The following is a 96980-nucleotide window of genomic DNA, read 5'->3' on the forward strand; positions in this document are numbered from 1 at the left end:
GATCGACGCATACTTTGCAAGGCTGTACGCCGTGCGCGAAGGGGCGCTCGACGCATCGGGAGTGCTGCGCGATCTCGAAGGGTTCAGCCTAAAATCCCTCAACATACCCTTCAAGCGCGCGGCCGACGATTTCCGCATGATCGAGGAAGGCTCGCGCACGGTGGTGATACCCGATCCGGAAATCGAATCCGATATCCTCGCGGTGAAAACCGGTTTCGCGAATCGCTCGACCATGCGCAGGCTCTCGCGCTACGCCGTCGGCGTTTACGATGGGGATATCAAGGCTTTACTGGGGAGCGGCAAGGTAGAGACTCTTGCCGTGGACTTGTTCGTGCTGGTCGATGGAACATGCTACTCGGATCAACGCGGATTGGATCTGAAAATCGAAGAAGGAAAGGGGATATTCCTGTAACGGCACAGGGGCGCTTGGAGCGCCCCTGTGCCGTTACCGCTTAACTGTTTATGAGAATGTTTCAACCCCCATTGCAACGCAATGACGTTGCGTCCGCGCTGACGTCCTCGGGTGTATACTGCGAGTCGCTTTGCGCGCCGTGCACCCGTACCGAAAGGACCGATCATGCTGGTTACCACCCTCGACCATGCCGCTGGCAACGATTACCTCGCCGCGCGTTTTCAGAAGGCGTATGCTTTTTTGAACAGGGATGACCTCGGGTCGCTCCCGCTCGGCCGCGTCGACATCGACGGGGACGCCGTGTTCGCCAATGTGCAGGAATACGACACGGTTCCCGCCGAGGAGAAGCAGCTGGAGGCGCACCGCCGCTACTACGACGTGCAGTTCGTTGTGTCGGGCGAGGAGGTCATGCAGTTTGCGCCGCTCGAAGGCCTCGCGAAAGTACAGCCCTTTGACGAAGACGCCGATTTCGGGCTGTACTGCACACCCGAGCGTCCCAGCTCCATCGTGCTGCGTGCGGGCGACGTGGCCGTGCTCGCACCCGAAGACGCCCACAAGCCGGGATGCGCGCTCGATGCCCCATGCTGCGTGCGCAAGATCGTCGTCAAGGTGCTCGTGTAGCGCGCATGGATTCCCGGGCAGAAAACGATCCGTCGTTCTACCTGTACGTGCTCGAATGCGCCGACGGCACATGGTACACGGGCTACACCGTGGACGTCGCCGAACGCGTGCGCGCGCATAACGCCGGCGCGGGCGCGAAGTACACGCGCAGCCGTCTTCCCGTGCGCCTGCTCGCGCAGGCGGCGTACGCGACGAAGCATGAGGCCATGAGCGCCGAGTACCGCTTCAAGCGCCTCACGCGCCGTCAGAAAGAACGGCTCGTGCGCCGTGCCGCGCGCGAGCCGTTCGAGCAGGTTCTGAGCGACCTCATGCCCGCGGCGGGTGTGCGCGAAGACACGGAAGGTGTTGATGTCGGAGGGGAGGCGCGATGAGCCTGCGAAGCGCCGGCGACGACGCCGTTTCTGGGATCGCGCGCCTGTTGGAGCTCGAAGGCGACCGGTGGCGGCCTCATCGGGCGCTCGAGCTGCTGTCGTTCGTGCTGGGCGACCGCGCCCAGGTGGGCGACGCGTCCCGCTACCTTTTCGCGTATGCGCGCCATCGGGGCTACGACCTGCCGCCGTACCCGTTGGCGGGGTGCGGGGAGATCCGCGCGTTCTTCGCCGACGAGGGCGTGCGCAACGTGCCCGACTGGTACGGGAAGAAGCTCGGGCTCGACGAGCGCGCCTACGAGGCGCTGCCGTCGCAGACCGTCGTCGTGGTGCGCGACCGTGCCGACCGGCGCAAGGCGTTCTTCCTCGACGGCATCCGCTATCGCAACGCCGCCGCCTTCGAGAACCTCGCCGATAGCGGCTTCTCCCGCACGCTTTCCGAAGACGATCTGGAAGCGCTGTTGAGCCGCGTGCTCGCGTTTTTGACCGGCGACGATGCGTCCGTCGAGGCGGAAACGACGGCCGTCGGCCCGCTTCGCGGCTCCTCTTGCGCGTTCTAGCGGACCGGCTCGGCTTCGGCCATCGCTTCCAGCAGCTGGCGCATCTCGGCGCTGTTCTTGAGCGCGAAGCGGGCGCGGGTGGGGCCGCCGCCTATCTTGACGGTCCACGCGTCGTCGGGCGCGGCTTCGAACACGTCCTCGTCGGTGCGGTCGTCGCCGGCCGCCAGCAAGAAGCCGTAGGCGGGGTCGCGGAACCAGCGGTGGGCCGCGTGCCCCTTGTCGACGCCGCGCGGCTTCACCTCGATCACCTTGTTGCCGTCCATGAGCGCGATGCCGCGGTCGGCCAGGCCGTCTCCCAGCGCGCATCTGATCTCGATGACGCGCCGTTCGGCCAGCTCCTGGCTGCACATGCGGTAATGCCACACCAGCGAGTAGTCCTTCTCTTCCAGCAGCGATCCGGGCGTGCGGTCGACGAAGTCGGCCAGCACGGGGCGGATGGCGTCCTTCCAGCTGTTGTCGAGCGGTTCCTGCAGCGTCCATGCCCGCTCGCTCGCCGTGCCTCCGTCCGCTTGCGCGGCGAACCAAACGCCGTGCTCGGCCACGAGGTCGACGGGAAGCCGGCCCAGCCATGCCTCGAGCGTGGCGTGGTCGCGCCCCGACACCACCACCACGTCGTTGTCCGCGCTGCCGCCCAGGCGCGCCAGCACGTCCAGCAGCCGTTCGTCGGGCGCGACGCGCGCGGGGTCGTCCGAGAAGGGCATGAGCGTGCCGTCGTAGTCCAGCAGCAGCGCGCGCCGATCCGCGCGGCGGTACGCCTCCAGCAGCCGGCCGGCCGACGTGGGGCCCAGCAGATGCGCGCTCATGCCCGCCTGGCGGCGCTTCACGTCGGCCACGGCATCGAGAAACTCGCGCGCCCACTTCTTCGACGTGTAGCGTGCCAGGCGCTGTTGCATGGGCGCGTTGCGCTTGCGCTGCTCGTCGGGTGGCATGGTGAGCGCCTCCTGCATGGCACGGGCGATGCCCGCGCGGTCGAACGGGTTCACGCACAGAGCCTCGTGCAGCTCGTAGGACGCGCCGGCCATCTCCGACAGCACCAGCACGCCTCCGTCGCCGTCGTGGCAGGCCAGGTACTCCTTGCATACGAGGTTCATGCCGTCGCGCAGCGGGGTGACCAGCATCACGTCGCTCGCGGCGTACAGGCTGACCAGCTGCTCGAACGGCAACGAGCGGTAGTAGTAGTCCACAGGCGTCCAGTCCATCGTTGAGTGTTTGCCGTTCACCTGGCCCACCAGCTCGTCGATGCGCTTCTTGAGCGCGCGGTACGACGCCACGTTCTCGCGCGACGGCACGGTGACCAGCATGAGCACCACGCGACCCTTCCACTCGGGGTGCTTGTCGAGGAACGCGTCGAAGGCGTCCAGCCGCTCGGGAATGCCCTTCGAGTAGTCCAGCCGTTCCACCGACAGCATCACCTTGCAACCTTCGTGTCCCTTCTCGGCCGCGAGCGTTTCCACTGCTGCTTGCACTTCCGGTGTGCGTGCGGCGTCGCGGAAGCGCGCGTAGTCGATACCGAGCGGGAAGGCGTCCACCTGCACCACGCGTCCGTCAACCGTGAGCGTGCCGCTCGTGTTCTCGATGCCCGCCACGCGCCGGCAGCTGGACAGGAAATGGCGCACGTAGTCGAAGGCATGGAAGCCGATGAGGTCGGCTCCCAGCATCCCTCGGACGATCTCGTCGCGCCACGGCAGCGTGCGGAACGTCTCGTAGTCGGGGAAGGGGATGTGCAGGAAGAACCCGATGGACGCATCCGGCAGCGCCTCGAGCAGCATCGACGGAAGCAGCATGAGGTGGTAGTCCTGGATCCACAGCGTGTCGCCGGGGCGCGCTTCGGCCAGCACTGCCTCGCAGAACCGTTCGTTCACGCGCCGGTAGGCCTCCCATTCTTCTTCGTTGAAGCGTGTGAACTGGGGGAACCCGTGGAACAGCGGCCAGATGGCCGAGTTGGAGAAGCCCTCGTAGTAGGCTTCGGCGTCGCGGTCGTCCAAGAACACCGCGCGGCAATCGCGCTCGTCGAACGCCGCGGCCAGCCGGGCGCGCTCGTCGTCGTCCATGCCCGCATCCGCGTCGGCCCAACCGATCCAGAGGTTGCCGTCCTGCTCGTGCAAGGGGCCCAGGCCCGTGGCCAGGCCGCCCACGCTGCGCTCGAGCTCGAAGCCGCCTTCGCCGTCGTCTTCGAAACGGTAGGGCAGCCGGTTCGACACGATGATCAGCCGCCCGGCCTCGGGCGCGACGACGCTGCGCGCGTCATGCTGCGCGCGCCGAGCTGCCGCGCTCTCTTCCCGGGGGCGGTCGATGCGCGCGAGGGGTAAGGGGAGCGGCGTGTCGCGCAGAAGGGTCGCCGCGGGGAAATGAGTGTTTGGCATAGAAGTCCACCTTTGCTGTCTTTTCTGCCATTGTAGGGAAGGCGCCGCCGCTTCCCCGAAGCGGTTGCGCCCTTGTTTCGCTGCCGTCAGGCGGCCGTGAACGCGCCTTTTTCTCGCGCGTTGCGCAGCGGCGGCCGTCGCCTTGGGGTATCATGCGAACAGTGCGAAAACCACGACCGTCGAAGGAAGGATATGCAGACCTACATCGCCCATTACATCTCTCCCGCGGCTGCTGACGTGCGAGGCACGGGGCTCTTCGAGTTCGAAAGCGACTCGCGCGCCAACACGAAGGGGAACCTGCGCGACGCGCGCCTCAAGATGCTGGAGCTGTACGGCAAGGACGCCGTGTCGTGGACCATCGACAGCGTGGAGCGGAAGAAAGCGTCCGTCGCCTCGCAGGACGGCCAACTGGCGCTGGACTTCCGCCCGCCGAAGCCCGAGCGCAAGCGCGCGAAGAAGAAAGAGTACTGGTAGGCCCGCAACGCCCGCCGTCGGCGCCGGACGCTTCATGGTACTCCGGTGACGGCCTCGCTTCATCACCGCGATGAGGTGGCTGCTCGGACGATGCAAGGGCTATACTGGTTCCCATACCGAACGAACGCGCCGCGCCTGCGCGCGGCCTCGCCCAGAACAGGGAGCATTTATGAAGAACAAGCAGGTGAAATTCCTCAAGCAACTGCTCGAGACCCCGTCGGCCACCGGCACCGAGATCGCCGTGGCCGAACTGGTGCGCGAGCGCCTGGCCGGCACGGCCGACGAGATCCAGACCGACGTCATGGGCTCGGTCCATGCCCGCCTGTCGGGCACGGGCGTGGCCCCGTCGCTCATGCTGTCGGCCCACATGGACGAGATCGGCCTCATGGTCACGTACATCTCCGACGAGGGCTTCCTGTCCGTGTCGTCCGTCGGCGGCGTGGACGCGGCCATCCTCCCGGGCATGCGCGTGGACGTGCACGCGTCGAACTCCTTCGAGCCGCTGCGCGGCGTGGTGGGCCGCAAGCCCATCCACCTCATCGAGCCCGACGAGCGCAAGAACGTCACGCCCATCGACAAGCTGGTCATCGACCTCGGCATGCCGGCGAAGCGTGTGAAGAAGCTCGTCATGGTGGGCGACGTCATCACCTTCGGCGTGGGCTTCGAGCGCTTCGGCAAGAACATGGCTGTCTCGCGCGCCTTCGACGACAAGGCGGGCGTGTGGGTCGCCGTGCGCGTGCTGGAGACGCTCGCTAAGGAGGGCCGCGCGCCCGGCGACTTCATCGTGGCCGCCACCGTTCAGGAGGAGATCGGCACGCGTGGCGCCATTACGTCCGCGTACGGCCTAGACCCCGATGTGGCCATCGCGTTCGACGTGACGCACGCCACCGACTATCCCGGCATCGACAAGACGAAGTACGGAAAGATCGTCTGCGGCGAGGGTCCCGTTATCGCGCGCGGCCCCAACATCAACCCGGCTGTGTTCGAGCGCCTCGTGGCGGCGGCCGAGGCCGAGGGTCTGCCGTACCAGATCGAGGCCGAGCCCGGCGTCACCGGCACCGACGCCCGTTCCATCCAGATCTCCCGCGGAGGCGTCCCCACCGGCCTCGTGTCGGTGCCCCTGCGCTACATGCATACGCCCACCGAGGTGGTCAGCCTCGACGACCTCGACGCAACGGTGAAGCTGCTCGCCCGTTTCGCGTGCGACCTGGACGAGGACGCCTGCTTCGTGCCGGGCATGGGCGACGCGGTGACCGAGGGCGACGGCGCTGGCGCCGAGTCCGCTGCGCAGATGCAGTTCGACGAGACGGGCGTGGAGTAGGTACGGCCGTGAAACGCGAAGAGAAGACCATCGCCAAGAACAAGAAGGCGTTCCACGAGTACGAGATCCTCGAGACGCTGGAGGCGGGCATCGAGCTGACGGGCACCGAGGTGCGCTCGCTGCGCGACAACCACTGCCAGCTCACCGACTGCTTCGCACTCATCCGAGACGGCGAGGTGTGGCTGCACAACGTGCACATCCCGCCGTACCTCAACGGCAACATCGCCAATCCCGATCCCGACCGCAAGCGCAAGCTGCTGCTGCACAAGAAGCAGATCCGCCAGCTGCAGGAGCAGGTCAAGGAGAAGGGCATGGCGCTCGTGCCCGTGAAGATGTACTTCAAGGACAACTCGCTCGTGAAGGTGGAGCTGGCCGTGGCGCGCGGCAAGAAGCTCTACGACAAGCGCGCTACCATGGCGGCGCGCGATTCCCGCCGCGAGGTGGAGCGCGCGCTGAAGGAACGCAGCCGCTACTAAGCTGCAACGACGAACCACGCCGCGCTTTGCGCCGACGTGCGAACCACGCGAAGGAGGCCATCATGGGCTTGGACGAGGAACTGGAAACCATCGAGGACGGCGCCGAGACGGAAGCCGAGCAGATCGACCAGGAGACCGAACTCGAGGACGTCGAAGAGTTCCAAAACGACGAGGAGTTCGATCCTTCCGACGACGAGACCGACCTCGAGGAAGCCTACGAGGGCTTCTTCGCCGAGGAAGGCCCCGACGGAGAGGGCGAGACGTCGCTCGACGGCGAGGACGGGGGCCTGGCGGCCGTCGCGTCGCAGGCGGCGGGCATCGACCTGTCCGAGGAGGGCTTCCATATCGTCGACGGCGACGAGGCCGACGAGGAGGCGCAGCTCTACGAGAACGGCTCGCTCGACAGCTACGATGCCGATGCGCTGAACGAGGACGGCGACGCGACCGCCGGCTCCGTGTCTGAGGTCGACGAGGCGAACGCCCTCGAAGAGCTGGAGGACGGCCAAGACGACGACGTGCAGGACGTGGCCATCATCGAGCCGAGCGCCGAGGACGACGGCTACGAACTGGTGGAGCTCGAGCTCGACGATGACGACATCGTGCGCTACATCGAGGACGAGGACGGCGACGTCATCGGCTTCGTGCTCATGGAGGACGGCGAAGAGGCGGAGTACTACTACGTCGAAGAGGACGAGGAAGAAGCCGAAGAGGAGGACAACCCCTACGATCTGGGCATCACGAAGGAAGGCGTGGCCGAGGCCACGAACGATATGAACGCCATCTACAAGGACGGCATCGCCGTGGCGGCCGAGCTCAAGGGCGCCTTCGACGATATCAAGAGCGCGCTCGACTTCACGTCTTTTTTGAAGAAGTAGCCTGACGCAGCCTAGGAAACGCAAAGGAGCCCCGCGGCTGCGCGCCGACGGGGCTCCTGTTGTCAGTGGTGGAGGCGCGGAGAATCGAACTCCGGTCCATACTACCTTCTCCATGAGGCTCTACAAGCTTAGTCCGTGGTCGGGATTCGGATGCGGCCGGCCCGCGGACAAGCGAGACGCACCCTAGCCGGTTCGATCTTTGCCTGAGCCATACCGGCTACGTGCTCAAGCGCATTCCCCTAGGTTGATGCCGGACCGAGGGGCGGGGAAGTCCCAAGGCCGACAGCCAGGCGCTATTAAGCAGCCATGGCGAGCGCCGGAGCGCTCTGAGTGTTGTTCTTGCCAATTAAATTGACGGTACCCCTGTTTAACGTGGCGAGGAGACCACGACCTGCTCCTCATTTCAAACGTACCATGTCGAAACCAGTCGCCCCCAGAAGAAGTGCGGGGTCGAAGGCCCACCTTGTCAATGTACCCGCGGCTTTGCCGCGAACATCCATTCTATCCGCAGGCCGGCGTTTGTCAAGGATGATCGTGAGGCCGTGAACGAAGCGATGGCTGCGGCATCGCGGTGGAGCTTGCGGACGCCTCGTGCACGCCCCATGTCGAAATTGTGACAATCGCAGCCCGGTCGGAAAGCGAACCGTTTTGTTACAGGAGAATTACCCCCGACTTGCTACAATGGACGGAAGACCGAGACGTTTGAGAGTGATTATGAGCGAAAACAAGTCTGACAAGCCGTCGCGCGGTCGTCACGCCGCCGGCGCTCATCGCAACGATGGCGCGAGCAGCGGGCCTCTTCCGCAAACGCGACCGAAACCCGTCGTCCCTCCCGTGCAGCCTACGGCCGCCATGCCGCCGACCGCTTCGCCGTCGCGACCCGCCTCGGGGCAGGAGCCTCCGATGCGCTATGCAACCGACCAGGTGTTCAAGCCGCTCGATCCCATGCGTCCGGTCGATACGGCCCAGGCGTTCGCCGTCGAGCGCAAGCACAAGCCCTTGAAGATCCTCGGCATAACGTTCGGCGCGATCATTGCACTGCTTCTGATCGCGTATGCGGGAGTAGCGTTGTACTTCACCGACCGCTTCATGCCGAATTCGAACATCGGCGACATCAACGTGTCGCTCATGAGTGCGGGAGATGCCGAGAAAGTGCTGGTCGATTCCATCAAGGACTATGCCTTGTCCATCGACGGCCAGGGATTCTCGCTCAAGCTCACGGCCAGCGATGCGGGCCTGTCCATCGACGAGGGCAAGGTAGTACGCGACATGCTTTCCGACATGAACCCGTGGGCATGGCCGTTCGAACTGCAGAAAGACCACGACGAGACGGCCAAGCTCGTGGCCACGTACAACGGCACCGGTCTGGAAGACGCAATCCGTTCTGCGGTCGCAGCGTTCAACGAAGGAGCTGCGCAGCCTGTGAACGCGACGATCGGCTTCGACGATGCGCAGGCCTCCTTCGTCATCAAGCCCGAAGCCGTGGGCACGGCGCTCGATGCCGACGCGGTGATCAAGGCCGCCGATGAAGCGGTGGCCGACCTCGACCCGCAGGTGAAGCTGACCTCCGAGCAGCTGTTGAAGCCGACGGTGCTGTCCACCGACCCGAAGCTCACCTCGGCGGCTGACTCGGCGAACACCATGATCAAAGCCGATCTTGAGCTGCTCATGGCCGGTACGGTCGCCGGAACCGTGGACGCGAGCCTGATCTCCCAATGGGTTTCGCTCGACGACGAGCTGGCGGTCACGCTCGATGAAGGCGCGCTGACGGCTTGGGTCGACGAGCTGGCGGCCGTCTGCAACACCGTCGGCACGCAGCGCACCTACACACGGTCTGACGGCAAGGTGGTCACGGTGGCCGGCGGCACGTACGGGTGGGAAGTGGACAAGGACGCCTTGCTCGCCTTGGTGAAGGACGGCGTGGCGAACGGCGCCGCGAACACGGTGGACATCCCGTGCACGCAGACGGGCGACGCGTACAACGGCGCGGGCAGCCGGGATTGGGGCGCTCGTTACATGGACGTCGACCTGTCCGAGCAGCATGCGCGCTTGTACGACGCGTCGGGTGCCGTTATCTGGGAATCCGACATCATCACCGGCAAGCCTGACGGCGAGCACGACACGCCGACGGGCGTCTACATGGTGAACGCCAAGCAGAGTCCGTCGAAGTTAATCGGCTACAACGGCAACGAGAAGATCTACGAGACCGAGGTGCAGTACTGGATGCCGTTCGTTGGTAACTACATTGGGTTCCACGACGCCGATTGGCAGCCTGCGTTTGGCGGAACGCTGTACGCCGACGGCGCAGGCAGCCATGGCTGCGTGAACCTGCCGCCGTCGAAGGCAGCCGAGCTCTACGGCATGCTGTCGTCGGGCGACACGGTTGTGTCGCACTGGTAAAGCAGCGCTCCGATCCTACGCAACGGGCTCGCATCGAGCGGGCCCGTTTTTCGTCGCGAATAGGAATGATTAGCGTTCAGGCGTTTTCACACCACGGTGAGATCGGCCACGGCGAGGGGCACCGCGCGCGCCAGGTCGTCAGGCGTCATCTCGATCTGGCATCCGATGCGGCCGCCCGAGAATGCGATGCGCTCATGCAGCTGGCATGTCTCGTCGATGGCGGTGGGGAAGGCCTTTTTCATGCCGAGAGGCGAGCAGCCCCCGTGTACGTAGCCGGTCAAGGGCAGCAGCTCGCGCGAGCGGATCATCGCCACGGCTTTTTCGCCCACGACGGCCGCCGCCTTCTTGAGATCCAGCTCGCAGGCTACGGGGATCATGAACACGTAGTGCTCGCCCGACTTGCCGCGCGTGACCAGCGTCTTGAACACGGTGTCCGGATCGAGGCCCAGTATGCGCGCCACTTCCACGCCCGAGACGGCCTCGGGGCAGTCGAAGAAGCGCGCCTCGTACGGCGTTCCCGCCGTATCGAGCACGCGCATGGCGTTCGTCTTGCGGTCGTGTTCTTTGGCCATGGCTTTCTCGCGTTCACGCTAGCGGATGAAGCTCGTCATGATCTTCTGCTCGACGTTCGGCGCAGGCGCAGCGGACGTCGCCTGCAGCATCCAAGCCATGTTCGTGCCAAGCACACGCATGATCTGCAGACCCTCGGCATCCTGCCGTACGTCTTCGACGCTTCGGCCGTGCACCATGGGCCAGTAGTTGGACGATACCACCGGCATGCAGTTGATCTGAAAATACTTGTTGATCTGGTCGATGGCGGGCGTAGTGCCGGCGCGGCGCGCGGAGGCGACGGCGGCAGCGGGCTTGAAGCGCAGCCGTGCCGAGGCGGCGTAGAACAGGCGGTCGAGCACGGCCATCAGGGCGCCGTTCGCTCCCGCGTAGAACACCGGCGTGCCGACGACGAGGCCATCGGCTTCCACCGCCTTCTCGATGAGCCCGTTCGCAACGTCGTCGTCGAAGATGCAGCGGTTGTCGCCGCGCTTGGAGCAACCGCCGCAGCCCAGGCAGCCGCGAACGGGGTCGCGCCCGATCCAGGCGATCTCGGCGTCGACGCCTTGCGCTTCCAGCGCGCCGGCTACTTCGGACAGCGCGGTGTAGGTGCAGCGCTTCTCGTTCGGACTCCCGTTGACCAGCAGAACTTTCATGGGCCTCGCCTCGTTTCTCGTCTTGCTTCTTTCGCTCGTGAACCAGGTTAGCAGAAACTATGACCGGCCGGTATCGATTGCAAACAACGAACGAACCCTGCGGTATACTGGGGCGATGGATACCAACGAGACAACGATAGAGCCGCTCGAAGGCGCGGATGCGCCGCGCTTCGACAACGCGCCCATCGGCGTGTTCGACTCGGGGTTCGGCGGCCTTACCGTGGCGCGCGAGATCGCCAAGGAGCTACCGCGCGAATCCATCGTCTACCTGGGAGATTCGGCACGCTGCCCCTACGGGCCGCGCAGCTTGGACGAGGTCGACGGCTTCGTGCAGCAGATCGGCGCGTGGCTGGTCGAGCGCGGGGTGAAGCTCGTCGTCATCGCGTGCAACACGGCCACGGCGGCCGGCCTGGCGCATGCGCAGCGGACGTTTCCTGTGCCGGTCATCGGCGTGGTGGAGCCGGGCGCCCGCGCTGCGGCCCATGCCACGAAGAACCGCCGCGTGGGCGTGATCGCCACGAAGGCCACGGTGGAGTCGGACGCCTACACCAAGGCAATCCGCCACCTCGACGCCGGCATTACCGTGTTCTCCACGGCCACGCCGCGTTTCGTGGAGATAGCCGAGCAGGGCCTGCGCATGGCCGAGGGCCCCATCGAGGATTTCACCTCCCTCGTGTCCACCGTGTACATCCGTCCGGCGTTCCAGGAGATCGCCCGCGAGTACCTCGAGCCGCTGCGCCGTTGCGACATCGACACGCTCGTGCTGGGGTGCACGCACTTTCCGCTGCTCAAGGCGCTCATCGGCGGCGTGGTGGGACGCGATGTCACGCTGATCTCGTCGGCGCAGGAGGCGGCTCACGACGTGGCGCATATCCTTTCGCGCCGCGGCGCGCTGGCCTCGGAAGATCACGAGCCGAGCTACGACTTCTACACGACGGGGGAGGACGTGGAGGAATTCCGCAGCTTCGGCGCGCGCGTGTTCCGCACCGACATCGACCGGGTCGGACGCGTCGCGTTCCCCTCGTAACGCAACCGTTCAAGGAGAAGGAGCTTCACCGTATGAAGACTATCGTCATCGCCAGCAACAACGCGCACAAGGCTGAGGAGATAGCCACGGCGCTTGCGTTTCCCGGTTGGGAGTTCCGCACGCTGCGCCAGCTGGGGCTGGACTCCGACCCGGCCGAGGACGCCGATACGTTCGAAGGCAACGCGCGCATCAAGGCGCAGGCCGCTCGTGCGGCCAGCGGCGGCTTGGCCGTGCTCGCGGACGATTCGGGGCTCGCCGTGGACGCGCTCGACAGCGAGCCCGGCGTGCACTCGGCGCGCTACGCGGGCGAGCCGTGCGACGACGCGGCGAACAACGCCAAGCTGCTTGCTGAATTGGCCGACGTACCCGACGAGAAGCGCACGGGTCGCTTCGTGTGCACGCTCGTGTTCATCGACGAGGACGGAACCGAAACGGTCGCGCGCGGCACGATAGAGGGACGCATCGGCCGCGAGGAGCGAGGGCGTCACGGCTTCGGATACGACCCGCTGTTCCTTCCTGACATGTTCGAAGACGGCCGCACCCTGGCCGAGGCCTTGCCCGAAGAGAAGAACGCCGTGTCCCATCGCGGCAACGCCCTCCGTCAGCTGCGCGCGAAGCTCGCGCAGGGCGAGCGGTGAGGCTGCGTCGGCAATGTTACGTTGATGCACGCTTTTGACAAGCGAAACCGCCTGAAAAGCGCGTGATTGCTTGTCAAAAGCGTGCATCAGCTGCATGATCAGCTTTCGCCACTACGAGAAGAGGCAACGTGCCCGGTATCATCACGCATTCGAATTCGAGTATGAGCAGGCAAGCTCTTCGACAGCAGGCGGAAAAGCATCGTCTCGTGCGCCTGTTCCGCGGCGCGTACATGGACGCGCAGGAGTACGCGGCGCTCGATATCTCTGGAAGATACCGGGCTCGTGCCCAGGCGTTTCTTGCGACGCATGCGAAGCTTCGAGCGTGGGGGATCACCGCAGCCGCTCTTGAGGGCGCGCCGGTCCTCGGCGGAGCGCCTTTGCATTTCGGCGGCGCGCGAAGCCACGCCAAGAGCAAGCAGGACGGCTGCGCTTTTCACGAGGCTTCGCTTGAGACGCCATCGAACCCGGTAGCGCAAACGCTTTTCGAGTGCGCCTCGACCTCTCCTTTGCCGGATGCGCTTTTGGCTGCGAATTATCTGTTGCGTCGTTCTTCCGCGAAAGCGCAGGGCGGTCTTGTGGCATGCAGGGATATTGACGAGAGTACGACCGAAGCGCTCGTATGGGAGCCTGCAACCTCCGGGAGCGGGGAAGCGAGCAGCCGCTCTGCGTTCGATATCCGCATGCTCGACATGGAAGAACCTGAATTCCTTGCTAACTACAGCGCTGCGCGCGTGACCGGATTCGTTTCGCCGGAAGCCGAGCTTCTGTGGCTCGCCTTCGCGCAGCTCTGCTTCGCCAATGGAAGAAAACGCGGAGTGCGCAGCGCGTTGCAGGCAGGGCTGTACTTTACCGACCAGGTCGAATCGCCGGCTGAGTCGTTGCTGATCGCCCGTTGCGCCGAACTTGGCTTCGAAATTCCTTATCTGCAGGTCAACATTCTCGACCCTTCGAATGGGAGGCATCTTGGTCGCGTCGACGGGCTTTGGCCCTCTGAAGCCGTACAGAAGAGCCTCTATCGAAGCGATAGCAGGTTCGGGCGCTTTCTCCAATGTAGGCGGCTTGGAGACAACGGCTCCATCGTCATCGAATTCGACGGCAAGCTGAAGTACCGGCAGGATTATGCCGAAGTTTTGGAAAGAGAGCGACAGCGGCAAAATGCCATAGGGAATCTCGGGTTTCGGTTCGTGCGCATCGGCTGGGACGATCTCATGCGGCCCGAGCGCTTGCGTTCGATCCTCGAAGCGGCTCGCGTCCCGCGTTGCAGGTGAAAGCGGGGCGAACGTTTGAAGAAGTTGCGTGAATTGCTGCTTGATGCACGCTTTTGTCAACCATCTGCACCCAATAGAAGCGATTTCGCTTGTCAAAAGCGTGCATGAGGGAAAATGGTCGGGATGACAGGATTCGAACCTGCGACATCCTGCTCCCAAAGCAGGCGCGCTACCAAACTGCGCCACATCCCGACGCGAAAACGGCAGGAGTTAGTATAGCAGAACTCAGCCGAAGAACATCTCCGAATCATGCGCGGGCAACCTGATCTCCGCCGTACTTCGGTGCCAAGAGGGATGCCGGCCGCGCCAGCTGCCTCGCATGGATACTCGACCGCCTTGAGGGACCTCAAGCCCATGCAGGCGGGATGGCCGTCCGGTAACGGCTTGCTGCGCATTGCACACGCTGTGCTTCCGGAAGTGGGCTGTCGCTCTACTATTGGCGGAAACACTCGCCCGCGATCGAAGGATCTGCCATGGAAACCGCGAACACTCTCACCGTCCAGCAACGCACCGCGTTGTTGGACACACTGCAAGCGCGCTTCGAACGCAACGAACGCCTTCATCCGGGTATCGCCTGGGAGAACGTGCGGGCGAAGCTGGAAGCGGACGACGGCAAGCTGCGCTCGCTCTTCGCGATGGAGAAGACGGGAGGACAGCCCGATGTGGTCGCCTACGATCACGCGGCAGACGCCTACGTGTTCTACGATTGCGCTCCCGAAAGCCCGGCAGGCCGCAGGAACCTGTGCTACGACCGCGCGGCGTGGGAGGCGCGCAAGCGCAACAAGCCCGAGGGCAACGTCGTCGACGCGGCCGCCGCGATGGGCATCGCGCTTTTGACCGAGGCGCAGTATCGCGCGCTGCAGGAGCTGGGGGAGTTCGACGTCAAGACGTCGAGCTGGATCGAAACGCCCGCCGAGGTGCGCGCGCTGGGCGGCGCGCTGTTCTGCGACCGCCGCTTCAACCGCGTGTTCACCTTCCACAACGGCGCCGAGTCCTACTACGCCTCGGGCGGCTTCCGCCGCTCGCTGCGCGTGTAGCCCCTCGCTACTCGAGCGCCTGGTCGACGTCGAAGTAGCCGTCCCACGGGTCGTCGCCCTCGATGCGCGCGAGCGCGTCGTCCATCGTGAAGGCGTCGGGCGCCGCCTCGTCCAGCTCTTCCCAGCTGAGCGGCATCGACACGCGCGCTCCGCTGCGGGCGCGCAGGGAGTACGGGGCGATGCTCGTGGCGCCGCGCCCGTTGCGCATCCAGTCGATGAACACCTTGCCGGTGCGCTTCGCCAGGCGCACGTTGCTCGTGTAGCGGTCGGGCCACTTCTCGGCCATCACCTGGGCGATGCGCCGCGCGAAGTCGTGGAACGCGTCCCAGGACGCCGCCGGCTGAAACGGCAGCACCACATGGTAGCCCTTGCCGCCGCTCGTCTTGAGAAACGATGCCAGCCCCAAGGCGTCGAGAATGCCCTTCAGGTCGCGCACCCCGCGCCGCACCTGCTCGAGGTCGAGGCCTTTGTCGGGGTCGAGGTCGAACACCATCATGTCGGGCTGTTCGAGCGTGTCCACCCGGCTGCCCCAGAGATGGAACTCCAGTGTGTCCATCTGCGCCTCGGACACGAGCCCGACGGCATCCTCCACGTAGAAGTACGGCTCCTCGTCGCCGCTGCTCGTGGGGATGTCCACGGTGCGCACGCCCGGGGTGGAAGGTCCGGGATGCTTCTTGAAGAAGCAGGCCGAGTCCGCGCCGCGCGGGCATCGCACGATGCTGAGGATGCGACCGGACGCGTAGGGCAGCATGCGGTCGGCCATGCGGGCGTAGTAGCGCACCACGTCCTCCTTCGTGATGGGCGGGTCTTCGAACAGCAGCTTGCCGGGGTTCGTGATGCGAACGCCGTCGATGCGCAGCTCGCCGTTCTTCTCGTTGTCGGAATTCATGGGGTGCTCCAATCGGTCGGGGGTTTGCTCGTCAGGTTCCGATGCGGGTTCCCGCTGCACGTCGCGCGGGTCTTTGTCGGTGCGGATGCCCTGGTAGCTGGGATGTCGCAGCAAGCCGTCCTCGGTCCACTCGGCGAACTTCACCTGCACGATCACCTGAGGATCCAGCCATACGACGCGCTCGCCCGAGCGCGGCTTCGGCGCGTCGGCGAAAGGCGCGTCCGGTCGCTTGAGGCCTTCGAACGCGGCCAGCAGCTCGCGCGAGGCCGCTTCGCTCAACCCCGAGCCCACGCGTCCGACGTACGCGAGCCGGCCGCCCTCGTACTGTCCCAGCAAGAGCGAGCTGATCCCGCGCACGCGCTTGGCGGACTGCGTGTATCCGCCGACGACGAACTCCCGCTCGTTTCCGCATTTCAGCTTGATCCAGTCGCCATTGCGAACGCCGCGGTACGGCGAATCGGCCCGCTTGCCCACCACGCCTTCGAGCTGCTGCTCGCAGGCGGCGCGGAAGCTGTCCGCACCGTTGCCGTGCACGTGCACGCTGTAGCGCAGGTCGTCGGGCGCGTCGCTCATCAGCGACTCCAGCAGCTCCTTGCGCTCGGCGAGCGGCCGGTCGCGCAGATCGTCTCCCTCGAACGCCAGCAGGTCGAACGCCACGTAGGCGGGGTGCTTGCCCGAAGGGTCGCGCAGGAAGTTCTGCAGCGCCTGGAAATCGGTCTTTCCGGCCTCGTCGGTTACCACGAGCTCGCCGTCGAGCACCATCGCTCGTCCCGCCGCCCAGTCTTCCAGGGAGCGCGCGATGGCGGGAAAGTGGCGGGTGTAGTCGTTGCCGTTGCGCGTGACGAGGCGCGCCCGGCCGCCTTCGACGTATGCGACGATGCGGTAGCCGTCGTACTTCACCTCGAACAGCCAGTCGTCGCCGGGCGGCGCCGTGCTCACCAGCTTGGCCAGCTCGACGTCCACGTGGTCGAAGGGGTTCGCGGCGAACGCCTCGTCTTCCCCGCGCGCGATCTCGTCCATGGTGCGCCCGGTTCGCACGGACGTGTCGAACCCGTCGATGCCGGCATCCGCGCGCACGTAGTCGTCCTTCTCCTTGATGAGCAGCCAGTTCACGTCGCGCTCGCCCTTCTTCGGCTTCATATGCACGAGCACCCAGGCCCCTTTCAGGCGATGCCCGTGCAGCACGAATTTCAGGTCGCCCTCGCGCAACCCCCGCTCCACGTCCAAAAGCGGCTCCCACCAGCCTTCGTCCCACAGCATGACGGTGCCGCCGCCGTATTCTCCCTGCGGGATGGTGCCCTCGAAGGTGCGGTAGTCCAGCGGATGGTCCTCCACGCGCACGGCCAGCCTCTTATCGCGGGGGTTGTACGAAGGACCTTTGGGAACGGCCCAGCTCAGCAGCGTCCCGTTCCATTCGAGGCGCAGGTCGTAGTGGTCGCGCGAGGCCAGGTGGTGCTGCACCGCGAAGCGCAGGCGCCCGTTGCGCCCGCCGGCGGCGCCGTCGTCGCGCGGCGCTGCGGTGCCGGGCGGCTCGGCCGTCCGGTCGAAGTTGCGCTTGCGGTTGTAGTCGTCCAAAGGGGAGGTCATGGGCACCTCGTGGTTCTTCTCGGATAATTTCGCTCGCATCGGGCGAACTTGCGGTACAATAGTCGCCGCGCAAAACGCGGGTGTGGTTCAATGGTAGAACCTGAGCCTTCCAAGCTCATGACGCGGGTTCGATTCCCGTCACCCGCTCCACGAATTCGCAGGCCGTGCATCCAGTGTGCACGGCCTTTTCTTTGCCGGCCGGTGCCGCGCCCGACTTGATTGCGCATCGTTACCGCCTGTTCGGCGTCTCGTCGACGCGTGTGCTCCCGGTGGATCGGGGGAGGGACGAGCTGCAAAAGGCCTCGGCATGAAAAAACCGCCCGCAGCGAGTGCGGACGGTCGATGGCGCAGGTGCTATGAAAGCGGCGCTAAGCGTTCGTCGAGCGCAGGTAGGCGATGATGTCGTCTGATTCGTAGAGGGGCTTGCCGTTGATGACGAGGCAGGGGACCTGCTTCTTTCCCCCGATGCGAACGAGGTCGTTCTGGTTGCCGGGTTGCAAGGTGTCTCGCGTGTCCATCGTGATCTTGTTGTCGTCCATGAAGCGTAGAACCTTTTGACAGAACGGGCACTGCTTCTTGTAGTACAACGTATGGTTCTCCATGTACGGCATGCGCAGCTCCTCTCGATGTGCGATCTAAGAATAGTCATGAGCTAGGAGGTTATAGAGCTTTCAATAGTACGCCATCGAATAAGAAGATCGAGTTAGCTTGCGAAGGATGTTGCCAATCGGTTGACAACGCCGCATCCTGCGTCCGAAAACAGAGCTGTCCATCATCGCCTTGTGACTAACTTAGAACTTTCTATTGTATTTTAGGAAAAAGTTTGAGATAATAATTATTTTTTATTCAAATTGCCAAAAAAGGCAGGTACGAACGAAGCGCCGACGCAAGCAGAAGATGGCGCGCCCGGCAGGACTCGAACCTGCAACCGACGGATTAGAAGTCCGTTGCTCTATCCATTGAGCCACGGGCGCGTTTCAGCGAGCACCGGTATTATACCGTAAAACTCCCTCCTGCAACCGATGGATGCGTAGAGCGCACCGGCGGGGGAGCGATGACTGAAAATTAGCCATATATCTGGCGTTTTGCGCTCGAAAGCTGCAAGAGTATCGGCTCGGGGCGCCTCGTGCTCTCAGCATCCGATCGGCATGTGGCGAAGCGATTGCATCCTAAATGCATCTTTTTGAATGTTTATGCATTCGAGTTAATCAAATATGCACTCCCAACGTCAGTCGATGGGACGTTCCAGCCCTGAAAACCGGCTTCAGCGACCACTTCAACACTTTATCGCAATAAAGCAAATATGAAGAAACTGTGAATAGTACTCGGCTAGGTGATGACCATTCGCCGAAAAACCACGAGGTATGACGAGGGGTACCGTTTTGTTTCGTTTTTGTGGTTGCAATTTGATCCGAACCATGAGATTTTGGCGAGGTGAACGGACGCCCGGTGCGCAACGGGCGCTTCCGCAAGCCTAAAATCTGGAAAATGCATAAAGGAAAAGGAGGGTTGCTATGGCTGGTTTGAACGTCAAGAGCGAGATCAAGCCCTTGAAAAAAGTTCTTCTCCACCGCCCTGGTCGAGAGCTTCTGAACCTGACGCCGAACACGCTCGAAGAGCTGCTGTTCGACGACATCCCGTTTCTGAAGGTCGCTCAGGAGGAGCACGACGCTTTCGCGCAGATTCTGCGCGACAACGGCGTGGAGGTCGTGTACCTCGAGAAGCTCATGGCCGAGGTCCTCGATCAGAAACCCGAACTGCGCGAGAAGTTCCTCAAGCAGTGGATCGAAGAGGCCGGTATCCGCACCGACCGCTACCAGAAGATCATCTTCGACTATATGCAGGAGAACTACCCCGATAACCTCGACCTGGTCATGAAGACGATGGAGGGCATCAACCTCACCGAGCTTCACACCGACAAGTCGAACTCCCTGGTCGATCTCGTCAGCGAGTCCTCCAAGATGGTCATCGCCCCCATGCCGAACCTGTACTTCACCCGCGATCCGTTCGCGTCCATCGGCAACGGCGTGTCCATCAACCGCATGTACTCCGTCACGCGCAACCGCGAGACGATCTACGCCGAGTACATCTTCGGAAACCATCCGGACTTCGCGGATGTTCCCGAGTACTACAGCCGCTACAACACGTTCCACATCGAGGGCGGCGACATCCTCAACATCAACGACAAGGTGCTGGCCATCGGCATTTCCCAGCGCACCGAGCCCGACGCCATCGACGCCATCGCGAAGAACATCTTCGAGGACGAGACCAGCCCGGTCGAGACCATCCTGGCGTTCAACATCCCGAACAACCGCGCGATGATGCACCTTGACACGGTGTTCACCCAGATCGACGTCGACAAGTTCACCATCCATCCCGGCATCATGGGCCCGCTGACCGTCTTCGAGATCACCGCCGAGGGCGACGGTATCAAGGTCAAGGAGATGAGCGGCAAGCTCGAGGACATCCTCGAGAAGTACGTCGGCAACCCCGTGGAGCTCATTCCCTGCGGCGGCGGCGACCGCATCGCGGCCGAGCGCGAGCAGTGGAACGACGGCTCGAACACGCTGTGCATCGCGCCGGGCACCATCGTGGTGTACGAGCGCAACGACGTGACGAACGCGCTGCTCAAGGAGAAGGGCCTCAAGGTTCTCGAGATGCCCTCCGCCGAGCTGTCTCGCGGCCGTGGCGGCCCGCGCTGCATGAGCATGCCGCTTGTGCGCGAGGACTAAGGTACCAAGCTCGTGCGCAGCTGCATGCGCACGAGTGCTATGAGAGCTACCCTTGCCTTTTCCGGATTGCCGGGGCCGTGCAACGCGGCCCTGGCGTTCGAAAAGGGGCGGACGGAAACTTGGCTCTATCCGCCGGTGCGTATTTTGTTTTGTTCTGTAAGCAACGTTGAAAGGAATGATCTATGCCTACTAGCCTGAGCGGTCGCGACTTCCTGCGCCTCCTCGACTTCACCACCGAGGAAATCGAGTACCTGCTGAAGTTGTCCCGCGAATTCAAGAACCTGAAATTGACCGGTACCCCCCATCGTTACCTCGAGGGCAAGAACATCGTCCTGCTGTTCCAGAAGACGTCCACCCGCACGCGCTGCGCGTTCGAGGTCGGCGCCATGGATCTCGGCATGGGCGTGACCTACCTCGATCCGGGCAGCTCCCAGATGGGCAAGAAGGAGTCCATCGAGGACACCGCCCGCGTGCTCGACCGTTTCTACGACGGCATCGAATTCCGCGGCTTCGCGCAGTCCGACGTGGAAGAGCTGGCTGCCGGCGCTTCCGTGCCGGTGTGGAACGGCCTGACCACCGAGTGGCATCCCACCCAGATGCTCGCTGACATCCTGACGGTTCAGGAGAACTTCAACTACGACATCAAGGGCAAGACGCTGGTGTTCATGGGCGATGCTGCCAACAACGTGGCTCGTTCGCTCATGGTCGTGTGCGCCAAGCTGGGCCTGAACTTCGTCGCCTGCGGCCCCAAGGAGAACATGCCGGCCGCCGACCTCGTGGAGACCTGCGAGGCCATCGCCGCCGAGAACGGCTGCACGATCAAGCTGACCGAAGACGTGAAGGATGCCTGCACGGGCGCCGACGTCATCTACACCGACGTGTGGGTGTCCATGGGCGAGCCCGACGAGGTGTGGGCCGAGCGCATCAAGCTCCTCGAGCCTTACCGCGTGACGGAGGAAGTCATGGCCATGGCCAGCAAGGACGCCATCTTCCTGCACTGCCTGCCGTCGTTCCACGACACCAACACCACCACCGGTGCCGACATCGCCGAGCGCTTCGGCGTCACGGAGATGGAAGTCACCGACGGCGTGTTCGAGTCCAAGCAGTCCAAGGTGTTCGACGAGGCCGAGAACCGCATGCACACCATCAAGGCCGTCATGTACGCGACGCTCTCCTAACTCAGAAAGACTAGGTGAACAAACATGCCTTATCAGAAGGGTGAAGGTAAGTCGGTTGTCATCGCGCTCGGCGGCAACGCTCTGGGCAACACGCCCCAGGAGCAGCTCGAGCTCGTGAAGGCGACGGCGAAGAACATCGTCGACATGGTCGAAGAGGGCATCAACGTCGTGGTCTCCCACGGCAACGGCCCCCAGGTCGGCATGATCAACAACGCGTTCGCGTACGCGTCCGCCAACGACGGCAAGACCCCGGAGATGCCGTTCCCCGAGGCCGGCGCCATGAGCCAGGGCTACATCGGCTATCAGCTGTCCCAGGCCATCCTGAACGACCTGAAGCATCGCGGCATCAACCGTTCTACGGCGTGCGTCGTGACCCAGACGGTCGTGGATCCCGAGGATCCGGCGTTCCAGAACCCCACGAAGCCGGTTGGCGCCTTCCTCACCGAGGAAGAGGCCAAGGCCAAGGCCGAGGAGACGGGCTGGACGTTCAAGGAGGACGCGGGCCGCGGCTGGCGCCAGGTCGTCGCCTCGCCGAAGCCGGTGCGCATCGTCGAGTTCGACGCGGTCAAGGACCTCATGGACGGCGGTTACGTGGTCGTGTCCACGGGCGGCGGCGGCGTGCCGGTGTTCGAGAAGGAAGGCCTGTACGAGGGCGTTCCCGCGGTCATCGACAAGGACCGTTCTTCCGCCAAGCTGGCCGCCGACTTCGGCGCCGACATGCTGGTCATCCTGACGGCTGTCGAGAAGGTTTGCGTGAACTTCGGCAAGCCCGACCAGGCCGAGATCGACACGATGACCATTGCCGAGGCTGAGGAGTTCATCGCCCAGGGCCAGTTCGCCCCCGGCTCCATGCTCCCGAAGGTGGAGGCGTGCATCGAGTACGTGCGCGCGTTCCCCGAGGGCAAGGCTCTCATCACGTCGCTCGAGTGCGCCGCTGCCGGTATCGAAGGCAAGACGGGCACCGTCATCACGGCGTAAAGCTTTTTTGCGTGTGAGCGGAAGGCTTCCCCCAGCTTCCGCACGATGGGCGGTGGCATGCGTTTCGGCGCATGCCACCGCAACAGGGGTACAGCGGTCTGCGGTTACGCTTCCACTGATCCGCTTGAAAATTTCTCGTTCGCCAAAATATCCGACTCGATCCTCATAATTAGGAGGGGTTGTTATGACCGAGAAAGCAAAAGAAAAGAGCAAGAAAAAGCGATCTATATCATCGTTTACCATCCTGCTGATCATCCTGATCGTGCTGGCGCTGGTCACGGTAGTGATGTCGCTGGCCGGTGTGGAAGGGGTCCAAGGCGCCACGGTCGCCAATGTGGCCACGGCTCCCGTCAAGGGCTTTACCGACGCCCTGCCTGTTTGTCTGTTCGTGTTGATCCTGGGCGGTTTCCTGGGTATCGTCACGGAAACGGGCGCGCTGGACGCCGGTATCGCAGCGCTGGTGAAGAAGCTCAAGGGCAATGAGCTCATCCTCATTCCCATTCTGATGTTCATCTTCTCCATCGGCGGTACGACGTACGGTATGTGCGAGGAAACGGTTCCGTTCTACCTGCTGCTCGCGGCCACCATGGTCGCCGCAGGCTTCGACAGCGTTGTCGGTGCCGCGGTCGTGCTGTTGGGTGCCGGTTGCGGCGTGCTCGGTTCGACGGTCAACCCGTTTGCCGTCGGCGCTGCCGTGGACTCTTTGAGCTCTTCCGGCATCGTGATCAACCAGGGCACCATCATCCTGCTGGGCGTGGTGTTGTGGCTCGTGACGCTGGCGATCTCCATCGTCTTCGTCATGCGCTACGCGAAGAAGGTCAAGGCCAACAAGGGTTCCACCATCCTGTCCTTGCAGGAACAGGAAACCATGAAGGCCGAGTTCGGCGAGGCTCAGCAGGAAGCTGAAACCGCTGAGGCGAACCCGAACGAGAAGCTTATGACGGGTCGTCAGAAGTGGACGCTCATCGTGTTCGCCCTGACGTTCGTAGTCATGATCGTCGGCTTCATCCCTTGGGGCGACTTCGGCGTCGAGGTGTTCGATGCCGGTGCGGCGACGGAAGAGGTCACCACGCAGGTTAGCGGCGACGACATCTCCGCGGCTTGGACCGACAAGAAGGTTGGTGGCGAGATTACGTTCGACGGCGATGTGACCGGCACGGTCACAGCCGAAGAAGAGATCTCCCAGGGTTGGTCCGCGTTCCTGACGGGTCTGCCGTTGGGTCAATGGTACTTCGATGAGGCTTCCACCTGGTTCCTCATCATGGCTATCATCATCGGTATCGTGGGCGGCGTGTCCGAGAGCCGTTTCGTCAAGGCATTCATCAACGGCACCGCCGATATGATGAGCGTCGTGCTGATCATCGCCATGGCTCGTTCTATCACCGTGCTTATGGGCGAGACCGGTCTCGACATGTGGATCCTGAACAACGCGGCGAACGCTCTGAACGGTTTGTCGGCGGTCATCTTCGCGCCGATGTCGTTCTTGCTGTACATCGTGCTGTCGTTCTTGATCCCGTCGTCGTCCGGCATGGCCACGGTGTCCATGCCCATCATGGGCCCGCTGGCGAACTCGCTGGGCTTCTCGACCGACGTCATGATCATGATCTTCAGCGCCGGCAACGGCCTGGTGAACCTGTTCACCCCGACGAGCGGTGCTATCATGGGCGGTTTGGCGCTGGCCAAGGTGGAATACTCCACATGGCTGAAGTTCGGCGGCAAGCTGTTCGTGGTGCTGGGCGTCGCCTGCGTGATCATCTTGACGGTTGCGATGATGGTTATCCCGGGCACCGCGTAAGCGTGCAACCCGCGGCATAGCCGCAATGAACCGACGCGTTTCGAGGATCCCCTGCTTCGGCGGGGGATCCTTTTTCGCGTGCGGGAATGAGACGGGGGGGGGATGAGACAGGGGGACGGGGCTAATGCCTCATTCCCTGTCGATACGGATGCGGTATGCTTGCGGAATGAGACATTAGCCCCGTCCCCCTGTCTCATCCAGGAGCTTCTCCATCCAGATGTGCTCGACGTGCTCGTCCAGCTCGACGGGACCGTACTGCGCGTAGCCCATACGCCCGTAGAACGGCGTGACGCGGCATTGGGCGTGCAGGTGCATTTCGGTCGCGCCGGCCTCGCGCGCCAGGCGCTCGGACTCGGCCAGCAGCGCGGCCCCGAAGCCGCCGCGGCGCGCCTCGGGAAGCACGGCCAGGCGGCCGAACACCCAGCGACCCGGCTGATCGGGGCGGTCGGGATCGGGGAAGGTGCGTGCGCAGCCGACAAGGGCGTTTGCGTCGTAAAGCGTTACGTGGATGGTGCGCGGATCGTCGTCGATGTCGTCGAACTCGTCCTGGAAACCCTGTTCCTCCATGAACACGCGTGTGCGTACGATGCGCGCGTCATCGAAGTTCCCATGCTCGAATCGCAATTCCATGCCGGTCCTTTCTCTCGTCGGTTGCTGGGTCACTGTACCATATGTGCGCAACGAAACGGAGATTATCCGAGGTCGTGTGTATGTTTTCTGCATAACGGGCGTTCGAGTGAAACGCGTGGGGGCTGCGTGCCCCAAACGCTCGGGAACATGGTAGAATCGTGAGACGTGTAAACGAAAGACCCATCCGCTAAGGAAAGATGCGTACCATGCAAATTCGCGAACAACTTGAACAGCTGATCGACGCGGCCGTCGCGGCCGCGTGCGAGGACGGAACGCTCACGCTCGAGCAGGCTCCCGAGGCGGCTCTCGAGCGCCCGCGCGACGAGAGCAACGGCGACTGGGCGTCCACCGTCGCCATGCGTTCGGCAAAGCTTGCCAAGAAGAATCCTCGCGAGATCGCTCAGATCATCGTCGACCACCTGCCCGAGAACGACATGATCGCTTCCGTCGACATCGCCGGCCCCGGCTTCATCAACATTCGTCTGGCGAACGCCGTCCTGCAGGGCGTTGTGGCGGCGGCTCGCGCCGAGAAGGACGACTTCGGCAAGGGCGAGATTCCCGAGGGCGAGCGCAAGATCAACCTGGAGTACATCTCGGCGAACCCCACCGGCCCCTTGCACGTGGGCCATGGCCGCTGGGCCGCGCTGGGCGATGCCACGGCGCGCGTCATGCGCCATGCGGGCTACGACGTGTTCGAAGAGTTCTACATCAACGATGCCGGCACGCAGATGGACAACTTCGGCGAGTCGGTGGCCGTGCGCTACCAGCAGCTGCTGGGCCGCGACGTGGAGATGCCCGAGGCGTGCTATGCAGGCTCTTACGTGAAGGATATCGCGCAGACCATCATCGATGAGGACGGCGACAAGTGGCTCGATGCCGACCCGAAGGAGCGCATGGAGAACTTCCGCGAGCGCGCCTATGCCTACGAGTTGGCCGAGCAGCACCGCGTCACCGAGCGGTTCGGCACCACCTTCGGATGCTGGTTCTCCGAGCGCTCGCTGTACGTGCCCGATGAGGACGGCTTGAGCGCGGTGGACCGCAGCCTCAAGGCCATGGACGAGAAGGGCTACATCTACGTCGAGGACGGCGCCACCTGGTTCAGGTCCAGCGCGTTCGACGACGAGAAGGATCGCGTGCTCATCAAGGCCAACGGCGAGATGACGTACTTCATGAGCGACGTGGCGTACCACTACAACAAGATGGAGCGCGGCTTCGACCACCTCATCAACATCTGGGGCGCCGACCACCACGGCTACATCGCCCGCTGCGAGGCCATGCTGGCCGCGTGGGGCTGGCCCGGCGCGCTCGAGATCATGCTCGGCCAGCTGGTGAACCTGTTCCGCGACGGCGAGGCCGTGCGCATGTCGAAGCGCACGGGCGAGATGATCACGTTCGAGGAGCTCATCGACGAGGTGGGCGTGGACGCCACCCGCTACCTCATGCTGGCGAAGTCCTCCGACCAGCCCATCGACTTCGACATCGAGGTGGCGAAGAAGAAGGACGCGTCGAACCCGGTGTACTACGTGCAGTACGCGCACGCGCGCATCTGCTCGATCCTGCGCAAGGCGGCCGACCCGGCCGATGCCGAAGCGGCCGCGAACGGCGACATGTCGATGGACGAGCTGGCCTCGAAGGTGATCCCGGCGAACGTGGACCTCTCGCCGCTCACGCACGAGTCCGAGCTGGCGCTGATGCGCAAGATGGACGACTTCGGCCCGCTCGTGGCTCAGGCGGCTCGCGACCGCGCGGCGTTCCGTTTGACGCACTACGCTCAGGATCTGGCCTCGCTGTTCCATTCGTTCTACACGAACTGCCACGTCATCGGCGAGGAGGAGGCTGTGACGAACGCGCGTCTTGCCCTCGTGGACGCCACGCGCATCGTGCTGGCCAAGACGCTGGACCTGCTGGGCGTTTCCGCTCCGGCCAAGATGTAGGTTTCGTTCGAAGGAAGGCCGCCCGATGGGCGGCCTTTTTTATACGTTGTCCTCCAGGTCGACCTGCATCAGGGCGACATTCTCGCGCAGGCGCTTGTACGAGGATCGGCACAGGTCGCCGTCTTCGTAGCGCGCTTGGATCTGCTCGAGCTCGAGGCGCAAGCCGTAGCGTTCGATGTCTTGGGCCTTGCTTGCCGTGTTCGTGAGGGCGGTGATGGACGGGTTGGCATTGCGCAAGGCCGTGATGGAACGCTGGTATTCCAGCAAGAGCGTGCTGACGTCCTCGGCCGGTTCGTCCGATTCGGGGGAGGCCAGCTTCTGCTGCAGGCGCTCCACCACGTGCTCGGCGCATTGCATCTGCAGATCGCGGATGGCCTGCACGCGTTCCGTGACGTTGATGCCGGGCAGTCCGGCGACGATGCGGTGCCATCCCGAGCGCGCTATGGCTCGCAGGCGCAGCATGAAGTTCTGAGCCGACCAGCGGCCTCGATGATGCTTCAGCATGTTCTCGATGCGGGCGAGGCGGCTGAGGTACTGGTAGCCGATGATGGGGTAGATCTCCTCGTCGTCGATGAGCTTGAGCGCGAGCTCCTGCTCCCAGCGCACCGCTTGCAGGCGCAGGGCCGTGTTCGGCTCGTCCTCGATGTCGTTGCGGCTTTTGATGCGCGCGATGCGGTCGTTGTAGGAGCGGATCACCATCTGCGTGGCCGCACGGTTCTCGGCGGTCTGGCGCGCGGCCAAGTCCTCGATGACGGTGCGCAGTATCTCGATGCTCACCTCGGTCTCGTCGCAGCGCAGGTCCTCGTCGGTGGGCGGCTTCTTCGGTGCCAGCAGGGGCACGACGAACGTGGCCAGAAGCAGGGTTACTACGATCACGCCGCAGGCCATGAATATCATGAGGTCGCGCTGCGGCACCGCGTAGGATATGGTGAACGCCACGGCCAGCGTGATGGCTCCTTTCGGGCCGCCCAGGGTCATGACGGCAGCCGTGCGCACGTTCTCCAACCCGAACGGGCGATCTGCGCGTTCGGCGCGGCTGTGCACCCATTCCATGGCCATCACCCAAACGAATCGTGCGAAGATCACGATGAAGGCGAGACCCAGCACGTACGCGATGAGCTTGTCGTTCGAAACGGCCGTGCTTTCCCATGTTCCTTGAAAGGCGAGCGGCAGCTGCGTGCCCAGCAACACGAACACCACGCCGTTGAGCGCGAAGGACAGCACCCGCCAGACGCTTGTCGAGACGATGTTCATGCGCGAGATGGACGGCCCGATGATGCGCGGCGAGATGACGTTCACGAGACCTGCCGCCACCACGGCCAGGATGCCGCTCGTGTGCAGCGCGTTGGCCACAAGGTACACGATGAACGGCGTGAACACCTCGAACAACACGTGGAAGGTCGTGTTCTCCAGGCCCCACGAGCGAACCTTGCGCACTAGGAAGTTGCCCAGGTAGCCCAGGGCGATGCCCATGAGGATACCGCCGAAGAAGCTGAACAGGAAGTCGGCTGTGGCGTCGACGAGGGAGAACGTGCCGGTGACGGCGGCTGCGATGGCGAATTGGAACGCCACGATGCCCGAGGCGTCGTTGATGAGCGACTCGCCTTCGAGAATGCTCTTGGAACGTGAGGAGATGCTCGTTTCCTTGGAAAGCGACGCTACCGCCACGGCATCGGTCGGGCCGAGCGCCGCGCCCAGCGCGAAAGCGGCGAACAAGCTGATGGACGGCACGAGCCAGTGGACGGCGAACCCCACGACGAGCGCCGTGGCAAGCACCAGTCCGATGGCCAGCGACAGCACGGGCTTGCGGTTGCGCCACAGCGATGCCTTGTCGATGTTCTTGGCCTCGTCGTAGAGCAAAGGAGCGATGAACAGCACGAGGAACAGCTTGTCATCGAGTTCGATCTTGATTTGCGAGGAAGCGAGAAGCGCGATGCCGAGGCCAAGCAGGATCTGTATGAGGGGCGAGGAGATCTTGGGCACCAGCTGGTCGATGACCGACGAGACGAGGACGGCCGCCAGCAAGAGCAGGGCGAGCATGAGCGCTTCCAAGGGCTCCTCCATTCGTTGGGATGGGATCAACCCTTTTATTGTAACCGAGCCGGTCGCATCCGCTCGGCTTTGCGCACGAAATGAGCGGAAGGCGTTATTTGGGCCGCCCGCCCGCTACGGCGATGCTCGCTTTGATGTAGAGCGTGTAGGCGACAGCCGCCGTGGAAGCCAGCACCAGATCCCGCTCGAAATCCCCCTCATTTTCTCCGCTCATCAGGCCTTTCGGGCTGGTTGGAAGGGCTGCGAACAACGCTCGCAGCGCGGCTTCGAACGCATCGCAGTAGTAGTCGTAGGCCACGCGCGTGTCGAAGCTGGCGATTTGCATGCGGATGAGCCGGTCGATTTCCGCTATGGAGAACGTCTGCTTAAGGGTGCAGATGACGATGAGGTATGCGATGTGGGAGCGCGTGTACTTCTTGCCTGCGGCCGATGCCAGCACGCCCTGCTTCACGTAGTTGTTCACCATGGAACGCGTGATGATCTTCTCGCCGGGCTGGTACAGCGGAGCCAGCGTGTCTTCGAGAAAACCCACCAGTTGGTCCATGTACAGGTCGATGGAGGGTATCTCGTCGTAGCGAGGGAGGTGCAGGGAGACGAGATGCTCGGCATAGGTCGATGTGCTGACGGATGCGTCGTTCATGAAGGAGCCTTTCGCGCGCGTGCGGAGGAAACAAAACGAGCATAGCAAGGCGACCGTTTGGAGTCAATCTTTAGAACTGCTTGACATAGTACGTTTCAACCAATAATCTAGTTATTGATACTAGATAGTAACCCGGGCGATGCCCGGACGAACGAAAGCAGGTCGCATGGACACCTCTCGCATCGCTCTCGTCATCGACTCGTGCACCGACGTGCCGCCGGCGGACGTCGAGCGGTACGGCATGTACGTCGTGCCGTTGCAGGTGAACTACGAACGCGAGAGCTTTCTCGATAAAGTGACCATCACGCCGCAACAGGTATACGACCGCTTCTCCGAGGAGATCCCCACTACGTCCACGCCGACTCCTGCGATTGCGCGCGAGGTGCTGCAGCGCGTCGTGGACGACGGTTACGAGCAGGCCGTCATCGTCACTATCTCGAGCGGCCTGTCGGCCACATGCGAGCTCATGCGATCGATCACCGTCGGGATGCCCGAGCTGGACTGCTGCATCGTGGACACGAAGAACATCGGCATGGGCGCGGGCTTGGTCGCGCTTGCGGTGGCGCGCAGGCTGGCCGACGGCGCCACGCTCGACGACCTGCGACGCGACAGCGAGCGCATCGTGGAGAGCACGAAGGTGTTCTTCTGCGTGGACACGCTGGAATACCTGCATAAGGGCGGCCGCATAGGCAACGTGACGTACGCGGTGGGCAGTCTGCTGGACATGCGCCCGGTGATCACCTGCAACGAGAAGGGCGTGTACTGCACCGTGGCGAAGGCCAAGGGTCGCCGTCAATCGCTGAAGAAGGCCATGCGCTGCGCCGAGGAGGCAGCGGCGCGGTATCCGCGTTGCACGATGGCCGTGGTGAACGGCGATGCCGCTGCGGAGGCGGCCGAAGTAAAGCACGAGCTGGAGCAGCGCGTGCACAACGTGGACGCCTGGTACGAAGGGCAGATCAGCCCCGTGCTCGTGGTGCATACCGGCCCCGGCCTCATCGGCATCGGCGTCTGCGGAGCGTAAACCCTTCCGTCGCTACGCCAGCGGGAGGGCGAGGGTCACGGAGAAGCCTTCGCCCGGCGCGCCGTCGAGGGAGAGCGATCCCTCGTGCGCGCGGGCGATGCGGTCGACCAGAACGAGCCCCAGGCCGTGATCGCGGTTGAACGACCCAGCCGCGCTGCGCGCCGTGCGCGAGCGCGCGAGGCGCGCTTCGAGCGCGGCGAGGTCGGCAGCCGCGATTCCAGCACCGTCGTCGCTCACGCGGATCGTGCAGTACGCGTTGTCTCGCAGCGCCAGTTCGACGCTGATCGTGCATCCCTGCTCGTTGTGCAGCCGCGCGTTGGAGATGGCGTTCTCCACCGCGCGCGTGAGCAGCCTCTCGTCCCCCAGCACCACCGCGTTCAGCGCGTCCTCTGCGATGTCGAGCTCGATAGGATGCGCTTCGTCCAGCCCGCTGTTCGCATGCGCGGCCGCCACGGTGCGCAGCAGGCGCGCCGCATGCACGCGTTCCAGGCGCATCGGCTGCATGTCGTAGTCCAGCTGCGAGGCGGTGTTGAGATCGGTGACGAGGTCCTTGATCTTGAGCCCCTGCGCTCTGATGACCCGCGCGCTTGCGCGCGCCTCTTCGGCTGCGCCCTCGTCCTGCACGAGCGCGTCGGCGTAGCCGAGAATCATCGACAGCGGCGTGCGGATGTCGTGGGAGATGCCGCGAATCCAGCTTGCGCGCGCGGCGTCCTTCTGCTCGATGACGGCGCTCGTCTCGGTGATCTGGTCGCCGATGTCGCGCAGATCCCCTTTGAGGTGCAGCTCGGCCGCGCGCCCGTCAGACAGCGCGTCGAGCGCTTCGGCGATGGGAGCCACGGCGTTTTGCGTCCGGCGACGCGACACCGCGTAGATGGTGTACAAGATCCCGAGGTCGACTGCGAATATCAGCAGCACGTACAGCGGGAAGTTGCGCACGGTCGACGCGGGGTAGGTGAGCGTCATCGTCCAGAACTCGTTCTTCGGGAAACCCACGACCAGCAGGCCGTCGTCCCGATCCCAGAAAAACGCCGGATAGTCGGCGACGGCCGCATAATGCGCTGCCATCGCCACGTCGTTCACGCTGAACCGGTCGGGCACGTCCTCCGGCTTGTCCTGCGACCAGGCCACCGCGCCGTCCGTCCCGATGACGAGCGCCCAGGCGTCCTGCTGGCCGAGCGCCTCCAGGCCGTTCTCCCCAAGCGTCCATGAGCCGTCGGCATCCTGCTCGAGAGCTTGGTCGACTGCGCGCGTCGTGGACGCGGGCGTGCCGTCGTTGAAGTTCGAGTTCGATTCCCGGTAGGCGATGACGGCGTACAGGAAGAAGTCGATGACCACGATGAGCAGCGCCAGCGCCACGAACAGCAGCAGCTGCTTGGTGAAGAAGCGCGCGAAGCCCGCCGGTCGCCTTGTGCGACGGTCTCGAGCAGATGTGCGAGGGGCGCGGCCCATGAGCTAGCCGCGCTCGACCAGCTTGTAGCCCAGTCCGCGCGCCGTGACGAGCGAAACCGGCGCCGACGGGTCTGCCTCGATCTTCTCGCGCAGGCGACGGATGTGCGCCATGAGCGAGTTCTCGTAGCCGAACGACGTGCCCCAGCACGCCTCGCACAGGGAATCGATGGTGACGATGCGCCCGGCGTTGCGCGCGAGCACGCTCAGGATCTCGTGTTCTTTGGCGGTGAGCGGCACCGTCTGCCCGTCGGCGCGCTCCACCTCGGCGGTGGCGAAGTTCACGCGGCTCGCAGCCAGCTCCAACAGCGGGTTCTCGGCGGCATAGCAGCGGCGCAGCACGGCGGCGATGCGCAGCACCAGCTCTTGGGGCAGAAACGGCTTCGCGATGTAATCGTCGGCGCCCAACGTGAGTCCCGACACGCGATCGAAAGGCTCGTCTTTCGCCGTGAGGAACAGCGCGGGCGTCGAGGTGTGCGCGGGCAGCTGACGGATGCGTCCGAGCAGCTCGAAGCCGTCCATGCCGGGCATCATCACGTCGAGCACGAACAGCTGGTACGCGTGCTCGGGGGAGGCGCTGCGCGCCGCGATCGAGGAGAGCGCTTCGGCGCTGGAATTCGCGATGTCGACGGAGGCGAACCCCGCGCCGTGCAAGATGGTGGCCACCATGTCGGCCAGCTCGCGCTCGTCGTCCACCAGCAGGATGCGCTTGCCGCGCAAGTGCGTCTCCACCATGCCGAATGCGCCGGTCATCGTCGAACCCCTTTCTCTTTCGTGCTTGCCAGTATGACACATGCGGCCGAGCGCGGTAATCCGCTTCTTCGTATCGTAAGGCAGCCGCAAGGTGCGGTAAGGAAGCCGCAAGGCGCCCTGCAAGGCGCCGTAAGGAGCGGCTCGTAACCTGGGAACAGGAGCAAAACGAGAAGAAGGAGCTGAACATGGATACAAGGGACGTCGGGGCGTCGACGGTGGTGGAGGTGCGCGCGCTCAGCAAGCGCTACGGCGCCGAGGGGCGCAAGCGCGACGGCAGCGTGACGCAGGCGCTCGACCGCGTGAGCTTCGCGGTGGCGTGCGGCGAGTTCACCGGTATCATGGGGCCCAGCGGGTCGGGCAAGTCGACGCTGCTGAACTGCCTGGCCACCATCGACAAGCCGTCGAGCGGCACCATCGTCGTCGGCGGGCGCGACGTGACCTCGCTCGCGGGCAAGGAGCTGGCGAAGTTCCGGCGCGAGGACCTGGGCTTCATCTTCCAGGACTCGAACCTGCTGGACACGCTCACGGCGTACGAGAACATCGCGCTGGCATTGACCATCCAGAAAACGCCCGTGCGCGAGATCGACCCGCGCGTGCGGGAGGCGGCGCGCACGCTGGGCATCGAGGACGTGCTGCAGAAGTACCCCTACCAGATGTCCGGCGGCCAGAAGCAGCGCGTGGCCGCGGCGCGCGCCACGGTGACCCGTCCGCATCTCGTGCTGGCCGACGAGCCCACCGGCGCGCTCGACTCGAAGTCGGCGCGCCAGCTGCTCGAATCGCTCGCGCACCTCAACGAGCGGGGATCCACCATCCTCATGGTCACGCACGATTCGTTCTCGGCCAGCTACTGCAACCGCATCGTGTTCATCAAGGACGGCGGCCTGTACGGCGAGCTGCGCCGCAACGGAGCGGAGCGCTCGGCGTTCTACCGCCGCATCGTGGACGTGGTTTCCAGCATGGGCGGCGCGGGCGAGGACGATGCCGCGGACGAGGTGACGCGCCATGCTTGCTAGGCTCGCGCTCGGCAACGTGCGCAAGTCGCTGGCGGACTTCGGCATCTACTTCCTCACGGTCATGCTGGGCGTGGCGGTGTTCTACGCGTTCAACTCCATGACGGCCCAGCAGGGCGTGCTCGCGTTCTCCGAGACGCAAAGCAAGATGTTCGATCTGCTGGGCATGGTCATCGGCGGCGTGTCGGTGTTCATTGCGTTCGTGCTCGTGTTCCTCGTGGTGTACGCGAACAGTTTCCTCATCAAGCGGCGCAAGCGCGAGTTCGGGGTGTACCTCGCCTTGGGCATGAGCACGGGCGACGTGGTGAAGATCGTGGCGCTGGAATCGCTGATTGCGGGCGCGGCCTCGCTTGCGGCGGGGCTCGTCGTGGGCATCGGGCTGTCGCAGCTTCTCTTGCAGCTGACGAGCGCGCTGTTCCAGGCCGACGTGGCCGAGGCGGGCGGCTTCGCGTTCGTGTTCTCGGCCGACGCGTTGGCGAAGACCGCCATCGTGTTCGCGGCCATCTTCCTGACGGCCGCGCTGTTGAACGCGCGCACGGTGGCGCGGGCGAAGCTTATCGACCTTCTGCACGCGCAGCGTAAGAACGAGGAGATGCGGCTGACCAGCTTGCCGCTGTCGCTCGCGCTGTTCGCGGCGTCGCTCGTGCTGATAGGCGTGTCGTACAAGCTGCTCATCGACAACGGGCTGATGGAGCCCTCGCCCGAATTCGCGGTGGCCACGTTGCTCGTGTGCGCAGGCACGGTGCTGTTCTTCTACGCGCTGTCGGGCTTCCTGTTGAAGCTGGTACAGCTGATCAAGCCGCTGTACCTGCGCGGGCTCAACATGTTCGCGCTGCGGCAGCTGAACGCGAAGGTGAACACCGCGTTCGCGTCGCTGTCGGTGGTGTGCCTCGTGCTGTTCCTGGCCATCACCAGCGTGTGCGGCGGCATCGGCATCCGCAACGCCATCGACGGTTCGCTGGACAAGAGCACGGGATACAGCGCCAGCGTGTCCACGTCGTTCGGCTCGTACGATGCCGAGGCGGGCTACCGGCCTGCCGACTTGGGCGCGTTCGGCGAGTTCGCCGAACGGCAGGGCTACGACATGGCCGCAGGGCTGCGCGCGAGCGTGGCGGCGGTGGGCGCGGGCGACTTCGACGCGGCGGTTTCCGGCGTGGCGCAGGTCGACCTTCTGGTCGATCCTGCCGACGGCCTGGTGATGGACGACGTGGAGCGCGCGAGCGGCCTTGTGCTGGCCGACTACGCCGGCGCGTCCGTCAACAGCGGTTACGGCGCGTACCCCGTGTACCTGGCGAAGCTGTCGCAGGTGAACGCCGCGCTCGAGCTGGCGGGTCGACCGGCGCTCGAGCTGGGCGCGGGGGAGTGCGCGGTTTTCAGCGACTCCGACATCACGAGCGGGTTCTACCGCGACGCGGTGGATCGCGGCACCGTGCTGTCCGTGGGCGGGCGCGACCTGCGCGTGGCCGAATTCCGGGGCGAGAGCCTGCAGACCACGCCGTTTCCGATGAACACGGGCACGCTCGTGGTGCCCGACGAGGCGGTGCCGGCAGGATCGGCGATCCTCCAGTCCGTCCTCGACGTGCAGTGCGCAAGCGACGAGGACGAGGCCGCGTTCGGCGAGATGATGGACGCCGTGGCGGACACCGACAACCCCGACACCTGGCCGATCACGCTGTCCATGACGCGCGCCGAGGTGATCGACCAGAGCATCAGCCTGTCCACCATTGTGGCGTACCTGGCCATCTACCTGGGCTTCGTGCTGGTCATCGCCTGTGCGGCCATACTCGCCATCCAGCAGCTGTCCGACGCTTCCGATAACGCGCAGCGCTACGGGCTGCTGCGAAAGCTGGGGGCTCCCGAGGGCATGATCAGCAGCGCGCTGTTCGTTCAGGTGCTCGTGTACTTCCTGTTCCCGCTGCTGCTGGCCGTCGCGCACGCCGCGTGCGCGCTCGTGGTGGTCACCGACGTCGTGGCCGTGTTCGGGCACCTCGACATCACGTCGATGGCGTTGGCCTGCGCCGGCGCGTTCCTGGCGGTGTACGGCGCCTACTTCGCGGTGACGTACGTCGGCGCCCGGAAGCTCGTGCGCGAATAGGGGGGGGAGCGAAGGAGCCCCCGCAGGCCGAGTCTGCGGGGGCTCCGCGATGAAGCGGCGGGGCAGCTAGATCTGCCCGCCGAGGGAGAAGGCCTGGGAGAACGGGCTGCCGTCGTCGGTCGGCACGAGCACCAGGTTTCCGCTCTCCAGGACGTACGTGGGCAGGACGCGCACCACGGTCAGCTGCACTGTGCCGCCCGGCGCGATGACGACGTGCTGGGGGTCGTCGGAGGGCACGGTGTCGCCCGTTGCCTCGAAGTCCAGATCGTAACCCGTCCGCACCATGTCGAGCGTTCCGTCATCGTTGCGCAGGGCGAAATCGTAGAGCACGGGCGTCCAAACGGGGACGGCCGTATCTTCAAGGTTGCGCAGCGTCACCGTCGTGGACGCGTAACGGTAGTCGTCGCTCGTAAGCGTGCCGTCGTCGTTGTAGCCGTAGCCCCACACCTCGCGCGAGCATTTGTCCATGTAGCGCGCGTTGCCCAGCCATCCGTCCACGACAAAGAGGCAGTCGTCGAGCGCCTTTCCGCCCGGAAGAGTGTCGGAGAGCGAGATGGAAGGGGAGCTCATGGCCAAGCGCGCGGTCGGCTGTTGCGAGCTTTCGGAGTCTGGGTGAGAGGAGCCGGTGCTTTCGTATCCGAAGTCGAACGCGACTTCGCCGTCGGACGGTGTGAGCGCGTTTTCGGGCAGGGTCGCGTCGACGCGCGCGCCGTTCTCCTCGACGGTTGCCCGCCAGGTATCGTCCTGGCGCTCGATGGTCGACGCGGGCAGCACTTCGTCGGCGCGGTCGTTCGCGTCGTCGAGCGGGAAGGGGAACGGGCCGCTTCCCGCTTTCACCACGATGCCGTAGAGCGATTTCGCTGCCGAGGGGGCTTCGGCGTCGTCTGCGGCGAGACGGGTGGTCAGGCGGGGGGTGCCGTCGACCATTTCGGTCTCGAAGTTGGCCGCGTGCAGCTCGATGGCCTGGGTGGACGTGCGCCCGTCCTCGAACGTCACGGTGACGGTGAGCGTCTGTCCTTCGAACAGGTCGATGACGGGGGATTGCAGGTCGCCCATGATGTTTTCAGGAGGCTCGCCCTCGTTCGTCCAGAGGCCGAAACTCGTCGTGCCGTCCGCGATGCCGGGGTCGTCGCTTGCGGAGACGTCGATGGTGGAACCCATGAGCTTCGCGAGGCTCAGCTTACTCTCTCCGTTCCGCATGGAGCTTCCGACGAAATCGTAGCCGCCGTAGTACTCGCCGGTACCGCGCGCCGTGGGCTTCCAGCTTGCCAGCTCGCCCATGCGCGGGTCGTCGGGGTCGGTCGGTCCGTCTTCGAACGTCACGCGGTACAGGGCTCCGCCCGTCAGGTTCGCCTGCACGCGGGAGATGCCCTCGCCCTCAACGTGGAAGAGGCAGCCGGTGAAGAAGCCGCTCACTTTGTAGTCGTCGCCTCCTGAGAAGCGGTAGCCCAAGTCGCGGTCGAACGCAACGGTGCCCCCCTCGCCGGGCGCGAGCGGCGCGCTGCCGTCGGAGGCGTAGGCGCGCACGGCGAAGCCGCTTGCCTGTTGGGCGTCGCTCAGGGAGATGGCCGTATGGCCGTCCGCGTCCATCGCGCCCATGACCATGGGCACGCCGCCGGCGACGATGGCCGCGGCGACGAGGCAGGCTGCGGCGGGCAGACCCCAGCGACGCGCAACTGCGACGCCGCCGCTGCGCGATCCGGCGCGCCGATGTGGGCGCTTGGCTGACGCGGTCGCGACCGGCTGAGCGGAGGAGGCGAAGCGGTCGGCTGCCCGCTCGGCGGCGGCTAGCGTGCGTTCTTTGAGATCGGACGACGCGCGCACCTGGTGCTGCATGCGCTCGTACTCCTTGCGGAAATCGTTTTCGTTCATGAGTGCGCTCCTAGATTGATCTTGAGGGCCTTGCGCGCGCGGTGGAGGTGGGATCGGACGGTGCCTGAGCGCTCGCCGGTGATCTGCGCTATCTCGTCGGTTGCATATCCTTCGAAGTAGAACAGGTGCACGGCGGTGCGCTGCTGGGGCGTGAGGCGGGCGAGAGCCGCGGCCAAGTCGCCGGGCTCGAGGTTGCGGTTGCCGAAAGCGTCGTCGGGCGCTTCGCGTCCCGGCTCGTCCAGCTCGGAGGCGCGCAACGTGGACAGCGTGGCATCGTCAAGCTCGGCGCGGCGCTTGCTCCAGGGGCTGCGGTGCACGTCGTTGCAGCAGTTGATCGTCACGCGCAGAAGCCACGCCTTCAGATGCTCGTCGTCGGTGAACCGCTCTCTCGATTGCAGCAGGCGCATGAACACGGTTTGAAACACGTCCTCAGCGTCGGCGACGCTGCCCATGCGGCTGGTAGCCAAGCGAAGCACGGTGTCGCCCCAGCGCTCCATGGCGCTTTCGAGCGCCACGGCGTCGAGGACGTGCACGGTTCCGCTCGGCTGGCCAGCGTGCGGTTTTCGTCCGTTCGCTGCAGCAAGCGGACGGTCGCTCCGGGACGTTCCGGCTCCCAGAGCCTCGCAACCTACATCCATATCCCATCTCCTTTCCGCTACCAACACGCGCGAAGGAGCGTTTTGTCGCAGATGCTTCCGCCATCATACACAAGGTGCCCACAATTCAGAGGAGAAGGGGGAAAATGAAAAAGGCCAGACATGATGTCTGACCTTTAGAATTCAAATGGTGGACTGTCGGGGACTCGAACCCCGGACCTTGGGATTAAGAGTCCCCTGCTCTACCAACTAAGCTAACAGTCCAGAAATAACGCCTATGTCAAAGTTCCAAGTGCACAAAGCGCTGGATTATTTTAAAGCATGTTTCCAGCAATTGCAAGTACTTTTTTCAAACTCGCGCTGGGGTGGATGATGGGACTCGAACCCACGACCTCCAGAGCCACAATCTGGCGTTCTAGCCGACTGAACTACACCCACCAAGGCGCAAGGTGGTAGTATACGGATTTTCTACCGGGAGTGCAAGAGGAATATGAGCAAAATGTATCAACCATTTTGCAAACGCCTGTCGATCGCTTGCTTTCAAGTAGTATAGAATCATCCAAGACGTCGAAAACGGCTGCCTAGCGCGGCGCCCGAAGAAGAGTCGACGCCCGAGGGGCAGGGCATCCGGCCCTCCCGCAATCGGAATGAGGAGCACTACGTGGATATCAAGCAATCGTCTGAAAAGCGGTTCGCACTTTTGATCGATGCCGACAACGTGTCGGCGAAATATATAAAGCCCATCACCGACGAGCTGTCGAAGTACGGCACCGTCACCTACAAGCGCATCTACGGCGACTGGACGCTCACGCTCCATGCCAAGTGGAAAGACGCGCTGCTGGAGAACTCCATCACGCCCATCCAGCAGTTCGGCTACACTCAAGGCAAGAACGCCACCGACTCGGCCATGATCATCGACGCCATGGACATCCTGTACACGCGCTCGGTGGAGGGCTTCTGCATCGTGTCGAGCGACAGCGATTTCACGCGTCTGGCCAGCCGTATCCGCGAAAGCGGCCTCACGGTCATCGGCATGGGCGAGAAGAAGACGCCCACGCCGTTCAGAAAGGCATGCGACATTTTCACCACGCTGGAGCTTCTGCTGGGCGACACGGGCGGCAAGTCGGGCGGACGCAACAGGAACCGTCACGACCAGGGCTCGTCGTCGAACGGCCAGGGCGCTGGAACCACCACCATGAGCAAGGACGAGATCGAGCAGGCCGTGGTGAACATCATCACGGACAACCAGAACAACGGCAAGTCGACGGGGCTCGGAGAGGTGGGCAGCCGTCTGCTGAAGCGCTACCCCGACTTCGACGTGCGCAGCTACGGCACGAACCTGCTGTCGAAGCTGCTCGACGAGTTCGCCAGCGTGCAGATCATCAAGGACGGCAGCTCGGTGGCCGTGGTGCTGGCCGAGGGTGCGAACGCTCCGAAGGACGCTTCCCCGGAGGCAGAGCAGGCACCCGAGACCAAGCAGGCCGACGACGTGAAAGACGCGCCGGTTGCAGAATCTGAAGGATCGACGGACGCACAGGGCGCCGCTGAGGCGAAGCCGGTCGAGAAGAAGCCCGCGTCGCGCCGTCAGCCGCGTCGTCGCAAGGATCAGGTCGCGGCGCAGCAGGGATCCGAGGCTACCGAGGAGAAGCCGGTTCAGGAACCGGAACTCTCAGCGGAGCCCGCAGGCGAGCAGCATGATCGTCTGGCCGAACCTGTCGTCGAAGCCGAGCCTGCCGAGCAGCCTCCCTCGGACAACCGTCCCGGACGTGCCGCCCGCATGCGCGCGGCTGCTTCTCGCTCGAGAGGCTCGGAAGGGCGCAAGCAGGCGGGGAAGAAGCAGACCGAGAAGGGTGAGCGCTCGGACGGCGAGGTGCCTGCCCAGGCCGCCGCGCCAACCGAGGAGCAGAAGCCCGCTGCGAAGCCGAAGCGCAAGCCCGCGAGGGCGAAGGCCCCCAAGGCCGAGCAGCCGGTCGCCGAGGCTACGGCGACGCAGGAGGAGCCCGTCGGGGAAGCGCCGAAGCGGGAGCCCGAAGCGCCCGCGAAGCGCGCACCGAAGCGTCCGGCCAAAGCGACTGCGAAGGCTGTCGCCGAAGGCGCCGCTGCCCCGTCCGACCCCGAGGCGTTCATCCGCCAGACCGTGGCCGCCGCCGAGCCGGAGGGGATCGCGCTGTCCGTGCTGGGCAAGCGCGTGCGCGGCAAGTTCCGCACGTTCAAGCTGCGCGATCTGGGCTACGCGCAGTTCAGGCCCTATCTCGACGACCTGGACGGCATCAAGGTGGAGCAGCGCGACGGCCAATCCTACGCCCGCCTCGACCGATAGGCGCGAATCGCCCGCGAGGGGTTTCTCGTGCGGTGCCGCAGGGAGCCGCCCGATTACGGCTCGTGGTCTGCGCTCGGGGCGTCGAGCGGAATACCGCGCCCCCTTGGCAGAGGCGCGCATAAGTCGAGGACTTGGACTCCCTGCCCGATGCCGTGCGAACTCGCGGGCGCGGAAATGGACGAACGCGGCGGCGCATCCCGGCTCGTGACGGTCGGGCAACAACCGTTCGTTGAAGTCGTGAGGCGGCGTTTTCGGGTTCTTCTCCCATGATATCCTTGCAGCGTGAAAGCTGACGAGGTAGGAGAGGCATGAAGAAGATAGTCATGGTTATCGTCGCCGTCGCGCTGATCGCGGCCGGCGTGTTCGGAACGCTCGCCGTGCAGCGCACGTTCGAGCCCAGCATCTCGCTGTCGTCCACGTCCATCCAGGAGCAGCTGTCCGATTGCAGCGAGCTTGCCACGGCCAAGCTGGACTACCGCGGCCTCGTGCGCTACGAGAACGGCGACATCGACTTCATCACGAAGAAGGCCTTCACCATGGTCTACGATGCCGAGGTGCGCGCAGGCGTGGATCTGGCGCAGGCCCGCGTCGAGGTCAGCGGCAACGCCATCACGGTGAGCCTGCCGGCGCCGCAGCTTCTGGGCATCGAGATCGACCCGAACTCCCTCGAGTTCTACGATTCATCGTTCGCGCTGTTCAACTGGGAGAACAAGCAAGATACGGCCGAGGCGCTGAAGGTGGCGCAGCAAGATGCCGAGGGCAAGGTGAACCAGGCTAACATGCTGGAGCAAGCCAAGGCTCAGGCGCATACGCTGGTCGAGAACCTGCTGAAGCCCTTCACCGTCGGCGACAACGCCTATACGGTGACGGTGGTCGACCAATAGCAACGCGTGCAAGAAGAAGGGCGGCCCTGGAGCCGCCCTTCTTCTTGCAGAGGAACCGTTCCCCTTACGCCAGCTCGTTCTCGCTGAACGCATCCTCGCCGAACGTGATCTCCTTGCCGGCTTTGCGCCACTCGCGGTACTCCGACGTGGCGGTGAACAGCACGTCGGACGACGAGTTGAGCGCCGTCTCGCACGAATCCTGAACCACGCCGATGATGAAGCCGATGGCCACCACCTGCATAGCCACGTCGTTGCCGATGCCGAACAGCGAACATGCCAGCGGGATGAGCAGCAGCGACCCTCCTGCCACGCCCGACGCGCCGCAGGCGGACACCGCTGCCAGCGCGCTGAGGATGACGGCGGTGGGCAGATCGATGGACACGCCCATGGTGTGGGCGGCCGCCATGGCCATGACCGAGATGGTCACCGCAGCGCCCGCCATGTTTATGGTGGCTCCCAGCGGGATGGACACCGAGTAGTTGTCCTTGTCCAGCCCCAGCTTGCGGCACAGCTCCATGTTCACCGGGATGTTCGCCGCCGAGCTGCGCGTGAAGAACGCCGTGATGCCGCTGTCCTTCAGGCAGCGCAGCACGAGGGGGTAGGGGTTCTTGCGGATGCCCCAGAACACCAGCAGCGGGTTCGTGACGAACGCGATGAACAGCATGCAGCCCACCAGCACCAGCAGAAGCTGGCCGTACTCGGTGAATATCTCCAGGCCGTTCGCGCTCACCGTGGTGTACACGAGGCCCAAGATGCCGAAGGGCGCCAGCGAGATCACCCAGCGCACCACCTGCGACACGGCGTCGGACACGCTGGCGAACACGTCCTTCGTGCTCTGCGACGCGGCGCGCAGCGCGATGCCCAGCACCACGGCCCAAGCCAGGATGCCGATGTAGTTCGCGTTCATAAGCGCGTCCACCGGGTTCGACACCATGTTCATCACGAGCGTGCCCAGCACCTCCCCGATGTCCGACGGCGAGCTCTGGTCGGCCGCCGGAGCGCTCAGCGTGAGCTCGATGGGGAACAGGAAGCTGGCCACCACGGCCACGAGCGCCGCGACGAACGTGCTCACCACGTACAGGAGCACGACGGTTTTCATCGATCCGGCGGCACGAGCGTTCGCGAGCGCGCTGATAACCAGGAAGAACACCAGAATCGGCGCGACGCCTTTCAGCGCCGACACGAACAGCGTGCCCAGCAGCTCGACGACCTCGATGTTCGGCACCGCCACGCCCAGCACGCCGCCGATCACCAGTCCGATGACGATACGCTTCACCAGGCTGACCGAGTTCCACGCCTGGACGACCTTCTTGATTCCCATGATGCGTTCCTTTCCCGTTGAGTCGCATCATAGTAGCAGAAAGAGGGCGCGCGCACGAAAAGCGTTCGGACGACGGTTTTCTTTCCCGCCGTTTTTGGTATCATGGTCGCTGCGCGCTTTCGGGCGCGATGCAACGCGTGCGGGCGTGGCGGAATTGGCAGACGCGCCAGATTTAGGTTCTGGTGGGGAAACTCGTGAAGGTTCAAGTCCTTTCGCCCGCACCATCAAGATACGTCGCGGCGCGCTTCGCCCAATGCGGGATGCGAAGGCTGCGCGTCCGTTCCTCATGCACGCTTTTGTCAAGCTAAACGCATCGTTGGACCCGCATGCGCTTGACAAAAGCGTGCACGAGCAGAAAAAGGCTCGCAGCTTCGGCGTTCGGGCGAGCTAGGCGAAGAACTTTCCCAACAGAAAGCCTATGACTACGCTGAGGGCGGCGAACAAAGCGGCGGTGCCCACGAGGCGCGTTTCGCGACGCTCGCGGCGCTTGCGCTCCTCTTCCTCCTGTTTGAGCATGGGAAAGTAGGAGTATCCGTCCGACGTGATGGTGACCACGGTGCCGCGGCGGTCGTCGATTTTCTGCATGAGCGCGCCGTGCGCGATGAGCTCTACCTGCAGGTCGTCGTCGGGGCGATAGGGGAAGGCGCAGTGATACACGAGGTCGCCGTCGACGGTGCACGTTGCGCGCTCGTAGTCCAGCAAGCGCGCCAGCTCGCGTTCCTGCAATATGTTGAGATCGATGGTGGGCATGGAAGCCTCCGGCTGCTGCGTTTCGGGTGCGTTTCGCTTTCGGCTTCATGATACCGTGATCGGGCGATTAGCGGGAGGGCAAAATCGATTTGTAACCTTCGAGATTCGGGTAAGAGGCGCCTTCCTTGCCGTCCAATGGCGCTACGCTTCCGTTTCGACGGTGAGCTTGCCCGAATCGCCCGACTCGATCCGGAAGGGGTAGGCGATCAGTTCCAGGCCCAGCAACAGCACGTGGTGCTCGATGTTCGCGAACGGGCTGATGATAAGCAGCACGGCCAGCACCATCTCGAACACGGTGAAGGCCAGCTTCAACGCGAAGGGCCTCCTTCCCTTGAGCGCGTGCACCACCTCGTCGATCTCGTCGGCGGCCTTGTACAGGCCCAGGAGGCCCCACATCACGCCGACGAAGCTGATGGAGGCATGTCCCTGCACGAGGATGACGCCGCCGAGCACGCACATGACCACGGCCCGCCCCAGCACGGCCGGTTCCTCGGCGAGGCTGCGCGCGTCGGCTCGCGCGCCGCTCGCGTGCGCAACCGCGTACACGAGGCCTGCCGCGCCCGATACCGCCATGAGGCCTCCCAGCAGATACGGCAGCGCGTCGGTGACGGTGTCGGGGATCAGCAGGCAGCACATCCCCAAAAGCGGCAGGAGCAGCAGCGAGACCACCGACACCTGCTCGCTGCGGCTGCGGGATTTGATGGCTTTGAGGGTGCGGTCCTGGGGCATAAGGGGCTCCTTGCGTCCTTGTCGAAAGTCGTCTCATGGTAGCATGACTTTCGATGCCGGCGGAATTTTCAACGGGCGGTTCCCCGGTTTCGTTTCCGTTGCACCCTGGTTGCGTCCCGGTTTCGTCGGTTCTTCGTGAACCTGCCTCATCTTTACTTCCCGGCTGGGCGCATATGTGCGATAATTCCGTCTCGGTGTGCTTGGCTTGCTTTGCAGGTCGTAACGCATCGCTGCAAGGGAAGGCCAAGGCAGTCGCACCGAACGATGCCGCAAGGCGACATATGAATGATGGAGGATAGTTACGTGGAAACAAAAGTTGAGGCATTGGAAGATAACCGCACGAAAGTGACCGTTACCGTCGATGCCGCGGACATCGATGCCCGCATCAAGAAGACCTACAAGGACTTCGCCAACAAGTACAACTTCCCCGGGTTCCGCAAGGGCAAGGCCCCGCGCCCGATCATCGACAACGCCCTGGGCGCCGAAGCCGTGCGCGCGACGGTCACCGACGACGTGGTCAACGGCACCTATCCTCTCGCCATCGACGATTGCGACCTGTACCCCATCGCCAAGCCTGAATTCGACGAGACGGACCTCGTCGAGGCCGGCAAGCCCTACACCTTCTCGTTCACCGTCACGGTGAAGCCCGAGATCGAGATCTCCAGCTACGAGCCCGTCGAGATCGAGCTGCCCGCCGAAGGCACGACCGACGCCGAGATCGACGAGCAGATCGACGCCCTGCGCGAGCACTACTACTCGTTCGAGGACGCTTCCGCCGCCACGAAGGTGAAGGAAGACAGCTATATCGACCTGGCCATGAAGGCCACCGACGACAAGGGCGAGGAGATTCCGTCGCTCACGACCGAGAACCGTCCCTACGGCTTGGGCGCGAACCTGTTCCCGGCCGAGTTCGACGAGCAGCTGGTGGGCCTGAAGAAGGGCCAGACCGCCACGTTCACGCTGGACATGCCCGCCGATCCGCCCATCATGCTGTCCGCGCTGGCCGGCAAGACCGAGAAGATCAACTTCGAGGTCGAGGTCAAGGTCGTCAAGAAGAAGATCGTTCCCGAGGTCAACGACGAGTGGGCCAAGGAGCAGATGGGCTTCGAAAGCGTCGAGGACCTGCGTGCGCGCATCGCCGAGTCCGTCACCAGCCAGAAGGCCGACATGATGCCGCGCCTGAAGGAGAACGCCTGCCTGTACGCGCTCGCCGAGCGCGTGGAGGGCGACGTCCCCGAGGCCATGCTGGAGGACGCGGAGGCCAGCTTGATCCAGGACTTCTTCCAGCAGCTGCAGAGCCAGGGCATGACCTTCGACGTGTACCTCGCCCAGCAAGGCATCACGCCCGACCAGTTCAAGGAGGACGTGAAGAAGCAGGCCGAGGACATGTCCAAGCAGGATCTCGCGCTTGACGCGTGGGCCCGCCACTTCGGCATGGAGGCTACGGCCGAGGAGGTCACCGAGGAGTTCGTGAAGAGCGGCGTCGAGGATCCCGCGGCTCTGGAGGCCGAGTGGCGCTCGAACGGCCAGCTGCACATGGTGCGCCAGGGCGTGATCCGCACCAAGGCCGTGAAGGACATCATGGACAAGGCCGTCGTGACCGAGCTCGACCTCTCGAAGAAGAAGGACGAGGAAAAGAAGCCGGCCAAGAAGGCTGCGGCCAAGAAGACGGCCAAGAAGGACGAGGCCGCAGGCGACGAGCCCGCGAAGAAGCCCGCCAAGAAGGCCGCTCCGAAGAAGGCTGCGAAGAAGGACGAGGACGTCGAGGCCAAGGCCGACGACGCAGAATAGCACCGTGAGCACATCGAGCCGTCCGGCCGCGCATCCGCGCGTCGCCGGGCGGCTCGAGGTAACGAAACGGTACCCCGGCCTTGCACAGCGCAGCGATAAACCTCACTATGGCATAAACGCAAGCAGGCCGCCGAGCGGCCGCAAGAGACAAGCGAGGCAACCTTATGAGCTTTGATCCCAAATCAGCACTGATTCCCTACGTTATCGAGCAGTCCCCGCGCGGCGAGCGCAGCTACGACATCTACTCCCGCCTGCTCAACGATCGCGTTATCTTCCTGGGCGAGCAGATCGACGACAACGTGGCCAACTCTGTGGTGGCGCAGCTGCTGCACCTCGAGAGCGCCGATCCGGACAAGGACATCTCCCTGTACATCAACTCGCCGGGCGGCTCGGTGACCGCGGGTCTTGCCATCCTTGACACGATGGACTTCATCAAGTGCGATGTGTCCACCATCTGCCTGGGCGAGTGCGCCTCTATGGCCGCCGTGCTGCTGTCCAACGGCGCCAAGGGTAAGCGCCTGTGCCTGCCGAACTCCATGGTGCTCATCCACCAGCCGTCCGGCGGCGCGCAGGGCCAGCAGACCGAGATCGCCATCGTGGCCGACTTCATGCTGAAGACCCGCAACCGCCTGAACAAGATCCTCGCGGACAACACGGGCCAGACGCTGGAGACCATCCAGAACGACACCGAGCGCGACAACTACATGACCGCCGAAGAGGCCGTCGCCTACGGCCTGGTCGACCGCATCACCACCTCGCGCGCGGTTGCGCCGAGCTCCGACGAGTAGAGAAGCGAACAGGATACATGAACGACAGACGCGACGACGAATTCGAAGGCCGAGACGCCGATATCGCCTGCGCCTTCTGCGGCAAGCAGCCGCATCAGGTGGCGGCCATGATATCGGGGCCGAACGGCATCTACATCTGCGACGAGTGCATCTCCGTGTGCGCCGATGCCATGATGCGCGACCTGGGGCTGAGCGTTCCGGGCCACGACGAGGCAGCGATGGCGGAGGGCTTCTCCCATGCCGAGGAGGGCCGTCACGCGCGGGTGGGCGACGGGGTCGTGACGGCTTCGGTCGCCGATCCGGCGCCGGAGGACGTGTTGGCCGACCTGCCCACGCCCCACGAGCTGTACGCCGAGCTCTCCGAGCACGTGGTGGGTCAGGAGCAGGCGAAGCGCGCGCTGTCGGTGGCGGTGTACAACCACTACAAGCGCATCAGCCTGGGCGCGGACGCCGTAGACGGCGACGTGGAGCTGGCGAAGAGCAACATCATGCTTCTGGGTCCCACGGGCTCGGGCAAGACGCTGCTTGCGCAGACGCTGGCTCGCACGTTGCGCGTGCCGTTCGCCATCGCCGACGCCACCACCCTCACCGAGGCGGGCTACGTGGGCGAGGATGTGGAGAACATCCTGCTCAAGCTCATGACCGCGGCCGACTTCGATATCCCGCGCGCCGAGATCGGCATCATCTACATCGACGAGATCGACAAGGTGGCCCGCAAGGCCGAGAACCTGTCCATCACGCGCGACGTGTCGGGCGAGGGCGTGCAGCAGGCGCTGCTGAAGATCGTGGAGGGCACGGAGGCCAGCGTGCCGCCGCAGGGCGGCCGCAAGCACCCGCAGCAGGAGCTCATCCATATCGACACCACGAACATCCTGTTCATCCTGGGCGGCGCGTTCGTCGGGCTTGCCGACATCATCGCCGACCGCGTGGGCAAGAAGGGCCTGGGCTTCAACGCCGAGCTGCCCGAGAGCAAGAAGCACGCCGAGGCCGAGCTTTTGGCGCGCGTGCTGCCGGAGGATCTGAACAAGTACGGCATGATCCCCGAGTTCGTGGGGCGCATCCCCGTGGTGACGTCGCTCAACGAGCTTTCCGAGGAAGATCTCGTGCGCATCCTCACCGAGCCGAAGAACGCTCTGGTGAAGCAGTACACCAAGATGTTCGAGTTCGAGGATTCCGTGCTGACGTTCGAGCCGGAAGCCTTGAAGGCCATCGCTCACGAAGCGGTGGAGCACGGCACGGGCGCCCGCGGCCTGCGCTCCATCTGCGAGCGCGTGCTGCAGGACGTGATGTACGACCTGCCCGAGCAGAAAGGCCCGTCGGCGGTGACCATCCGCGCGACGGACATCACGGGGGAGACGAAGCCCGACATCGAGCCGACGGACGGGGCGGAAGCTCTTCCGGCGGGCGATGCGGCAAGCCTGCAGAGCGCGTAGCGCGGACGCGGGATACGGTAAACGAGCGGGCGGATCGCGACGAGCGGCGCGCCCGCTTTTCGGTTTGAGAGACTTTGAGGACGAAAGAGCAGACCATGGCCGATAACACGAACGACAAGAGCGGCAAGAAGATCGACTACGACTTCGCCGCCCACGAGCGCCCGCTTTTCGAGGCGTGGATGAACGCGGGCTACTTCCAGCGTACGCCCGAGCTGGGTGCGGGCAAGGGACAGCCCTATACCATCGTCATCCCGCCGCCGAACATCACGGGCGTGCTGCACATGGGCCACGCCCTCAACGACACCATCCAGGACACGTGCATCCGCCGCGCGCGCATGCAGGGGCGTCCCACGCGCTGGATCCTGGGCACCGACCACGCCGGCATCTCGACGCAGACCAAAGTGGACAAGAAGCTGGCCGATCAGGGTATCAGCCGTCTGGAGATCGGGCGCGAGGCGTTCATCGAGGCGTGCTACGACTGGTACAAGGAGTACGGCACCACCATCGTGAACCAGATCAAGGGCATGGGCTGCTCGTGCGACTACGACGACGAGCACTTCACGCTGGAGCCGGCGTACGTGAAGGCCGTGCGCAAGCTGTTCGTGGACTGGTACCACGACGATCTCATCTACAAGGGCAAGCGCATCGTCAACTGGTGCCCGCATTGCACCACGTCCATCTCGGATGACGAGGCCGAGTACGTGGACGAGACGGGCCACTTGTGGTACCTGCGCTACCCGCTGACCGAGCCGGTGGACGGTCTGGAGTACCTCGTGGTGGCCACGACGCGCCCCGAGACGATGCTGGGCGACACGGGCGTGGCGGTGAACCCGAAGGACGAGCGCTTCAAGCACCTCGTGGGCAAGACGGTGAAGCTGCCGCTGGTGGACCGCGAGATCCCCATCTTCGCCGACTGGCACGTGGACATGGAGTTCGGCACCGGCTGCGTGAAAACCACGCCCGCGCACGACCCGAACGACTGGGCCATGGGCGAGCGCAACGGCCTCGAGCGCATCAACATCTTCGACGAGACGGCGCACGTGGTCGACGGCTTCGGCCGCTTCAGCGGCATGGACCGCGACGAGGCGCGCGAAGCCGTGGTGGTCGCGTTCGACGAGCTGGGCCTGTTGGACAAGGTGGAGGACCACGACCACTCCGTTATGACGTGCTACCGTTGCCACACGAAGCTGGAGCCCTGGGAGTCCGAGCAGTGGTTCGTGGCCGTCGACGGCCTCAAGCAGGACGCGGCGCGCGTGGTGGAGGACGGCTCCATCCAGTTCCACCCCGAGCGCTGGAAGCAGGTGTACCTCGACTGGCTGGCCAACCTCAAGGACTGGTGCATCTCGCGCCAGCTGTGGTGGGGCCATCGCATCCCCATGTTCTACTGCGATGAGTGCGGCTGGGAGGACGCGTCGGTGGAAGACGTCGAGACGTGCCCCGTGTGCGGCAAGCCCGTGCGCCAGGACGAGGACGTGCTGGACACGTGGTTCTCGTCGCAGCTGTGGCCGTTCGCCACGATGGGCTGGACCGAGGAGGGCATGGACGCGCCGCAGATGAAACAGGCGTATCCCACCCAGGTGCTGTCCACGGCTCGCGACATCATGGGCCTGTGGGTGGCGCGCATGGTGATGGCATCCATGTACTGCACCGATCGCATCCCGTTCGAGCACGTCATCATCCATCCCACGGTGATGGCCGCCGACGGCAAGCCCATGTCGAAGAGCCGCGGCAACGGCGTGGATCCGCTGCGCCTCATGGAGGACTACGGAGCCGACGGCATGCGCTTCGGCCTGCTCATGCAGGTGACGGGCGCGCAGGACCTCAAGTTCAACGAGGCGAAGCTGGAAAGCTCGCGCAATTTCGCGAACAAGATCCGCAACGCGGCGCGCTTCGTGACAATGAACCTCGACGACTACGTGCCGGGCGCGCCCGAGCCCGTGACGCCGGCCGACCGTTGGATATTCTCGCGCCTAGCGGGGCTTGTGGCCCGCGTCGACGAGGCGTACGGGAACTTTGAGTTCGGCGAGATCACGCGCGAGCTGTTCTCGTTCTTCTGGAACGAGTTCTGCGACTGGTACATCGAGTTCTCGAAGGCGCGCCTGAACGGCTCGCCTGAGGATCGCGCGGCGTGCCAGCGTAACCTCGTGTTCGTGCTCGACCAGGCGCTGCGCCTGCTGCACCCCATCATGCCGTTCGTGACGGAGGAGATCTATCAGCAGCTGCCTATCGACCGCACGGAGGCGCCGTACCTCATCGTGGCCGCATGGCCCGATGCCGAGGCGCTGGCGCAGTACGTGGACGCGGATGCCGAGCGTGCCATCGACATGGTGTGCGAGACGGTATCGGCCATCCGCAGCACGCGCGCCCGCTACGGCATCTCGCCGAAGACGCAGCTGGCCGTGGCCGTGAAAGCGGGGGAGGACGACATCGCGCGCTTGGAGGCGCAGCGCGGGCTGATCGAGGGCATGGGCAATGTGGCCTCGCTTCAGATGGCCGCCGACGTGGAGAAGCCGGCCGAGTCCAGCGTGACGCTGGCGCCGGGCCTCGAGGTGTACATCGTGCTGTCGGGCCTGGTGGACTTTGAAGCCGAGCGCGCCCGCCTGGAGAAGGAGCGCGCGAAGCTGGCCGCCGACGCCGCGAAGCTGGGCAAGAAGCTGTCGAACCCGGGCTTTTTGGCGAAGGCCGCGCCCGAGATCGTGGAGAAGGATCGCGCCAAGCATGCCGAGATGACCGACAAGCTGGCTCGCGTGGAAGCGCAGCTGGCGGAGCTGGGGTAGCCTGTGTTCCCGTACGCGAGCATCCATCCTGAGGTTGCGAGCGCCGCGACCGACCTGCTGAGATTCGATTATTACCGGTTGGTCGATCCGCGCGACCACCGGGTGTTCGCGTACGACCGCGATGGGGATCGTCTGATCGAGGTCGACGGTCCCTGCTACCAGCTGTGGAACCAGGACGATCCGTGTCTCAACTGCTCGTCGCGCGCTTGCCTGACGATGCAGGACGCCGTATTCAAGATCGAGTACCTCGACGGTCGCGTGCTTCACGTGACCAGCGTGCCGATGGACATAGAGGGTGCCGAGCTTGTGCTCGAGCTGATCAAGGATGTGACGGACAGCCTGCTGGTGGCCGACATCGAGGTGCGCGACAACATCGAGATCACCCAAATGATCACGAAGTTCAACGAACTCGCCGTGCGCGACGGGTTCACGAAGCTGTACAACAAGACCTTCATCAACAACGAGCTGGAATCTCTCGTTCAGGCTGCACGTGGCGGATCGCCGGCGGGAGAGGCCGCCGTGGTTCTGCTCGACATCGATGGATTCAAGCAGATCAACGATACGTACGGGCATATTGCCGGCGACGACGCCTTGCAGTACTTCGCGAGCAAGATGCGCAGTTTCTCACGCTCTTTCGACGGGTGGGTCGGACGTTTCGGCGGCGATGAGTTCGTGCTGTGCGCGCCGAAAGGACTTTCGGAAGACGATCTGGAGCGTCTGTTCGCTGAGATCGACGCGATCGAGCGCCATGTGTTCCAGGCTGAGGCGGGGTCGTTCTCGCTTGCGGCAAGTTGCGGCGTGTGCTTCGTGCGGCCGGATGACACCGTTCGCTCGCTGCTGGATCGCGCTGACGTTGCCATGTACCGGGCGAAGGAAAGCGGCCGAAGGTGGGTTGAGCGCTAGGGCGTGCGGAGCGCCGTCGAGGTGCGCGGTTGATTTTGCGATCCGGCGTTCGGCCGTCGAGCCACTTGTCGAAGGAACCCGTGCGATTCGTCGTTCTGGACGAAGCCGCCAGGGCTCCGCACGTTGCCATCCTGAGCGAAACGACCGCAGGACGGTGCCATCATGGAGGCGATCAACGAGCGCTTCAAAGGTGGAAGCATCGCGGACTCGTGTAGTCAGCTTTACTTGCGCCCCCTGTGCATCCCGAAGATGCGCAGGGGGCGTTTTCGTGTTGCAGGGGCGACGGCTCTTTTGAATCGCATGGAAACCGCGTTGGATTTGTCGGTGAACCGCGTGTAATCCGCGTTGGATTCGTAAGTGCCGCGCGTGGAAACCGCGTTGGAGCGGCGTGGGAAAGGCGCTGGATTCAGGGGGAATCCGCGCTAGATCCCTGCCATCTGCGCGTGAGATCGCGTCGCTATCATAGAAAGAGGAGGGTTGCTGGACATAAAATAACGTGTGAGGTATATTATGGGGAACTGGGAAGTTGACCTGAGCCTGATAGCTTCATGGCTTAAGGAGCAGGATCAGGAGACGATCATCGGTGTGACGGTGGCGCTGAACGAGCTTCGCGATGTGGGCCCAGGACTGGGAAGGCCGCTTGTGGACACGGTGAAAGGTTCGTCGTTCAAGAACATGAAAGAGCTTAGACCTCCTTCTTCCGGCAGAAGCGAGATCAGGATATTGTTCGCGTTCGACCCGAAGCGGCGTGCGGTGACGCTGCTGGCGGGCGACAAATCGGCTGGCGGAACCCGCGAGCGATGGAATCGTTGGTATGCGCGGGCTATTCCGAGAGCCGATAGGCTTTACCGACAGCATTTGAGCGAGTTGGAGGATGAGAAATGAAGAAGAGCCTTTCCATCGAAGAATTTCTTGAAACGCGTCCTGACATCACTCCTGAAATGTTGGAGGAAGGCCGTCTTCTCGTCGAGGCGAAGATCAAGGGCTATGAGCTGCAGCAGGCGCGCAAGGCGTGCGGCATGACGCAGAAGGAGGTCGCCGCCAAGATGGGCGTCAGCCAGAAGCGCATCTCCGACCTGGAGAACGGCAGCATCGACGTCATGCAGGTGGAGACGCTGCGGCGCTACATCACCAGCCTGGGCGGCACCCTCGAGATCACGGCCAAACTTCCCGGTGTCTCGTTAGAGCTTCAGGGTCTGGGTACCGATCATCCGCTCTTCAAGCAAGAGGCGTGCGCCTTGGCGGCGGACTGACGGAGGGGATCGTCTCGACCAGCGACGGAGCCTCGCGATTCCGTTGCGCTGCGGGACGGCGTTGGTATGGCAATGCCGCTCGTTGCGGATTTATCGTCACTCGTTACCTTTTTGTTGTGTTTATACAACATGTAGGTATAATAAAGACCGCGACGAACGAACCGCTGATCGAAATGGTCAGGTATTTGGGTCGACGCGGGGAATACCCTCGAAGAACTCGGAAAGCGTCATGTCGAACCCGTTCGCGATTTTCGCGAGGTTCTGCAGGGTGACGTTGCGCTGCCCGACCTCGATGGAGGCCAGATAGGTGCGGTCCATGCCGATTTTGTTGGCGAACCGCTCTTGGCTGACATCGTGGACGGCTCGCAGATCCTTGATGCGCAGACCGACTTTTATTTGAAGTATGTTTCGCATCGTCGCAGCGTATCGTGGATGTTGTGTATATAACAACGGACTATATACAACATTGCATGATCGTTAAGGGAGGGAAGGGCGCTCGTCGCCTTTTTCTTTCGCCGTGATTGTTGTATTTGAGCAACAAATACGGGAGTCGCAAGGCTCGTTACATATCTTGAGAAGGCGAAATCGTCGCAAAGCGCGTTCCGTCGATCGACAAGAGGATGAATAGATGCGCAGCCGGCTCTGCATGAGCGGCCGTTGCCTGAGGGCGGCGGCGGGGCGCAGCTATTCATCCTCTTTTCTTTTGACGGAGCGGTTCGACATGTGCGAGGGAAAGGAGCAGGCATGTGGTACGTGGCGCAAGTGCAAGCGGGTCGTGAGTCCTCGACGCTCGAGATGTGCCGCCGTTTGGTACCGCCCTCCGTCATGGAGGACTGCTTCATGCCCGAATACGAGGTCATGTGGAAGATCCGCGGCGAATGGCGCCTGGTGAAGCGGCTGCTGTTCCCGGGGTACCTGTTCTTCGTGACCGATGACCCCGAGGCTCTCAATAGGGAGCTGTCGCGCGTGCCCATGCCCATTCGTCTGCTGGGCAACGAGGAGAACTCGTTCTTCCCGCTCACTGGTAAGGAACGCGACTGGTTCCTGTCGTTCATGGACGGCAACCATACCGTGCGCATGAGCGAGGGCTACATAAGCGGTGACAAGATCACCGTCACGCGCGGTCCGCTCATGGGCTTCGAGGGCGACATCCGCAAGATCGACCGCCACAAGCGTCGCGCCTACATCGACGTCAGTCTGTTCGGTCGTACCGTCCCCGCCAGCGTCGGTCTGGAAATCGTGAGGAAGTCCGCATGAGGCTGAATCGCTCAACGGGGGGGGGGTGCTGACCGCAAGGGTCGTGTGCTGGTGGTTGAAACTCAAACGACAACAGAAGATTTACTCGAAGGCGGCACGCTAGCGGCGGAAGCCGGGGAAAGCGCGTTCGCTGTTTCTGAGGAGGAGCACGTCGCTGAGACCGCCGGGAACGGTCTGGTCTACCGCTTTGTTAAACGCGCTTTCGATATAGCGTTCTCGCTGTGCGTGGTCGTTGTTGGCTTGGCGCCGATCGCGCTGCTCTTACTGATCATTCGCCTCGAATCCCCCGGTTCGCCGATATACCGCCAAGAGCGCGTCGGTTATCGCGGCCAACCGTTACGCATCTTCAAGCTGCGCACCATGGTGGCCGACTCCGACGATGTCGAGAAGCATCTGAGCCCTGAGCAGCTGGCGCAGTGGAGAAGCGAGCGCAAGGTGGAGGACGATCCCCGCGTCACGCGAGTCGGGCGCTTCCTGCGCAGGACCTCGCTTGACGAGCTGCCTCAATTCCTCAACGTGCTTGCCGGATCGATGAGCATCGTGGGTCCGCGTCCCGTGGTCGAGGAAGAACTCGAGGCATACGGTTCCGATGTGGATGAATTTCTTTCCATGCGTCCGGGGATCACGGGTTGGTGGCAGGTGAGCGCAAGAAACGATGCCACGTATTGTGACGGTAGCCGTCAGGAGCTCGAGCTCTATTACGTGCGCAATGCAACCCTAGCGCTCGATGCGCGGGTGTTCCTCAAAACGTTTGCTGCCATATTTGAAAAGACGGGGAAGTGAAGGACTTTCATGGTGTGTAACGGCCAAGAACGCTACTCGTTTCTTATGAGCGTGTATTGGAAGGTTGACGCTTCGGATCTTGCGAGGAGTATGGAATGCATGTTTGCGCAGACGATTCCGCCTTCGGAGGTTGTGATTGTGAAAGACGGAACGCTTCCGGAGAGCTTGGAAGCGGTGCTTTCCGGCTACGAAAACGATTATCCGAACGTAATGAAAATCATAGGGTATCCGGACAACCAGGGGCTTTGGTACGCATTGCGTCTGGGCCTCGAAGAATGCTCTAACGAATTGGTGGCACGTATGGACTCCGACGACTATGCAGAACCCTGTCGTCTCGAGGAGGAACTGGAGGTTATGCGGAGAAAGCCCTCGATCGACTGTGTCGGCTCGAACGTTGTGGAATTCGAGGGATCGATTGACAACCGCGTTTCGTATGTGGACTTGCCGAGCGAGCACGACGACATTCTTCGTTTCGGAAAGAGGAGATGCCCGTTTCGCCATTCCAGCTTGCTGTACAAGAAAAGCGCTGTTCAACGAGCAGGCAGCTATCAAGAAATGCCTCTGTTCGAGGATTACGATCTTTTTATGCGTATGGTCAAAACTGGAGCCAGGTTCTACAACATTCCCAAACCGCTCGTGTTCATGGGAGTGAACAGCGATTTTTTCCAAAGGCGAGGAGATGTTGGGTATCTCAAAAAGATGGTTCGATTCAGAAAGACATGTTTGAAGCGAGGAGACATTGATCGATTGGAATACCTAACGTCAGTCATACCTCATGCAGCTGTTTGTCTCATGCCGAATGGGTTGCGGACCGTCATTTATAAGAATCTGCTTCGAAAAGACGTTGCATGATGGGTCTTGCAAAAAAGGCGTCGAGTTTGATCAGAGGCGGGGTCAACAGGTTTTCGAGGTCGGTGATTCGAAGCGAGGCTCTTCGCAAGAAACTTGTCATGCACTATTATGCCAAGCACGTTGCCCTTGAGAACCTTGGCAGAACCGCATCCTCGCGAGACGCTGTCGAGCTGCTTTCATGGAGAGCGACCATGGCCTCGAAAGTTTCCTTCTCAAAAGAAGTCTATCGCGGGAATGCATTCTACGGTATCGGACGGGTTCTTCGCGAATATTGTGGAGCGCCGCATTCGCTTAAAGCCTGCGTCGAGCATGGCGTGTACTTCGGAAGCTATGTGAGCAATGCGGAGCTTGAAAGGAGCGACCTTCCGGCTCTTGTGACGTTTGGGGATGCCCGTTTCAACCATATCCGATCCGTCTCCACAGTGCCCGTGTGCAGGATCGGGCCTTATATCGCATACGCTCGCGGATTTCTAGATGCTCGACATATCGCCGAGACGCGTGCAGAGCTCGGTAAAACTCTGCTCGTGTTTCCATCTCACTCAATCGACTTCGTGGGCAAACGATTCGACGTCGACGACTTCATTGCTGAGATCGAAAGAGTGAAAAACCAGATGCAGGTGAAAACCGTCCTCATCTCTCTTTATTATCGCGATGTGCTCGAAGGGGCTGCTTCAGCCTATGAAGATGCGGGCTTCGTTGTCGTGACGAACGGGTATCGAGAGGACGAAAACTTCTTAGGCAGGCAGAAGACCTTCATCGAGCTCTCCGATTTTACGATGTCGAACTCCGTTGGCACGCATGTTGGATACAGCATTTACCTAGGGAAACCTCATTACCTCTATGAGCAGACATGTGTTCAGGTTGCTGCGACGAAAACGGATGCTGCGGAATACGAGAACGATTTTGCCGAAAGCTCGTGCGTTGAGAAATCGGAAGTGTTGAGGGTTTTCTCCCATTATTCCGAAACGATAACGAGCGAGCAACGGGAAGTATGCGAGAAGTACTGGGGGTTCTCGCATGTCTTGCAGAAAGAAGAGATGAGGGCGCTGTTCGATGCCTGCGAGAGGGCTTTCGAGAGCAGTCCGTCTGATCGTCAGCGCGCGCTTGCCCGAACCGTGATGAAATCGGAAGACGGTTCCATGGTTAAGAGCTTAATCGAATGCGTTTGCGTATGAACAGGTCTTATCTCGGAGATCGGCTGCTAGGTGTTAGAGTGAGCGACCTGGCGAGCTCGCTTTGCTTTGCCGCATGCTATCTTTCGATGATCTTCCAATTGCTTGGAGGATCATGGCAGCCTGCATTACGCGTATCGGCGATCGTGTTTGCAGTGATCCTTTTGGCGTACATGGTGGGGAAGGGGCTCGTAGGAACTAAAGTTATCATAGCTGGGCTCGCTCTTGTTTCCTTCACCCTTGTCGACGCGTTTGTGATCGGTTCGAAGGATCTGCCTGCGCTTATGCAAATGTATATCATGTTCGTTCTGGGTTTGTATTTGGTGCGCTGCAATGTATTGGTTGTCGTGGCGCGCGTCATATTCTGGATAGTACTTGCCAGCATGGCCTATCTTTATTCGATTTCGCCCAATCATTACGAAATCTTTCCCACGCAAGGAAGGAACTTTTGCGGCGCTTACGCTCTGCTTGCTTTCATGGTGCTCGCGATAGCTGCCACGCGCAAAGACGGTCGCGTCACCAACGAACTGATGGCATCGGCGATCGCCTGCCTCGCTTTGAGCGTGTACACGGTTGGGCGAGGAAGCATTCTCGCTTGTGCCCTTTTGGTTGCGCTGGTCTTTGTCGTGAGGCTTAAGAACAATAAAGGGGTGACTTCGAGGGCGCTATCCGTATCGATGGTCGTTATCGTTGCTGTTGCGAGCTTCTTTCTTGCGATGTTGGTAGACGGCGATTTGGCTAACCAGCTGTTCGGGCGCTTCGGATCGGTTTCCGCAGGTAGAAGCGACGAGGCTCGCTCGATGCTTTACGGGGACTATCTGAGTGCGGTGCTCTCCAACCGGGACGCGCTGCTTTTTGGGATGGATCCTCGAAGGATCGTGAACGCCACCATTATCGCTACCGGCGGCAACTTGCATTGCTCGTACCTTCAGTGGCATGCGAACTTTGGTTTGGCCGGGCTGTTAGTTCTCGTCGGGACGGTGGCCCTCGGGTTGCGAAGGCTGTGGATCGATGGAAATCAGGTCGTGTGTGTCGCGGCTGCCGCAGTGTTCGTCAGAGCAATGACGGACACCATGCTGGTGGGAGGAATTTGGGACATCGCGTTTTTCTTCCTTCTGTTCACGGTGATTTTGCATGGCGGATCGAAATTGAGATCGAGTCAATAGTGAAAGGACAACAATGAATATAGCGCTCTTATCTGGCGCCGATAAAAATGCAGGAGATTTCCTCATCGTCCACAGGGCGAAGAAACTGATCGAGCAGGAGATTCCCGACTGTGTATTGCATGAGTTCAAAAGAAACGAGGATCTTGAATCTTCTCTCGACGAAGTGAACTCGTGCGACGTCGTTCTGTTTGCCGGAGGTCCTGGTTATATGCAGGACATGTACCCGAATAAGATGCCGCTCGTCGGGGATTTGAATAGGATCAAGCCACCGTTCTTCGCCATGGGGATGGGCGCGTACAGTTTGTCGGCGAATGTCGAAAGCTATCTATTCACCGATCAGAGCAGAACCCTTCTGGAGCGTTTCGAGCGTGACGGCTTCGGATTGGGATGTCGAGACGGGCTGACCGAGGATATTTTGCATCAAGTCGGCGTGCGAAATACCTTGATGACGGGTTGCCCGGCATGGTATGACCTCGACAAGATAGAAGCGCAAGCCCTTTTCCGCAGACCGGTTCAGGGGAATATCGACCATATTGCGATATCCGACCCTGCCCGACCGGAGAACATACCGCTCGCCTGTTCTCTGGTTCGCTATGTGGTCGAGGAATTGCAACCTCGCAAGATCACCTTTGTGTTCCACAGGGGATGGAAGAGCGATCAATACTCAAGGGGATATCTGGCCACCTGCCAGCAGAACCTTAAGACATGGCTTGACAGACAACGGATCGATGTATGCGGGATCGAATACTCCAACGAGGGCTTCGGAGTTTATAACGACACCGATATGCATATCGGGTTTCGGGTCCATGCGCATATCTACAATATGAGCCAGCGGCATCCGTCGTTTTTGATCGAGGAGGATGGCAGGGGGTGGGGGCTTGATGAAACGTTGGGCCTCGACCATATTGGTAAGCTTGCAAGCGGGACTTTCGGAGAAAAAGCTCGGATAATGTCGCCGTACGTGGGGGCGATGGAGACGCTTTTTTCGAAAAGGAGGAGCCAGCCCGTTCTTTCAAAACTCGACTCGGTTATCCATGCCGAGTTCGAATCCGACTTTTCTAAGATGCGAGCGGCTTTCAAGAAGATGGAGGAATCCTACTCCGTTATGCGCAACCATCTAAGGAAGCTGGCATGAAAGTCGTGCTCGGGAACGTTTCGAAATCCTTTCCGCAGTAGCATGGGAGGACGTACCGGCAAAGCGCTCAAGAACGTTGCCGTCGGCGCGGTCGCGCAATCGTGTGCGCTCTTGTTGAGCTTCTTAGTGCGAACGGCGCTCATCATCGGGTTGGGAAAATACTATCTTGGCCTCAATAGCGTCATGACGAGCCTGATCGCGGTTTTCAATTTGGCCGAACTCGGCATGACGAATGCTGTCGTGTATTCCCTCTACCGCCCTCTTGCATGTGGGGATAAGCGCAAGGTCGAGGCTCTTCTAGCCCTGTACAAGAAGGTGTACCGAGGCATGGGCGTAGCGGTGATCGCTGCATCGTTTGCCGCGCTGCCGTTTTTGCACGAGTTAGTCAACACCGAAATCACCGTCGAGGTGTACGAGATATACGGCCTGTTCGTGCTGAGCACTGCCGTCACGTATTTCTTCTTCATGTACCGAGCGGCTCTTCTCCAAGCCAACCAGGAAAAGTACCTTGTCTCCTGTTCGGATCTTGCGTACGCGGTTGTCTCCTCTGCGGGGCAGGTGTTTTGCTTCCTTGTTCTAGGCGACTATATTGCTGCCCTGGTCGTGCTTGTCTGTTCTCAAATCGTCAGAAGTTTTTTGATCCTTGCGTTCAGCAAGCGAAGGCACCCGGATATAGATTACCGGTCGCATGAGAAGCTCGATAAGCGCGAAAAGCGCGAATTGGTCAGGAACGTGTACGCTATGGCAATTGGGAAGTTTAGCGACACCGCCGGTAAAAGCGTTCCCAACGTTGTCATCTCTGCAGGAGTCGGCTTGATCGAAAGCGGCCTGTATTCGAATTATCAGATGATAACCGCCGCGATAATCACCTTCTTGTCTCAGGTTATCGGATCCATGACGGCCAGTGTCGGCAGTCTTCATATCGAAGCCGACGTCGACCATAAGCTCAAGGTTTTCCGTAGATTGAATTTCGCATCGTTCTTAGTGTACGCAGTGTGCTGCTCGTGCGTTTTCGCCGGCGCCGAGTCCTTTATCACTGCATGGGTTGGTGAGGAGTACGTACTCGACACGGCGTGTGTGCTCGGACTCTGCTTCAATCTATTGACGATTGGCCTGGTTCACGGGACGGTCGTGTTCAAGGATGGGTGCGGGATATTCTTCCAGGGCCGTTACAGGCCGCTTGTAAGCTGCGTGCTTACGATAGTTCTTTGCGTCGTCTTCGTAGGTCCTTTTGGAATAGCAGGCGTCATCTGGGCATCTGCGATCAGTCGTCTGCTTACGACAAATTGGTACGATCCTTGGCTTTTGTTTAAGCACGTTTTCCATCGTTCTCCCGCTACTTATTACGTGCGAACCGTCCTGTTCGCTGCGGTGGGGATTGGGTGCATGCTCGCATGCGGTTTCGTCTGTCGCATGCTTCCGGGCGACTCGTGGCTGCTTTTTGCGGAGCAGATTCTCGTTTCCTGCTTGCTGACAAGCGTACTGGTCCTCCTCATCTTTGCACGTACGGAGCAGGAAGCGTATGTGCTCGGATTGTTGAAAGGTATCTTTAAAAGGAAGGAATGCGAACGATGAGCAAATTGGCTTCGCTCGTGCCGTTCGGGGGTTCGATCAAACGAGCCTACGTCAATACGGGATACCGGTTGAGGCATGTCAAGCATCATGTGGTAATAGGTCCGAACGTTGAGCTATCCGAGGTGGTCTTCGGAGCATATGTGAACATTTCCCACCACGCGCAGATCTCGGGGTCGTCGCTTGGAAAGAGGACGAGCGTGGGCAGGTATACGAAGATACGAAATGCCGATATTGGAAGCTATTGCTCGATTTCCTGGGATGTCACCATCGGCGCTGCCTCTCATCCGATGGATCATCCTTCATCCCATGCGTTTTGGTATCGAAAGCAGTTCGGAATCGTCGAGGACGATGTAGCTCTCGAGGCGGAGAAGATCGTGATCGGAAATGATGTCTGGATAGGATGTGCCGCGATCGTCTTGCCAGGTGTAACTATCGGCGATGGTGCAGTGGTCGGTGCTAATACCGTGGTCACGAAAAACGTCGATCCGTATACGGTCGTTGCAGGATGTCCGGCGAAGGCTATAAAGAAACGATTCGATGAATCGTTATGCGAGGAGATGTCTTCCCTTCGTTGGTGGGATTGGTCCGATGGGAGAATCAGGGAAGCGACTCCCTTTTTCGAGCGCCCCCTTTCCTGCGATTCGCTGCGTACGCTGCAGGAAACGGAGGATTCGCGATGAGCGTGGCGGTTGTCATTCCGGCTAGGGGAGGATCTAAGGGGATACCCCGCAAGAACATGCGCCTGATGAACGGCAAGCCCCTGATCGCCTACGCCATCGAGAATGCGCTTGCGTCGAGATACGTCGATAAGGTGCTCGTTTCTTCCGACTCGGAGGAAGTGCTCGCGTTCGCATCGCAATACGACAACGTTTTGGCGCTTGGCAGAGAGTCGAGATTGGCTCAAGATGCGGTTACCCTCGATCCGGTTGTGTACGATGCGATCAGCAGATGCGAGGCGGACGGTTTGTTCGATGTCGTGGTGACGTTGCAGCCTACGTCGCCCTTGCTCTCGGTGGAAACACTAGACGCTGCTTTGGAATATTTTCTATCGAGCGAGCTCGACACCTTGATCAGTGTGGTCAATAATCCCCATCTAAGCTGGATGGAGGATAGCTCGGGCCGCGTTTTTCCGGCGTACGAGAAACGTCTCAACCGCCAACAGCTTCCGCGCCATTATGTCGAAACGGGAGCTTTCCTCGTCTCGCGTCGGGAGTGCGTGACTCCTGCAGGAAGGCTTGGAAATAGCGTTGGTGTGTTCGAAGTTCCGGAAGCTGAATCGACCGATATTGATACCAGGAAAGACTGGGTCGTATGCGAATCGCTGTTGGCTCGCAGATCCATAGTCTTTCGTGTGGACGGACATCGGCAGCTCGGGCTCGGGCACGTGTTTAGAGCGTTGACGCTGTCGTATTCTCTCACCGAGCACGAGGTGACGTTCGTGTGCGACGCTCGTTATCGGGAAGGCATAGACAAACTGCGCGCTTCGAACATGCCTGTGGTAGAGATTGAAAACGAAGCTCACCTGTTGTCTTGGCTTGATGAAAAACGTCCGGACATTTACATTCATGACTGCCTCGACACAGAAATCGAGTTCGTTCGGGAAGTGAAGAAACGTGCTGGGCGAGTGGTTACGTTCGAGGATTTGGGCGATGGTGCGCGCGAGGCTGATGCCGTGGTGAACGCCATCTATGAAGACGCTTCTCCGCATCACAACGTCTACACCGGCAAATCGTACGTTGCTCTGAGGGACGAGTTCCTTATTGCAAAACCGAGACCTTTTTCAGAGACGGTGCGCCGAATCCTCGTTCTGTTTGGGGGTACCGACCCCTTGGATTTGACATCGAAGATCTACGAGCTTGCTAGAACTCGGAACGAATCGAACGTCGACATAACGTTCGATTTTATTCTAGGTTCTGGATATGCCGGCGACGGCATTGTCTCGCTTCCTGAATGCGGCATTCGTGTGATGAAGGACGTAGTACGCGTGAGCGACTATATGCGAGAGGCGGATATGGCGATTTCCTCGCAGGGTCGCACCACGTTCGAACTGGCTTCTTTGGGCGTGCCGACTATCGTGCTCGCTCAGAATGATCGAGAGCGATTGCATCGGTTTGCCCAGATGGACAATGGGTTCATCAATCTCGGTTTGGGCAGTGAGGTATCGGATGCCGATATCGCCTCGACTCTAGAATGGCTTATCGGTGCCGTGTCGGTGCGCAGGGAAATGCGCCGGCTCATGCTCGAGAATGATCTGAAATCGGGAATCAAAAGAGTGAAGAGAATAATTTTGGGAGAGTCGCTATGAGCAAATTGATCGACAGGATTCTGTCAGGCGAGTTTACACTGATCGCGGAAATAGGTGTGAACTACTACGATATTGCCAAGCAGGAGGGCATATCGAATATGGAAGCAGCCAAGCTTATGTGCCGCGAGGCGAAAAGTGCGGGGATACACGCTGTGAAGTTCCAAACATACAAAGCGGAAACTCTTGCGGTCGCGGATTCTCCTTCTTACTGGGACAATTCGGAGGAACCGACAACAACTCAGCGTGCGCTGTTCGAGAAGTTCGATTCTTTCGGCGAGTTCGAGTATAGGGAGCTAGCTAACTATTGTGCTGGTTTGGGTCTGGATTTTTGCTCAACGGCATTTGATTTTGAGAGTGCGGATTATCTCGAATCCCTTATGGATGTGTACAAGGTGTCTTCTAGTGATTTGACGAACCTTCCATTCATAGAATACCAAGCCGCTAAGGGTAAGCCTATGATCGTATCGGTAGGCGCTGGGGATCTGGCGGAGATAGAGCGGGCCGTAGAAACAGTAAGAAAAGTTAACGACTGTCCTATTGTTCTGTGCCATTGCGTTTTGGAATATCCTACGCCTTACGAACACGCGAACCTTCGTCGCATCTCGTCTCTCGCGAAGGAATTTCCAGATGTTATCGTCGGCTATTCCGATCACTGCAAGCCTGACGAGTCGGCTGACGTGATCAAGGCGGCTTATGCGCTTGGCGCCCACGTGGTGGAAAAACACTTCACGTTGGATAAAAAGCTTCCAGGCAATGATCATTATCATGCAATGGATCCTCATGATGCTCGCAAGATTATCGAAGGCGTGCGATTTGTGGAGACGCTTCTTGGGAACGAGGAGCTGGGTTTCTGCGAGTCCGAGGCAAAAGCTCGCAGAAACGCTCGTCGTTCTATCGTGACGGCTGTCAGGATTGCTCAAGGGGATGTCATTACTCGGGAAATGCTGACTTTCAAGCGTCCTGGAACAGGAATTTCCCCGCAAGATATCGATGAGGTGATTGGTCGAATCGCTTTGAGCGATATTAGTGTAGACACGACGGTGACGCGCGAGATGATCTGCTAGTCATTTTGGGGGAGGCTAAGAATCAGATGGAAAGGTGCGACGATGGAAGATGAGGGTGAAGTATCCTTTTTTCGATCTAAGACCTTTTTAAGCAAGGACCGCCGATCTCGCGGAATCGTTGACTGCATTATTGCATGCACCCTTGCTTTCGTCTTGAGCTTTGCGTTTTTGCCAAGCGTTGCTTTTGCTGAAGTTGCGAATGAAGTAGCCGGAAACGAAACGATTGCATCTTCGGATTCTGAAAACGACGATGCTCTAGAATCCGAAGAAGCGGTCGAACCCGATTCTTCTATTCCTTCGGAGAGCGAGCCAGTGCAGCCGATCGGGGAAGAAGACGGATCGTCTGACAACGAAGGTTCGGATTCTGCGGACGATGTGCAGGAGCCTGAGGTGGAGTCCTCTCCGACGATTGAGCTCTCTTCCGATGAAGACGAATCGAAATCGGATATGGTGACAAACATCGCCGAACCCGAACCCGAACCCGAACCTGAAACCGAAGCGGAAATCGAAACCAAAACCGAAAAGGAATCGGAAAAGCCAGTCGATCCTTCGAGCAATCCCCTGTCTGCCGAGATAGAGGCACTCATTAACTCTCGGAGTGACGAGGCAGAAAAATGTATCGCTTCGGGGTATTCTTCGATGAACCAGGCTCTCGATGCTGTGGGCGAACTCGACGACAGGGAATTAGGGCACGTTGAGATTCAAGCTAAAATGAAAGACGGATGCACAGCGTATTCTGTGTTCATTTTAAAAGAAGCGAAGTTTTCTATAGCGTTAGGAACAAATCAAACGAATTCGGCGTTCGATGTCGTTATGCGTTCCGGTTGGAACAGCCTTGCCGAGAGCATAGACGTATCCTCTTTCAAATATGATGTTGGTAACAGCTCAAAGGTGTACTTTGAAGCTGTCATAGACAACCCGGATTGCTTTAATGTGTTTACGGGGTATCGAGTTGGCTACGGAAGCGACGGTTTGATTAGGTACTTCAGCCCGTTGTACATAACCAGCGATAAGGCAACGTACAGCACTATGAAGAGCAAGTTCGACATTGCCGTGAAGGAAGCGTTGTCGAATACGTCTTCTTCGATGACGGATTTGGGCAAAGCATTTGTTTTGCATGATTGGTTGTGCAAAAAGACGGAATACGGGCAGAATAAAGTCGAATATGCTACGTATACTGCTTACGGAACGCTTGTTGATGGCATGGGCGTTTGTCAGTCGTACACGTTCGCCTATTCTAGTCTTTTGAAAGCTGCGGGCATCGAGGCGACATGCCTTCTAGTTGATGCCATGAATCATTCGTGGAACCTTGTGAGCATCGACGGTAGTTTCTATCACGTTGATGTGACGTTCGATGACGGCTGGAACGATGCTGATCTTCATCGCTATTTCATGAAGAGCGACCAGGCATTTTACAATCTTGAGCACTATAGTTGGACTAGCTTGACGACGTATGGCTGGAACAGCTCTCTTTCCGCTTCGTCTACCAAGTACGATACGTACAATTGGTTTTCGTATAACCCCTATGTTGGCAGCGAGAAGCCTGATCCTGCGCCTGATCCTAAACCCACGATCTTGGAAGCGCCCGTCATCACGTCGATCTCCAACGTGACGGCGTCGGGGGCGACGGTCTCGTGGCGGGCCGTCTCCGGGGCCTCGGGGTACGTCGTCATGCGGTCGACCTCGGCCTCGGGGACGTACTCGACGGTGGGCAAGACGAAGGGGACGAGCTACGCCGACTCCACCGCCTCGCCCGGCAGGACGTACTACTACAAGGTGTGCGGCTACGTCACCAACGGCTCCTCCAACTCGCGGGGCAAGGTCTCGGGTTTGGCGGCGATTACCACGGACAAATGATCAGCCTTTAGATGTATATGCACAACCGACTTGAGCCACATTTTGTGTAACTTATATCGTGTTAGAGTCGAAGGCTATGTGCTTTTCAAAAGTTTCACGAATTGCGGAAGAGGTAAGTGCGCAGTAGTTCGTGAGACAGGAAAGGAGGGTGATTGCGTTTGGTTCCGCCATGCCGTCTTTCGAAAGCGCGAGAGCGATGGATTCAAGACCGTTGAGCGTCATGCAAACATCGGCTACTTCATCGACTGCTTCGAGAGCTGTTTCTATTTGAGGTGCTTGACGGTACATAGTCATCTCATTTCAGTATGCAAATTATTATCTAATATTTAAGAATTCAAATATTTTATCATATTTGATCTAAAGAGTAAGAGAAATAACGACGTAGATCCAAATTTTGCTTTCTTGTTGACGTTGATTGCTGATACTCTGTGCGAAGAGGAGGAATCAATGTCGTCGATTCGTTACTACAAGCTATTCGACATGCTTGCTCGTCGTGGATATAAAAAAACCGACCTCAAGTTAGAAGTCGGTTTTTCCACGGTTACCGTCGCCAAGCTTTCCAAGGGGGAGTCCGTTACCACGGACACCATCCTTCGCATTTGCGAGCGGTTCGACGTGCAGCCGGGCGACATCATGGAGTACGTCCCCGACGAGGACTGAGTGCCAAGCACGGGATGAAGCGGGTTTCGGATAAGGTTGACGAACGGTAGTTGCGCAAATAGGGCGGCGTGATCAAAGCATCATTCGTCTACCTCTGGCGTTCCCTTTGTGCGATGCGTCTGCGGTTACGGCCGCGCGGGATCCTTCGACTACGTTCCTGCGGCGCTCCGTCAGGATGACATGCAGCGCGACCTACGCGCTTGCGCTCAGGATGACGGAAAGGTGGGCGGATAAGACGTTGACGCCGTTCCTTGTCTCGTCGTCGGCGGTTCAGCTTGCGTGGACGCAAAAGGGCGCCCATGACAGTGATCGGGCGGTTTCGGGGCGCTTCTCCGGCACCGCGCGTCCGCCTCCGCACGGTTTCGCTTGTCGATGTGCAGCAAAATCGTCGGTTTGGCACATCTCGACGAACTTCGGCCTCGTTTCCCGAAGAAGGCTGAAGCGAAACCCCAGGTCGTGTTCGGCGGCCTCCTGGGAATATGGCATCCGGGCGGGTCTGGCGTGCCAAACCGGCGATTTTGCTGCACGCAGGCACTCCGAAATCGTGCGTCGGCCCGGCTCGACCGCGAACCCGCTCATCGGCCCGGCCGCGCTTCCGTGCGCCCGGGCTTAGCTTCAGAGTCTGGTAGGGGGCGGCCCTCGAACCAGCCCTCGAATTCAACAGCTTGCGGAAATTACCTGCACGTGAGCTTGTTTTTCGGCAACTTTGCTATAATGACTGATCGTGTGCATGTATTGCGCGTTTTCCATACCTGCGCACCAGTCGCTGAATATACAAGAAAACGAGGTTGAAATGAGCGAACTGCTTAACCAGCTGTGGACTCCTGAACTGCAAGCCGCGTTCACCGTGGTTGTGGTGCTGCTGGTCATCCTGTATGTGCTGTCCATCGTCTGGGTGGTGCGCGATGCGTACCTGCGCGGTTCCTACTGGTACGTGTGGGCTATCGTGGCGCTCGTCCCGTTGCTCGGCATCATCGCGTACTGCTTGCTGCGCCCGCCGCTGCTGCAGATCGACCGCGACGAGCAGGAGCTGGAGATCGCGCTGAAGCAGCGCGAGCTCATGAAGTACGGCGAGTGCGCGAACTGCGGCTACCCGGTGGAAGCCGACTTCGTGCTGTGCCCGAACTGCCACCAGCGTCTCAAGAACCTTTGCGGCACCTGCAACCACGCGCTCGACCCCACCTGGACCGTGTGCCCGTACTGCGCCACGCCCGTTGCCGGTGGTCCGCGCACGCGTCGTGCCCCGCAGCAGCGCGGCGCTCGAACGCAGCAGCCGCAGCAGGCGGCGACCCAGCAGCAGACGAGGCAGGCGCGCCCCGCTCAGTCCGAGCACGGCGTGCAGTAACCACTTCGCAATGCAATCGAAGCCGCCTCGCGAACAACGGGGCGGCTTCGTTGTTTTGTCGCAAAGGCGGGCGCAAGGCGCGCTCGCTGCGAACCGATCGTGCAGGCGCTTTGTGCGCGCCCGGCACAGGAAAGGAACAGATATGAACATCGTACTTCCCGACGGCTCGAAGAAAGAGCTCGCAGACGGCTCCACCGTCGCCGACGTGGCCGCGTCCATCGGCGCCGGCCTGGCGAAGGCCGCGCTCGCGGGCATCGTGAACGACCAGCCGGTCGATCTGACGGCCCCCGTGGCCGAAGGCGACTCGGTTGCCATCGTCACGGCCAAGAGCGACGAGGGGCTGGAGCTTCTGCGCCACTCCACCGCGCACGTCATGGCCGCCGCGCTCGTCGACCTCTACGGCGACGTGCAGTTCGGTGTGGGGCCGGCCATCGAGGACGGTTTCTACTACGACGTGAAGCTCGACCGCGCGCTGTCGCCGGACGACTTTGCCGCCATCGAGGCCCGCATGGCCGAGATCGTGAAGGCCGACGAAGCCTTCGAGCGTCGCGTGGTCACGCGCGCCGAGGCCGAGGAGATCTTCGCGGGCCAGCCGTTCAAGCTGGAGCTCATCGCCGAGTTGCCGGAGGACGCCGTCATCACCACGTACACCATCGGCAAGTTCACCGACTTGTGCCGCGGCCCGCACCTGCCCTCTACCGGCAAGCTGGGCGCGTTCAAGTTGACCAAGCTGGCCGGCGCGTACTGGCGCGGCGATGCCGAGCGCGAGATGCTCACCCGCATCTACGGCACCGCCTTCTTCAAGCAGAAGGAGCTGGACGAGCACCTGCGCAACCTGGAGGAGGCCGAGAAGCGCGACCATCGCAAGCTGGGCCGCGAGCTGGGCATCTACACCATGGATCCGCTGGCCGGCGTGGGTCTGCCCATGTACCTGCCCAAGGGCGCGCGCGTGATCCGCACCATGCAGGAGTGGCTGCGCCGCGACCTGTACGAGCGCGGCTACGAGGAGGTTATCACGCCGCACGTGTACAACGCCGACGTGTGGAAGACCTCGGGCCACTACGGCTTCTACAAAGAGAACATGTACTTCTTCAACATCAACGAGGGCACCGACGAGGATCCGCGCCTCACCGAGTACGCCGTGAAGCCCATGAACTGCCCGGGCCACGTGATGCTGTACAAGAGCGAGCTGCATTCCTACCGCGACCTGCCGCTGCGCTACTTCGAGTTCGGCACCGTGTACCGCCACGAGATGAGCGGCGTCGTGCACGGCCTGCTGCGCGCCCGCGGCTTCACTCAGGACGACGCGCACGTGTTCTGCACGCGCGACCAGGTAGTGGACGAGGTGGTGGCCATCCTCGACCTCGTGGACCACATCATGTCCACGTTCGGGTTCCAGTACGAGGCCGAGATCTCCACGCGCCCGGAGAAGAGCATCGGAACCGACGACATGTGGGAGCACGCCACCAACGCGCTCAAGGAAGCCTGCGCGCGCCACGAGCTGGCCTACGACATCAACGAGGGCGACGGCGCGTTCTACGGCCCGAAGATCGACATCAAGGTGAAGGACGCCATCGGGCGCACCTGGCAGTGCTCCACCGTGCAGGTGGACTTCAACATGCCCGAGCGCTTCGAACTGACCTACCGCACCGAGGACAACACCGAGGAGCGCCCCTGGATGCTCCATCGCGCCATCTTCGGCTCCATCGAGCGCTTCCTCGGCATCCTCATCGAGCACTACGCCGGCGCGCTGCCGCTGTGGCTGGCTCCCGTGCAGGTGGCCGTGCTGCCGCTGGCCGACCGTCACAACGAGGCGGCGCACGAGCTGGCGAAGCAGCTGAAGGCCGCGGGCGGCCGCATCGAGGTGTACGACCAGAACGAGCCCATGCGCGTGAAGATCGCGAAGGCGCAAAGCCAGAAGATCCCGTACATGGTGGTGCTGGGCGACAAGGAGATCGAGAACGGCACGGTCAGCGTGCGCGAGCGCCACGAGGGCGACCTCGGCGCGTGGCCGGTCGAGCAGCTGGTGGAGAAGCTGCGCGAGGCCGCGCTGTAGACGCTCGCTCCCCATCCTCCGCGTGACAGCGACCTCGGCAGCGTGCCGGGGTCGCTTTTTTTTCACGGTTGCGTACTATATCGGCTTCCGATATACTGACTATATCGGAAGCCGATATAGTTTTGGAACGGAGGGGAACCGTGGAATCGATCGCGCTGACCGAGGCGGTGTTCTACATCCTGCTCTCGCTCGACGAGCCGCTGCACGGCTACGGCATCATGCAAAACGCCGAGCGCCTGAGCAACGGCCGAGTGCGCCTGGCGGCGGGCACCCTGTACGGCGCGCTCGACACGCTGCAGAAACGGCGCTGGATCGAGCCGGCGCCCGGCGCAGGGTCGGGGCGCAAGAAGGAGTACCGGTTGACGGACGCCGGCCGCGATGCGGTGCGGGTCGAGCTCGACCGGCTGCGCGAGCTGGTGGGAAACGGCGAGGAGATCGTGGGGAGGTGGTCGGCATGAAGCGGGTCATGCACCGGCTGTTCTGGGCATGGGATTTCGACCGCGAGGAGGACTGGCTGAACGCCTGGGCCGCGCGCGGGCTGGCCCTCGTCGACGTATGCGGGATCCGCTACGTGTTCGAGGAGGGAGCGCCGGGGGAGTGCGAGTACCGTCTGGAGCTGCTGGAGCATACGGCGGGCAGCTCCGAGGGCCGCTGTTATCTGGACTTCCTGCGCGATCTGGACATCGAGTGCGTCGGAACGTACGGCCGCTGGGCGTACCTGCGCCGCCCGCGCGATGGCGCGCCCTTCGACCTGTTCTCCGACATCGACTCCAAGATCGCGCATCTGCGCCGCATCGAGGTGCTGGTGCTGGCCGTGCTCCTCGTCCAGGTGACGACAGCGGCGAGCCTGCTGCATAGAGGCGGTTTCCTGCCGGAAATGCTGCCGATCGCCGTGCTGTGGGCGGCGATCATGATCCTCATGGCGTGCGGGTTCGTCCGCATCGCCCGCAAGCTTCGACGGTTGAAGCGCGAGCGCGCCGTGCGCGAGTAACTACGCCCTAGGTTGTCATCCTGAGCGCAGCGCCGCAAGGCGGGGACGCGAAGGATCCCATGCGGCGCCAGCGGAAAGCGCCACGGCTGGCGCCGCATGGGATCCTTCGCGTCCCTGCTGCGCGGGGCCTCCCTGCGCTCGCTTTGCGTGCTCGGGAGCTTGACAGTCCGCTGGACTGTCAAATGCTGCGCTCGCCCGGGATGACGAAGGGGGCGCAGGATCAGCCCAGCCAGAGGCGATAGATGGTGGGCGGGTCGTAGTCGGCCAAAGCGACGCAGAAGCGAGACGGGTCGATGTTCTCGTAGGCCGCCGGATCGCGGAACGTCTTCTCGTAGACGAGGAAGGGGCGGGTGAGGGTGCGCGTCTCTCCCGGTTGGAGGACGAACCATTCGTCGGGGATGCTGTTTTGGACGAGCCCTCGGTCGGAAGGGGTGCCGTACAGCTCCTGCAGCAGATAGTTTCCCGAATCGCCGCCTCCGCCGTTGTCGAGCATGTCGTTGGCGCCGTTGAAGTCTTCGCTCCAAAGCTGCATGACGGGGAGATCCTGCTCGTATTCCATGGTGTTCGTCAGAGTCAGTTCGACGAGCATGATCTTGCATTCGTGCTTACGAGCCTCGGTGTACCCGGTCGTCAAGGCGTAATGGGGGTACCACTCCGCAAATGCGTCGAGGGAGACGGTTTTGGTTTCGCCGGGGACGATCTCGACGCCGTCAGAATCGTATATATAGTTGAATTCGCTTAGATAACGCTCGCGTTCCTCATCGGACCACGAACTTCGCTCTTCCTCACTCACGCTGAACCATTTCCCTCGGGTCAGGCTTTCAGTTCGGTAGGTTTGCCCGAAAGGCACGTCTACGATGCGCTCGGCCTCGTAGTTTCGGTTGCCCGCGGTGCTGATCGTCGAGGGAAGGGGTTCTCGATCCGTCGTCCGTTCGCGCGGCTCGCCGGGGGCGAACTGGAAGGCGAACCAGACGAGCGCGCAGGTGGCCGCCGCGATGCAGGCGGCGCCGATCAGGGTCCGTGCGATTCTGCTGCGTGCTGCGCTCATAAGGTTCTCCTTCTTCGTGTTCTTCCGCATCCAACCTAGCACGACCCTCGGCGATGCGGCAATGATGAAGTTTTTCATCACCGGTTCTGCCGGCCGCGCCGGGCGGCTTGCGCTATGCTGGGACGATCCAAGCGGCAAAAGGGAAGGAGCGGCGATGGTTTCGTGGTCGACGGTGGCGGTGCTGGCGCTGACGTGCGTCGTGTACGCCGCGTTCTGCGCGGCGGTGGTGCGGGCGTTTTTCCGCGCGCGCGTCAACCGCACGGCGTATCGGGCGGCGGGCGCGTGGGCTGCCTGCTTCGGCGTGACCCTTGTCGGATCGCTTATGGCGCTCGATGCGCGGGGCGTCGATGCGGCCGCGACGTTCGCCGCCTGCGCGTGTCTCTTGTCGTTCCCGTCGTGCCTGCTGCTCGAGCGCCGCTGGCGCAACCGCGACATGGCCGCTGCCGTGGCTTATCTGCAGCTCCATCGGCCGGCTCCCCGACCTGCAACGCCGGCTGCCGCGCCGGGGTCGGAATGGGGCACCGGCCTCGACGCCACCTGCGCGCGCCTCGCGCGCTCCTACGACCTGACGCGCCGCGAGGAGGACGTGCTGCGCCTGCTCATGGAGGGCCGCACGTTCGCCGAGGCCGCCGACGAGTTGGTGGTGTCGCTCAACACGGTGAAGAGCCACGTGCGCCGCATCTACGCGAAGATGGGCGTCAACGGCAAAGCCGATTTGCTGGAAAAGGTGTCATCGGCCATCTAGCCCCAACTGGGGCGCGCGGGACGGCTGCGCTTGGTGTACCATACGTTGGACGAAACGGCGCGGCGACGGCGGGGAGGTGCGCGCATGGCGCAGAGGGAACTTGCGAGCTATCGGGACAAGCTCGCTCAGACGAACAGGGAGGCGAAGGCCACGGCGGCAGCGCTGGCCGTCATCGTGGCGGTGTGGCTCGTGGGCGGGTTCGGGCTCGCAGGCTTCGACGTCCAGCTGTTCGGCACGCCTTTGTGGATAATCGCGGGGTGCATGGGCACATGGGTCGCCGCGGTCATCGCCGCCGTCGTGCTGGCGCGGTTCGTGTTCGCCGACTTCCCGCTGGACGACGAGGAGGGCCTTGATGGGTAACCTCGCCGCGCTCGTCCCCGTCGCGCTGTTCCTCGCGTTCGCCGTAGGGCTCAGCGTGGTCGTGCGCCATCGCACGCAGAGCGCGTCGGACGGCGGCGGCTTCGTGAAGGAGTACTTCATCGGCAACCGCGGCCTGGGCGGCTTCGTGCTGGCCATGACCACCATCGCCACGTACGGGTCGGTGAGCTCGTTCGTGGGCGGTCCGGGCCAGGCGTGGAGCATCGGTTTCGGCTGGGTGTACATGGCCGTGGTGCAGGTGACGGCGCTCGTTCTGCTGTACGGCATCGTGGGCAAGAAGATGGCGCTCATCGCGCGCAAGCTCGATGCGATCACGGTGGCCGACGTCGTCCGGGCTCGCTACGGATCGAACGCGCTCGCGAACTTGTCGGCCGCCATCGTCGTCGTGTTCTTCGGCGCCACCATGATCGCGCAGTTCGTGGGCGGTGCGAAGCTGTTCGAGGCCGTGACCGGCTACTCCTACGTGTTCGGCCTCGTGCTCTTCGGCGTTGCCGTGATTCTGTTCACCACCATCGGCGGCTTCCGCGGCGTGGCGCTGACCGATGCGCTCTGCGGCATCGCCATGCTCGTGGGCATCGTGGTCCTGGCCGCGGGCATCCTGGACGCCGGCGGCGGCTACGAGGCTATCATGGGTTCGATCGCGCAGAACCACCCCGAGATGCTGGAGCCCACGTCCGGCGGCAACATGCCGCCGTCGCTGTACCTTACCCAGTGGCTGCTCGTGGGCGTGTTCACGTTCGTCCTGCCGCAGTCGGTGGTGCGCACGATGGGGTACAAGGACGTGAAATCGCTCCACCGCGCCATGATCGTGGGCACCGTCATCATCGGCGCCATGATGATCGGCGTCACGGCGCTCGGCGTGTTGGCCGCTGGCGTGCTCACCGAGGATCTGGCGGCCTACGGCGGCAGCGTGGACAACATCATCCCGCTGGCCATCTCGCGGACGCTGCCGCCGGTGCTGGCGGGCATAGCTATCATCGGGCCGGTGGCCGCCTCCATCTCAACCGTGTCCTCGCTGCTCATCTCGTCATCCTCGGCGCTGGTCAAGGACGTGTGGATGCATTACGCCGAAGCGCGCGGCCGCCGCATGGGGGAGCGTGCGCTGTCCGTGTCGAGCCAGGCGGTTACGCTGGGGCTGGGCGCGGTGGTGTTCGTGCTGGCCGTCGTGCCGCCCGACGTCATATGGAAGATCAACATGTTCGCCTTCGGCGGCCTTGAGACGGCGTTTTTCTGGGTGATGGTGTGCGGCCTGTTCTGGAAGCGGGCGAACCGGACGGGTGCGCTGTGGTCGATGGCGGGCGGTACGCTGGCGTATTGCGCAACGATGGCGCTCGGCTTCAAAGTGGCCGATCTGCATCAGATCGTCATAGGCATCGTCGTGGCTGGCGTGTGCATGGTCGCAGGCTCGCTGGCCGGCAAGCAGGCGCCGGCCAGCCGCATGGAGGTGTTCTTCCCTGATTGCGACAGCGGCGCGGAGGCTGCGAACGGGTCCTCGACTCGCCGCGCGGGCTAGCGCCGCCGGCCGTCGCGTTCGTCGGGGTGTTCGTCGCGACGTTGTCGCGCGTCCTCGAACATCTGCCTGACGTCGTCTTCGCTCAGTCCCATCCGCTCTGCCGCACGGCCCATCTCGTCCATGCGCCGACGGTACTCGCGCACAACGCGCTCGGCCATGCGACGCCGCCGCTCTTCGCGATGCTGCAGAGCCTGCGCCAGCAGCGGGTCGTCTCCGTCGGGACGGGCATCGGGCGCCAGCTCGCGACGCGCCATCTCCTGTGCGGCCAGGTCGAGCGCCTCGTCGATGGCGCGCTTGCGGGCCGAGCGACGTTGCAGCAGCGCCGCTTGCTCCTCCCAGGACTCACCGTCTCGGCCGCGCTCCTCGCGCCGTGCCGCCAGCCGCTCGAGCGCCTCCTTGCGTGCCAGCATGCGCTCCAGCTCCCAGTGCTCGCGCAGGATGTCGCCGATGTCGCGCGGGTTGCGGCTGATCTCCTTCACGGCCTCGATGGGCTTCGCGTCGGCCACGCGATAAGTGAGCATGCCCATCAGCGGCATGAGGAACACGGTGATGGCGCCGGCGGCCACCAGCACGCTGGCCGTCTCCTGCGACATGGCGTTTGCGCTCACGGCTACCGAGGTCACCGCCACGATGATGGGCAGCGCCGTGGTGCAGTACAGGGCGATGGTCAAGCGGTTGTGCGTGGAGATGCTGCGCGTGTCCTTGCCGGTGGCGAGTGCGACGAATATGGGCACGGTGCGGATGAGCAGGAGCAGCACGATGAACCCGACCAGCACCACAGGCTGCTGGAACACGGCCATGAGGTCGATCTTCGCGCCCGAGGCGACGAAGAACACGGGGATGAGGAAGCCGTACGCCACGCCGTCCAGCTTATGCTCCAGCGCGTGATCGCCCTCGGGAATGATGTAGCGCAGCACGAACCCGGCGGCGAACGCGCCCAGCACGATGTCGAGGTCGAACGCCGCGGAGAGCGCCACCAGCCCCACCAGCAGCAGCACGGTGACGCGCATCATGGTCTGGGAGGTGCCTTCCGCGTTCTCGGTGAGGAAGTTGAACAGCTTGTGCCCGGCCTTCTTCGCCTTCGCGGGAACGACGGCCGCCACCACGCACAAGGCGACGAACGCGAGCAGGATGAGCACGGTCTTCCATTCCGCGCGCGTGGACAAGAGCAGCGCCATGGCCAGCACCGGGCCCAGCTCGCCCCAGGTGCCGTATGCGAGGACGGATTCGCCCACCTGCGTTCCCATGAGTCCGCGCTCCTTCAGGATGGGCATGAGCGTGCCCAACGCCGTCGTGGTCAACGCGATGGCGATGGCAACCGACTCGAGCTCGTTGGAAAACAGGCCGCTGGCGAAATGCACGAAGAGGAACGCCAGGACGATGGATACGCACCAGGTTGCCAGCCCGCGCTTGCCCTGGCTCCCGGTGAGGCTCTTCGGATTGATCTCGTAGCCGGCTAGCAGGAACAAAAACGCCAGGCCGAGGTCGGACAGCAGCCCCACCGCGTCGGTGAGCACGATGGCGCCCGTCATGTTCGGCCCCAGCAACGCGCCGGCGATGAGCAGGAACACCGTCTCGGGAACCAGCTTGTTGGGGATGAGTTTGGCGACGATCGGGCAGGCTGCCGCGACGAGCGCGATGATGGCGAGCGAAACGAGGTCGACGGTCATAGGTTGCCTTTCGTGCATGTTTGGCATAGGTGCAGGTAAACGTTGCTATTGTACACCCTCGGCTCCGCGCTGATCGTGGTATGCTAACGGACACGCAAAGCGCATCGGTTCGCTCGTCCGTTGAAAGGAACGCCCATGATCGTGACCACTACCCCCTCCGTCGAAGGCTACCGCATCACCGGCTACTACGGCATCGTGTTCGGCGAGGTTATCACCGGCATCAACTTCCTGCGCGATTTCGGCGCGGGCATCCGCAACATCGTGGGCGGCCGCAGCGAGGGCTACGAGCAGGAGCTTCTGCAGGCCCGCAACGAGGCTCTGCAGGAGCTGGAGCAGCGTGCGGCCTCCATGGGCGCGCACGCCGTGGTGGGCGTGGACATGGATTACGAGGTGCTGGGTCAAGGCAACATGCTCATGGTGACCGCTTCCGGCACCGCCGTGACCCTCGAGCAGGCGTAAGGGGCCGACGCGATGGGCGCAGCGAGGCGAAACGCAGGGCACGCGGGGGGTGCGCGGGATGCGAAGCGCGCGCCCCGCCGCGCCCCCTCGGCGTTCAAGCGGGAGGCGTACTTTGCGCTCGAGGACGTGCGGCGCGGCAACGCCGTCGCGCGCATCGTGGGCATCGCGCTGTTCGCGCTCATCGTCGCGAACGCGATCCTCGTGTTCGCCGAGACGCAGCCCGGCATCCCGGCCGGGGTGTCGGCGGCGCTTCTGGCTTTCGGGCTGGCGTCCAGCGTGTGCTTCGGCTTGGAGTACGCCGCGCGCCTGTGGACTGCCGACCTCGTCCATCCCGATGCATCGCCCGCTCGCGCACGCATGCGCTACGCGCTGTCGCCGATGGGGATCATCGACCTGCTGGCCTTCGCGCCCGGTCTGCTCGTGCTGTTCGTGCCCGTGTCGTCCTCCATGCTGAACGCGGCTCGCATCATCCGCCTCGTGCGCCTTATCAAGCTGTCGCGCTACATGCGCGGTCTGCGCTCCATCGCGCGCGTGTTCCGAAAGCGCCGTCCGGAGATCGTGGCGGCATTCATGGTGCTCGCCCTGCTCACCGTAACGGCCAGCGTGCTCATGTACGAAATCGAGCATCCCGTGCAGCCCGAGAAGTTCGACAGCGTGTTCACGGGCATGTACTGGGCGATGACCACCATCACCACCACGGGCTACGGCGACCTCGTGCCCGTCACGGCCGCCGGGCGCCTCGTCGGCTTCTGCACGATGCTCCTGTCAATCGGCGTGGTGGCCATTCCGGCCGGCATCTTCTCAGCCGGGTTCGTGTCCGAGTTCCGGGCTCAGGATGCGCGCGACCGGCTCGATGCCGACGCGTTGCAAGGAGGCTTCGACGAGCGCGCTGCGGAAGGCGGACCGGCCGAAGGCGGGGAAGCGGACCGCGACGCCTAGGGAGCCTGCGTCCCCGTCAGGCCCTCTGGCGCTCCGCACCCGCGCGCCTGGTCCGTCCGCGTGCGATTTTTCGGCACGCGGCACCCGCGCGCGGCCAAGATGCTTCACGTGAAATATTTGCTCTCAAGCGCCCGATTGCTTCACGTGAAATAATCGGGCGCGTCGAAGCGGGGTGCAGGGTGGAGCCCGTGGTGGCATAGGCTCTGCGGGAGGTCGCCCGCGCCCCCGCTCGCGCCGCCTCCGCACGTCTCCGCATGGCAGAGATTGCACGCTATGCACGATTCGCCGCCATCGCCGTTTCTTCCGACCTGGGTTTTCTTCCTGCGCCTTTGACGACGGGCCCAAATAATCGTGCATAGCGTGCAATCTCTGCCATCCCGCTTGCCAGCCCGTCGTCAGGCCGATGCTGAAGCGAGCCCATTCGCGTCGGACGCGACGGCTTGCCCTCCCGCCCCGCGCGCCCCGCGCTCCGCCTGCCCGTCCCGCGCGCCTCGCGCTCCGCCCGCGAGTCCCGCCCCCGCATGCCGCGAAAGAGGGGCACCGGGATCGAGCCGCCCTTGGCGTACCACTAGAAACAGCGAAGGGCCCGAATGTTTCACGTGAAACACCTGTTCTCAAGCACCAGATTGTTTCACGTGAAACATTTGAGCGCATCAGGGTGCCTCGAGGCGAGGAGGGATCGGAGCCGGATCGCGTCGCCCGCGCGGGCTCCGCCGGTTCTGCGCATCCGTGGTGCGGTGGGGGCGCGGGCGCGGTTCTACACGGGCGAGAGCGCGGCGCAACGCCCTGCGGCTTCTACACGGGTGCGTGAGCGGCGCGACGCCCTGCGGCTTCGATGCGGGCGCGGGCGCGGCGTGACGCCCTGCGGCTTCGATGCGGGCGAGAGCGCGGCGTGACGTCCTGCGGCTTCGGCGCGGGCGCGCCGCTGTGCGCGTCGGACAACTGCGCGGGAAGAGGGCCGCATGCGCAGGCCGTTCGTGCGAACGGGACGCCTTGCGATGCGGGTGCGCTGAGCCGGCCTTTACGCTTCCAGGTAGGCTTGGAGCGCGGGCCAGCGACGGGCCGCTTCGGCGTAGCCCTGCTCGTAGAGTGCGAACAGCTTGTCGGCGTCGCGCTCCATGCTGCCCACGGTAACCGGCTCGGGAGGCCTGATGAGGAACAGCTTTCCGGCATCGTGCAGGCGAGGCAGCGCGCGGTAGGTGCGGTTGTACTCGTAGTGGCGGTGCTGCAGGCGCTCGAGGTAGTGGGGGTACAGCCCATAGCGCTGGCGCAGGATGGCCATGAGCTTGTTCGGTCCTTTCACGTAGTCGGCCGCCTGCGTGAGCACCACGATGTGCTTGCGCGCGCCGGTCAGCATCGAGTACACGATGGGCACGCTGTCGCAGGTGCCGCCGTCCAGCAGCAGCTTGCCGTCGACGTCCACGATCTGGCTGACCAGCGGCATGGACGACGACGCGATGAGGTAGGGCAGGTCGGCCAGCGAGTCGGCGAAGGGGTGGTAGTCCGCCTCGCCGGTGACGAGGTCGCTGGAAACGGCGATCAGCTGCATGGGCGACTGGTCGAACCCGGCGTAGTCGAACGGCTCCAGGCGGTTGGGGATCTCGTCGAAAGCGAACTCGCGCCCGCAGGCGTTGCCGGTGCGCACGAAGCTCTTCATGGACAGATAGCGCCAGTCGTCGCAGTACTTCGTGTTGAGGTAGCACGTGCGCCCGTCTTCGCCGGCCACGTAGTTGTAGCCGCACAGCGCACCCGCCGACACGCCGATGACGCGCTCGCAGAACAGCTTCTGATCCATGAAGAAGTCCAGCACGCCGGCCGTGAACTGGCCGCGCATGGCGCCGCCTTCCAGCACGAGGTTCACCGGGACGGTGCCGTGTCCGCGCCAAGCGGGCACGTGCGACGATGCGGGCGAGGAGGCGGGTGCTGCGGAGGCGTGCTCGGTCGTTTCGCTCATGCGGGTTCCTTTCTGTGCGTCGTCTCCGATTATATCTCAGCGCGCCCGCCCCTCGAGCATTCGCAGGCAAGACGTGCAACAAGGCCGCCGTCTGTGGAGCAACGATGGAGGAGACCGTCCTCGACGACCGTTCACCGGGCGAAAATGTCGGGAATGTCGAGATTCATGCTCCGAACCGTAACAATTTGATGCACAGTTGAGCAAACGCGTTTACAATACGATGCGAACAAGAATTGCCGCGGGTGAGAGATGCGCGCGGCCCCTACAAAGGAGGCTTTAACATGAGCGAGGTCGTTTCTTCTTCCGATTTCCAGTCCAAGGTGCTTGATGCGCAGGGTCCCGTTCTCGTGGACTTCTTCGCCACGTGGTGCGGTCCGTGCAAGATGCTCGCGCCCACGCTCGACGAGGTTGCCGCCGAGACGGCCGGCAAGGCAGCCGTCTACAAGCTCGACATCGACCAGAGCCCCGACATCGCGCAGAAGTACGGCGTCATGAGCGTGCCCACTCTCATGGTGTTCGAAAACGGCCAGGTGAAGAACCAGGCCGTGGGCGTGCAGCCCAAGCAGAACATCCTCTCGATGATCGGCTAGCTTCTTCCTCGGCCTGAGGCAGCGAAGCCCTCTCCGCTCGGAGGGGGCTTTTTTGCGCCCGCATGCCGGATGTCGCCCGGGCTTACCGGTCGTCTGCGGGATCGCGCGGCGTTTCCCCCACCACCCAGGCGCGATGGCAGTCCCAGCGTCCTGTTTCGTCCGATGCCGTCAGAAGGTAGTTTCCCACCACCGCCTGAGGCTCGATGCCTTGGCGGGAGGCTTCGGCGAACAGCGCGGCGGCGTTGCTGGCGTCGGCAGTGGGGGACACTTTGAGCAGGCACTCCCGGCAGGTCGTCTCGTCGTGCGCGCTCGATCGGCGCCAAAGCACGGCACCGTCCTGCGCGCCTGCGTCCACGGCCGACTCGTAAACCTCGTCAGGCTTGTCCGCAAAGACGACCACCCCGTAGCGCCAGGGCTCCTCCACGAGCAGCTTCCAGGGAGCCGCGGCATCGTAGTCGATGGCGCTCAGGCTGCCGATGGCCGGGGAGCCGGGCTGCATGCCCGCCCGTCGCAGCTCCTCGGCTTTCGCGTTGAGCGCGCGCTGGCGGGCGAGGCGCGCCTTCGTGGCTTCCAGCTCGGCGATGCGCTGCTCGACGCCGTCCTCGGTGCGCGCGAGGGCCTCGTCCAGGCTGCGCGCCGAAAGCGCTCGGTACCCCCGCAGCTCCTTGACCGGCACGCCCAGTTTGCGGTAGAACGCGATCTCGCTGGCCTCGATGAGATCATGCAGCGAATACTGGCGGTAGCCGTTCGCTTCGCCCCGTCCGGCTTGCACGAGGCCCTCGCTTTCCCAATAGCGCAGCGTGGAGGAGGCGACGCCCAGGTAGCGGGCTGCTTCTTTGATGTCGTAGAGGCGGGGCAAGGTCATGGGCGCGTTCCTTATCGATGGTCTGAAGATTCGGCGAATCCCGCACATTGCGGGCTTTACCTTAAAGCAGCTTTAAGGTTTAGAGTACCATGCGGAAAAAATCTCAGCAAATTGCATATCGGAGCGACATGACATGATTACCAGAGGCATGCTCAAAGAGTATTTGAAATACATCGTCCCCACGATGATCACGTTCACGTTGGGCGGCGTGTACAGCATCATCGACGGCGTGTTCGTGGGACACGCGGTAGGAGACGCGGGCCTGGCCGGCATCAACGTGGCCTTCCCGCTGGTGGCGTTCATCATGGCCGTGGGCACGGGCGTCGGCATGGGCGGCGGCGTGATCTCGTCCATCGCGCGCGGCGCCGGAAACGAGGCGAAGGCGCGGCGCGCCATGGGCACCACGCTCACGATGCTCGCGCTGTCCGCCGTGCCCATCATGGCGCTGCTGTTCACGCTGGCGACGCCCATTTGCGAGCTTTTAGGAGGCCAGGGCGAGACGCTGGCGCAGGCGGCGGCGTACACGGGCGTCATCGCCTGGGGCGTCCCGTTCCAGATCCTCGTGACCGGCTGCACGCCGCTTATCCGCAACCAGGGGAAAGTGGCCTACGCGATGGCCGTGCAGGTGTTCGCCGGCTTGATGAACGTGGCGCTTGACTACGTGTTCGTCATCTTGCTGGGCATGGGCACCGCCGGTGCGGCGGCGGCCACCGTGGTCTCGCAGGTTTCGGCGTTTCTGCTGGTGCTGGGCTTTTTCCTGAAGAGGGAGAACCGCATCGCCGTGGCCGACTTGCGTCCCGACCGGCATATCGCGCTGCATGCGCTGCGGTTGGGGCTGGCGCCGTTCGGGCTGACCCTTTTGCCCGAGGCCACGGTGGTGGCCATCAACGTGAACCTGTCGATGTACGGCGGCGAGCAGGCGCTGGCGGCCTACGCAGTGGTGTCGTACACCGCCTGCGTCATCCAGATGCTCATCCAGGGCGTGGGCGACGGCTCGCAGCCGCTCATCTCCAAGCACTACGGCGCGGGCGACGCCGACGGCGTGCGCCGCTTCCGCAACACGAACTACCTGATCACCATCAGCCTGGGCGTGTTGGGGTTGGCGGCCATGTACTTGCTGCGGAATCAGGTGCCGCTGCTGTTCGGGGCGTCCGACGAGACGGCGGGGCTCATCGCGTACGCGCTGCCCGTCTTCTCCACCGCGTACGTGTTCTACGGGTTCACCCATGCGTCCACTTCGTATTTCTACGCGGTGGACGACGCGAAGGCGTCGAGCGCCATCGTGTACGGCGAGGCGCTGCTGGTCGTTCTCATCGTGTTCGGCGCGGCGCGCCTGTTCGGGCTCGACGGCATCTGGCTGTCGGTGACCGCCGTGCAGATGGTGCTGTCCGTGGCGGCCGCCGCTCTGCTGCGCTACCGTCATCGCGCGCGTCGGCCCGATCGCGCGGCAGAGCCTGCGGCAAGCGAGGCCTGCTAGCGGGCGCCCTGTCATCCTGAGCGAGCGCAGGGAGGCCCCGCGCAGCGGGGACGCGAAGGATCCCGTGCGGCGCCAGCGGGGAATCTCACGGCTGGCGCCGCACGGGATCCCTCGGCTTCGCCGCTTCGCTCAGGATGACAAGGGGGCTGTCGCCCGCCGTCGCTTCGCTCAGGATGATGCGGAGTCGAGCTCTTTCTCGACGAGGGGCTTGAGGTAGCCGTAGCCTTCGGCATCCATGCGCGCGTAGGGCACGAAGCGCAGCGCTGCGCTGTTGATGCAGTAGCGCAACCCGCCCGTCTCGGCCGGGCCGTCGGTGAACACGTGGCCGAGATGAGCATCGCCCGCACGGCTGCGGACCTCGGTTCGATAGGTGCCCAGCGTCCGGTCGAGGCGCTCGGTGACCACCTCGCGCGCGATGGGGCGCGAGAAGGCGGGCCAGCCGCATCCGGCATCGAACTTGTCGGACGAGGCGAACAGCGGCTCGCCGCTGGTCACGTCCACGTAGATGCCTGGTTCGAACGTGCGGTCGTAGGCGTTGCGGAAGGGCGGCTCGGTAGCGTTCATGCGCGTAACGCGGTACTGGTCGGCCGACAGCATGCGGCGCAGCTCGTCGTCGGAGGGGGCGGCGTAGCCCGCCTCGCGGATGAGCGCGTCCACGTCCGCATCTGCAAGGCCGTCTTCGTCGCGCGGCCCGTCTGCGCGACGCGACACGGACGGCGCGGGGATGTTCTCGCGCTCGACCGCGCCCGCCGTCGCGGCGCCCTCGCCCAACGCGAGCGGTTCGCACAGCCCGTCCACCTGCACGCAGGCCCGGCCTTCCTCGAGTCCCATGCGTTCGGCGAACGCGTCGGCGCTGCGAACGTCGATGTGGCAGTAGCCGCCCGGGTTCTTCTCGAGGTAGTTCTGGTGGTACTCCTCGGCGGGGTAGAAGCCGTCGAGCGGCTCCACCTCGGTGACGATGGGGCTCGTATAGCGCGCCTGCTGGCGCAGCAGCGACGCCTCGATGGCGGGCAGGTCGGCCTCGTCGGTCCAATAGATGCCCGAGCGGTACTGGGTGCCGCGGTCGTTTCCCTGACGGTCGACCGACGTGGGGTCGATGGCCTCGAAGAAGGCGTCCAGCAGCACGTCGGTGGGCAGCACGCGCGGGTCGTAGGTTACGGCCACGGTTTCGGCGTGACCCGTGTTCCAGCGACATACGTCGTGATAGCTGGGGTTCTCGGTGGAACCGTTCGCGTAGCCGACGACGGTTCCGCGAACGCCCGGCAGTCGTTTCAGATAGGCTTCGAGCCCCCAGAAGCATCCTCCGGCAAGATACAGGGTGCGTAGCTCGGCGGGGGTTTCGCTCTCCGCCGAATCCGCGTTCGTCATGTTGCTCGCGTGATTCATGCCCGGTCCTTTCGATAGCGATCGCATTCATGGTAGTGCGGAGGGGGCGGACGCGGGGCGCATGCTGGAATCCGTCACGCATGCGTTGCCGGTCGCGCTCCGTTCCTGCCGTTTTAGCGCATATTGGTGCCAAGTTTGTGACATTTAGGCGACGTACCTTATACTTACACTCGGAAAACACGGATACCCGCGAAACCAGGAGGCATGCATGACCGAGGAAACCGCGAGCAACGAAACATCTGCCGCGTGCAAGGCGGCATCGACGAACGACGTCATCGACGTCGCCGTCATCGGAGCCGGTCCGGCCGGGCTCACGGCGGGACTGTACGCCGCGCGCGCAGGCTTGAACGTGGTGCTGTTCGAGCGCATCTCGCCGGGCGGACAGCTTGCTCAGACCGAGCACATGGAGAACTACCCGGGCTTTCCCGAGGGAACGGGAGGCTTCGAACTGGCCTTCGCTATGAAGCAGCAGGCCGATCGTTTCGGCGCGAGCAACGTCGGCGAAGAGGTGGTGTCGGTCGACTTCACCCAGAACCCGAAGGTTCTGACCACCGCGTTCAACGAGTACCGCGCCAAGAGCGTGATCATCGCCACGGGCGCGCGCCCGCGCAAGCTGGGACTCGAGCTGGAGGAGGACCTGCAAGGGCGCGGCGTGTCGTACTGCGCCACGTGCGACGGCAACTTCTTCCGCGACAAGGAGGTCATGGTGGTGGGCGGCGGCAACACGGCCGCAGGCGACGCCATCTATCTGTCGCGCATCTGCAAGAAGGTGTACCTCGTGCACCGTCGCGACAAGCTGCGCGCCACGGCCATCTACCACAAGCGCCTGGAGGACCTGCCGAACCTCGAGTTCGTGTGGAACGCCGTGCCCCGCAAGCTCGTGGCCGACGAGGGCAAGCTGGCCGGCGTGCGCCTCGAGATGCTCGAGACGGGCGAGGAGCGCGACATCGCGGTGGACGGCCTGTTCGTGGCCGTGGGCACCGAGCCCAACACCGAGTTTCTGGGCGGCGCGCTGCAGTGCGACGAAACGGGATACATCGTGGCCGATGAGTCGTGCGCGACCGAGGTGCCCGGCGTGTTCGCCGCGGGCGACGTGCGCACGAAGTTCCTGCACCAGGTGGTGACCGCGGTATCCGACGGCGCCGTCTGCGCCGAAGAGGCCGCAGAGTATCTGGCGATCTAGGATAAGATGCGGATCGACGGTCGATCTGCTATCATAAACCAGTTACAGCATAGGCGCCCGCTCCGCATGCTTGGAGCGGGCGTTCTTGGCGCGCGGGGCGCGCGAGCACGGGAACCACGTCGAAAAGGACAGCACCCATCATGCAGGATAACGATATGCGCGAGAAGCTGACGAAGATCATCGAAGCCTACGAGGATGTGCAGGCGAAGATGGGCGATCCGGCAGTCCTCGCAGATCAGAAGGAATACAACCGCCTGGCCAAAGAGTACGCCAACCAGGGTCCTCTGGCGAAGAAGGCGCGCGAGTACGTGCAGGCGGCCGACGATCTGGCCGAAGCCAGGGAGATGCTGGCCGATCCGGACATGAAGGAATTCGCGTTGGAGGAAATCGCCGGCATCGAGGCGAAGCTGCCGGCGCTCGAAGAGGATATCAAGTTCATGCTGATCCCGGCCGACCCGGCCGACGACAAGGACATCATCGTAGAGATCCGCGCAGCTGCCGGCGGCGACGAGGCGGCCATCTTCGCGGGCGAGCTGTACAAGATGTACGAGCGGTTCGCGAGCGCGCAAGGCTGGAAGACCGAGACGATGGACATGTCGGCCTCCGAAGCCGGCGGCTTCAAGGAGATCCAGTTCAAGGTCAAAGGCGACCACGTGTACTCGGTCATGAAGTTCGAGAGCGGCGTGCACCGCGTGCAACGCGTTCCGAAGACCGAGAGCCAGGGCCGCATCCACACCTCCACGGCCACCGTGGCCGTGCTGCCCGAGGCCGACGAGGTGGAGGTCGAGATCAACGAGAACGATCTGCGCATCGACGTGTACCGCGCCGGCGGCCCGGGCGGCCAGTGCGTGAACACCACCGACTCGGCCGTGCGCATCACGCACCTGCCTTCGGGCCTCGTGGTGCAGTCGCAGGATCAGAAGTCGCAGCTGCAGAACAAGATCGCGGCCATGGCCGTGCTGCGCGCCCGTCTGTACGAGAAGATGCTGGCCGAGCAGCAGGCCGCCGAGGGCGCGAAGCGCCTCGCGCAGATCGGATCGGGCGACCGCTCCGAGAAGATCCGCACGTACAACGGCCCGCAGGATCGCGTGACCGACCACCGCATCGGCTTCAACGGCACGTACAACGGCGTGCTTCTGGGCGACGGCTTGGGAGACGTGATCACCGCTCTGCAGGCCGCCGACCGCGCGCAGAAGCTGGAAGCCGCGGTCTAAGGGTTCCGCCGTTCTGCGAACGGCGGAACCTGCCGACGCTGCGGGGTGGGCTCGCATTCTCTAAAACCTGTAACATTTTTGTTGCAGGTTTTATTGATTTGCATCCTTTTCACGCTATTCACTTACTATACTTAGCTGAATAACGCACAAGGAGGCCGTATGAGAATTTTGAGCATCACCGTCGGCGGATTTAGGAATATCGAGAAAACGACGTTCGAGCTGGGAGGAATCGTCGGCCTGGTTTCTGCGAACAATTATGGGAAGACTAACGTGCTCGATGCTATCTCCTTTGCAATCGATTTTATGCAGGCGAGCCTTCGCGAACGTTCGAACATGATGGGGGTTGTGGGATGCATGCCGCTTTCTCCTAAGCTCGCTGACGATTGCTTCACGTTTGCCATCGAATTGGAGGATCCTGATCTGGGCGAATACCGTTTTGTGCGCTACGGATTCTCTTTTGCTTGGGCGAAAGACGATGGCGGAGGTCGTTCTATCGTCGATGAAACCCTTGAGATCAACTCCAAACGCGGTGGTTTATGGTCGAGTTATTTGAAAAGGTCCGAGGGGAAGTTTCGAGCAAGCCATGATACCCGCTATTTCCGCTCGATGAACCTTGAAGGCTCGCAACTTGCGATCGATGTTCTCACATCCATTGACGACATCGACATCAATCCTGCCATCAGGCTGATCAAGCAGGTGTCATGCGGCGTATGCGATTCTCTTGACGCTGCGGGCCGATACAGTTCGGTGCCGTTCGAGTTCGTCGATTCGTCTTCCGAAGAACAGGGCGTCATGTTTGACGATGACGATCTTCCTCGTGCGCTCTATCGGCTTAAGCTTGCCGATCCGGAACGATTCGAAACCTTTCGATATGCAGTGCTTGCATTGTTTCCCGATTTCGAGGACATCTCCGTGAACGCTTACGAGGTTCGTCAGGAGACAAAGGACCGTCTCGGCTTCTTTGGCGCGACTGTCTCTCCTGAAGGGGCGGATGGCCTTCGAAGCGATGGCGTTCCTTTCCATATCAGAGATGAGCTGTACAAAGTGAGCGTTTCCAGCAGGCATTTGAATCAGCCGGTGAATATCTCGATGATGTCCACGGGAACGAAGCGCATGATCTGGCTTATTGCCAACGTTGTCATTACGGGTAGACAGGGCGCGAGCTTGATCGGTGTCGAAGAGATCGAAACGAGTATCCATCCTCGCATGATTCAAGAGTTGTTGGAGATCATTGACGAGAATCTTGGAAATACAGGAATGATCGTCACCAGCCATTCTCCGTATTTGATCCAGTATTTGAAGCCGAGATGCCTGTACGTCGGCGTGCCGAATGAGGAAGGAATCGCTTCGTTCAAGAAAGTGCGCGACCAGGCTATGCCCTCTCTTATGAAGGCAGCGCGAGAGCGTGGATTCGGATTCGGCGAGTATCTTTTCAGCTTGATGTCCTCCGACGAGGATGGAGCGTTGGTTTTGTCCTCTTATTTGGAGGATTGACATGACCGGTAGTGTTCGGACGTTCGAGCGGGGCATCGCGCTTATCGTGGAGGGCGCGACCGAAAAGATGTTCTATCAAGTGTATTTGGAGCGATGCTGCGATGCTTGTCCACCTGCTCATATGGATAAAGAGCTGCTGGACGGGGATGTGTGCTTCGTGATTCGAGGCTGCTCACACGGAGAGCGGCTCGTCATGTTTCATAGCATGGACACGATAACCCAGATGCCCAACGCGGGAGCTTGGTTCAATCGAGCTTGCAAAGGGAAGTTCCCGGCTGTTCCGTGGAGTGTTTTTCTTTGCTATGACGCCGACGAGTATAATCATCCCGTCTCCAAGTTTCGTGAAGGCGACTGGGCTCGGTTGCGTGAGGAAATCGAGGAAGGTGCAGAAAACGTTTTCGATTTGGCCGCCGAAGCTGATATCGAAGATGTTCTTATGTGCGATTATGCAGGCGTTCTTGCCTGGTTGCTTCTTGCGCCTGACACTCCGGTTCCTTCAGGCAGGAACGGCAAGAATAAGCTTCGCAGACTGTTTCAGTTGTCGGGAAGACGTGGCGCCTATCATGCAGGAGAGCGTTCTCGAGGGTTCGTTGAATCGCTCGATATGGCGCAGATCGAAGCGCAGGTCCCTTTCGATCTGGGCGAGCTGAGACGCCGCGTGTTCGAACCTGTCATATTTGACCTATGAAAACGTACAGGTTTTAGATTTTAATTAAGATCGACCAGGCAATATTCTGAAATGAAAGACAGACCTGTTAGTTTTACATGACGTTTGATGTGGAGAGTAAGATAGTGAACGACATCTGGACCATTCAGGCCGCCCTTGATTGGACGGTGGGCTACCTCGAGCGCAAGGGCGACGAGAACCCACGGCTGTCCGCGCAGTGGCTGCTGTCCGAGGCGACCGGCCTTTCCCGCATCGAGCTGTACGCGAATTTCGAGCAGCCGCTGTCGATGGGGGAGCGCGATGTGCTGCGCGCCTACGTCACGCGCCGCGGCAAGGGCGAGCCTCTGCAGTACATCACGGGCGAGGTCGGTTTTCGCCATATCACGGTGAAGGTTCGCCCCGGCGTGCTGATCCCGCGCCCCGAGACCGAGGTGCTGGTCAGCGATGCCTTGGCCTTGCTGCCGCCGGTGCCGAAACGGGTGGCGCAGCATGCATGGTCGGAAGACGACCTTCCCCCTGCCACTTGGCCGGAAGGCGAAGCCGGGGAGCAACGCCCCGAGCGAACGGCCGACCAGGGCGTCGCCGAGGATGGATCGACGCCGGGCGTCGCCCCGGGTGAACCCGTTCCCGAGCCCGCCCCGCTCCTCGTGGCCGACCTCTGCACCGGCTCCGGCTGCATCGCCTGCTCCGTCGCCTGCGAGCATCCGCTCGCGCGCGTGGTGGCCACGGACATCGCGCCCGAGGCCGTCGCGCTCGCCCGCGACAACGTGGCTGCCCTCGATCTGGGCGATCGCGTCGAGGTGCTGTCGTGCGATCTGGGCGAGGGCGTCGATCCTGCGCTCATGGGCGCATTCGACCTGGTCGTGTCCAATCCGCCGTACGTGCCCACGGCCGTCATGGACGACATCCCCCGCGAGGTGGCCGAATTCGAGCCTGCGCTCGCGCTCGACGGCGGCGCCGACGGGCTCGACGTGCTGCGCCGCCTGCTTCCCTGGTGCCGCCGCGCCCTCAAGGAGGGCGGCGGCTTCGCCTTCGAGCTGCACGAGACCTGCCTGGACGAGGCCGCCCGCCTCGCCGAAGAAGCCGGCTTCTCCGATGTTCGCGTCACGGCCGATCTCGCCGGGCGCCCCCGCGTCCTCACCGCCCGAAAGCGCGCCGTGTAGGACGGATCTTCGGGGCGGCGCGGTTTCCGCGCGAGCCCCGGCGCTTCCGGCAGGACGCGGCGTCCCGCGCGGGCGGGACAGGCTTATGCGCTGCCGGTTGCACGGTTTCGCCCTCGGATGTGCGGCAAAAACGAGGTTTTGGCAGTCATCGGCTGGTTCCCAGCTCCTTCTTCGAAGGATGCCGAAGCGAAACCCCAGGTCGCGGTTCGCGATCCCTGCAAAACGCGGTGCCCGAGCGGGTCGTCGGTGCCAAAACCTCGATTTTGCCGCACGTGACCCCAGCGAAACGGTGCGCGAGGCCCGCCAGCGCCGCCTCCGCGCAAAATCGGCGCTCGTGGAACCCGCCGGACCTGCCGAACCCGTGCCGAACCCGCCGAGATCGCTGCTGCGAGCGTCCGTCCGTCCCGGACACTCGCGCGTGGACGGCTATAATAGGACGGAACCTACGAACGGAGGGCTTCCATGCTTGAACGCAACATCCTCGACGACAACCTGACGCTTTCGGCCTACGTGCTGCGCCAGCGGCTGGAAGGCCGCGAACCGACGATCGGCCTCGTGCTGGGCTCGGGCCTGAATCCGCTGGCGAACGAGATCGCCGATGCGGCGAGCATCCCCTACGCGGAGGTGCCGCGCATGAAGACGAGCACGGCCGAAAGCCATGTGGGCCGCTTCGTCTGCGGCACGCTGGGCGGCAAGTGCGTGCTGGCCATGCAGGGTCGTCTGCACGCCTACGAGGGGAACAGCGCCCAGGAGGTGGCCTACCCGGTGTGGCTCATGGAGCGCTTGGGCGTGCGCACGCTTATCACCACGAACGCGGCCGGTGCGCTCAACCCGAACTACGAGGTGGGCGATTTCTGTATCATGGCCGATCAGATCAATTTCACGGGGCGCAATCCCATCGCCGCGCCCGACCCGGCGAACTTGTCGGACCGCTTCTTCTCCATGCTGGACGCGTTCGACCCCGAGCTGCGCGCCATCGCCCACGACGTGGCGGCCGAGCGCGGCGTGCGGGTGCGAGAGGGCGTGTACCTGGGCGCGCTCGGACCCAGCTTCGAGACGCCGGCCGAGATCCGCATGTTCCGTTCGTGGGGCGCCGATACGGTGGCGATGAGCGTGTGCGAGGAGGTCATCGCCGCGCGGCACGTGGGGATGCGCGTGCTGGGCATCTCGCTGGTGTCGAACATGGGCTGCGGCATCGAGGGCGCAAGCCCCACGGGGCTTGAGGTGCTGGACGTGGCGAAGACGCGCGAGGGCGATTTCTCGCGCCTGATCACGGGCATCGTCGAGCAGCTGTAGTAGGAGAGGGGGAGCCGCCGCGAAGGAGCGGTTGCGAAGGGGGAGCGCCGGCGCGAGCGGCTGCGCAAGCGCCGGCGCTCCGCGCTGGCGTCTTACGCCTCCAGCAGCAGATCCCCCTCGGCGATGAGGCCGGCCTTGCGCATGAGCGCGCCCACGGCCCAGGCGATAAGCGCCGGCAGAACGAAGCAGACCAGCGCGAGGCCGATCCAGTCGAACGCGCCGGGCGCGGCCGCCCCGGCCTCCATGCCCGATATCCAGCCGGTGTACACGCCGATGGGGCCCACGAGCCCGCACGTTCCCATGCCCGATGCCACGGCGGGTCCGTTCTGGCTCAGCTGGAACACGCACGTGGCCACCGGCCCGGTGACGGCCGAGGCGACGATGGCCGGCACCCAGACCAGCGGCTTCTTCACGATGTTTCCCATCTGCAGCATGGAGGTCCCCAGGCCCTGCGACAGCAGGCCGCCCCAGCGATTCTCGCGGAAGCTCAGCACGGCGAAGCCCACCATCTGGGCGCAGCACCCTGCCAGCGCCGCGCCGCCCGCGAGCCCCGTCAGCCCGAGAGCGGCGCAGATGGCCGCCGACGAGATGGGCAGCGTCAGCGCGATGCCGATGACAACCGACACGATGACGCCCATGAAGAAGGGCTGCAGCTCGGTGGCCCACATGATGAACCCGCCCACCGACGAGGCCAGCGCGCCGATCCACGGCGCCGCGACCAGCGCCAGGCCGCAGCCTCCTAGGATGGTGACGGCGGGCGTGACGATGATGTCCACCTTCGTCTCCTTGGACACGGCCTTGCCCAGCTCGGAGGCGACCACGGCGATGACCAGCACGGCCAAGGGACCGCCCGCGCCGCCTGCGTCGTTGGCGGCGAAGCCCACGGCGGCCAGCGAGAACAGCACGAGCGGCGGGGTGTGCAGCGCGTATCCGATGGCGATGGCCATGGCCGGCCCCGCCACGCTTTTGGCGAACGTGCCGATTTGGTTGAAGAACGCCAAGCCCGAAAGATCGCCCACGGTGCTCAGGATGGTGCCGATGAGAAGCGAAGCGAACAGGCCCTGCGCCATGGCCGACAACGCGTCGATGGCGTAGCGTTGGAAAGTGACCTCGATATCCTTGCGCTCCAGAAATGCTGCGACAGTTGATGCCATGATGCCCCGTCCCCCTTGGTTCGACCTGCATGTTCGTATGAGGAACCATAGTAGGCGAAACGGGCGGCGCGGGGAACCGTTGATTCCCGATCGGCGGCAATTCCGCCTGCGCGCGGCGCGTTTTGAAAGGAAAAACCCGAGCAGGGACCGTGCCATTCGGGACGCCCTTTTGAGCGTTTGGGGATGCGGGGCGCGAGGGGCGCGCATTCGGGTACAATCGGAGGCCGACTGAGACACCGAGAAGAGATGCGGGAAGCGAACCCTATGAACCAACGACTTGCATTGCACGTGCTGGCCAGCGGAAGCCGCGGCAACGCGGCCGTAGTCGAGGATACCGCCACGGGCAAGGGCGTTCTCGTGGATTGCGGCATCTGCAAGCGCGATTTCTTCGCGCGTTGCGACGAGGCCGGGTTCGATCCGGCGAACCTCGAGGCCGTCCTCATCACGCACGACCATACCGACCATACGAAGGGCCTCGGCGTGGTGCTGCGCGGCCTGGCGAAGCTGGGCATCGAGCCCGCGGTGTTCGCCGACGACGCCGTGCGCGCGGCCAGCAAGGAGATCATCGTGCTGGAGGGCGCATGCGACCTACGGGCGTTCTCCTCGGGCGACGCGCTGTCGCTGGCGGGCATGCAGGTGCACGCCTTCCGCACGTCTCACGACGCGGCATCGTCGTGCGGGTTCCGGGTCGAGGCCGACGGAGACGCGGTGGGGTTCATGACCGACACGGGCATCGTCACCGGCGAGGCCGACGAGGCGTTGCGCGATGTGCGCATCCTCGCACTGGAGAGCAACCACGATGTGCAGATGCTCAAAGACGGGCCCTACCCGTATCCGGTGAAGCGGCGCGTGGGCTCGGATACGGGCCACTTGTCGAACGTGCAGGCCGCAGACGAGCTGGAGGCGCTGTTGAGCGACGCGCTCGAGCAGGTGGTGGCCATGCATATCTCGCAGAACAACAACACGTACCGTCTGCCCGGCGAGGCGCTGACCGCTGTGGTTCGGCGCGCCGGGCATCCGGCAACGGTGCAGGTCGCGTACCAGACCATGCTGATGAGCGCGCGCTGAGGCGCGCTCCGCTCAGGATGACAGGAGGGCCGGATCCTGAGCCAGCGCTACATGATCCGCTGCATGCGGGCGATCTGCGCGAAATAGACGATCGAGGCTACGACCTCGACGGCGATGATCGTGAGCACGCCGGCCGTGCTGATCTGCTCGAAGGCGTACAGCGCGAGCGCCGCCAAAGGCGCGAGCACGGAGAACGCCTCGAAGGCGCGCAGTCCCGCTTTCCCGTTGATGGCGCATTGCGCTCGTCGCCCTGCTCGATGATCTGCTGCGGCGTGGGCTTGTGGGCCAGCGCGAAGGCGCCGCAAACGAGCAGCGCGGCCGCGCATCCGGCGAAGCCCCACACGCCCTTCGCGGCGATGGGCAGGACCGAGGAGATCCCGCCGAGGTCGAGAGCCAGCGCGACGGCGACGATCGCGCAGGCGATTCCGATGGACAGCGTGAGGGCAGCGGACTTCCTATTCATGGTCTTCCTCCTGGTAGATGAACACGTCTTCGATCTGCAAGCCGAAGCGGCGGGCTATTTTGAACGCGAGCAGGATGGAAGGGTTGTAGCGTCCCTTCTCGAGCGAGCTGATGGTCTGGCGCGACACGCCCAGCTCCAACGCGAGATCCTCTTGCTTGATGCCGCGCGCCTTGCGGATCTCCTCCAACCGGTTCTCCATGGCGCTCCTCTCCGATGCGAATATGTAAAGCTAGCTTTCCATCAAGTATAGACCCCTGCGCCAGCAATGTAAAGCATGCTTTCCATAAAAGAAAAGCGCGCCCATCGGGCGCGCTGAATGGCGGGGAGAGCGGCGGACTTTACTCGGCCGCCGTGTAGGACCAGAGGCCGGTGGCTTGCGAGATGATCTCGTCGAACGTCCAATGGCGGCTTGTCCGATCGCGGCTGAGCGGATCGACTACCGCCAGTTCGCCGTGCTCGTCGATGCCGGTGACCACGATGTAGGTGTCCGACGATCCGAACGAGCCTGCTTTCATGGAGGCGATGATGGGACGGTCTCCCACGAGCTCGCGTCGCATGGCCAACTCGTTCGCATCGATCTCCCGCGATGCGAGCCCTAGTTGGGCTGCGCCGTCGGTCAGGAGCCCGGTGGCTTCAACGGTGTCGGCATAGCCGCTGCTCTGCGAGAGGGAGGCCACTTCGACGGGCCCCACGCTGGCGTCCCCGGTGGCTTCGATGTGCACCATGGCCAGGCACAGCGGGGCGGCGCCCGCATCGCCGACGGTCCTCGATCCGTAGGGGCGATCGGCCCATTGCGGGTCGTCCTGATACAGGGTGGGCACGACGCCTTGTTCCCATGACGATCGAGGGGTGCTGAAGCCGTCTTCGGCGGTGGCGGCGTCGGCCGATCCTATGAGGGGAAAGGCTCCGTCGTCGATCGCGGCGGACAGGGCGTGCGCGGCGAAGATTCCGAGAAACGCAGACAGGACGGCGACGAGCACCATGGCGAACACCGCTTTGAGCATGCGCTGCGGCTCGACGCTTCGGCTTGCTTGGCTGGCGGCGGTGGTTGAGCTTGCGCATACGGGGCGCACCGTCTCGGAGGGAGCGTAGGTCCTGATGCAGGTGGAACGTTTCGGCGCGGATGCGTAGCGGATGCCGTGCGTGCGGTTCGGGAGGCTGCGGCGTTCCGTCGCGTACGGGTCGGAGCGGTAATCGGAGCTGGCGCTTTGGGAAACGAAATAGAGTAAGCCTCGATACGGCATGAACGCCTCCTTTCGGATAGAGGGGTGAAGATAGGTCGAACCGCTCCTCGCGCTCGGCGGGAAGCGGTTCTCGGGTTCGTTCGCGTGAGGCGAGTCTAGTCGCCGTATGGGGTTTCTCGTGCGAGCTGGGACGATCGTTTCCCCTCTATGGGCGATCGGTCAGCAATCCGACAAGTTATCGGCTGGGATGCAAAGGTATTCGAAATGATGGAGGTGCGCCGGGGAGGACGAGTTTCCGGCTTCGGTTACTCGATCACCCAGGTTCCGAGGAGGGCGAAGTGGTCCGAGCCCTGCACGTTGACGGTCTCGAGATCGCCGACGGACATACCGCTGTTCTTCGAGTACACGATGTGGTCGATCTCGATCATGGGCGGCACGGGAACCATGGCATAGTGGGGTTCCGACGGATACGTCATGTGGAAGCCTTCGCCCGCTTGCTCGGAGGCGTCCACCAGCGTGTCTCCCAGCATCTTGCGGTAGCGGGAGTGATCCCAGGTGGAGTTGAAGTCTCCCATGATCAGGTATTCATCGCTGTATCGGCGCAAGGTTCCCAAGTTGGTGAGGCTCTCGTTCCAGAAGCCGAGCGTGCCCGTCTTGGGCGATGTGGGATGCGCGCTGACGAGGCGCACCTCGTGGGATCCGGCGGTTATCGTGCAGGCCGGCACGGCAGATCCGGTGAGGGGCAAGATGCTTTCCGAAGCGTTGCGCATGGGCGCGAGCGTGTAGATGACGTTGACGCCGCCGTTGTCGCCCGCTCCTGCCAAGCCGATGACGCGCGAGGGCAAAAGCTCGTCCAGTCCGGCGGCGGAAAGCCGTTCGATCAGCGAGCCGCTGACCTCTTGCATGGCGAGTACTTCCACGTGCTGGTCGCGGACGATCGAGACGATCTGCTCGGCATCGGCGTTTCCGTTCTTCGTGTTGAGCGTCATCACGCGCATGACGGTGTCTCGCGGGGTGGTCTGCTCCGGGACGGCTTCGACCGCCTCCTCGGCGATGCGGGGCGCGGGCAAGAAGAAGCCGACATGCCACACGATCTGGCAGACAAGGCAGAGAACGGTGACGGCGGAAAGTACTTTCCGCCTGGTCAACGCTGCGATTATGAGAACGAGGACGCTGAGAAGGGCCAGCCACGGGATGAATGCTGCCGCCTCCGGGATGAGCCTGCCGTTGCTCAGGGCTGAAGGTGCGAAGCGTGCGGCCATGATGACGACAACGCATGCCGTGACCGCCCATAGCAGCGTCGATATCGCTATGCGGACGGGGGAGCGTCGGGGCCGCTGCGTCGAGGTCGTTTTGCTATGCGCCGGTGCCGGGTTCATAATCGCTCCTGCTTTGTTTTCGGATATTTGCAGATACCAATTTATCATCCGAATCGTCATCGTGTGACGGAAAATCGCCGCTCATCTTTCAAATGGCCATGAACGCCCGTTTCGGGCGCACGAACGCCTTTTCCGTCTGAGCGAGATGCGTCGGAAAGACGAGCGGCTGGCCGCATGCCTTGCAAAGCGACATCGAGACCTCGCGGCGTCCGTCAAGATTGAGATGATGGAGAAGCTTATAAATTATGGAGAACTCGGGGGGGGGGGGGGG

General features: G+C 62.8%; 89 protein-coding genes, 6 tRNA genes and 1 other RNA gene (1 of these 96 only partly in view). 63 read left to right on the forward strand and 33 right to left on the reverse strand.

The window, feature by feature from the left end; all coding sequences use genetic code 11:
- From cas3 to GT590_RS08180, 4 genes are all read left to right on the forward strand, one after another.
- Positions 1–412, forward strand: partial view of a CRISPR-associated helicase Cas3' gene (gene cas3 / locus GT590_RS08165; protein ID WP_021409372.1) — the 3' end only. 1124 nt of this gene lie to the left of the window's left edge; 412 of the gene's 1536 nt are visible here — the last part of the coding sequence; the start codon falls outside the window, past its left edge; the stop codon is at positions 410–412.
- A 165-nt stretch (positions 413–577) separates the two neighbouring features.
- Positions 578–1033 carry a YhcH/YjgK/YiaL family protein gene (locus GT590_RS08170; protein WP_035585114.1) on the forward strand — a complete coding sequence of 152 codons (456 nt, stop codon included), beginning with the start codon at positions 578–580 and terminating at the stop codon, positions 1031–1033.
- Positions 1034–1038: 5 nt separating this feature from the next.
- Complete coding sequence (locus GT590_RS08175) at positions 1039–1404, forward strand: GIY-YIG nuclease family protein (protein WP_035585116.1); 366 nt, start codon at positions 1039–1041, stop codon at positions 1402–1404.
- Positions 1401–1961: a hypothetical protein gene (locus GT590_RS08180; protein WP_035585119.1), complete on the forward strand. Its 561-nt coding sequence runs from the start codon at positions 1401–1403 to the stop codon at positions 1959–1961. Before GT590_RS08175 ends, GT590_RS08180 begins: the two co-directional genes overlap by 4 nt.
- Here GT590_RS08180 and GT590_RS08185 read toward each other — a convergent pair.
- Positions 1958–4324, reverse strand: coding sequence for a bifunctional alpha,alpha-trehalose-phosphate synthase (UDP-forming)/trehalose-phosphatase (locus GT590_RS08185; protein ID WP_161170998.1), 2367 nt, complete (start codon positions 4322–4324; stop codon positions 1958–1960). The two genes, GT590_RS08180 and GT590_RS08185, sit on opposite strands and share 4 nt — an antisense overlap.
- A 192-nt stretch (positions 4325–4516) precedes the next feature.
- Here GT590_RS08185 and GT590_RS08190 point away from each other — a divergent pair, with 192 nt between their 5' ends.
- From GT590_RS08190 to GT590_RS08205, 4 genes are all read left to right on the forward strand, one after another.
- Complete coding sequence (locus GT590_RS08190; protein WP_009304169.1) at positions 4517–4798, forward strand: hypothetical protein; 282 nt, start codon at positions 4517–4519, stop codon at positions 4796–4798.
- A gap of 169 nt (positions 4799–4967) precedes the next feature.
- The gene (locus tag GT590_RS08195; protein ID WP_021409960.1) at positions 4968–6119 is read left to right on the forward strand and encodes a M42 family metallopeptidase; all 1152 of its coding nucleotides are present in this window, start codon (positions 4968–4970) and stop codon (positions 6117–6119) included.
- Between the two features lie 8 nt (positions 6120–6127).
- Positions 6128–6595: an SsrA-binding protein SmpB gene (smpB, locus tag GT590_RS08200; protein WP_009304171.1), complete on the forward strand. Its 468-nt coding sequence runs from the start codon at positions 6128–6130 to the stop codon at positions 6593–6595.
- Between the two features lie 62 nt (positions 6596–6657).
- Positions 6658–7470, forward strand: a complete 813-nt coding sequence (locus GT590_RS08205; RefSeq protein ID WP_021409963.1) for a hypothetical protein — start codon at positions 6658–6660, stop codon at positions 7468–7470.
- 66 nt (positions 7471–7536) lie between these two features.
- On the opposite strand, the gene ssrA is transcribed toward GT590_RS08205, so the two are convergent.
- Positions 7537–7905, reverse strand: a transfer-messenger RNA (tmRNA) gene (gene ssrA, locus GT590_RS08210).
- Between the two features lie 468 nt (positions 7906–8373).
- Between ssrA and GT590_RS08215 the strand changes: the two genes are divergently transcribed.
- On the forward strand, positions 8374–9870 hold the full coding sequence (locus tag GT590_RS08215) for a L,D-transpeptidase family protein (protein ID WP_114550790.1): 1497 nt from the start codon (positions 8374–8376) through the stop codon (positions 9868–9870).
- 86 nt (positions 9871–9956) lie between these two features.
- On the opposite strand, the gene ybaK is transcribed toward GT590_RS08215, so the two are convergent.
- On the reverse strand, positions 9957–10442 hold the full coding sequence (gene ybaK / locus GT590_RS08220; RefSeq protein ID WP_161170999.1) for a Cys-tRNA(Pro) deacylase: 486 nt from the start codon (positions 10440–10442) through the stop codon (positions 9957–9959).
- A gap of 18 nt (positions 10443–10460) precedes the next feature.
- Positions 10461–11075, reverse strand: a complete 615-nt coding sequence (locus GT590_RS08225; protein WP_086414494.1) for a flavodoxin family protein — start codon at positions 11073–11075, stop codon at positions 10461–10463.
- Between the two features lie 115 nt (positions 11076–11190).
- Here GT590_RS08225 and murI point away from each other — a divergent pair, with 115 nt between their 5' ends.
- The 3 genes from murI (at position 11191) to GT590_RS08240 (ending at position 14008) form a co-directional block, all read left to right on the forward strand.
- Entirely contained in the window at positions 11191–12102 is a 912-nt protein-coding gene (gene murI, locus GT590_RS08230) for a glutamate racemase (RefSeq protein ID WP_114513130.1), read from the forward strand.
- A gap of 32 nt (positions 12103–12134) precedes the next feature.
- On the forward strand, positions 12135–12740 hold the full coding sequence (gene rdgB / locus GT590_RS08235; protein ID WP_114513129.1) for an RdgB/HAM1 family non-canonical purine NTP pyrophosphatase: 606 nt from the start codon (positions 12135–12137) through the stop codon (positions 12738–12740).
- A gap of 128 nt (positions 12741–12868) precedes the next feature.
- The gene (locus tag GT590_RS08240; protein ID WP_086414495.1) at positions 12869–14008 is read left to right on the forward strand and encodes a hypothetical protein; all 1140 of its coding nucleotides are present in this window, start codon (positions 12869–12871) and stop codon (positions 14006–14008) included.
- 115 nt (positions 14009–14123) lie between these two features.
- Here GT590_RS08240 and GT590_RS08245 read toward each other — a convergent pair.
- Positions 14124–14200, reverse strand: a tRNA-Pro gene (locus GT590_RS08245).
- Positions 14201–14481: 281 nt separating this feature from the next.
- Between GT590_RS08245 and GT590_RS08250 the strand changes: the two genes are divergently transcribed.
- Positions 14482–15045 carry a DUF4256 domain-containing protein gene (locus GT590_RS08250; protein WP_114538371.1) on the forward strand — a complete coding sequence of 188 codons (564 nt, stop codon included), beginning with the start codon at positions 14482–14484 and terminating at the stop codon, positions 15043–15045.
- Between the two features lie 7 nt (positions 15046–15052).
- Here GT590_RS08250 and ligD read toward each other — a convergent pair whose 3' ends face one another.
- Positions 15053–17521 carry a DNA ligase D gene (ligD, locus tag GT590_RS08255; protein WP_114538370.1) on the reverse strand — a complete coding sequence of 823 codons (2469 nt, stop codon included), beginning with the start codon at positions 17519–17521 and terminating at the stop codon, positions 15053–15055.
- A gap of 76 nt (positions 17522–17597) precedes the next feature.
- On the opposite strand from ligD, the gene GT590_RS08260 reads away from it, so the two are divergent.
- Positions 17598–17671: transfer RNA gene (locus GT590_RS08260), tRNA-Gly, on the forward strand.
- Between the two features lie 218 nt (positions 17672–17889).
- On the opposite strand, the gene GT590_RS08265 is transcribed toward GT590_RS08260, so the two are convergent.
- Positions 17890–18132 (reverse strand): glutathione S-transferase N-terminal domain-containing protein, encoded by a 243-nt coding sequence (locus GT590_RS08265; protein WP_009304186.1) that lies wholly within the window; start codon positions 18130–18132, stop codon positions 17890–17892.
- A gap of 287 nt (positions 18133–18419) precedes the next feature.
- Positions 18420–18495, reverse strand: a tRNA-Arg gene (locus GT590_RS08270).
- A 540-nt stretch (positions 18496–19035) separates the two neighbouring features.
- Here GT590_RS08270 and arcA point away from each other — a divergent pair.
- The 4 genes from arcA to GT590_RS08290 all read left to right on the forward strand — a co-directional run bounded on the left by arcA (position 19036) and on the right by GT590_RS08290 (position 24204).
- Complete coding sequence (gene arcA, locus GT590_RS08275; RefSeq protein WP_009304187.1) at positions 19036–20253, forward strand: arginine deiminase; 1218 nt, start codon at positions 19036–19038, stop codon at positions 20251–20253.
- Between the two features lie 182 nt (positions 20254–20435).
- Positions 20436–21431, forward strand: coding sequence for an ornithine carbamoyltransferase (gene argF / locus GT590_RS08280; RefSeq protein WP_009304188.1), 996 nt, complete (start codon positions 20436–20438; stop codon positions 21429–21431).
- A 24-nt stretch (positions 21432–21455) separates the two neighbouring features.
- Positions 21456–22409 carry a carbamate kinase gene (gene arcC, locus GT590_RS08285; RefSeq protein WP_114526325.1) on the forward strand — a complete coding sequence of 318 codons (954 nt, stop codon included), beginning with the start codon at positions 21456–21458 and terminating at the stop codon, positions 22407–22409.
- Between the two features lie 184 nt (positions 22410–22593).
- Complete coding sequence (locus tag GT590_RS08290) at positions 22594–24204, forward strand: YfcC family protein (protein ID WP_009304190.1); 1611 nt, start codon at positions 22594–22596, stop codon at positions 24202–24204.
- A 174-nt stretch (positions 24205–24378) separates the two neighbouring features.
- Here GT590_RS08290 and GT590_RS08295 read toward each other — a convergent pair whose 3' ends face one another.
- Positions 24379–24834: a GNAT family N-acetyltransferase gene (locus tag GT590_RS08295; RefSeq protein WP_015760855.1), complete on the reverse strand. Its 456-nt coding sequence runs from the start codon at positions 24832–24834 to the stop codon at positions 24379–24381.
- Between the two features lie 206 nt (positions 24835–25040).
- Here GT590_RS08295 and argS point away from each other — a divergent pair, with 206 nt between their 5' ends.
- Positions 25041–26768 (forward strand): arginine--tRNA ligase, encoded by a 1728-nt coding sequence (gene argS, locus GT590_RS08300; RefSeq protein WP_015760854.1) that lies wholly within the window; start codon positions 25041–25043, stop codon positions 26766–26768.
- Between the two features lie 39 nt (positions 26769–26807).
- On the opposite strand, the gene GT590_RS08305 is transcribed toward argS, so the two are convergent.
- A complete protein-coding gene (locus tag GT590_RS08305; RefSeq protein WP_021410140.1) occupies positions 26808–28820 on the reverse strand; it encodes a sodium:proton antiporter in 2013 nt (670 codons plus the stop codon).
- A 94-nt stretch (positions 28821–28914) separates the two neighbouring features.
- Entirely contained in the window at positions 28915–29460 is a 546-nt protein-coding gene (locus GT590_RS08310) for a DUF1836 domain-containing protein (RefSeq protein ID WP_015760852.1), read from the reverse strand.
- 166 nt (positions 29461–29626) lie between these two features.
- On the opposite strand from GT590_RS08310, the gene GT590_RS08315 reads away from it, so the two are divergent.
- Entirely contained in the window at positions 29627–30481 is an 855-nt protein-coding gene (locus GT590_RS08315; protein WP_009304198.1) for a DegV family protein, read from the forward strand.
- Positions 30482–30493: 12 nt separating this feature from the next.
- On the opposite strand, the gene GT590_RS08320 is transcribed toward GT590_RS08315, so the two are convergent.
- Both GT590_RS08320 and GT590_RS08325 read right to left on the reverse strand, forming a co-directional pair.
- Complete coding sequence (locus GT590_RS08320) at positions 30494–31930, reverse strand: sensor histidine kinase KdpD (RefSeq protein WP_009304199.1); 1437 nt, start codon at positions 31928–31930, stop codon at positions 30494–30496.
- Between the two features lie 3 nt (positions 31931–31933).
- A complete protein-coding gene (locus tag GT590_RS08325; RefSeq protein ID WP_009304200.1) occupies positions 31934–32680 on the reverse strand; it encodes a response regulator transcription factor in 747 nt (248 codons plus the stop codon).
- A gap of 185 nt (positions 32681–32865) precedes the next feature.
- On the opposite strand from GT590_RS08325, the gene GT590_RS08330 reads away from it, so the two are divergent.
- Together GT590_RS08330 and GT590_RS08335 are read left to right on the forward strand one after the other, a co-directional pair.
- Positions 32866–33693 (forward strand): ABC transporter ATP-binding protein, encoded by an 828-nt coding sequence (locus GT590_RS08330; protein WP_156996294.1) that lies wholly within the window; start codon positions 32866–32868, stop codon positions 33691–33693.
- Positions 33683–35785, forward strand: a complete 2103-nt coding sequence (locus tag GT590_RS08335) for an FtsX-like permease family protein (RefSeq protein WP_161171000.1) — start codon at positions 33683–33685, stop codon at positions 35783–35785. The genes GT590_RS08330 and GT590_RS08335 overlap by 11 nt, the downstream gene beginning before the upstream one ends.
- A gap of 66 nt (positions 35786–35851) precedes the next feature.
- On the opposite strand, the gene GT590_RS08340 is transcribed toward GT590_RS08335, so the two are convergent.
- From GT590_RS08340 to GT590_RS08355, 4 genes are all read right to left on the reverse strand, one after another.
- Positions 35852–37657 carry a hypothetical protein gene (locus tag GT590_RS08340; RefSeq protein WP_009608276.1) on the reverse strand — a complete coding sequence of 602 codons (1806 nt, stop codon included), beginning with the start codon at positions 37655–37657 and terminating at the stop codon, positions 35852–35854.
- Positions 37654–38295, reverse strand: a complete 642-nt coding sequence (locus tag GT590_RS08345; protein ID WP_009608270.1) for an RNA polymerase sigma factor — start codon at positions 38293–38295, stop codon at positions 37654–37656. The genes GT590_RS08340 and GT590_RS08345 overlap by 4 nt, the downstream gene beginning before the upstream one ends.
- A 146-nt stretch (positions 38296–38441) precedes the next feature.
- A tRNA-Lys gene (locus GT590_RS08350) sits at positions 38442–38517 on the reverse strand.
- 97 nt (positions 38518–38614) lie between these two features.
- A tRNA-His gene (locus tag GT590_RS08355) sits at positions 38615–38691 on the reverse strand.
- Positions 38692–38914: 223 nt separating this feature from the next.
- Between GT590_RS08355 and GT590_RS08360 the strand changes: the two genes are divergently transcribed.
- On the forward strand, positions 38915–40573 hold the full coding sequence (locus GT590_RS08360) for an NYN domain-containing protein (RefSeq protein WP_161171001.1): 1659 nt from the start codon (positions 38915–38917) through the stop codon (positions 40571–40573).
- Between the two features lie 308 nt (positions 40574–40881).
- Positions 40882–41457 carry a DUF4230 domain-containing protein gene (locus GT590_RS08365; protein WP_009304207.1) on the forward strand — a complete coding sequence of 192 codons (576 nt, stop codon included), beginning with the start codon at positions 40882–40884 and terminating at the stop codon, positions 41455–41457.
- Between the two features lie 64 nt (positions 41458–41521).
- Here the strand turns inward: GT590_RS08365 and sstT are convergent, their stop codons facing one another.
- Complete coding sequence (gene sstT / locus GT590_RS08370) at positions 41522–42778, reverse strand: serine/threonine transporter SstT (RefSeq protein WP_156996297.1); 1257 nt, start codon at positions 42776–42778, stop codon at positions 41522–41524.
- A gap of 139 nt (positions 42779–42917) precedes the next feature.
- On the opposite strand from sstT, the gene GT590_RS08375 reads away from it, so the two are divergent.
- Positions 42918–43002, forward strand: a tRNA-Leu gene (locus tag GT590_RS08375).
- A gap of 163 nt (positions 43003–43165) precedes the next feature.
- Here the strand turns inward: GT590_RS08375 and GT590_RS08380 are convergent.
- A complete protein-coding gene (locus GT590_RS08380; protein ID WP_009304209.1) occupies positions 43166–43528 on the reverse strand; it encodes a hypothetical protein in 363 nt (120 codons plus the stop codon).
- A 141-nt stretch (positions 43529–43669) separates the two neighbouring features.
- Complete coding sequence (locus tag GT590_RS08385; RefSeq protein WP_156996298.1) at positions 43670–44257, reverse strand: DUF308 domain-containing protein; 588 nt, start codon at positions 44255–44257, stop codon at positions 43670–43672.
- 303 nt (positions 44258–44560) lie between these two features.
- On the opposite strand from GT590_RS08385, the gene tig reads away from it, so the two are divergent.
- The 8 genes from tig to GT590_RS08425 all read left to right on the forward strand — a co-directional run bounded on the left by tig (position 44561) and on the right by GT590_RS08425 (position 53202).
- The gene (gene tig / locus GT590_RS08390; RefSeq protein WP_009304211.1) at positions 44561–46048 is read left to right on the forward strand and encodes a trigger factor; all 1488 of its coding nucleotides are present in this window, start codon (positions 44561–44563) and stop codon (positions 46046–46048) included.
- Positions 46049–46212: 164 nt separating this feature from the next.
- Positions 46213–46836, forward strand: coding sequence for an ATP-dependent Clp protease proteolytic subunit (locus GT590_RS08395; RefSeq protein WP_156996299.1), 624 nt, complete (start codon positions 46213–46215; stop codon positions 46834–46836).
- 17 nt (positions 46837–46853) lie between these two features.
- Positions 46854–48269 carry an ATP-dependent Clp protease ATP-binding subunit ClpX gene (gene clpX / locus GT590_RS08400; RefSeq protein WP_156996300.1) on the forward strand — a complete coding sequence of 472 codons (1416 nt, stop codon included), beginning with the start codon at positions 46854–46856 and terminating at the stop codon, positions 48267–48269.
- Between the two features lie 95 nt (positions 48270–48364).
- On the forward strand, positions 48365–51046 hold the full coding sequence (locus GT590_RS08405; RefSeq protein WP_114550500.1) for a valine--tRNA ligase: 2682 nt from the start codon (positions 48365–48367) through the stop codon (positions 51044–51046).
- A gap of 3 nt (positions 51047–51049) precedes the next feature.
- Entirely contained in the window at positions 51050–51949 is a 900-nt protein-coding gene (locus GT590_RS08410) for a GGDEF domain-containing protein (RefSeq protein ID WP_021410445.1), read from the forward strand.
- A 162-nt stretch (positions 51950–52111) separates the two neighbouring features.
- Positions 52112–52288, forward strand: coding sequence for a hypothetical protein (locus GT590_RS08415; RefSeq protein ID WP_156996301.1), 177 nt, complete (start codon positions 52112–52114; stop codon positions 52286–52288).
- Positions 52289–52459: 171 nt separating this feature from the next.
- Positions 52460–52834, forward strand: a complete 375-nt coding sequence (locus GT590_RS08420; protein WP_156996302.1) for a type II toxin-antitoxin system RelE/ParE family toxin — start codon at positions 52460–52462, stop codon at positions 52832–52834.
- The gene (locus GT590_RS08425) at positions 52831–53202 is read left to right on the forward strand and encodes a helix-turn-helix domain-containing protein (protein ID WP_009304217.1); all 372 of its coding nucleotides are present in this window, start codon (positions 52831–52833) and stop codon (positions 53200–53202) included. The genes GT590_RS08420 and GT590_RS08425 overlap by 4 nt, the downstream gene beginning before the upstream one ends.
- A 177-nt stretch (positions 53203–53379) precedes the next feature.
- On the opposite strand, the gene GT590_RS08430 is transcribed toward GT590_RS08425, so the two are convergent.
- Complete coding sequence (locus GT590_RS08430) at positions 53380–53616, reverse strand: helix-turn-helix domain-containing protein (RefSeq protein ID WP_009304218.1); 237 nt, start codon at positions 53614–53616, stop codon at positions 53380–53382.
- A 330-nt stretch (positions 53617–53946) separates the two neighbouring features.
- On the opposite strand from GT590_RS08430, the gene loaP reads away from it, so the two are divergent.
- Genes loaP through GT590_RS08485 form a run of 11 tightly spaced genes read left to right on the forward strand, consistent with a single transcriptional unit; the run spans position 53947 to position 66368 of the window.
- A complete protein-coding gene (gene loaP, locus GT590_RS08435; protein ID WP_009304219.1) occupies positions 53947–54459 on the forward strand; it encodes an antiterminator LoaP in 513 nt (170 codons plus the stop codon).
- 45 nt (positions 54460–54504) lie between these two features.
- Positions 54505–55242, forward strand: coding sequence for a sugar transferase (locus GT590_RS08440; protein ID WP_161171002.1), 738 nt, complete (start codon positions 54505–54507; stop codon positions 55240–55242).
- Between the two features lie 45 nt (positions 55243–55287).
- The gene (locus tag GT590_RS08445) at positions 55288–56094 is read left to right on the forward strand and encodes a glycosyltransferase (protein ID WP_192933340.1); all 807 of its coding nucleotides are present in this window, start codon (positions 55288–55290) and stop codon (positions 56092–56094) included.
- Positions 56091–57269 carry a hypothetical protein gene (locus GT590_RS08450; protein ID WP_161171003.1) on the forward strand — a complete coding sequence of 393 codons (1179 nt, stop codon included), beginning with the start codon at positions 56091–56093 and terminating at the stop codon, positions 57267–57269. Before GT590_RS08445 ends, GT590_RS08450 begins: the two co-directional genes overlap by 4 nt.
- Before the next feature lie 38 nt (positions 57270–57307).
- A complete protein-coding gene (locus GT590_RS08455) occupies positions 57308–58432 on the forward strand; it encodes a hypothetical protein (protein WP_147271136.1) in 1125 nt (374 codons plus the stop codon).
- A 13-nt stretch (positions 58433–58445) separates the two neighbouring features.
- The gene (locus GT590_RS08460; protein ID WP_114550524.1) at positions 58446–59567 is read left to right on the forward strand and encodes a polysaccharide pyruvyl transferase family protein; all 1122 of its coding nucleotides are present in this window, start codon (positions 58446–58448) and stop codon (positions 59565–59567) included.
- A 42-nt stretch (positions 59568–59609) separates the two neighbouring features.
- Entirely contained in the window at positions 59610–61142 is a 1533-nt protein-coding gene (locus tag GT590_RS08465) for a lipopolysaccharide biosynthesis protein (protein WP_114550523.1), read from the forward strand.
- Positions 61139–61822, forward strand: coding sequence for a DapH/DapD/GlmU-related protein (locus tag GT590_RS14760; RefSeq protein WP_271802456.1), 684 nt, complete (start codon positions 61139–61141; stop codon positions 61820–61822). The genes GT590_RS08465 and GT590_RS14760 overlap by 4 nt, the downstream gene beginning before the upstream one ends.
- A complete protein-coding gene (locus GT590_RS08475) occupies positions 61819–63447 on the forward strand; it encodes an acylneuraminate cytidylyltransferase (RefSeq protein WP_114550521.1) in 1629 nt (542 codons plus the stop codon). The genes GT590_RS14760 and GT590_RS08475 overlap by 4 nt, the downstream gene beginning before the upstream one ends.
- Positions 63444–64511, forward strand: coding sequence for an N-acetylneuraminate synthase family protein (locus GT590_RS08480; protein ID WP_161171004.1), 1068 nt, complete (start codon positions 63444–63446; stop codon positions 64509–64511). Before GT590_RS08475 ends, GT590_RS08480 begins: the two co-directional genes overlap by 4 nt.
- A gap of 42 nt (positions 64512–64553) precedes the next feature.
- Positions 64554–66368: a fibronectin type III domain-containing protein gene (locus GT590_RS08485; protein ID WP_114558077.1), complete on the forward strand. Its 1815-nt coding sequence runs from the start codon at positions 64554–64556 to the stop codon at positions 66366–66368.
- A gap of 51 nt (positions 66369–66419) precedes the next feature.
- Here GT590_RS08485 and GT590_RS08490 read toward each other — a convergent pair whose 3' ends face one another.
- Entirely contained in the window at positions 66420–66656 is a 237-nt protein-coding gene (locus GT590_RS08490; RefSeq protein WP_114558078.1) for a hypothetical protein, read from the reverse strand.
- A gap of 159 nt (positions 66657–66815) precedes the next feature.
- On the opposite strand from GT590_RS08490, the gene GT590_RS08495 reads away from it, so the two are divergent.
- The 5 genes from GT590_RS08495 (at position 66816) to GT590_RS08515 (ending at position 71420) form a co-directional block, all read left to right on the forward strand.
- Positions 66816–67028 carry a helix-turn-helix transcriptional regulator gene (locus GT590_RS08495; protein WP_161171005.1) on the forward strand — a complete coding sequence of 71 codons (213 nt, stop codon included), beginning with the start codon at positions 66816–66818 and terminating at the stop codon, positions 67026–67028.
- 793 nt (positions 67029–67821) lie between these two features.
- Positions 67822–68373: a zinc ribbon domain-containing protein gene (locus tag GT590_RS08500; RefSeq protein ID WP_009304230.1), complete on the forward strand. Its 552-nt coding sequence runs from the start codon at positions 67822–67824 to the stop codon at positions 68371–68373.
- A gap of 142 nt (positions 68374–68515) precedes the next feature.
- Positions 68516–70429, forward strand: a complete 1914-nt coding sequence (gene thrS, locus GT590_RS08505) for a threonine--tRNA ligase (protein ID WP_114558079.1) — start codon at positions 68516–68518, stop codon at positions 70427–70429.
- Positions 70430–70569: 140 nt separating this feature from the next.
- Entirely contained in the window at positions 70570–70887 is a 318-nt protein-coding gene (locus tag GT590_RS08510) for a PadR family transcriptional regulator (RefSeq protein ID WP_009304232.1), read from the forward strand.
- The gene (locus tag GT590_RS08515) at positions 70884–71420 is read left to right on the forward strand and encodes a DUF2812 domain-containing protein (RefSeq protein WP_009304233.1); all 537 of its coding nucleotides are present in this window, start codon (positions 70884–70886) and stop codon (positions 71418–71420) included. Before GT590_RS08510 ends, GT590_RS08515 begins: the two co-directional genes overlap by 4 nt.
- A gap of 220 nt (positions 71421–71640) precedes the next feature.
- On the opposite strand, the gene GT590_RS08520 is transcribed toward GT590_RS08515, so the two are convergent.
- Entirely contained in the window at positions 71641–72468 is an 828-nt protein-coding gene (locus tag GT590_RS08520) for a hypothetical protein (protein ID WP_226844377.1), read from the reverse strand.
- A 154-nt stretch (positions 72469–72622) separates the two neighbouring features.
- Between GT590_RS08520 and GT590_RS08525 the strand changes: the two genes are divergently transcribed.
- The 3 genes from GT590_RS08525 to panF all read left to right on the forward strand — a co-directional run bounded on the left by GT590_RS08525 (position 72623) and on the right by panF (position 75104).
- Positions 72623–73213 (forward strand): response regulator transcription factor, encoded by a 591-nt coding sequence (locus tag GT590_RS08525; RefSeq protein WP_009608274.1) that lies wholly within the window; start codon positions 72623–72625, stop codon positions 73211–73213.
- Between the two features lie 84 nt (positions 73214–73297).
- The gene (locus GT590_RS08530; protein WP_009304236.1) at positions 73298–73573 is read left to right on the forward strand and encodes a YhdT family protein; all 276 of its coding nucleotides are present in this window, start codon (positions 73298–73300) and stop codon (positions 73571–73573) included.
- The gene (gene panF / locus GT590_RS08535; protein WP_009304238.1) at positions 73566–75104 is read left to right on the forward strand and encodes a sodium/pantothenate symporter; all 1539 of its coding nucleotides are present in this window, start codon (positions 73566–73568) and stop codon (positions 75102–75104) included. Before GT590_RS08530 ends, panF begins: the two co-directional genes overlap by 8 nt.
- Here panF and GT590_RS08540 read toward each other — a convergent pair.
- Positions 75101–76774 carry a cation:proton antiporter gene (locus GT590_RS08540; RefSeq protein ID WP_009304240.1) on the reverse strand — a complete coding sequence of 558 codons (1674 nt, stop codon included), beginning with the start codon at positions 76772–76774 and terminating at the stop codon, positions 75101–75103. The genes panF and GT590_RS08540 overlap by 4 nt on opposite strands.
- A 135-nt stretch (positions 76775–76909) precedes the next feature.
- Between GT590_RS08540 and GT590_RS08545 the strand changes: the two genes are divergently transcribed.
- Entirely contained in the window at positions 76910–77233 is a 324-nt protein-coding gene (locus GT590_RS08545; RefSeq protein ID WP_009304242.1) for a putative heavy metal-binding protein, read from the forward strand.
- 12 nt (positions 77234–77245) lie between these two features.
- Positions 77246–78172, forward strand: a complete 927-nt coding sequence (locus tag GT590_RS08550) for an ion transporter (RefSeq protein ID WP_009304244.1) — start codon at positions 77246–77248, stop codon at positions 78170–78172.
- Positions 78173–79193: 1021 nt separating this feature from the next.
- On the opposite strand, the gene GT590_RS08555 is transcribed toward GT590_RS08550, so the two are convergent.
- Entirely contained in the window at positions 79194–80126 is a 933-nt protein-coding gene (locus GT590_RS08555; protein ID WP_021409942.1) for a patatin family protein, read from the reverse strand.
- A gap of 281 nt (positions 80127–80407) precedes the next feature.
- Between GT590_RS08555 and trxA the strand changes: the two genes are divergently transcribed.
- Positions 80408–80716, forward strand: coding sequence for a thioredoxin (trxA, locus tag GT590_RS08560; protein WP_009304247.1), 309 nt, complete (start codon positions 80408–80410; stop codon positions 80714–80716).
- 82 nt (positions 80717–80798) lie between these two features.
- On the opposite strand, the gene GT590_RS08565 is transcribed toward trxA, so the two are convergent.
- On the reverse strand, positions 80799–81581 hold the full coding sequence (locus tag GT590_RS08565; protein ID WP_009608283.1) for a MerR family transcriptional regulator: 783 nt from the start codon (positions 81579–81581) through the stop codon (positions 80799–80801).
- 133 nt (positions 81582–81714) lie between these two features.
- On the opposite strand from GT590_RS08565, the gene GT590_RS08570 reads away from it, so the two are divergent.
- Positions 81715–83058 carry an MATE family efflux transporter gene (locus tag GT590_RS08570; RefSeq protein WP_009304249.1) on the forward strand — a complete coding sequence of 448 codons (1344 nt, stop codon included), beginning with the start codon at positions 81715–81717 and terminating at the stop codon, positions 83056–83058.
- Positions 83059–83226: 168 nt separating this feature from the next.
- Here the strand turns inward: GT590_RS08570 and msrA are convergent, their stop codons facing one another.
- Positions 83227–84444, reverse strand: coding sequence for a peptide-methionine (S)-S-oxide reductase MsrA (gene msrA / locus GT590_RS08575; RefSeq protein ID WP_161171006.1), 1218 nt, complete (start codon positions 84442–84444; stop codon positions 83227–83229).
- Between the two features lie 208 nt (positions 84445–84652).
- Here msrA and trxB point away from each other — a divergent pair, with 208 nt between their 5' ends.
- The 6 genes from trxB (at position 84653) to GT590_RS08605 (ending at position 91461) form a co-directional block, all read left to right on the forward strand.
- Positions 84653–85627: a thioredoxin-disulfide reductase gene (gene trxB, locus GT590_RS08580; RefSeq protein WP_009304251.1), complete on the forward strand. Its 975-nt coding sequence runs from the start codon at positions 84653–84655 to the stop codon at positions 85625–85627.
- Positions 85628–85767: 140 nt separating this feature from the next.
- Complete coding sequence (gene prfA, locus GT590_RS08585; RefSeq protein WP_009304252.1) at positions 85768–86841, forward strand: peptide chain release factor 1; 1074 nt, start codon at positions 85768–85770, stop codon at positions 86839–86841.
- Between the two features lie 159 nt (positions 86842–87000).
- Positions 87001–88335 carry an AAA family ATPase gene (locus GT590_RS08590; RefSeq protein WP_161171007.1) on the forward strand — a complete coding sequence of 445 codons (1335 nt, stop codon included), beginning with the start codon at positions 87001–87003 and terminating at the stop codon, positions 88333–88335.
- Position 88336: 1 nt separating this feature from the next.
- Entirely contained in the window at positions 88337–89023 is a 687-nt protein-coding gene (locus GT590_RS08595) for a hypothetical protein (protein ID WP_086414514.1), read from the forward strand.
- Positions 89024–89127: 104 nt separating this feature from the next.
- Positions 89128–90165: a HemK/PrmC family methyltransferase gene (locus tag GT590_RS08600; RefSeq protein WP_086414515.1), complete on the forward strand. Its 1038-nt coding sequence runs from the start codon at positions 89128–89130 to the stop codon at positions 90163–90165.
- Between the two features lie 462 nt (positions 90166–90627).
- Positions 90628–91461 carry a purine-nucleoside phosphorylase gene (locus tag GT590_RS08605; RefSeq protein WP_009304254.1) on the forward strand — a complete coding sequence of 278 codons (834 nt, stop codon included), beginning with the start codon at positions 90628–90630 and terminating at the stop codon, positions 91459–91461.
- Positions 91462–91553: 92 nt separating this feature from the next.
- On the opposite strand, the gene GT590_RS08610 is transcribed toward GT590_RS08605, so the two are convergent.
- On the reverse strand, positions 91554–92615 hold the full coding sequence (locus GT590_RS08610) for a PTS transporter subunit IIC (protein WP_086414516.1): 1062 nt from the start codon (positions 92613–92615) through the stop codon (positions 91554–91556).
- A gap of 264 nt (positions 92616–92879) precedes the next feature.
- Here GT590_RS08610 and GT590_RS08615 point away from each other — a divergent pair, with 264 nt between their 5' ends.
- On the forward strand, positions 92880–93683 hold the full coding sequence (locus GT590_RS08615) for an MBL fold metallo-hydrolase (protein ID WP_009304256.1): 804 nt from the start codon (positions 92880–92882) through the stop codon (positions 93681–93683).
- Between the two features lie 47 nt (positions 93684–93730).
- On the opposite strand, the gene GT590_RS14535 is transcribed toward GT590_RS08615, so the two are convergent.
- The 5 genes from GT590_RS14535 to GT590_RS14380 form a co-directional block, all read right to left on the reverse strand.
- Complete coding sequence (locus tag GT590_RS14535) at positions 93731–93871, reverse strand: hypothetical protein (RefSeq protein ID WP_227791434.1); 141 nt, start codon at positions 93869–93871, stop codon at positions 93731–93733.
- 267 nt (positions 93872–94138) lie between these two features.
- Positions 94139–94345: a helix-turn-helix transcriptional regulator gene (locus GT590_RS08625; protein ID WP_009304258.1), complete on the reverse strand. Its 207-nt coding sequence runs from the start codon at positions 94343–94345 to the stop codon at positions 94139–94141.
- Positions 94346–94484: 139 nt separating this feature from the next.
- Positions 94485–95390: a papain-like cysteine protease family protein gene (locus tag GT590_RS08630; RefSeq protein WP_161171008.1), complete on the reverse strand. Its 906-nt coding sequence runs from the start codon at positions 95388–95390 to the stop codon at positions 94485–94487.
- Positions 95391–95635: 245 nt separating this feature from the next.
- Complete coding sequence (locus tag GT590_RS08635; RefSeq protein WP_015760828.1) at positions 95636–96709, reverse strand: endonuclease/exonuclease/phosphatase family protein; 1074 nt, start codon at positions 96707–96709, stop codon at positions 95636–95638.
- Positions 96710–96797: 88 nt separating this feature from the next.
- A partial coding sequence (locus GT590_RS14380) for a hypothetical protein (protein ID WP_205217244.1) occupies positions 96798–96980 on the reverse strand: 183 nt, incomplete at its 5' end.

It is taken from the genome of Eggerthella sp. BIOML-A1, assembly GCF_009875595.1.
Taxonomy (GTDB): Bacteria; Actinomycetota; Coriobacteriia; order Coriobacteriales; family Eggerthellaceae; genus Eggerthella; species Eggerthella lenta.

Coding starts and splice junctions, on each gene's coding strand:
- GT590_RS08170 (WP_035585114.1), top strand. CDS start 578: ATGCTGGTTACCACCCTCGACCATGCCGCTGGCAACGATTACCTCGCC.
- GT590_RS08175 (WP_035585116.1), top strand. CDS start 1,039: ATGGATTCCCGGGCAGAAAACGATCCGTCGTTCTACCTGTACGTGCTC.
- GT590_RS08180 (WP_035585119.1), top strand. CDS start 1,401: ATGAGCCTGCGAAGCGCCGGCGACGACGCCGTTTCTGGGATCGCGCGC.
- GT590_RS08185 (WP_161170998.1), bottom strand. CDS start 4,324: ATGCCAAACACTCATTTCCCCGCGGCGACCCTTCTGCGCGACACGCCG.
- GT590_RS08190 (WP_009304169.1), top strand. CDS start 4,517: ATGCAGACCTACATCGCCCATTACATCTCTCCCGCGGCTGCTGACGTG.
- GT590_RS08195 (WP_021409960.1), top strand. CDS start 4,968: ATGAAGAACAAGCAGGTGAAATTCCTCAAGCAACTGCTCGAGACCCCG.
- GT590_RS08205 (WP_021409963.1), top strand. CDS start 6,658: ATGGGCTTGGACGAGGAACTGGAAACCATCGAGGACGGCGCCGAGACG.
- GT590_RS08215 (WP_114550790.1), top strand. CDS start 8,374: ATGCGCTATGCAACCGACCAGGTGTTCAAGCCGCTCGATCCCATGCGT.
- ybaK (WP_161170999.1), bottom strand. CDS start 10,442: ATGGCCAAAGAACACGACCGCAAGACGAACGCCATGCGCGTGCTCGAT.
- GT590_RS08225 (WP_086414494.1), bottom strand. CDS start 11,075: ATGAAAGTTCTGCTGGTCAACGGGAGTCCGAACGAGAAGCGCTGCACC.
- murI (WP_114513130.1), top strand. CDS start 11,191: ATGGATACCAACGAGACAACGATAGAGCCGCTCGAAGGCGCGGATGCG.
- rdgB (WP_114513129.1), top strand. CDS start 12,135: ATGAAGACTATCGTCATCGCCAGCAACAACGCGCACAAGGCTGAGGAG.
- GT590_RS08250 (WP_114538371.1), top strand. CDS start 14,482: ATGGAAACCGCGAACACTCTCACCGTCCAGCAACGCACCGCGTTGTTG.
- ligD (WP_114538370.1), bottom strand. CDS start 17,521: ATGACCTCCCCTTTGGACGACTACAACCGCAAGCGCAACTTCGACCGG.
- GT590_RS08265 (WP_009304186.1), bottom strand. CDS start 18,132: ATGCCGTACATGGAGAACCATACGTTGTACTACAAGAAGCAGTGCCCG.
- arcA (WP_009304187.1), top strand. CDS start 19,036: ATGGCTGGTTTGAACGTCAAGAGCGAGATCAAGCCCTTGAAAAAAGTT.
- argF (WP_009304188.1), top strand. CDS start 20,436: ATGCCTACTAGCCTGAGCGGTCGCGACTTCCTGCGCCTCCTCGACTTC.
- arcC (WP_114526325.1), top strand. CDS start 21,456: ATGCCTTATCAGAAGGGTGAAGGTAAGTCGGTTGTCATCGCGCTCGGC.
- GT590_RS08290 (WP_009304190.1), top strand. CDS start 22,594: ATGACCGAGAAAGCAAAAGAAAAGAGCAAGAAAAAGCGATCTATATCA.
- GT590_RS08295 (WP_015760855.1), bottom strand. CDS start 24,834: ATGGAATTGCGATTCGAGCATGGGAACTTCGATGACGCGCGCATCGTA.
- argS (WP_015760854.1), top strand. CDS start 25,041: ATGCAAATTCGCGAACAACTTGAACAGCTGATCGACGCGGCCGTCGCG.
- GT590_RS08310 (WP_015760852.1), bottom strand. CDS start 29,460: ATGAACGACGCATCCGTCAGCACATCGACCTATGCCGAGCATCTCGTC.
- GT590_RS08315 (WP_009304198.1), top strand. CDS start 29,627: ATGGACACCTCTCGCATCGCTCTCGTCATCGACTCGTGCACCGACGTG.
- GT590_RS08320 (WP_009304199.1), bottom strand. CDS start 31,930: ATGGGCCGCGCCCCTCGCACATCTGCTCGAGACCGTCGCACAAGGCGA.
- GT590_RS08325 (WP_009304200.1), bottom strand. CDS start 32,680: ATGACCGGCGCATTCGGCATGGTGGAGACGCACTTGCGCGGCAAGCGC.
- GT590_RS08330 (WP_156996294.1), top strand. CDS start 32,866: ATGGATACAAGGGACGTCGGGGCGTCGACGGTGGTGGAGGTGCGCGCG.
- GT590_RS08335 (WP_161171000.1), top strand. CDS start 33,683: ATGCTTGCTAGGCTCGCGCTCGGCAACGTGCGCAAGTCGCTGGCGGAC.
- GT590_RS08340 (WP_009608276.1), bottom strand. CDS start 37,657: ATGAACGAAAACGATTTCCGCAAGGAGTACGAGCGCATGCAGCACCAG.
- GT590_RS08345 (WP_009608270.1), bottom strand. CDS start 38,295: ATGGATGTAGGTTGCGAGGCTCTGGGAGCCGGAACGTCCCGGAGCGAC.
- GT590_RS08365 (WP_009304207.1), top strand. CDS start 40,882: ATGAAGAAGATAGTCATGGTTATCGTCGCCGTCGCGCTGATCGCGGCC.
- sstT (WP_156996297.1), bottom strand. CDS start 42,778: ATGGGAATCAAGAAGGTCGTCCAGGCGTGGAACTCGGTCAGCCTGGTG.
- GT590_RS08380 (WP_009304209.1), bottom strand. CDS start 43,528: ATGCCCACCATCGATCTCAACATATTGCAGGAACGCGAGCTGGCGCGC.
- GT590_RS08385 (WP_156996298.1), bottom strand. CDS start 44,257: ATGCCCCAGGACCGCACCCTCAAAGCCATCAAATCCCGCAGCCGCAGC.
- GT590_RS08395 (WP_156996299.1), top strand. CDS start 46,213: ATGAGCTTTGATCCCAAATCAGCACTGATTCCCTACGTTATCGAGCAG.
- clpX (WP_156996300.1), top strand. CDS start 46,854: ATGAACGACAGACGCGACGACGAATTCGAAGGCCGAGACGCCGATATC.
- GT590_RS08405 (WP_114550500.1), top strand. CDS start 48,365: ATGGCCGATAACACGAACGACAAGAGCGGCAAGAAGATCGACTACGAC.
- GT590_RS08415 (WP_156996301.1), top strand. CDS start 52,112: ATGGAGGCGATCAACGAGCGCTTCAAAGGTGGAAGCATCGCGGACTCG.
- GT590_RS08420 (WP_156996302.1), top strand. CDS start 52,460: ATGGGGAACTGGGAAGTTGACCTGAGCCTGATAGCTTCATGGCTTAAG.
- GT590_RS08425 (WP_009304217.1), top strand. CDS start 52,831: ATGAAGAAGAGCCTTTCCATCGAAGAATTTCTTGAAACGCGTCCTGAC.
- GT590_RS08430 (WP_009304218.1), bottom strand. CDS start 53,616: ATGCGAAACATACTTCAAATAAAAGTCGGTCTGCGCATCAAGGATCTG.
- loaP (WP_009304219.1), top strand. CDS start 53,947: ATGTGGTACGTGGCGCAAGTGCAAGCGGGTCGTGAGTCCTCGACGCTC.
- GT590_RS08445 (WP_192933340.1), top strand. CDS start 55,288: ATGAGCGTGTATTGGAAGGTTGACGCTTCGGATCTTGCGAGGAGTATG.
- GT590_RS08450 (WP_161171003.1), top strand. CDS start 56,091: ATGATGGGTCTTGCAAAAAAGGCGTCGAGTTTGATCAGAGGCGGGGTC.
- GT590_RS08460 (WP_114550524.1), top strand. CDS start 58,446: ATGAATATAGCGCTCTTATCTGGCGCCGATAAAAATGCAGGAGATTTC.
- GT590_RS08465 (WP_114550523.1), top strand. CDS start 59,610: ATGGGAGGACGTACCGGCAAAGCGCTCAAGAACGTTGCCGTCGGCGCG.
- GT590_RS14760 (WP_271802456.1), top strand. CDS start 61,139: ATGAGCAAATTGGCTTCGCTCGTGCCGTTCGGGGGTTCGATCAAACGA.
- GT590_RS08475 (WP_114550521.1), top strand. CDS start 61,819: ATGAGCGTGGCGGTTGTCATTCCGGCTAGGGGAGGATCTAAGGGGATA.
- GT590_RS08480 (WP_161171004.1), top strand. CDS start 63,444: ATGAGCAAATTGATCGACAGGATTCTGTCAGGCGAGTTTACACTGATC.
- GT590_RS08485 (WP_114558077.1), top strand. CDS start 64,554: ATGGAAGATGAGGGTGAAGTATCCTTTTTTCGATCTAAGACCTTTTTA.
- GT590_RS08490 (WP_114558078.1), bottom strand. CDS start 66,656: ATGTACCGTCAAGCACCTCAAATAGAAACAGCTCTCGAAGCAGTCGAT.
- GT590_RS08495 (WP_161171005.1), top strand. CDS start 66,816: ATGTCGTCGATTCGTTACTACAAGCTATTCGACATGCTTGCTCGTCGT.
- GT590_RS08500 (WP_009304230.1), top strand. CDS start 67,822: ATGAGCGAACTGCTTAACCAGCTGTGGACTCCTGAACTGCAAGCCGCG.
- thrS (WP_114558079.1), top strand. CDS start 68,516: ATGAACATCGTACTTCCCGACGGCTCGAAGAAAGAGCTCGCAGACGGC.
- GT590_RS08515 (WP_009304233.1), top strand. CDS start 70,884: ATGAAGCGGGTCATGCACCGGCTGTTCTGGGCATGGGATTTCGACCGC.
- GT590_RS08520 (WP_226844377.1), bottom strand. CDS start 72,468: ATGAGCGCAGCACGCAGCAGAATCGCACGGACCCTGATCGGCGCCGCC.
- GT590_RS08525 (WP_009608274.1), top strand. CDS start 72,623: ATGGTTTCGTGGTCGACGGTGGCGGTGCTGGCGCTGACGTGCGTCGTG.
- GT590_RS08530 (WP_009304236.1), top strand. CDS start 73,298: ATGGCGCAGAGGGAACTTGCGAGCTATCGGGACAAGCTCGCTCAGACG.
- panF (WP_009304238.1), top strand. CDS start 73,566: ATGGGTAACCTCGCCGCGCTCGTCCCCGTCGCGCTGTTCCTCGCGTTC.
- GT590_RS08540 (WP_009304240.1), bottom strand. CDS start 76,774: ATGACCGTCGACCTCGTTTCGCTCGCCATCATCGCGCTCGTCGCGGCA.
- GT590_RS08545 (WP_009304242.1), top strand. CDS start 76,910: ATGATCGTGACCACTACCCCCTCCGTCGAAGGCTACCGCATCACCGGC.
- GT590_RS08550 (WP_009304244.1), top strand. CDS start 77,246: ATGGGCGCAGCGAGGCGAAACGCAGGGCACGCGGGGGGTGCGCGGGAT.
- GT590_RS08555 (WP_021409942.1), bottom strand. CDS start 80,126: ATGAGCGAAACGACCGAGCACGCCTCCGCAGCACCCGCCTCCTCGCCC.
- trxA (WP_009304247.1), top strand. CDS start 80,408: ATGAGCGAGGTCGTTTCTTCTTCCGATTTCCAGTCCAAGGTGCTTGAT.
- GT590_RS08565 (WP_009608283.1), bottom strand. CDS start 81,581: ATGACCTTGCCCCGCCTCTACGACATCAAAGAAGCAGCCCGCTACCTG.
- GT590_RS08570 (WP_009304249.1), top strand. CDS start 81,715: ATGATTACCAGAGGCATGCTCAAAGAGTATTTGAAATACATCGTCCCC.
- msrA (WP_161171006.1), bottom strand. CDS start 84,444: ATGAATCACGCGAGCAACATGACGAACGCGGATTCGGCGGAGAGCGAA.
- trxB (WP_009304251.1), top strand. CDS start 84,653: ATGACCGAGGAAACCGCGAGCAACGAAACATCTGCCGCGTGCAAGGCG.
- prfA (WP_009304252.1), top strand. CDS start 85,768: ATGCAGGATAACGATATGCGCGAGAAGCTGACGAAGATCATCGAAGCC.
- GT590_RS08590 (WP_161171007.1), top strand. CDS start 87,001: ATGAGAATTTTGAGCATCACCGTCGGCGGATTTAGGAATATCGAGAAA.
- GT590_RS08595 (WP_086414514.1), top strand. CDS start 88,337: ATGACCGGTAGTGTTCGGACGTTCGAGCGGGGCATCGCGCTTATCGTG.
- GT590_RS08605 (WP_009304254.1), top strand. CDS start 90,628: ATGCTTGAACGCAACATCCTCGACGACAACCTGACGCTTTCGGCCTAC.
- GT590_RS08610 (WP_086414516.1), bottom strand. CDS start 92,615: ATGGCATCAACTGTCGCAGCATTTCTGGAGCGCAAGGATATCGAGGTC.
- GT590_RS08615 (WP_009304256.1), top strand. CDS start 92,880: ATGAACCAACGACTTGCATTGCACGTGCTGGCCAGCGGAAGCCGCGGC.
- GT590_RS08625 (WP_009304258.1), bottom strand. CDS start 94,345: ATGGAGAACCGGTTGGAGGAGATCCGCAAGGCGCGCGGCATCAAGCAA.
- GT590_RS08630 (WP_161171008.1), bottom strand. CDS start 95,390: ATGCCGTATCGAGGCTTACTCTATTTCGTTTCCCAAAGCGCCAGCTCC.
- GT590_RS08635 (WP_015760828.1), bottom strand. CDS start 96,709: ATGAACCCGGCACCGGCGCATAGCAAAACGACCTCGACGCAGCGGCCC.